At 73.4% G+C, this 110863-nt stretch carries 112 protein-coding genes, 3 tRNA genes and 3 pseudogenes (1 of these 118 cut by a window edge); 44 read left to right on the forward strand and 74 right to left on the reverse strand.

Annotated elements, in window-relative coordinates:
• Positions 1-257: 257 nt before the first annotated feature.
• Positions 258-803 carry a GNAT family N-acetyltransferase gene (locus AC5RWQ_RS20445; RefSeq protein WP_494284313.1) on the reverse strand — a complete coding sequence of 182 codons (546 nt, stop codon included), beginning with the start codon at positions 801-803 and terminating at the stop codon, positions 258-260.
• Positions 804-854: 51 nt separating this feature from the next.
• Here AC5RWQ_RS20445 and AC5RWQ_RS20450 point away from each other — a divergent pair, with 51 nt between their 5' ends.
• Complete coding sequence (locus tag AC5RWQ_RS20450) at positions 855-1694, forward strand: YhjD/YihY/BrkB family envelope integrity protein (protein WP_494284314.1); 840 nt, start codon at positions 855-857, stop codon at positions 1692-1694.
• Positions 1695-1736: 42 nt separating this feature from the next.
• Positions 1737-3341: a phytoene desaturase family protein gene (locus AC5RWQ_RS20455; RefSeq protein WP_494284315.1), complete on the forward strand. Its 1605-nt coding sequence runs from the start codon at positions 1737-1739 to the stop codon at positions 3339-3341.
• On the opposite strand, the gene AC5RWQ_RS20460 is transcribed toward AC5RWQ_RS20455, so the two are convergent.
• Positions 3322-3969, reverse strand: a complete 648-nt coding sequence (locus AC5RWQ_RS20460; RefSeq protein ID WP_494284433.1) for a TMEM175 family protein — start codon at positions 3967-3969, stop codon at positions 3322-3324. The two genes, AC5RWQ_RS20455 and AC5RWQ_RS20460, sit on opposite strands and share 20 nt — an antisense overlap.
• Before the next feature lie 110 nt (positions 3970-4079).
• Complete coding sequence (locus AC5RWQ_RS20465; RefSeq protein ID WP_494284316.1) at positions 4080-5660, reverse strand: Rieske 2Fe-2S domain-containing protein; 1581 nt, start codon at positions 5658-5660, stop codon at positions 4080-4082.
• Between the two features lie 418 nt (positions 5661-6078).
• Here AC5RWQ_RS20465 and AC5RWQ_RS20470 point away from each other — a divergent pair, with 418 nt between their 5' ends.
• A complete protein-coding gene (locus AC5RWQ_RS20470; protein WP_334482744.1) occupies positions 6079-6303 on the forward strand; it encodes a DUF2631 domain-containing protein in 225 nt (74 codons plus the stop codon).
• A 75-nt stretch (positions 6304-6378) separates the two neighbouring features.
• Here the strand turns inward: AC5RWQ_RS20470 and AC5RWQ_RS20475 are convergent, their stop codons facing one another.
• The 8 genes from AC5RWQ_RS20475 to AC5RWQ_RS20510 all read right to left on the reverse strand — a co-directional run bounded on the left by AC5RWQ_RS20475 (position 6379) and on the right by AC5RWQ_RS20510 (position 15153).
• Positions 6379-7461, reverse strand: coding sequence for a DivIVA domain-containing protein (locus tag AC5RWQ_RS20475; RefSeq protein ID WP_494284317.1), 1083 nt, complete (start codon positions 7459-7461; stop codon positions 6379-6381).
• A 21-nt stretch (positions 7462-7482) separates the two neighbouring features.
• Positions 7483-8634, reverse strand: a complete 1152-nt coding sequence (gene rlmN, locus AC5RWQ_RS20480) for a dual-specificity RNA methyltransferase RlmN (protein WP_494284318.1) — start codon at positions 8632-8634, stop codon at positions 7483-7485.
• Between the two features lie 104 nt (positions 8635-8738).
• Complete coding sequence (locus AC5RWQ_RS20485) at positions 8739-10130, reverse strand: phosphatidate cytidylyltransferase (protein WP_494284434.1); 1392 nt, start codon at positions 10128-10130, stop codon at positions 8739-8741.
• Positions 10131-10426: 296 nt separating this feature from the next.
• Positions 10427-10984, reverse strand: a complete 558-nt coding sequence (frr, locus tag AC5RWQ_RS20490) for a ribosome recycling factor (protein ID WP_334482752.1) — start codon at positions 10982-10984, stop codon at positions 10427-10429.
• A gap of 80 nt (positions 10985-11064) precedes the next feature.
• A complete protein-coding gene (pyrH, locus tag AC5RWQ_RS20495) occupies positions 11065-11832 on the reverse strand; it encodes a UMP kinase (RefSeq protein WP_334482755.1) in 768 nt (255 codons plus the stop codon).
• A gap of 162 nt (positions 11833-11994) precedes the next feature.
• Positions 11995-12822 (reverse strand): translation elongation factor Ts, encoded by an 828-nt coding sequence (gene tsf / locus AC5RWQ_RS20500; protein WP_494284319.1) that lies wholly within the window; start codon positions 12820-12822, stop codon positions 11995-11997.
• Between the two features lie 134 nt (positions 12823-12956).
• Positions 12957-13886: a 30S ribosomal protein S2 gene (gene rpsB / locus AC5RWQ_RS20505; RefSeq protein ID WP_494284320.1), complete on the reverse strand. Its 930-nt coding sequence runs from the start codon at positions 13884-13886 to the stop codon at positions 12957-12959.
• 325 nt (positions 13887-14211) lie between these two features.
• On the reverse strand, positions 14212-15153 hold the full coding sequence (locus AC5RWQ_RS20510; protein WP_494284321.1) for a hypothetical protein: 942 nt from the start codon (positions 15151-15153) through the stop codon (positions 14212-14214).
• Between the two features lie 259 nt (positions 15154-15412).
• Between AC5RWQ_RS20510 and AC5RWQ_RS20515 the strand changes: the two genes are divergently transcribed.
• The 8 genes and pseudogenes from AC5RWQ_RS20515 to AC5RWQ_RS20550 all read left to right on the forward strand — a co-directional run bounded on the left by AC5RWQ_RS20515 (position 15413) and on the right by AC5RWQ_RS20550 (position 22709).
• On the forward strand, positions 15413-15772 hold the full coding sequence (locus AC5RWQ_RS20515; protein WP_334482765.1) for a YraN family protein: 360 nt from the start codon (positions 15413-15415) through the stop codon (positions 15770-15772).
• Positions 15773-15800: 28 nt separating this feature from the next.
• Positions 15801-17321, forward strand: a complete 1521-nt coding sequence (locus AC5RWQ_RS20520; protein WP_494284322.1) for a YifB family Mg chelatase-like AAA ATPase — start codon at positions 15801-15803, stop codon at positions 17319-17321.
• Positions 17318-17773 (forward strand): annotated as a pseudogene (locus tag AC5RWQ_RS20525) (DNA processing protein DprA); the annotation flags it as partial. The gene AC5RWQ_RS20520 and the pseudogene AC5RWQ_RS20525, both read left to right, overlap by 4 nt.
• 34 nt (positions 17774-17807) lie before the next feature.
• Positions 17808-19229: a recombinase family protein gene (locus tag AC5RWQ_RS20530; protein WP_494284323.1), complete on the forward strand. Its 1422-nt coding sequence runs from the start codon at positions 17808-17810 to the stop codon at positions 19227-19229.
• A 452-nt stretch (positions 19230-19681) separates the two neighbouring features.
• The gene (locus tag AC5RWQ_RS20535; RefSeq protein WP_494284324.1) at positions 19682-19861 is read left to right on the forward strand and encodes a hypothetical protein; all 180 of its coding nucleotides are present in this window, start codon (positions 19682-19684) and stop codon (positions 19859-19861) included.
• Entirely contained in the window at positions 19861-21978 is a 2118-nt protein-coding gene (locus AC5RWQ_RS20540) for an AAA family ATPase (protein WP_494284325.1), read from the forward strand. The genes AC5RWQ_RS20535 and AC5RWQ_RS20540 overlap by 1 nt, the downstream gene beginning before the upstream one ends.
• A gap of 210 nt (positions 21979-22188) precedes the next feature.
• Complete coding sequence (locus AC5RWQ_RS20545; protein ID WP_494284326.1) at positions 22189-22476, forward strand: hypothetical protein; 288 nt, start codon at positions 22189-22191, stop codon at positions 22474-22476.
• A 44-nt stretch (positions 22477-22520) separates the two neighbouring features.
• Positions 22521-22709, forward strand: a complete 189-nt coding sequence (locus tag AC5RWQ_RS20550) for a hypothetical protein (protein WP_494284327.1) — start codon at positions 22521-22523, stop codon at positions 22707-22709.
• Positions 22710-23151: 442 nt separating this feature from the next.
• On the opposite strand, the gene AC5RWQ_RS20555 is transcribed toward AC5RWQ_RS20550, so the two are convergent.
• Positions 23152-23337, reverse strand: a complete 186-nt coding sequence (locus AC5RWQ_RS20555) for a hypothetical protein (protein WP_494284328.1) — start codon at positions 23335-23337, stop codon at positions 23152-23154.
• 816 nt (positions 23338-24153) lie between these two features.
• On the opposite strand from AC5RWQ_RS20555, the gene AC5RWQ_RS20560 reads away from it, so the two are divergent.
• From AC5RWQ_RS20560 to AC5RWQ_RS20570, 3 genes are read left to right on the forward strand one after another with little or no spacing between them, the layout of a single operon-like run.
• Positions 24154-24525, forward strand: coding sequence for a hypothetical protein (locus AC5RWQ_RS20560; RefSeq protein ID WP_494284329.1), 372 nt, complete (start codon positions 24154-24156; stop codon positions 24523-24525).
• Entirely contained in the window at positions 24522-24782 is a 261-nt protein-coding gene (locus tag AC5RWQ_RS20565; protein ID WP_494284330.1) for a hypothetical protein, read from the forward strand. The genes AC5RWQ_RS20560 and AC5RWQ_RS20565 overlap by 4 nt, the downstream gene beginning before the upstream one ends.
• Positions 24779-25852 carry a hypothetical protein gene (locus tag AC5RWQ_RS20570; RefSeq protein WP_494284331.1) on the forward strand — a complete coding sequence of 358 codons (1074 nt, stop codon included), beginning with the start codon at positions 24779-24781 and terminating at the stop codon, positions 25850-25852. The genes AC5RWQ_RS20565 and AC5RWQ_RS20570 overlap by 4 nt, the downstream gene beginning before the upstream one ends.
• 67 nt (positions 25853-25919) lie before the next feature.
• On the opposite strand, the gene AC5RWQ_RS20575 is transcribed toward AC5RWQ_RS20570, so the two are convergent.
• Positions 25920-26102: a hypothetical protein gene (locus AC5RWQ_RS20575; RefSeq protein ID WP_494284332.1), complete on the reverse strand. Its 183-nt coding sequence runs from the start codon at positions 26100-26102 to the stop codon at positions 25920-25922.
• A 173-nt stretch (positions 26103-26275) separates the two neighbouring features.
• Here AC5RWQ_RS20575 and AC5RWQ_RS20580 point away from each other — a divergent pair, with 173 nt between their 5' ends.
• Complete coding sequence (locus tag AC5RWQ_RS20580; RefSeq protein ID WP_494284333.1) at positions 26276-26476, forward strand: hypothetical protein; 201 nt, start codon at positions 26276-26278, stop codon at positions 26474-26476.
• 29 nt (positions 26477-26505) lie between these two features.
• Positions 26506-27321, forward strand: a pseudogene (locus AC5RWQ_RS20585) (DNA-processing protein DprA); the annotation flags it as partial.
• 11 nt (positions 27322-27332) lie between these two features.
• On the opposite strand, the gene AC5RWQ_RS20590 reads toward AC5RWQ_RS20585, so the two are convergent.
• Positions 27333-27671 carry a hypothetical protein gene (locus tag AC5RWQ_RS20590; RefSeq protein WP_494284334.1) on the reverse strand — a complete coding sequence of 113 codons (339 nt, stop codon included), beginning with the start codon at positions 27669-27671 and terminating at the stop codon, positions 27333-27335.
• A 247-nt stretch (positions 27672-27918) separates the two neighbouring features.
• On the opposite strand from AC5RWQ_RS20590, the gene AC5RWQ_RS20595 reads away from it, so the two are divergent.
• A complete protein-coding gene (locus AC5RWQ_RS20595) occupies positions 27919-28989 on the forward strand; it encodes a tyrosine recombinase XerC (RefSeq protein WP_494284435.1) in 1071 nt (356 codons plus the stop codon).
• A 98-nt stretch (positions 28990-29087) separates the two neighbouring features.
• On the forward strand, positions 29088-30269 hold the full coding sequence (locus AC5RWQ_RS20600) for an aminotransferase class V-fold PLP-dependent enzyme (RefSeq protein WP_494284335.1): 1182 nt from the start codon (positions 29088-29090) through the stop codon (positions 30267-30269).
• Between the two features lie 141 nt (positions 30270-30410).
• Here AC5RWQ_RS20600 and AC5RWQ_RS20605 read toward each other — a convergent pair.
• Positions 30411-30848: pseudogene (locus AC5RWQ_RS20605) on the reverse strand (murein hydrolase activator EnvC family protein); the annotation flags it as partial.
• Between the two features lie 407 nt (positions 30849-31255).
• Here AC5RWQ_RS20605 and AC5RWQ_RS20610 point away from each other — a divergent pair.
• Entirely contained in the window at positions 31256-32362 is a 1107-nt protein-coding gene (locus AC5RWQ_RS20610) for a sulfite oxidase (protein ID WP_494284336.1), read from the forward strand.
• 103 nt (positions 32363-32465) lie between these two features.
• Here AC5RWQ_RS20610 and AC5RWQ_RS20615 read toward each other — a convergent pair whose 3' ends face one another.
• The 12 genes from AC5RWQ_RS20615 to proS form a co-directional block, all read right to left on the reverse strand.
• Entirely contained in the window at positions 32466-32789 is a 324-nt protein-coding gene (locus AC5RWQ_RS20615) for a DUF2469 domain-containing protein (RefSeq protein WP_007075222.1), read from the reverse strand.
• On the reverse strand, positions 32786-33598 hold the full coding sequence (locus tag AC5RWQ_RS20620) for a ribonuclease HII (protein WP_494284337.1): 813 nt from the start codon (positions 33596-33598) through the stop codon (positions 32786-32788). The genes AC5RWQ_RS20615 and AC5RWQ_RS20620 overlap by 4 nt, the downstream gene beginning before the upstream one ends.
• A complete protein-coding gene (locus AC5RWQ_RS20625; RefSeq protein WP_494284338.1) occupies positions 33592-34089 on the reverse strand; it encodes an NUDIX hydrolase in 498 nt (165 codons plus the stop codon). The genes AC5RWQ_RS20620 and AC5RWQ_RS20625 overlap by 7 nt, the downstream gene beginning before the upstream one ends.
• 62 nt (positions 34090-34151) lie before the next feature.
• On the reverse strand, positions 34152-34787 hold the full coding sequence (gene lepB, locus AC5RWQ_RS20630; protein ID WP_334482783.1) for a signal peptidase I: 636 nt from the start codon (positions 34785-34787) through the stop codon (positions 34152-34154).
• Complete coding sequence (gene lepB / locus AC5RWQ_RS20635; RefSeq protein WP_494284339.1) at positions 34784-35659, reverse strand: signal peptidase I; 876 nt, start codon at positions 35657-35659, stop codon at positions 34784-34786. Before lepB (AC5RWQ_RS20635) ends, lepB (AC5RWQ_RS20630) begins: the two co-directional genes overlap by 4 nt.
• A 184-nt stretch (positions 35660-35843) precedes the next feature.
• Positions 35844-36200, reverse strand: coding sequence for a 50S ribosomal protein L19 (gene rplS, locus AC5RWQ_RS20640; RefSeq protein ID WP_184182400.1), 357 nt, complete (start codon positions 36198-36200; stop codon positions 35844-35846).
• 143 nt (positions 36201-36343) lie between these two features.
• Positions 36344-37132 carry a tRNA (guanosine(37)-N1)-methyltransferase TrmD gene (trmD, locus tag AC5RWQ_RS20645; protein WP_494284340.1) on the reverse strand — a complete coding sequence of 263 codons (789 nt, stop codon included), beginning with the start codon at positions 37130-37132 and terminating at the stop codon, positions 36344-36346.
• Positions 37133-37148: 16 nt separating this feature from the next.
• Positions 37149-37649 carry a ribosome maturation factor RimM gene (rimM, locus tag AC5RWQ_RS20650; protein WP_494284436.1) on the reverse strand — a complete coding sequence of 167 codons (501 nt, stop codon included), beginning with the start codon at positions 37647-37649 and terminating at the stop codon, positions 37149-37151.
• 2 nt (positions 37650-37651) lie between these two features.
• Positions 37652-37912, reverse strand: coding sequence for an RNA-binding protein (locus AC5RWQ_RS20655; protein ID WP_334483172.1), 261 nt, complete (start codon positions 37910-37912; stop codon positions 37652-37654).
• A complete protein-coding gene (gene rpsP, locus AC5RWQ_RS20660; RefSeq protein WP_494284341.1) occupies positions 37887-38396 on the reverse strand; it encodes a 30S ribosomal protein S16 in 510 nt (169 codons plus the stop codon). Before rpsP ends, AC5RWQ_RS20655 begins: the two co-directional genes overlap by 26 nt.
• Before the next feature lie 242 nt (positions 38397-38638).
• Complete coding sequence (locus AC5RWQ_RS20665; protein WP_494284342.1) at positions 38639-39286, reverse strand: ribonuclease FAU-1 family protein; 648 nt, start codon at positions 39284-39286, stop codon at positions 38639-38641.
• 140 nt (positions 39287-39426) lie between these two features.
• Positions 39427-40833, reverse strand: a complete 1407-nt coding sequence (gene proS, locus AC5RWQ_RS20670) for a proline--tRNA ligase (RefSeq protein WP_494284343.1) — start codon at positions 40831-40833, stop codon at positions 39427-39429.
• Positions 40834-40955: 122 nt separating this feature from the next.
• On the opposite strand from proS, the gene AC5RWQ_RS20675 reads away from it, so the two are divergent.
• A complete protein-coding gene (locus tag AC5RWQ_RS20675; protein ID WP_494284344.1) occupies positions 40956-41552 on the forward strand; it encodes a TetR/AcrR family transcriptional regulator in 597 nt (198 codons plus the stop codon).
• Positions 41553-41590: 38 nt separating this feature from the next.
• Here the strand turns inward: AC5RWQ_RS20675 and AC5RWQ_RS20680 are convergent, their stop codons facing one another.
• Complete coding sequence (locus AC5RWQ_RS20680) at positions 41591-42670, reverse strand: amidohydrolase family protein (protein ID WP_494284345.1); 1080 nt, start codon at positions 42668-42670, stop codon at positions 41591-41593.
• A gap of 152 nt (positions 42671-42822) precedes the next feature.
• Between AC5RWQ_RS20680 and rpsD the strand changes: the two genes are divergently transcribed.
• Positions 42823-43434: a 30S ribosomal protein S4 gene (gene rpsD, locus AC5RWQ_RS20685; protein WP_494284346.1), complete on the forward strand. Its 612-nt coding sequence runs from the start codon at positions 42823-42825 to the stop codon at positions 43432-43434.
• On the forward strand, positions 43431-43592 hold the full coding sequence (locus AC5RWQ_RS20690; protein ID WP_494284347.1) for a hypothetical protein: 162 nt from the start codon (positions 43431-43433) through the stop codon (positions 43590-43592). The genes rpsD and AC5RWQ_RS20690 overlap by 4 nt, the downstream gene beginning before the upstream one ends.
• 98 nt (positions 43593-43690) lie before the next feature.
• On the opposite strand, the gene ffh is transcribed toward AC5RWQ_RS20690, so the two are convergent.
• From ffh to ftsY, 8 genes are all read right to left on the reverse strand, one after another.
• Positions 43691-45244: a signal recognition particle protein gene (gene ffh / locus AC5RWQ_RS20695; RefSeq protein WP_494284348.1), complete on the reverse strand. Its 1554-nt coding sequence runs from the start codon at positions 45242-45244 to the stop codon at positions 43691-43693.
• Positions 45245-45442: 198 nt separating this feature from the next.
• On the reverse strand, positions 45443-46099 hold the full coding sequence (locus AC5RWQ_RS20700) for a response regulator transcription factor (protein ID WP_334482812.1): 657 nt from the start codon (positions 46097-46099) through the stop codon (positions 45443-45445).
• A complete protein-coding gene (locus AC5RWQ_RS20705) occupies positions 46096-47241 on the reverse strand; it encodes a sensor histidine kinase (protein WP_494284349.1) in 1146 nt (381 codons plus the stop codon). Before AC5RWQ_RS20705 ends, AC5RWQ_RS20700 begins: the two co-directional genes overlap by 4 nt.
• 81 nt (positions 47242-47322) lie before the next feature.
• The gene (locus AC5RWQ_RS20710) at positions 47323-49599 is read right to left on the reverse strand and encodes a [protein-PII] uridylyltransferase (protein ID WP_494284350.1); all 2277 of its coding nucleotides are present in this window, start codon (positions 49597-49599) and stop codon (positions 47323-47325) included.
• Positions 49600-49612: 13 nt separating this feature from the next.
• The gene (locus AC5RWQ_RS20715; RefSeq protein WP_170285500.1) at positions 49613-49951 is read right to left on the reverse strand and encodes a P-II family nitrogen regulator; all 339 of its coding nucleotides are present in this window, start codon (positions 49949-49951) and stop codon (positions 49613-49615) included.
• A gap of 25 nt (positions 49952-49976) precedes the next feature.
• Positions 49977-51374 carry an ammonium transporter gene (locus AC5RWQ_RS20720; RefSeq protein ID WP_494284351.1) on the reverse strand — a complete coding sequence of 466 codons (1398 nt, stop codon included), beginning with the start codon at positions 51372-51374 and terminating at the stop codon, positions 49977-49979.
• Between the two features lie 232 nt (positions 51375-51606).
• Positions 51607-52470 (reverse strand): aminoglycoside phosphotransferase family protein, encoded by an 864-nt coding sequence (locus AC5RWQ_RS20725; RefSeq protein WP_494284352.1) that lies wholly within the window; start codon positions 52468-52470, stop codon positions 51607-51609.
• A 7-nt stretch (positions 52471-52477) separates the two neighbouring features.
• The gene (gene ftsY / locus AC5RWQ_RS20730) at positions 52478-53659 is read right to left on the reverse strand and encodes a signal recognition particle-docking protein FtsY (protein ID WP_494284353.1); all 1182 of its coding nucleotides are present in this window, start codon (positions 53657-53659) and stop codon (positions 52478-52480) included.
• Positions 53660-53808: 149 nt separating this feature from the next.
• Here ftsY and AC5RWQ_RS20735 point away from each other — a divergent pair, with 149 nt between their 5' ends.
• The 5 genes from AC5RWQ_RS20735 to AC5RWQ_RS20755 all read left to right on the forward strand — a co-directional run bounded on the left by AC5RWQ_RS20735 (position 53809) and on the right by AC5RWQ_RS20755 (position 58785).
• The gene (locus AC5RWQ_RS20735; RefSeq protein ID WP_494284354.1) at positions 53809-55521 is read left to right on the forward strand and encodes an alkaline phosphatase D family protein; all 1713 of its coding nucleotides are present in this window, start codon (positions 53809-53811) and stop codon (positions 55519-55521) included.
• A gap of 23 nt (positions 55522-55544) precedes the next feature.
• A complete protein-coding gene (locus AC5RWQ_RS20740; RefSeq protein WP_334482830.1) occupies positions 55545-55988 on the forward strand; it encodes a MarR family winged helix-turn-helix transcriptional regulator in 444 nt (147 codons plus the stop codon).
• Between the two features lie 112 nt (positions 55989-56100).
• Complete coding sequence (locus tag AC5RWQ_RS20745; RefSeq protein ID WP_494284355.1) at positions 56101-57720, forward strand: MDR family MFS transporter; 1620 nt, start codon at positions 56101-56103, stop codon at positions 57718-57720.
• 4 nt (positions 57721-57724) lie between these two features.
• Complete coding sequence (locus AC5RWQ_RS20750; protein WP_494284356.1) at positions 57725-58219, forward strand: universal stress protein; 495 nt, start codon at positions 57725-57727, stop codon at positions 58217-58219.
• Between the two features lie 44 nt (positions 58220-58263).
• A complete protein-coding gene (locus tag AC5RWQ_RS20755) occupies positions 58264-58785 on the forward strand; it encodes a DinB family protein (RefSeq protein WP_494284357.1) in 522 nt (173 codons plus the stop codon).
• Positions 58786-59046: 261 nt separating this feature from the next.
• Here the strand turns inward: AC5RWQ_RS20755 and AC5RWQ_RS20760 are convergent, their stop codons facing one another.
• From AC5RWQ_RS20760 to AC5RWQ_RS20770, 3 genes are all read right to left on the reverse strand, one after another.
• The gene (locus AC5RWQ_RS20760) at positions 59047-59676 is read right to left on the reverse strand and encodes an HAD family hydrolase (RefSeq protein WP_494284358.1); all 630 of its coding nucleotides are present in this window, start codon (positions 59674-59676) and stop codon (positions 59047-59049) included.
• Positions 59676-63287: a chromosome segregation protein SMC gene (gene smc / locus AC5RWQ_RS20765; protein WP_494284359.1), complete on the reverse strand. Its 3612-nt coding sequence runs from the start codon at positions 63285-63287 to the stop codon at positions 59676-59678. The genes AC5RWQ_RS20760 and smc overlap by 1 nt, the downstream gene beginning before the upstream one ends.
• 299 nt (positions 63288-63586) lie before the next feature.
• Entirely contained in the window at positions 63587-63781 is a 195-nt protein-coding gene (locus AC5RWQ_RS20770; RefSeq protein ID WP_030487463.1) for a hypothetical protein, read from the reverse strand.
• A gap of 371 nt (positions 63782-64152) precedes the next feature.
• Here AC5RWQ_RS20770 and AC5RWQ_RS20775 point away from each other — a divergent pair, with 371 nt between their 5' ends.
• Both AC5RWQ_RS20775 and AC5RWQ_RS20780 read left to right on the forward strand, forming a co-directional pair.
• Complete coding sequence (locus tag AC5RWQ_RS20775) at positions 64153-65274, forward strand: CAP domain-containing protein (protein ID WP_494284360.1); 1122 nt, start codon at positions 64153-64155, stop codon at positions 65272-65274.
• A 114-nt stretch (positions 65275-65388) separates the two neighbouring features.
• A complete protein-coding gene (locus AC5RWQ_RS20780) occupies positions 65389-66282 on the forward strand; it encodes an endo alpha-1,4 polygalactosaminidase (protein WP_494284361.1) in 894 nt (297 codons plus the stop codon).
• A gap of 58 nt (positions 66283-66340) precedes the next feature.
• Here AC5RWQ_RS20780 and AC5RWQ_RS20785 read toward each other — a convergent pair whose 3' ends face one another.
• The 10 genes from AC5RWQ_RS20785 to rsmD form a co-directional block, all read right to left on the reverse strand.
• Positions 66341-67849, reverse strand: a complete 1509-nt coding sequence (locus tag AC5RWQ_RS20785) for an MFS transporter (protein ID WP_494284362.1) — start codon at positions 67847-67849, stop codon at positions 66341-66343.
• 230 nt (positions 67850-68079) lie between these two features.
• On the reverse strand, positions 68080-70281 hold the full coding sequence (locus AC5RWQ_RS20790; RefSeq protein ID WP_494284363.1) for an MMPL family transporter: 2202 nt from the start codon (positions 70279-70281) through the stop codon (positions 68080-68082).
• 249 nt (positions 70282-70530) lie between these two features.
• A complete protein-coding gene (mutM, locus tag AC5RWQ_RS20795; protein WP_494284364.1) occupies positions 70531-71388 on the reverse strand; it encodes a bifunctional DNA-formamidopyrimidine glycosylase/DNA-(apurinic or apyrimidinic site) lyase in 858 nt (285 codons plus the stop codon).
• A complete protein-coding gene (rnc, locus tag AC5RWQ_RS20800; protein ID WP_494284365.1) occupies positions 71381-72172 on the reverse strand; it encodes a ribonuclease III in 792 nt (263 codons plus the stop codon). Before rnc ends, mutM begins: the two co-directional genes overlap by 8 nt.
• 52 nt (positions 72173-72224) lie before the next feature.
• Positions 72225-73202 carry a phosphate acyltransferase PlsX gene (locus AC5RWQ_RS20805; protein WP_494284366.1) on the reverse strand — a complete coding sequence of 326 codons (978 nt, stop codon included), beginning with the start codon at positions 73200-73202 and terminating at the stop codon, positions 72225-72227.
• A gap of 114 nt (positions 73203-73316) precedes the next feature.
• Entirely contained in the window at positions 73317-73490 is a 174-nt protein-coding gene (rpmF, locus tag AC5RWQ_RS20810) for a 50S ribosomal protein L32 (protein ID WP_088646032.1), read from the reverse strand.
• 5 nt (positions 73491-73495) lie between these two features.
• A complete protein-coding gene (locus tag AC5RWQ_RS20815) occupies positions 73496-74059 on the reverse strand; it encodes a YceD family protein (RefSeq protein ID WP_334482872.1) in 564 nt (187 codons plus the stop codon).
• 110 nt (positions 74060-74169) lie between these two features.
• Entirely contained in the window at positions 74170-74667 is a 498-nt protein-coding gene (locus AC5RWQ_RS20820) for a hypothetical protein (RefSeq protein ID WP_334482875.1), read from the reverse strand.
• A 163-nt stretch (positions 74668-74830) separates the two neighbouring features.
• Positions 74831-75319 (reverse strand): pantetheine-phosphate adenylyltransferase, encoded by a 489-nt coding sequence (gene coaD, locus AC5RWQ_RS20825; protein WP_494284367.1) that lies wholly within the window; start codon positions 75317-75319, stop codon positions 74831-74833.
• Positions 75316-75879, reverse strand: a complete 564-nt coding sequence (gene rsmD, locus AC5RWQ_RS20830) for a 16S rRNA (guanine(966)-N(2))-methyltransferase RsmD (RefSeq protein ID WP_494284368.1) — start codon at positions 75877-75879, stop codon at positions 75316-75318. The genes coaD and rsmD overlap by 4 nt, the downstream gene beginning before the upstream one ends.
• Before the next feature lie 313 nt (positions 75880-76192).
• Here rsmD and AC5RWQ_RS20835 point away from each other — a divergent pair, with 313 nt between their 5' ends.
• Positions 76193-77446 carry a cell wall anchor protein gene (locus AC5RWQ_RS20835; protein WP_494284369.1) on the forward strand — a complete coding sequence of 418 codons (1254 nt, stop codon included), beginning with the start codon at positions 76193-76195 and terminating at the stop codon, positions 77444-77446.
• A gap of 296 nt (positions 77447-77742) precedes the next feature.
• The gene (locus AC5RWQ_RS20840) at positions 77743-78705 is read left to right on the forward strand and encodes a cell wall anchor protein (RefSeq protein WP_494284370.1); all 963 of its coding nucleotides are present in this window, start codon (positions 77743-77745) and stop codon (positions 78703-78705) included.
• An 81-nt stretch (positions 78706-78786) separates the two neighbouring features.
• Here the strand turns inward: AC5RWQ_RS20840 and recG are convergent, their stop codons facing one another.
• The 3 genes from recG to AC5RWQ_RS20855 all read right to left on the reverse strand — a co-directional run bounded on the left by recG (position 78787) and on the right by AC5RWQ_RS20855 (position 83620).
• Positions 78787-80988 carry an ATP-dependent DNA helicase RecG gene (gene recG, locus AC5RWQ_RS20845; protein WP_494284371.1) on the reverse strand — a complete coding sequence of 734 codons (2202 nt, stop codon included), beginning with the start codon at positions 80986-80988 and terminating at the stop codon, positions 78787-78789.
• Positions 80985-82610 (reverse strand): DAK2 domain-containing protein, encoded by a 1626-nt coding sequence (locus tag AC5RWQ_RS20850; RefSeq protein ID WP_494284372.1) that lies wholly within the window; start codon positions 82608-82610, stop codon positions 80985-80987. The genes recG and AC5RWQ_RS20850 overlap by 4 nt, the downstream gene beginning before the upstream one ends.
• Before the next feature lie 77 nt (positions 82611-82687).
• The gene (locus AC5RWQ_RS20855) at positions 82688-83620 is read right to left on the reverse strand and encodes an NAD-dependent epimerase/dehydratase family protein (protein ID WP_494284373.1); all 933 of its coding nucleotides are present in this window, start codon (positions 83618-83620) and stop codon (positions 82688-82690) included.
• Positions 83621-83812: 192 nt separating this feature from the next.
• Here AC5RWQ_RS20855 and rpmB point away from each other — a divergent pair, with 192 nt between their 5' ends.
• On the forward strand, positions 83813-84004 hold the full coding sequence (gene rpmB, locus AC5RWQ_RS20860; protein WP_007456456.1) for a 50S ribosomal protein L28: 192 nt from the start codon (positions 83813-83815) through the stop codon (positions 84002-84004).
• Positions 84005-84124: 120 nt separating this feature from the next.
• On the opposite strand, the gene AC5RWQ_RS20865 is transcribed toward rpmB, so the two are convergent.
• Together AC5RWQ_RS20865 and AC5RWQ_RS20870 are read right to left on the reverse strand one after the other, a co-directional pair.
• A complete protein-coding gene (locus AC5RWQ_RS20865; protein ID WP_494284374.1) occupies positions 84125-84586 on the reverse strand; it encodes a GNAT family N-acetyltransferase in 462 nt (153 codons plus the stop codon).
• Positions 84587-84705: 119 nt separating this feature from the next.
• Positions 84706-84891 (reverse strand): transposase, encoded by a 186-nt coding sequence (locus AC5RWQ_RS20870; protein ID WP_494284437.1) that lies wholly within the window; start codon positions 84889-84891, stop codon positions 84706-84708.
• A gap of 44 nt (positions 84892-84935) precedes the next feature.
• Here AC5RWQ_RS20870 and AC5RWQ_RS20875 point away from each other — a divergent pair, with 44 nt between their 5' ends.
• Entirely contained in the window at positions 84936-86111 is a 1176-nt protein-coding gene (locus AC5RWQ_RS20875; protein ID WP_494284375.1) for an RNA-guided endonuclease InsQ/TnpB family protein, read from the forward strand.
• Positions 86112-86128: 17 nt separating this feature from the next.
• Here AC5RWQ_RS20875 and AC5RWQ_RS20880 read toward each other — a convergent pair whose 3' ends face one another.
• Complete coding sequence (locus tag AC5RWQ_RS20880; protein ID WP_494284376.1) at positions 86129-87082, reverse strand: thiamine-phosphate kinase; 954 nt, start codon at positions 87080-87082, stop codon at positions 86129-86131.
• Between the two features lie 122 nt (positions 87083-87204).
• On the opposite strand from AC5RWQ_RS20880, the gene AC5RWQ_RS20885 reads away from it, so the two are divergent.
• Together AC5RWQ_RS20885 and AC5RWQ_RS20890 are read left to right on the forward strand one after the other, a co-directional pair.
• Positions 87205-87438: an Lrp/AsnC ligand binding domain-containing protein gene (locus AC5RWQ_RS20885; RefSeq protein ID WP_089001579.1), complete on the forward strand. Its 234-nt coding sequence runs from the start codon at positions 87205-87207 to the stop codon at positions 87436-87438.
• Entirely contained in the window at positions 87439-88077 is a 639-nt protein-coding gene (locus AC5RWQ_RS20890) for a DUF3515 family protein (protein ID WP_494284377.1), read from the forward strand.
• Positions 88078-88184: 107 nt separating this feature from the next.
• Here the strand turns inward: AC5RWQ_RS20890 and AC5RWQ_RS20895 are convergent, their stop codons facing one another.
• Both AC5RWQ_RS20895 and AC5RWQ_RS20900 read right to left on the reverse strand, forming a co-directional pair.
• Entirely contained in the window at positions 88185-89270 is a 1086-nt protein-coding gene (locus AC5RWQ_RS20895) for a D-alanine--D-alanine ligase family protein (RefSeq protein ID WP_494284378.1), read from the reverse strand.
• A gap of 147 nt (positions 89271-89417) precedes the next feature.
• Positions 89418-89651, reverse strand: coding sequence for a hypothetical protein (locus AC5RWQ_RS20900; RefSeq protein ID WP_494284438.1), 234 nt, complete (start codon positions 89649-89651; stop codon positions 89418-89420).
• 262 nt (positions 89652-89913) lie between these two features.
• Between AC5RWQ_RS20900 and AC5RWQ_RS20905 the strand changes: the two genes are divergently transcribed.
• Entirely contained in the window at positions 89914-90759 is an 846-nt protein-coding gene (locus AC5RWQ_RS20905) for a helix-turn-helix domain-containing protein (RefSeq protein WP_494284379.1), read from the forward strand.
• 4 nt (positions 90760-90763) lie between these two features.
• Positions 90764-90964 carry a DUF397 domain-containing protein gene (locus tag AC5RWQ_RS20910; protein WP_494284380.1) on the forward strand — a complete coding sequence of 67 codons (201 nt, stop codon included), beginning with the start codon at positions 90764-90766 and terminating at the stop codon, positions 90962-90964.
• Between the two features lie 20 nt (positions 90965-90984).
• Here AC5RWQ_RS20910 and AC5RWQ_RS20915 read toward each other — a convergent pair whose 3' ends face one another.
• The 5 genes from AC5RWQ_RS20915 to AC5RWQ_RS20935 all read right to left on the reverse strand — a co-directional run bounded on the left by AC5RWQ_RS20915 (position 90985) and on the right by AC5RWQ_RS20935 (position 95977).
• A complete protein-coding gene (locus tag AC5RWQ_RS20915; protein ID WP_494284381.1) occupies positions 90985-92037 on the reverse strand; it encodes an ROK family protein in 1053 nt (350 codons plus the stop codon).
• 152 nt (positions 92038-92189) lie between these two features.
• A complete protein-coding gene (locus AC5RWQ_RS20920) occupies positions 92190-92981 on the reverse strand; it encodes a putative protein N(5)-glutamine methyltransferase (protein ID WP_494284382.1) in 792 nt (263 codons plus the stop codon).
• Positions 92982-93117: 136 nt separating this feature from the next.
• Positions 93118-94254: a cystathionine gamma-lyase gene (locus AC5RWQ_RS20925; RefSeq protein WP_494284383.1), complete on the reverse strand. Its 1137-nt coding sequence runs from the start codon at positions 94252-94254 to the stop codon at positions 93118-93120.
• Complete coding sequence (locus AC5RWQ_RS20930; RefSeq protein WP_494284384.1) at positions 94251-95255, reverse strand: NAD(P)H-dependent glycerol-3-phosphate dehydrogenase; 1005 nt, start codon at positions 95253-95255, stop codon at positions 94251-94253. Before AC5RWQ_RS20930 ends, AC5RWQ_RS20925 begins: the two co-directional genes overlap by 4 nt.
• Entirely contained in the window at positions 95252-95977 is a 726-nt protein-coding gene (locus AC5RWQ_RS20935) for a lysophospholipid acyltransferase family protein (protein ID WP_494284385.1), read from the reverse strand. The genes AC5RWQ_RS20930 and AC5RWQ_RS20935 overlap by 4 nt, the downstream gene beginning before the upstream one ends.
• A 127-nt stretch (positions 95978-96104) precedes the next feature.
• On the opposite strand from AC5RWQ_RS20935, the gene cofC reads away from it, so the two are divergent.
• From cofC to AC5RWQ_RS20955, 4 genes are all read left to right on the forward strand, one after another.
• Positions 96105-96761, forward strand: coding sequence for a 2-phospho-L-lactate guanylyltransferase (cofC, locus tag AC5RWQ_RS20940; protein ID WP_494284386.1), 657 nt, complete (start codon positions 96105-96107; stop codon positions 96759-96761).
• A gap of 22 nt (positions 96762-96783) precedes the next feature.
• Positions 96784-96981: a cold-shock protein gene (locus AC5RWQ_RS20945; RefSeq protein ID WP_334482942.1), complete on the forward strand. Its 198-nt coding sequence runs from the start codon at positions 96784-96786 to the stop codon at positions 96979-96981.
• Between the two features lie 54 nt (positions 96982-97035).
• Positions 97036-99351, forward strand: a complete 2316-nt coding sequence (locus AC5RWQ_RS20950; RefSeq protein WP_494284387.1) for an RNA degradosome polyphosphate kinase — start codon at positions 97036-97038, stop codon at positions 99349-99351.
• A 105-nt stretch (positions 99352-99456) separates the two neighbouring features.
• Entirely contained in the window at positions 99457-100335 is an 879-nt protein-coding gene (locus AC5RWQ_RS20955; RefSeq protein WP_494284388.1) for an NUDIX hydrolase, read from the forward strand.
• Between the two features lie 64 nt (positions 100336-100399).
• Here AC5RWQ_RS20955 and AC5RWQ_RS20960 read toward each other — a convergent pair whose 3' ends face one another.
• The 3 genes from AC5RWQ_RS20960 to leuC all read right to left on the reverse strand — a co-directional run bounded on the left by AC5RWQ_RS20960 (position 100400) and on the right by leuC (position 103264).
• Entirely contained in the window at positions 100400-101047 is a 648-nt protein-coding gene (locus AC5RWQ_RS20960; RefSeq protein WP_494284389.1) for an HU family DNA-binding protein, read from the reverse strand.
• A 172-nt stretch (positions 101048-101219) separates the two neighbouring features.
• Positions 101220-101807 carry a 3-isopropylmalate dehydratase small subunit gene (gene leuD / locus AC5RWQ_RS20965; RefSeq protein ID WP_334482949.1) on the reverse strand — a complete coding sequence of 196 codons (588 nt, stop codon included), beginning with the start codon at positions 101805-101807 and terminating at the stop codon, positions 101220-101222.
• 11 nt (positions 101808-101818) lie between these two features.
• Positions 101819-103264, reverse strand: coding sequence for a 3-isopropylmalate dehydratase large subunit (gene leuC / locus AC5RWQ_RS20970; RefSeq protein ID WP_494284390.1), 1446 nt, complete (start codon positions 103262-103264; stop codon positions 101819-101821).
• 49 nt (positions 103265-103313) lie between these two features.
• On the opposite strand from leuC, the gene AC5RWQ_RS20975 reads away from it, so the two are divergent.
• Complete coding sequence (locus tag AC5RWQ_RS20975) at positions 103314-104000, forward strand: IclR family transcriptional regulator (RefSeq protein WP_088646078.1); 687 nt, start codon at positions 103314-103316, stop codon at positions 103998-104000.
• Positions 104001-104207: 207 nt separating this feature from the next.
• Here AC5RWQ_RS20975 and AC5RWQ_RS20980 read toward each other — a convergent pair.
• From AC5RWQ_RS20980 to AC5RWQ_RS20995, 4 genes are all read right to left on the reverse strand, one after another.
• A tRNA-Glu gene (locus AC5RWQ_RS20980) sits at positions 104208-104280 on the reverse strand.
• A 231-nt stretch (positions 104281-104511) separates the two neighbouring features.
• Positions 104512-104584, reverse strand: a tRNA-Glu gene (locus tag AC5RWQ_RS20985).
• A 137-nt stretch (positions 104585-104721) separates the two neighbouring features.
• Positions 104722-104793: transfer RNA gene (locus AC5RWQ_RS20990), tRNA-Gln, on the reverse strand.
• 105 nt (positions 104794-104898) lie between these two features.
• A complete protein-coding gene (locus AC5RWQ_RS20995; RefSeq protein WP_334482958.1) occupies positions 104899-105702 on the reverse strand; it encodes a fumarylacetoacetate hydrolase family protein in 804 nt (267 codons plus the stop codon).
• Between the two features lie 166 nt (positions 105703-105868).
• On the opposite strand from AC5RWQ_RS20995, the gene AC5RWQ_RS21000 reads away from it, so the two are divergent.
• Together AC5RWQ_RS21000 and AC5RWQ_RS21005 are read left to right on the forward strand one after the other, a co-directional pair.
• Positions 105869-107377: a hypothetical protein gene (locus tag AC5RWQ_RS21000; RefSeq protein WP_494284391.1), complete on the forward strand. Its 1509-nt coding sequence runs from the start codon at positions 105869-105871 to the stop codon at positions 107375-107377.
• A 34-nt stretch (positions 107378-107411) separates the two neighbouring features.
• Positions 107412-108293 carry a 3-methyladenine DNA glycosylase gene (locus tag AC5RWQ_RS21005; RefSeq protein ID WP_494284392.1) on the forward strand — a complete coding sequence of 294 codons (882 nt, stop codon included), beginning with the start codon at positions 107412-107414 and terminating at the stop codon, positions 108291-108293.
• A gap of 9 nt (positions 108294-108302) precedes the next feature.
• Here AC5RWQ_RS21005 and AC5RWQ_RS21010 read toward each other — a convergent pair whose 3' ends face one another.
• The 5 genes from AC5RWQ_RS21010 to AC5RWQ_RS21030 form a co-directional block, all read right to left on the reverse strand.
• The gene (locus AC5RWQ_RS21010; RefSeq protein ID WP_494284393.1) at positions 108303-108896 is read right to left on the reverse strand and encodes a GNAT family N-acetyltransferase; all 594 of its coding nucleotides are present in this window, start codon (positions 108894-108896) and stop codon (positions 108303-108305) included.
• Positions 108897-108937: 41 nt separating this feature from the next.
• Complete coding sequence (locus tag AC5RWQ_RS21015) at positions 108938-109318, reverse strand: DUF4180 domain-containing protein (protein WP_494284394.1); 381 nt, start codon at positions 109316-109318, stop codon at positions 108938-108940.
• A 50-nt stretch (positions 109319-109368) separates the two neighbouring features.
• Entirely contained in the window at positions 109369-109794 is a 426-nt protein-coding gene (gene arfB / locus AC5RWQ_RS21020; RefSeq protein ID WP_494284395.1) for an alternative ribosome rescue aminoacyl-tRNA hydrolase ArfB, read from the reverse strand.
• 9 nt (positions 109795-109803) lie between these two features.
• On the reverse strand, positions 109804-110112 hold the full coding sequence (locus AC5RWQ_RS21025) for a hypothetical protein (protein ID WP_494284396.1): 309 nt from the start codon (positions 110110-110112) through the stop codon (positions 109804-109806).
• A gap of 106 nt (positions 110113-110218) precedes the next feature.
• Positions 110219-110863, reverse strand: partial view of a S1C family serine protease gene (locus tag AC5RWQ_RS21030; RefSeq protein ID WP_494284397.1) — the 3' portion only. Its footprint extends 216 nt past the window's final position; the window shows 645 of its 861 coding nt (coding positions 217-861); its start codon lies off the right edge, out of view; it ends in the stop codon at positions 110219-110221.

The following is a 110863-nucleotide window of genomic DNA, read 5'->3' on the forward strand; positions in this document are numbered from 1 at the left end:
CATGGCCTACGGATTCCACTCACCCCACGCCCTCATCGCCCTGGCCATGCTCAGCCTCGGCGGCCACCGACCCCAACTACCCAACAGATGACCACCACCGACCCACAAACCCAGCAGAAGACCCATAAATATGACTCTCAGGCATATCGCTCCCCGGCATTTCCGGGGGGTGGGCACTACCCTGCGTGACCATCCGGCGGAGGCGCTGGCCCGGACCCGCGCCCGCAGGATCAGTGGGCACAGCAGTGCGGCGGGCGTCAGGCGTCGGCCCGGCGGACGAAGGTCTCCAGCACCTCGCCGCCGTACCACTCGGTGCGCCGGCCGAGGTGGGTCATGCCGAGCCGCCGGGCCACCGCCATCGACGGTTCGTTGCCGGGCGAGACGACCGCGTACACCTGCGGGGTGCCGGCGGCGAACTCGCGCTCCAGCACCGCCCGGGCCGCCTCGGTGGCGTACCCGTGGCCCCAGGAGTCCGGGTGCAGGTGCCACCCCACCTCGATGTCGGCGGTCTCGGTCACCCCGTCCGCGCCGGGCAGCGGCTTGAGGATCAGGGTTCCGGCGACCCGGCCGGTCTCCCGGACCTCCATCGCCCAGGTGCCGTACCGGCCGCCCTGCCCGGCGTGCCGTTTCCGCCAGATTGCCAGCCGGTCCAGGGCCTGGGCCGGGTCGGTCAGCGGCAGGCCGGACGCGGCCAGCCAGCGGGTGATCTCGGTACGGGAGTAGATGTCGAAGATCCGGCCCAGGTCCTCGGGCGAGTCGGTCCAGTCCCGCAGCCGCAGCCGCTCGGTGGTGAGCACGGTCATGTCGCGGGATCGTAATGCGTGCCCCGGGCCGGGAGGGGGAAGGAGACCGCGATGGGCGACGCATGGCAGCGCACGAAGCGGATCACCAGCGCCGCGCTCCGGCCGGTACGTGGCCGGGACCTCTCGCTGCACGCCGCCGCGATCACCTTCTACGGGGCGATCGCCGTGGTGCCCGTCGCGCTGCTGGCGATCTGGCTGACCTCGCTGCTGGCCGGCGGCGAGCGGGTCCGCCGGCTCACCTCGTACGCCGTCGACACGCTGCCGAGCGCGATCGGCGCCCCCCGCGCGGTGGACGCGCTGGTCGCCGCCGGGGTGCAGTTGACCCCGCTGCTGGCGCTGGCCTCGCTGCTGCCCGCGTCGCTCTACGGCGAAGGGCTGCGTCGCGCGTTCGTCTCCGTCGCCACCCCGCCCAACCCGGACGAGTCGATGATCGGCTGGCGGGGCCGGTTGCTGCTGCTGCCGATCCTCGCCCCGGCCCCCGCGCTGCTGCTGTCGATCCTGATCGCGCTGCCCACCACCACCCGGCTGGTCCGCCAGGGAGGCTGGATCGGCGCGCTCGGCGTGGTCCTGTCGTTCCTGGGGGTGTGGCTGGTGCTCACCCCGGTGCTGATGTGGGTGTTCCGGGTGGTCGGGCCCGCCTCGCCGGACTGGCTGTCGACGCTGGCGGTGGGGTCGTTCACCGCGGCGAACCTCTCCGGCTTCCTGCACGGGTTCGTGCTGTTCTGCTCGCTGCCGCTGGACCTCGGCGCCCCGTTCGGCGGGTTCGACCCGATCGGCGGCGGCGTGGCGGTGCTGCTCTGGCTCTACCTGTTCCACGTGATCGTGCTCGCCGGCTATTCCGCCACCCTCGCCCTGTCCCGTTGGCGGGGCATCCGGGCGGCCGGTGCCTGACTCCCTCCCGCCGGCCGCTTCGCGGCACTAGGCTGCCCGGGCATGAGCGAAGCGAGTGAGCTGCCGTCCCGCGCCGACGTGGTAATCGTCGGGTCCGGGCACAACGGGCTGGTGTCCGCGATCCTGCTGGCCCGGGCCGGGCTGGACGTGCTGGTGCTGGAGGCCGCCGAGGTGATCGGCGGCGCGACCCGCACCGAGAACCCCTTCCCGAAGGTGCCCGAGCTGCGCCACTCCACCGGGTCGTACCTGCTCGGGCTGATGCCGCCGGAGCTGCTCGCCGCACTCGACGTGCGCATCCCGGTGCTGCGCCGCGACCCGCACTACTTCCTGCCCACCCCGGGCGGCCTCGGTTCGCCGTACCTCCTCTTCGGTAGCGACACCGCGGCCACCCGGCGGCAGCTCGCGGAGTTCTTCTCCCCCGCCGACGCGGCCGCCGACGACGCGCTCCAGGCCGAGCTGGCGCAGGTCCGCGCGGACCTGGCGCCGGCCTGGCTGGCCGAGCCGCTGCCGGTGGACCAGACCGCCGAGCGCTACGTCCGCCCGGAGCTGCGGCAGGCCTTCGTCGACCTGGTTCGCGGTTCGGTCGCCGACTACCTGGCCCGATTCGAGTTCCGCTCCGAGCTGCTGGTCAGCATGTACGCGGTCACCGACGGACTCTCCGGACTGAACGCCGGCCCGGACGACCCCGGCACCGGGCACAACTTCCTGGTGCACAACATGTGCCGGCTGCCGGGCGCGGACGGCACCTGGATGATCGCCGAGGGCGGCATGGGCACCGTCTCGCGGACCTTCGCCGACGCCGCCCGGTCCGCCGGGGCGAAGATCCTCACGGGTACGCCGGTCAGCGCGATCACCCTGGACGGCGGTGCGGCGAGCGGCGTGGTGCTGGCGGACGGGCGAGAGGTGGCCGCCCGGGTGGTGCTGGGCGCCTGCGACCCGTACCGGCTGATGGACCTGCTGCCCGACGGCGCGCTGCCGGCGCCGCTCGGCGAGCGGATGGCGGCGGTCCGCCGCCCCGGCACGACGCTCAAGCTCAACCTGGCGCTGACCGGGCTGCCCCGCTTCTCCTGCCTGCCCGAGGGGGCGCCGAGCCCGTTCGGCTCCACCATCCACCTGCTCCCCGGCTCGGCCTCGCTGGTCGGGGCGGGCGGCGGCGAGTCGCCGATGGCCGCGCTGCGGGCCATGTGGGCGGACGTGCAGGCCGGGCGGCTGCCCGAGGAGCCGACCATCGAGTGGTACCTGCACACCACCGTCGACCCGTCGCTCTCCGACCCGGCCGGGCACCACTCGTCGGCGCTCTTCGTCCAGTCCGTCCCGTACGAGCTGGCGGGCACCACCTGGGACGAGGCGCTCCCGGGCTACGTCTCACGCCTGATCGAGATCTGCGAGCGGTACGCCCCGGGCACCGGTGACCTGATCGCCGACGCGGTGCCGCTGCCGCCGCCCGGCATCGAGGCGCACTTCGGCATCAGCGGCGGGCACATCCACCACGTCGACAACACGGTCTCGTTCACCGACCGGATGCCGTACGCCACCGGCATCGACGGCGTCTACGCGGGCAGCGCCGGCTGCCACCCCGCCGGCAGCGTCATCGGCGCCGCCGGCCACAACGCCGCCCGGCGCATCCTCACCGACCTCGGTCGCTGACCTCGCCGCCGGCCCCGGCGGGGGGCAGGTCGCCGGGGCGGCGGACGAGGGAGAGGCCGACGAGCAGCAGGTAGAGGAGCAGGCTGAGGATCGGGTCGACGAAGACGAAGGCGAAGGCGATCAGGTAGAGCAGCGGGCGCACCAGCAGTCGCCGCGAGACCGCCCGGGCCAGCTGGGGATCCAGGTCGGGGTGGAGCAGACGCCGCTGCCGGGCCCACCACCAGCTCAGGTTGAAGAAGAGCGACTCACCGAGCACGGTGCCGAGGTAGAGGGCGGCGGTCAGCCGCTGCTCGGTCGCGCTACCGCGCAGGTTGTCCGAGAGCAGGTCGGCGGTGAACGGGATCGCGGCCACGAAGAGCAGCACGAGCAGGTTGAACACCAACAGCACCTGATCCACCCGGACCACGTACCGCCACATGTTGTGGTGGCCGAGCCAGATCTGGCCGGCGATCCCGAAGGTGATCACGTACGCCAGGTAGGTCGGCCAGGCGTGGGCGAGGGCGTCGGGGAGCTCCCTCCCGCTCTCCCGGGCCGGGCCGTTCTGGAGCAGCTCGACGGCCATCACCGTCAGCACGACCGCGAAGACCCCGTCGCTGAACGTCTCCACCCGGGAGGCGTCCCGGGTCATCTCCCGGTCCCGCCCGTAGCGGTACTGCTTCTCCCCCGTGCCCGCCCCCGTCACGCCGCCCCCCTTCCGACCTCATGGTCACCCGGCGGGGACGGCGTGCGTGAGGAAACTCAGCTGAGCGCCTCCCCGGCGGGGGCCGGGGTGTCCGCGTCCACCCGGTGGGCGCGGACCTTGTGGCCCACGCTGGTCAGGCAGCGGCCGCTGGGCAGGTCGAACTTCCAGCCGTGCAGCTGGCAGGTGAGCTGGTCGCCGTCGACGATGCCGAACCGGGTCAGGTCCGCCTTCAGGTGCGGGCAGCGGCGCTGCACCACCCAGTCGCCCAGGGTGATGTCCTCGGCGTCGCTGCTCCGCTCGTGCTCGTCGTACCAGCCCTCGGCGTACTGGAGACGCTCCTCGGACAGGCACTTGAAGAAGGCGTAGACGAACTCGTTGTACTGGCCGATCCGGGCCGCCGAGAAGCGGCAGGACAGGAAGAGCGAGTTGACCCAGTCCACCTCGCCGATGTGCAGCAGGTGCTCGATCAGCGCCCGCTCGGTCCGGAACCGGTAGCGGACCTTCTCGTCCGCGTACGGCCGGACCTCCTTGCCCGGGAAGTCCACCACGATCGACTCGACGCTCTCACCGTCGTAGCCGACCAGGTCGAAGCGGACCGGGCCGCCGACGCCCTTGGCCAGGTAGATGGACTCGTCGAGCAGCGGCTCGATCCGGCGCTTCATCTCGCCGAGGACGTCCACCTCGGGGTGCCGCCAGGACACCTTCTCCGCCTCGATGATCGGGCGCTTGCGCTCCCGCATCTCCTCCAGGTGCGCGACCTTGTTCGCGAAGAACTCCTGCACCGGCACCGGGTGGGTGGTGGTCGCGCCCTCCGTGGTCACCTCGGCGATGCTGCCCGGCAGCAGCACGATGCCGTTGGTGCCGCCGACCTTGGCGTACTCGGCGAGGAAGACCGACTGGTCGGGGAAGATGTTCCCCTCGTCGCCGTGGATGTCGTTGAACTGCCACAGGTCGTCGTCGAGGAAGCAGGGCGGGCCGGCGATCGGGAAGACGTGGTCGGCCTTCAGGTCGTCGATGTAGCGCCAGGTGCGGTCGAACTGCCGTTCCCGCTTCTGCTTGCCGAACGCGGTCTTCGCCGACTGCGGCAGCTCGTAGACCATCGGGTACCAGATCGCGCCGGAGAACTGGAGCAGGTGCGCGTGCACGTGGCCCAGCTCGGCGAAGACGCCCAGGTCGGTCGGGCGGGCGTCGTTCTGGTTGAGCAGCCGGACCCCGTCGTACTCCACCCAGAGCGAGGAGTCGCCGATCGGGCCGTCGGTCGGGCTGGTCAGCGCCTGAATCATGATCTTCAGGCCGCCGGGCAGCTCCACGACCTGCTCGTTCGGCGCCCTGAGGAACTTCGTGAAGCCCAGCTCCCGCAGCTCGTCCTCCATCTCCGAGGTGGGGAACTCGGGGAGCAGGACAGTGGCGTCCTTGGAGACGAACTCGCGCAGCTGCTTCGCGTCGAAGTGGTCCCGGTGCAGGTGCGACACGTACAGGTAGTCGACCTGGCCCAGCGCCTCCCAGTCGAGCAGGGAGTTGTCGGGAAACGGGAACCAGGAGGCGAAGTAGGCCGGATTGACCCACGGGTCGCACAGGATGCTGCCCGCGGCCGTGTCGATCCGCATGCTGGCATGTCCCGTACCGGTCACTCGCACCGCAGTCCCCCTCAAAACGACAATCAAGGTGTACGTCAGAACGCTACCGGAGGCAGTCTGACCACCGCCCCGCGACGCCGGTAGAGCGTTCCGGCCACCCGAAGACAGGTCCAACGGCCCGGGCGCTCAGGCCCGGCTGAGCTCCGACCAGCTCCGCCGCTGGGGCGCGCACGTCGCCGCGATGCCCAGGTTCCAGAACGCCGGACGGCGGCAGGTCCGGGTGCCGGCGCACCAGCCGTTCCAGCAGCTAGGCAGCGACCGGCCAGTCTTCCGCCTCCCACGCCTCGTACGCCGTCTTGAGCAGCTCACGGTCGTCGGCGCGGCTCATCCGCTCCCCCATCCGGTCGGACCCTGCGCCGGGCCCGGCACGGGGCGTGCCAGACTAACCGGAGATCCGATCGCGAGGGAAGGACCGACAGTGGCAGGAAGCGAGCCGGTAACCGCGCCAGATCAGCACAAGCCCGGGCACCGCAAGTCGGGGCGCATCGGCGCGGTGCTGTCGGCGGTGGTGTTGGTGGTCATGGCGCTCTGCGGCAACCACGAGGGCAGGGTCGAGGACATCTGGCTGATCGGGTTCGCCGTGGTGCTGCTGACCATCGTCGGGGCCGACGCGGTGCTGCGCCGCAACGGCCTGCGCTCCTGATCCGACCGGCGCACCGCGCGGGACATGCACGAGGGCCCGCCCCCGATCAGGGGGCGGGCCCTCGTGCGTACGGGATCAGCGACCGAAGAGGATGTCCTGCACGTCCTTGAGCGCGGCGTCGACCTCGGCCTCGAAGTAACCGCCGGGCACCAGGCCGAAGCGCAGGGTGTCCAGGTCCTTCGGGTTCACCGGCATCGGGTTGCGCCCCTGCATGCCGCCGAGCAGGGTCTCGAAGAACCGGTCGACCTGGTCCGGGTCGTACCCGCTGCCGAAGCGGCGCACCTGGAAGCTGCGGCGGATCTGGTCGACCCGGTAGAGCTCGCTGCCGGGCGGACCGGCCATCGGGGGGCCGACCATCGGCGGACCACCGACCGGCGGGCCGGCCATCGGCGGCGGACCACCCATCGGCGGGCCGCCCAGCGCCTGCGGCGGACCGGCCGGGCCACGGCCACGCATGTCGCGCTCCCGCTCCGGCATCCGGATCTCGGCGGTCATGTCGGTCCGACCGTGCCGGCCGGCCTCGAAGCCGTCGAACCGCGGCTCCTCCTGGCCGTAGCCGCCCTGCTCCTGGCCGTAGCCGCCGGGCTCCTGCCCGTAGCCGCCCGGACCGGCGGGCAGGCCGCGCTGCGGCCCACCGTGGCCCATCCCGCCCGGACCCATCGGCCCCGGCCCGCCGGGCCCGGCCGGGCCGCGCGGCGCGTCGTAGCCACCCCGGGGGGCGTCGTATCCGCCGGCGAACGCGCCGGTGGGCTCGTCGTAGCGGTTGCCGTAGCGGTCCGGCGGGCCGGCCTGGGCCGGCATCGCGCGCGGCGGCAGCGGCTGCGGTACGGGAGACAGCCCCCGGTGATCGTCGCGCATCGGCGGGCCGAGCCGGTCGGCGCTGCGCGGGTCGCCCCCGCGGCCACCGAGGCCACCGCGCTCCTCCAGCTCGGCGAGCTGCCGCTCGACCCGGTCCAGGTGCAGGTCGACCTGCCACTCGTCGTAACCGTTGAAGCGAACCCGGAAGACGACGTCGTGGACCTCCTGGGAGGCCACGGGCGCGCCGACCGGCTGGCCGGCGAGTGTCGCCTCGACCCGGTCCAGGAAGGCGTCCACCTCGTCGACCTTGTATCCCCGGCGGAGCGCCTTACGCCGGAAACGCTGACCCTGACTCGCCACTATGTCTCCTGGTCTCGTTCGCTACGCCCGGTCACGCCCGCGCGGCGCGTCGGTGTCCCTGTCCGTGGCGGCGGCCAACTGCCCGCACGCACCATCGATCTCACGCCCGCGGGTGTCACGCACCGTGGTGGACACCCCGGCCTCGCGCAGCCGCCGGACGAACTCCCGCTCGACCGGCTTGGCGCTCGCGTCCCAGCGGCTGCCGGGTGTCGGGTTGAGCGGGATGAGGTTCACGTGGGCCAACCTCCCGGCCAGCAGCCGCCCGAGCAGGTCGGCTCGCCACGGCTGGTCGTTCACGTCCTTGATCATCGCGTACTCGATCGACACGCGGCGCCCCGTCCGGGCTGCGTAGTCCCACGCTGCGTCCAGCACCTCGGCTACCTTCCAGCGCTGGTTGACCGGCACGAGTTCGTCGCGCAGATCATCATCGGGCGCGTGCAGCGACAGCGCAAGGGTCACTGAGAGGTCTTCGCTGGCCAGTCGGCGGATGGCCGGAACCAGGCCGACCGTGGAAACGGTGATGTGCCGCTGCGAAAGGCCGAGCCCCTCGGGGGCCGGCGTGACCAGCCGACGGATCGCCGCGACGACCCGCGCGTAGTTCGCCAGCGGCTCGCCCATGCCCATGAAGACCACGTGCGACAACCGCGGCGGGGAACCGGCCACCGCTCCGGAGGCGGCGACGCCGGCGAGGTAGACCGCCTGGTCGACGATCTCGGCGGTGGACAGGTTGCGGGTCAGCCCGGCCTGGCCGGTGGCACAGAACGGGCAGGCCATGCCGCAGCCAGCCTGGCTGGAGATGCAGACGGTGACCCGATCCGGGTAGCCCATCAGCACGCTCTCCACCAGCGCGCCGTCGTGCAGCCGCCAGAGCGCCTTGCGGGTGGCGCCGTCGTCGCAGGCCAGCTCGCGTACCGGGTTGAGCAGGGTGGGCAGCAGCGCCCCGGCGAGCCGCTCGCGGGTGGCCGCGGGCAGGTCCGTCATCTGCTCCGGATCCCGCACCAGGCGCCCGAAGTAGTGGTTGGAGACCTGCTTCGCGCGGAAGGCGGGCTCGCCCAGCTCGGTCACGAGCGCCTGCCGGCCCGTCAGGTCCAGGTCGGCGAGGTGGCGCGGCGGCATCGCGGGCCGACGCCCCGGGGCGTCAGGGTCTACGGGGATCACAGGCAGGCTCGTCATGGCGGGTCCAGTCTGTCACGCCGAATGGCGGACGCCGCTGTCCGGAGGTGCCGAATCGGCCGCCACCGGGCGGACCGGGCGGGTGACCGGCGGTGATTCATGCCTCATCCCACCACCGGCACGAAGACCGCCAGCAGCAGGTAGGCGGTCGGGACGGCGAAGAGGATCGAGTCCAGCCGGTCCATCAGGCCGCCGTGCCCGGGAAGCAGGTTGCTCATGTCCTTCACGCCGAGATCGCGCTTGATCATCGACTCGGCGAGGTCGCCGAGGACCGCCGCGACCGAGACCGCCAGGCCGAACAGCGCGCCCCACCACGGCGCCACGTCGAAGAGCAGCCAGATCAGCACGGCGCTGCCGACGGCCGCCGCGGTGACCGAGCCGGCGAAGCCCTCCCAGGACTTCTTCGGGCTGATCGACGGGGCCATCGGGTGCTTGCCGAAGGACACCCCGGCGGCGTACCCGCCGGTGTCCGAGAGCACCACCGCGACCAGGGTGACCAGCAGTCGCAGCCGGCCGTCGCCGGGGGCCGCCGCGAGCAGCGCCGCGAACCCGGCGAGGAACGGCACGTAGACGGCGATCAGGGCGACGGCGGTCATGTCCCGCTGGAACCCGGCGGGCCCGTCACCCAGCCGCCAGATCATCGTGCCGAGCACGGTGACCAGCAGGCCGAGGCTGAGCGCGTCCGGCCCGGCGAACCAGGCCAGACCGACGGTGAGCACCCCACCGGCGATCAGCGGGACCAGCGGCGGGTGGGCGCCGCTGCGGCGGACCGCGCGGGCCATCTCCCAGATGCCCACGGCGACCGCGACGGTCAGCACCGCGAGGAAGCCCGGCAGGTAGAAGAAGAGCGGCACCAGGATCGCGGCGCCGAGGCCGACCCCCACCCCGATCGCGGCGGGCAGGTTGCGGCCGGCCCGGCCGGTGGCGGCCTGCTTCGTGGCGGGCCGGTCGGCGCTGGCCCGGCGTCGCCCGCGCTGCCGGCGGCCGGTCGGCGGCTCCGGCTCCGGCTCGCGTTCCGCGCGGACCGGGGGGAACTGGCTGGTCGGCAGGTCGTCGTCGCGGGCCGCGGCGAACTGCGAGGTGGCTACCTCGTCGTCACGCAAGGGGCGCGCGGGAGCGCGGTCGTACCGGTCGTCGTCGCGGGCCCGGGCCCGGTCGTACCGGTCGTCCGGTCCCGAAGGGCCGTCGTACCGCGGGCCGTCGTACCGCGGGCCGTCGTACCGCGGGCCGTCGTACCGCGGGCCGTCGTACCGCGGGCCGTCGTACCGCGGGCCGTCGTACCGCGGGCCGTCGTACGGGTCGACGTCGGGCCGGTCGGGGCGGTGCGCGTGCGGGCGGGGGCGAGCCTGCGGGCCGGCGTAGAGGTCCGGGCCGGACTGCCGGGTCCACGGCTCGACGTCATGCTCCGGCCAGGGCAGCGCCGACGGCCGGTCCGGACGGTCCGGCCGGTCCCAGCCGCGAGGCTCGGTGCCGCCGTAGGGGTCAAGGTGGGACATCACGCACCGAACGGCAGCGGTACGAGTTCGACCACATGACGCAAGACCAAGACCATCCCCTACAGGCGTGACTGTTCCGTCCGGTTGACCGGCCCGTCGGCCGACCGATCCCCGCCGTTCACCGCACGGTGGCCGGGAATCGTGCCGAGCCTACTGCACCCGCCGTCCCGGCAGGGCGGACGAGGGCGCACCGGCGCCCGGTGCCGGCCAGATCGGTGGTCCCGACGACGCGAGGCCCGCTCCCCGGTCCGGGGGCGGGCCTCGTGACGTCCCGACGGAGCGCTCCGTCCGGGTGACTACACCTCGAGCAGCTCGGCTTCCTTGTGCTTGACCAGCTCGTCGACGGTGGCGACGTAGCGCTGGGTCACGTCGTCCAGTTCCTTCTCCGCGCGGCGGCCGTCGTCCTCGCCGACCTCCCCGTCCTTGACGAGGCGGTCCAGCTCTTCCTTGCCCTTGCGCCGGATGTTGCGGACGGCGACCTTGGCTTCCTCGCCCTTGTGCCGGGCCACCTTGATCATCTCGCGGCGCCGCTCCTCCGTCATCTGCGGGAGCAGGATGCGCAGCTGGTTGCCCTCGTTGTTCGGGTTCACCCCGAGGTCCGAGTCGCGGATCGCCTTTTCCATGGCGTTGATCTGCGAGTTGTCGTACGGCTTGATGATCACCATGCGAGGCTCGGGTACGCCGATGGACGCCATCTGGGGCAGCGGGGTGGGGGTGCCGTAGTAGTCGATGATGACCTTGGAGAACATGGCGGCGTTGGCGCGACCGGTGCGGATGGCGCCGAACTCTTCCTTGGCGTGCTCGATGGCACGCTCCATCTTCTCCTCGGCCTCGAGGAGGGTGTCGTCGATCACCGGTCTCCTCGCCTCCTTCTGTGCTCGTCGTGGGCTCTGCTGGTGTCGTCGGAGGACCGCTGCGGCGGTCGGCGGGGCGGTCAGGCGGTGATCAGGGTGCCGATCTTTTCGCCGCCGACAGCCCGGATGATCGTGTCGTCGCCCTGGGCGCCGAAGACCAGCATCGGCAGGCCGTTCTCCATGCAGAGGCTGAACGCCGCGGCGTCGGCCACCCGCAGGTTGCGGCGCAGCACCTCGGAGAAGGTGATCGAGTCGAACTTGCTCGCCGTCGGGTCGATCCGCGGGTCGGCGCTGTAGACGCCGTCCACGCCGTTCTTGCTCATCAGCACCACGTCGGCGCGGATCTCCAGCGCCCGCTGGGCGGCCACGGTGTCGGTGGAGAAGTACGGCATCCCGGCGCCCGCGCCGAAGATCACCACGCGGCCCTTCTCCAGGTGCCGGATCGCCCGCAGCGGGATGTACGGCTCGGCGACCTGGGCCATCGTGATCGCGCTCTGCACGCGGGTCTCGATGCCCTCCTTTTCCAGGAAGTCCTGGAGCGCCAGGCAGTTCATCACCGTGCCGAGCATGCCCATGTAGTCGGCCCGGGCCCGGTCCATGCCGCGTTTCTGCAGCTCGGCGCCCCGGAAGAAGTTGCCGCCGCCGACCACCACGGATACCTGCACGCCGCGGCGGACCACGGTGGCGATCTGCCGGGCGATGGCCTGCACGACGTCCGGGTCGACGCCGATCGCGCCGCCGCCGAAGACCTCACCGGAAAGCTTCAGCACCACCCGGCGGGCCCGCCCGGGGGGCGGCGCCGTCGGGTCGTCCGATTCCAGGCTCCGGTCACTCACAACCTGCGTCATCCGCCCCGCCCTCTCCGCGCACGTCCAGCGTGCCGCGTACCGCATACCTGCCGCTGCCGACCCTATGTGACGAGGAGGCCGCGGTGCCTGTCACGTACACCAGCGACCTCCTCGTCCTCCGTTGCGTGCCCAGCGGGCGCCTCAGGCGCCCGGCCCGGCGGCTCAGGCCTGGCCGACCTCGAACCGCAGGAAGCGGGTCACCTCGATACCGGCCTCGGCCAGCATCTGCTTCACGGTCTTCTTGTTGTCGGCCACCGACGACTGCTCGAGCAGGACGTAGTCCTTGAAGAAGGCGTTGACCCGGCCCTCGACGATCTTCGGCAGCGCCGCCTCGGGCTTGTTCTCCTCGCGGGCGGTCTGCTCGGCGATGCGCCGCTCGGACTCGACGACCTCGCCCGGCACCTCGTCGCGGGTGAGGTACTTCGGGCGCATGGCGGCGATCTGCATGGCGGCGGCGCGAGCGTCGGCGTCACCGGCCTCGTCGGTCTTGCCGGCGTACTCCACCAGCACGCCGACGGCCGGCGGCAGGTCCTGGCTCTTGCGGTGCAGGTAGACCGCGACGTTGCCGTCGAGCTTGGCGAAGCGGTTGAGCACCAGCTTCTCGCCGATCTTGGCGGACTGCTCCTGGACCAGGTCGGCGACGGTCTTGCCGTCCAGCTCCGAGGCGAGCAGCTCCTCGGCGTTGGTGACGCCGCTGCGCTCGCCGTGCTCGACCAACTGCTGGGCCAGGGCGACGAACGCCTCGGTCTTGGCGACGAAGTCGGTCTCGCAGTTGAGCTCCAGCAGGGCCTTGCCGGAGTGGGCGACGAGGCCGTTGGCGGCGGTGCGGCCGGCCCGCTTGCCGACGTCCTTGGCGCCCTTGACACGCAGGATCTCGACGGCCTTGTCGAAGTCGCCCTCGGCCTCGGTCAGCGCCTTCTTGCAGTCCATCATGCCGGCGCCGGTGAGGTCGCGGAGCTTCTTGACGTCCGCGGCGGTGAAGTTGGACATGACTCTCTCTTCGATGTCGGAACTGCGGTGGATGGTCTGAGGTGCCGGTTACCCGGAACGCGGCCGAATGTGCCCGGCGTACCCGCCGCTCCCCGCCGCCCGGGTCAGCCGGGCGGCGGGGAGACGGCGTGCGGTCACTCCGCGGCGGCGGCGGCCGGCTGCTCGGTCGCGGCGGGCTGCTCGGTCGCGGCGGGCTGCTCGGTCGCGGCCGGCTGCTCGGTCGCGGCCGGCTGCTCGGCAGCGGCAGCGGCGGGCTTCTGCTCGCCGGCCTTCTTCGCCGGCTCCTCGAGCAGCTCGCGCTCCCACTCGGTCAGCGGCTCGTCGGCGCCGACCTGGCCCGGCTCGGGCTTCTCGTCGCCACCGCGGCGACGGCCGGAGCGGGCGATCAGACCGTCGGCGACGGCGGCGGCCACGACCCTGGTCAGCAACTCGGCCGAGCGGATCGCGTCGTCGTTGCCCGGGATCGGGAAGTCGACCTCGTCCGGGTCGCAGTTGGTGTCGAGCACCGCGATCACCGGGATGCCCAGCTTGCGGGCCTCGTCGACGGCGATGTGCTCCTTCTTGGTGTCGACGATCCAGACCGCGGCCGGGAGCTTCTGCATGTCCCGCAGACCACCGAGGGTCTTGGTGAGCTTGATCTTCTCGCGGGAGAGCTGCAGGGTCTCCTTCTTGGTGTAACCGGCCGCGGTGCCGCTCAGGTCACCCAGGGCCTCCAGCTCCTTCATCCGCTGAAGGCGCTTGTACACCGTCTGGAAGTTGGTCAGCATGCCGCCGAGCCAGCGGTGGTTGACGTACGGCTGGCCCACCCGGGTCGCCTGCTCGGCGATGGCCTCCTGGGCCTGCTTCTTCGTGCCGACGAAGAGGATGCTGCCACCCTCGGCGACGGTGTTCCGCACGTAGTCGTACGCCTTCTCGATGTAGTCGAGGGTCTGGCGCAGGTCGATGATGTAGATGCCGTTGCGCTCCGTCATGATGAAGCGCTTCATCTTCGGGTTCCAGCGCCGGGTCTGGTGCCCGAAGTGGACACCGCTCTCCAGCAGCTGACGCATGGTCACGACGGCCATGGTGGGGTACTCCTCAAGATCCCTGGTTGTCACGCCCGGCCGGTGGCCGCGCGTCCTGGCGCCTGGTCGCCGGCCAGGGTGGGCCCGACCAAGATCGGGACCAGGGAGGCCGTCGCCCCACGAGGAATCGTGGAGAGGGCGCGCGAGGTCGACCGCGCGAGGCGGTCGCCAGTCGCTCAGTGTACGCCCTTGTCCCGCTACCTGGCCCAGGGGTGCGCGGACCCGGCCCGGCGGACCTGGTCACCCCGCCCGCCGGACCGTCCGGCCGCTGTCACACCGCCGCGCCGGCCCGGCAGTCTCCGCCGGGCCGCAGGCGCAGGGGCCGTCAGCCGGCGGCGAGCGCCGCGGCGACGAAAAGGACCAGACCCACGGTCAGGTATGCCGTCGGCGGGCGCAGCCAGCCCCGGCCACCGTCGGCCATCGCCAGCCCACCGGTACGCAGCCCGTACAGCCCGGCCGCGAAGATCGGCAGCCCGGCGACCAGGAAGGTGCCCACCACGACGTGGGAGGTGGAGACCGGGTCGCCGGTGAGCCCGTGCAGCAGCACCCGCAGGGCGGGCAGCTCGAAGACGGCGACCAGCACGCCGAGGATCACCGCGAGCGCCGGCCGCCGGGTCCGGTAGACGCCGTCGGAGGGCGCGCCGGCGGGACGGTACGCCCCGTCCGGGCCGGCCGCGCCGTCCAGGCGGGGCACCACCGGGGGCATCGGGCCGGTCGGCATCTCCAGCGGGTGGGCCGGCTCGGCCGGCCGGCTCGGCTCCACGATCGGGTACCCGCCGAGCGGGGCCGCCCGGGCCGGCTCGGGGCGGTCCGCCGGGCCACCCCCCAGCGGACCGGCGGCGGAGTTCACCAGCGGGTCGACGCCGCCGGCACCCCGCGGGCCGGCGGGGACGGCCGGCGCATCCGCGCCACCCGGCTCGCGGGCCGCGCGGCGGCCACCGCGCTCGCCGGGCAGCTCGCCGGAGACGTCCGGGTCGTCCGTTTCCGACCGGCGGGAACGGGTCCGGCGGTATCCCTCGGCATCGCCCCGGGGCTCAGCCAGCGGGTCGGCGCCACCGAACCGTCCCGGATCGCCGTACCGACCGGTCGACTCGGCGTACCGGCCCTCCTCGGCGACTCGCGGCTCCGGCGCGCGGAACTCGTCGTCGCGCGGGCGGTCACCCGCCCCGCGCCAGTCGGACTCGCCGTAGTCGCGCTCGCGCCCGGCGGGGTACCAGCGCGGCTCCTGATCTTCGGGATAGCTGCGTCGTGCGTCCACCTCCGGCACGGTATGCGACCGGCCCCACCCGCGCCATTCGCCCCAGCCCGCACCGAGGAGGGTCATCACGGACACACGGAGAGTGATCAGCCTCGCGGCTCCCGCCCGGTCCGGCCGCCCGTCGTGGCCCATCCGCGGAAGTCCACGACCGTGGGTCCCGTAGCACACCGGCCCCTTGATCGTCCGGTCGTCCACAGGGCCGCCCGTCGTCCACAGCCGCGCCGGCGGCAGCGGCGGGACGGCCGGCCGGTGCCCCACCGTGACGGCCATGACGAAGCGGAACCAGGCGGTCGGCGCGTACGGCGAGCGGTGCGCCGTCCGGCACCTGATCGGGGCGGGGCTGCGCCCGGTGGCCCGCAACTGGCGCTGCCGGGACGGCGAGATCGACATCATCGCCTGGGACGGCCCGGTGCTCGCCTTCTGCGAGGTGAAGACCCGCCGCAGCGAGGACTACGGCAGCCCGGCCGAGGCGGTCGTACCGGCCAAGGCGCGCCGGCTGCGCGGGCTGGCCGCCCGCTGGCTGGCCGAGACCGGGACGACCGCCGACGAGGTGCGCTTCGACGTGCTGTCGGTCCGGCTGCCGGTGGTCGGCGCGGCCCGGGTCGAGCACCTCAAGGGCGCCTTCTGATGGGCGCGCCGAGCGCTGGGGCGGCGACGTGAGCTACGCCAAGGTGTGCTGCGTCGGGCTGGTCGGGGTGACCGGGCACCTGGTCGAGGTGGAGGCTGACCTGGCAATGGGGCTGCCCGCGGTGGTCATCTCCGGGCTGCCCGACACCGCGCTGCACGAAGCCCGGGACCGGGTGCGCGCCGCCATCGTCAACTCCGGGCAGCGCTGGCCCAACCGACGGATCACCCTCAACCTGCTGCCCGCGACGATGCCCAAGTACGGCTCGGCGTTCGACCTGGCCATCGCGGTGGCGGTGCTGGGCGGCTCCGGTGAGCTGCCGCTGGCGCCGCTGGAGAATGTGGTGGTTCTCGGCGAACTGGGCCTGGACGGCGCGGTCCGCCCGGTGCGCGGGGTGCTCCCGATGGTGGCCGCCGCCGCGCGGGCCGGCCGGGACCGGGTGATCGTGCCGCTCGACAACGCCGCCGAGGCGGCGGTCATCCCGGGGATCCGGGTCCGGGCGGTCGACACCCTGCACCGGCTGGTCTCGTTCGTCCGCGACGGCAGCCCGCTGCTCGAACCGCCCACCGACCCGCCGCCACCGGCCCGGGACGGCCCGGATCTCGCCGACGTGGCCGGGCAGGGGCTCGGCCGCCGGGCACTGGAGGTCTCCGCCGCCGGCGGGCACCACCTCGCCCTGGTCGGGCCGCCCGGCGCGGGCAAGACGATGCTCGCCGAGCGGCTCCCCTCGATCCTGCCGGAGCTGGACGACGACGCGGCGCTGGAGGTCACCGCGCTGCACTCCATCGCCGGGCTGCTCCCGCCCGGCGGGCGCCTGCTGCGCCGGCCGCCCTTCCAGGCGCCGCACCACACCGCGACCGTGCCGTCCCTGGTCGGCGGCGGGTCGGGGCTGGCCCGTCCGGGCGCGGTGTCGCTGGCCCACCGGGGCGTGCTCTTCCTCGACGAGGCGCCCGAGTTCAGCAAGGGCGCGCTGGAGGCGCTGCGGCAACCGCTGGAGAACGGCCAGGTCCAGCTGACCCGCAGCGGCGGCGCCACCGAGTACCCGGCCCGCAGCCAACTGGTGCTGGCCGCCAACCCGTGCCCCTGCGCCAAACCGGCCGGCGACGCGTACTGCGAGTGCAGCCCGCTGGCCCGCCGCCGCTACCTGGGCCGCCTCTCCGGCCCGTTGCTGGACCGGATCGACGTGCAGGTGAAGCTGCTGCCGGTCCGGGCGGCCGAGCTGATGGAGACGACCGTGGTCAGCGAGTCCTCGGCGACCGTGGCGGCCCGGGTGGCGGCGGCCCGGCAGGCGGCGGCCGTTCGCTGGCGCCCGGTCGGGCGCAAGCTCAACGCCGAGATCCCGGGCCCGCACCTGCGCCGGCCGCCGTGGCGGCTGCCCGCGCGGGACACCGCCGAACTACGCGGCCGCCTCGACTCCGGCGCGATCTCCGCCCGGGGCTTCGACCGGATCATCCGACTGGCCTGGACCATCGCCGACCTGGACGGCCGGGACCGGCCGCACCGCGACGACGTCCGCGAAGCCACCCAACTGAGGACGGGGGAAGGGACATGACCACCAGCGAGGAGCGACTGCTGGCCCGGGTGGCGCTGACCTGGCTGGCCGAGCCGGGGACCCGGGCCGTGTACCGGCTGGTCCAGCAGCTCGGCCCGGTCGCGACCCTGGACCTGCTGCTCGACGGCGGGGCGCAGGACTCGCGGCTGCGCGCCGCCGTAACGGCCCGCTCGACCGCCGGGGACGCCCGCGCCGCGGCCGCCGAGGCGCTGGCCCGCACCGAACGGGTGGGTGCCCGGATCCTCACCCCGGAGGACGGGGAGTGGCCGGGCCGCCTCGACGACCTGCGCCGCCTGGTGCTGCCCGGGGCGAGCCGCCGGGTCGACCTGGAGACCGCGCCGCCGCTCTGCTTCTGGGTACGCGGCGGCTGGCCGCTCGGCGAGGCGCTGGATCGTTCGGTCGCCGTGGTCGGGGCGCGGGCGGCCACCCCGTACGGCGTCCACGTCGCCACCGCGACATGCCGTTAGACGGGTTAGCATGACGGGCATGATCGCCGATTTCTACGGACGCAAATCGACCGCCGACCAAGGAAAGAGCGTCGGCCAGCAGGAGACGGACTACCGGGACGACTGCGCGCGGGAAGGGCTGACCCCTGGCCGGGTGTTCGCCGACCCGGACCGCTCCGCCAGCCGGTACGCGCGCAAGAGCCGGCCGGATTACGCGTCCCTCCTGGAGCACATCCGCACGGGTGGCTGTGAGCTGCTGTCCCTCTGGGAAGCGAGCCGGGGCAGCCGGGATCTCGGCGAGTGGGTGTCGCTGCTGGACTTGTGCCGGAAGCGGGGCGTGCGCATCCGGATCATCACCCACCGCCGGACGTACGACATCCGCAACCGCCGGGACTGGCGGACGCTGGCGGATGAAGGTCTGGACTCCGCCGACGAGTCAGAGAAGATCAGCGAGCGGACCGTCCGTGGCAAGCGGTCCGCCGCGCTGGCTGGACTGCCGGCCGGTCCGACCCCGTACGGGTACACCCGTGTGTACGACTCTCACGGCCGGTTCGTGGAGCAGGTGGAGCTACCCGAGCAGGCGGCGATCGTGCGGGAGATCGGTACGGCGGTGGCGAGCGGGGAGCCGAACGCGTCCATCGCGCGCCGGCTCAACGATCGGGCCGTCCCGTCGCCCCGCGGTGGCCGGTGGACCGGTGGGCATATCAAGGTGCTGATCTGCAACCCGCGCTACGCCGGTCGGCGGTTGCACCAGGGAGAGGACTTCGGCCAGGCAGCCTGGCCGGCTCTGCTGGACGCGGAGACGTACCGGCTGTGCGTGGACCGGCTGACCGATCCGGGTCGGCTCACGCAGCGCGGAACCGAGCTGAAATGGCCCCTGGCCGGCGTACCCGTGTGCGGGCTGTGCGAGGGCAGGCTACGGACGTTCCGCTCGGCCAAGGGGCGGACGTACCTCTGCCACGGTTGCGGGAAGATCGCCATCAAGGCGGACGCGCTGGACGACTTCGTGTCCACGATGGTCCTGGAGCGGTTGCGCCGGCCGGACGCGGGGCAGCTCTTCGCGCCGGCCACGGATGACGCCGTGCTGGCCGCCGCTCGGGACGAAGAGCGGGCGCTACGGGCGCGGCTGGCGGAGTTCCACGCGGAGGCGCGTAAGCCGTTCGGACTGTCCGCCGCTGCGGTGGCCGCCGCGGAGCGGGATCTCACGCCGTTGATCGAACAGGCTGCGGCGAAGGTGCGCCGGTTGGCCACGCCTCCGGCTCTGGCCGCTCTGGCACAGGTGAACATCCCGGAGCGGTGGGACAGTCTGACCGTGCGCCAGCGCCGGGACGTGATCTCCGCTCTCGTGGAGCTGCGCGTGGGTCCGGCCGTGCGTGGCCGTGGCTACTTCGACTTCGGGCGGCTCGCGGAGAGTCGGTGGCACGGGGACGCCCGGACGTGGGGCGATCACTGGTCCGAGTAGTTACAAAGAACTGCCTACGAAATTGAGGTACCTACTCGATTTGTAGGCAGTTCTTCGTATGCCTGAGTCCATTCTTAGTTAGTCCCCTATAGGGGCTGAGGTGTACGCCACACGAATGGGAGTCAATAGCGCTTCGCAGTGGACGTAGCACTTCGATAAAGTGGACCTATCGCAAGGGAGCAGGACAGCAACTACCTCGCACGGCGGTATCCGGCATTCGTCGCCGTGCGACCTGTAAACCAGGGACCTAGTCCCACCTTCTGACCGGACAGCGGGAGCATCGGGTAGCCCCGGGCACCGGCCAACCGACTATGGCGCGACAGCCTGACCCCCGGTAAGGGTCGCAAAGGTTGATTCGTTCCGAGGCGCGCACTCGGCGGGGTTAGGAGCCGGTTAGCACCGGCAGAGAACCCACTCACCAATCCCTTTTGTTGAGTGGAGCAATCATGCCCATGACCACGGAGCAGCGCCGCGCCGCCGCTTTCAAGATGACCCCGGAAGCCCGGAAAGAGCGCGCCCGTAAGGCGCACCTGGCCAGCGCCGTCAACGCAGTCGTCAACCGAGCCCCGGACCTGTCCGCCGATCAGGTGGCCCGACTCCGCGCAGTGTTCGCCCCGGTGGTGGCGCGCTGATGAGCGCAGAGAAAAGCCGCCCTGCCGGGGGCGGCTCTCACAACTCCTACGCTGACACCGAGTCTACCGGAACTGAGTCAGTTTTGAGTATGTCGCCGGAGGAGACGGCGCGGGCGCTCGATATCGCGCGGAATCTCGTCAAGGCCGGCATCCCCGTATTCTCCGCCGCGCCGAACAACTCCGAGCCGGGCACGTTCCACCTCCCGAACGGCTGGCAGGGCATCCGGCCGGATGAGTCGTGGATCGACCGGTGGAAGCCGGGTTGGGCGCTGGCGGCGGTCGGTGGCCACCTGGCCGACGTCCTGGACGTGGACCCGCGCGACGGCGGAGACGCCAGCGCGGACGAGGTGCGGGCCGCCGGGCAGTGGCCGCGATCCTTCGGCCGACAGGCCACGCCGAGCGGCGGCACGCACGATCTGATCAGCGCGACCGGTGAACGCAAGATCACCGGATTCATGCCTGGCCTGGACCTCCAGTCGGGCGCGGCGGAGCCGGATCAGCATGGGACGCACGGGCGTGGTTTCGCGTTCATCTCCCCCACCGTGCGCCCGTCCAAGTACGGACCGAGCAAGGGCAAGCCAGTGCCGTACCGGTGGATCGTGGAGCCGGACACGGAGGCGCTGGCCGAGTACCGGGGCGCGGACGACTCCACGGAAGGGATCGTGGCGCGCGTCCACGCCAAGCGGACCCGGAAGGCCACGGCGTCCGCGCCGGCCGGGGCGGTCGCTGACGCGCCGGACGTGCTCCGCCGAGTGACGCAGCTACGGGACGAGCTGGCGGCGGCCGGAGACGGAGCCAACGACCTGGCCGCGCGGCTCGCGTGGAACGTCGGGCAGTACGCGGGAGCCGGGCAGATCGACGCGGGACAGGCCACCGAGATCATGTACTCGGCGCTGGACGACTGGACGTACCGGCACCCGGGCGACCGGGACAAGATGCGGACCACGATCCGCAGCCAGATCGAGAAGGGAGCCGCGTACCCGCGCCCGTGGGAAGCGCCCCGGGTGGCGGTGGACACCACCGGCCAGGCCGCGCCGGAGCCAACCGTGGACGCCGTGGACGCGCTGCTGTCCCGGATGCTCGACCGGGACGCGCTGGACAAGATCCCGGCCCCCACGCCGCTGATCCGGGACGTGCTCGACCTGGACTCGGAATCGTGGGTGATCGGCGCGCCGGGTGGCTTCAAATCCTTTGTGGCGCTCGATTGGGCGTGCCACGTCGCGCTCGGGATGCCGTGGCAGGGCAAGCCGGTCACGCAGGGGCGCGTGGTCTACGTGGCCGCAGAAGGGCAGAAGGGCATCCCGCTCCGGGTCAAGGCATGGGAGGCCATGTACGGGCGGCGCGTGGCGGACGTGCTGTTCCTGCCGGAGCCGGTGCAGGTGAAGGACGGCCAGACGGACCGGACGGGACAGGCGAGCGCGGCGTGGCGCGTGCTGGTGGAGGCGTGCCGCCGGTTGGGTCCGGTGCTGATCGTGCTGGACACGCAGGCCCGGATCACGGTCGGTATCGAGGAGAGCAGCAACACGTCCATGGGCGTGTTCATCGACGCCGTGTCGGCACTCAAGCGGGCTACCGGTGCCTGCGTGCTGGTCGTCCATCACATCGGGCGCAACGGCCAGGACGCACGCGGCGCGTCCGCGCTGGACGGCGCGCAGGACACGGAGATCCGGGTGGAGCGCAAGGGCAAGCGCGAAGAACTCCGGGCCAGGATCAGCACAGACAAGCAGAAGGACGGGGACGAGTCGGTCCGGTTCGACGTGCAGCTACAGGTGATGGACCTCGGGACCGATCCGGAGACGGACCGGCCGCTGTCGTCCCTGGCACTCAGGCCGCTGGACCTGTTCGCGGAGCCGGTGCGGGAAGAGCCGGACTGGGTCGCCAACCTGACGCCCAATCAGGTGGACGTCATGCAGGCCATGCGCGCCGCGTCCGACGAAGTGGGCGCGACGCGGGCTCAGGCCCGTAAGTGGGTCAGGGATCACCGCGCGGTGCAAGGGCGTCCGGACATGCCGGAGACCTCGTACGACTCCGCCGTGCGTGACCTGGTGAAGAAGGAACTGCTCATCCGGCAGGGTGCCCGGATCGTGCTGGCGGAGTGCGCGGAAGCCTCCGCCTGACGGCCAGGACTACTCAACCCCTCCACCCCGATGAGTGGATCTTGATATCCCACTCAACCCAACTCAAGATCCACTCATCGGGACACCCTCTCTGACCTGCATTTCTACTCAACTCAACTCAACCCCTACTCACCTACTCAACTACTCAACTCACACCCCCCTAAGGGGGTGAGTTGGGTGAGTGGGTGTCCTGGCCGGAAGGAATCGACCATGAGCACCACTACCACCGGCTACCTGGCCGTCAACCCCACCACCGGCCGCGTCTCCCTGCTCGTGCCGTGCGAGCCGTGCTCCGCCTTCCACTGGCACGGAGCCGGCACCGTGGAGCAGCCCCTCCACGCGCCCGGAGACGTGACCGACCGGGCGTCGCACTGCCCGAACGGCAACGAGTACGAGCGGATCACCGTACGGCCGGAGCCGTACGACCGGGCATGGGTGACGCCGCAGCGCGGCCGGTTCTCCGCCGCGTACCTGCGCCACCTGGACGCGGCCCGGTGAGCCAGTGGAGGGAGGCTCCGCCCGGCGGCGCGGACGAGTGGCGGATGCCCAACGGTCGCGCGGAGATCGTGGCCGAGCTGGAGCTGTGCGACGTGCCGCTCAACGCGACCCCGACGGAGGCGTGCTGCGCGCTGGAGCTGTCCGGTAGCTGGGTCGCTCGCGGCCCGATGGCTGCCGCACTGCGCGTCCGGCGCGAGCGGGTGTCCGTGCTGTCCGGACACGTGGACAGCTAGGACAGGACAGACAAGGGAGCCCCGGACAAGTTGTCCGGGGCTCCCTGCTGATCGTGTCCGCGAAGTTGTCCGAGCTGGACAACTCATGTCCTAGGACATCCCGAGCCGTTCTCCCTGGTCACGCGCGTTCCACGTCCGGACCTAGGTCACCGGCTGTCCAGCGTTGTCCACGTGTCCGGACAACCCGTGGACATGTCCGTCGCCAAGTTGTCCACTTGTCCGCGGTTGGACACGTGAGGTTGTCCAAGCTGTCCACGGTGTCCGGGCGGGTGTCCTGATCTTGTCCACGTGTCCGGCTGTCCATGTCCGTCCGTGTCCGGACACGGAGGTACCTCACGCGGAGCCAGATCCCGAGGTCACGGGCGTGCGAGGTAGCTACCTGCCTCCCGGCGAGGATGGCGGCGCGGGTGCCGATGAGCACCGGTCCCGCGCCGCCACCGAGCTACCTGCGGCCCCTCGTGGGTCGCCTGCGCAGCACCACCCCGATCGCCCCGATCGCGGCCAGCGCGATCCCACCGATCGTGGTGATCGCCACCGTGGCCACGTTGTCGATCTGGTTGCCGCCGGTCAGCACGATGCACACCAGCGCGGAGATCGACATGGCGGTGACCAGCAGGAGCCCACACATCAGGGCAGTGTCAGGGCTCACGGAACGGTTGGGCTGTTCGGGCCGGTAATCATTCGTTACGTTAGACACGCGGTCTCGTTCCTCCTTGTGTAACGGTCCATGCCTTCGGACAAATGGCGGACGTGACCTCACGGCGGCCCCGGGGGATCTGACCCCCCGGGTGCCCGCCTTGACCTCGCTTCCGAGGTCTCACGCCTGCCTCAAGAACTTTAATGTGCGGACGGGACACAACCGTCACCGTCGTGACGCCGGCCGGTCCTGCACCCCCGTCACGGCCTCGGGCACGGGATTACCGTGCGTAGAGCGACCCGGCGGAGATTTCACCCTATGACGGCCCGGTTGGCCCGGTCAGGTGGGTGGAGAGCGGCAGCGGTCCGGTTGGGACGTAACGCTCCGTGTGCGGCCTCCATCCTGTACGGTCCCCGGGACCCAGGTCCAGAGAGACTCGCCGCGAGTGGGTCAAGTCTCGTTGGTGTTCTTTACCTCGACTACAGGCCGCACTCGACCCATAGCGCTTCGGAGTATCCGCGCTCCGCGGGGGAGCCTGTCCCCACTGATCGAACAGGTGTATCAATCTCGTTACCTTGCGTTACCGCCCAAGCACTCAAGATTGTGTAACAGCAACGTGTGCAGACGGGCCGGCATCGGGTGGCCAGCGCGCCCGCCCGCTCCGCGCTGGCCACCACGATCCGCTCCGGAGCCCGCTCCCTGTCCACTGCGGACGGCTCCGCGCTGGCCGGGCCGCGCGCCCATAACCGGTATTATGGTGCGACTTTGGCCCGCCTCACTTGATACAAACGTTGATACAATGTGACTATGCCCAGAATAACAGCCGGACAGCGCCATGAGCAGGAGATACGGGCTCTGGAGCTGAGCAACGCCGGACAGTCCATCGACACCATCGCGGAGCGTCTGGAGTGCAGTCGTGCGACCGCCGCGCGACGCGTCCGGGCCGCTCTCCAGCGCATCCCGGCGCAGGAGGCGGACACGCTGCGGCGGCAGTCCGAAGCACGGATCAACTCGTACATGCGCCGCTGTCATGGCCTGCTGGACTCCGATCTGTCCACGCAGGACGTCATCCGCACGCTGTCCCTGCTGGCGACGCTGGAGCGGGACCGCGTCCAGCTCTACGGGCTGCGCATGCCGGCCGCGATCGTGGTTCAGCACGAGATGGGCGGCCAGGTATGAGCCCGCTCCAGCTCGGCCGCTCCCCCGGCGCGCTCGGCCGGTGCTCCACCCACCGGCGTCCGTTGCTGGCCGAGCCGCGGGCCGACCTCGCGGAGCAGATCGACACGGAGCGACTGGCGGACGAGTCGCGCGCGCACCTGGACGACGACACCGCTCCGCCCCTGCCGAGCACCCCCCGCCGCCGTGGCACCTGCCCGGATTGCGTGGACGCCCTGGCCGCTGCTGCGGTCGCCTACCTGAACGGAGCCGAGCAGTGACCTACCCGAACGAGCGACGCGTCCGGTACGTGCCGTCCCTGGCCGTGTGGACCGTGGACACGCAGCAGAGCCACGCCGGAGGCTCGGAGCAGTTGCTCGGCGCGATGCTCGCCTACGCCACCGAGTCCGGGGAGCTGCCGGACGGGTGCACGTGCGCGCCGGAGACGTTCCACTACAGCGGCCCGAGCGGCATGCAGACCAGTGCTCCGCGCGTGCACGGTGTGTTCCGGCGGGGTGGGCTGTCGATCTACGGGCACGGCACGCTGCCGGACGGGGATCTCGGCTCGGAGCAGGGCAACGCCGGCCAGTGCCCCCACGCGGACGCGGCCGGAGAGCAGCGGGCGCGCGACATGGCGCAGGCTGGCCACCTGGACGAGCTGTACGCGCTCACGGAGGCTTTCCCCGCCGCCCCGGGCGTGCTCCAGCCTGCGGAGCCTGGCAGCAAGGCTCCGGCGCTCTGGCAGGGTGAGCCGCTGGCGGGTGTCCCGGATCGGCACGTACACCCGGCCACCCGGGCGGACCTGGCCCGGCTCGGCTCGCTCGCGGCGGAGGTGGACCGGCTCCGCGGCGTGGCGCACGAGGCGCAGGCGTTGGCGGATGCGGGACCGGACACCCTGCGGAAGCTCGCTGCGGACGCTGTGATGGCCGGTACCGCGCTGGACGCGGCGGAGGTGGCGCAGACCATCCGGGACCGGCAGGAGGCTGCCGTGGCGGCGCAGGCCGTGGCGGACGGTACGGCGGACGCGGTGGAGCGGGTCCGGCAGGAGGTGGCGGCCGGGATCGCGGAGCGGCGCGACGAGTGGACGACTTACTTGCACGGCCAGGCGGCGCACGGGCTGGCACGCCTGGACGCCGTGATCGCAGAGATGGACGCGACGATCGCGGACCTGATGGAGATCGACCGGGTGCGGCAGACCGTGGAGAGCCCCGGTGCGGGCCGCCTGTTCTCCGGTGGCTCCATGATCGCGGGCAACGCCGTGGACGCGGCCAGGCAGACCCGGGAGCAGGTCGCTACCACCCTGGCCGGGCTGGAGCGGGCTGCGGCGAAGGTGGCCAAGCAGAACGCCTGAGCCACCTGGACGAGCGGCCCGGCTCCCCCGTGTGGGTGCCGGGCCGTTTCCTGTCTCTGCGGCGCGCTCAGTGCGGCTGGTGCGGCCGGTACTCCCTGATCCACGCTTCCACTGCCGCGCGGTCCCACACTCGCACCTTGCCACTGGCCACCGTGTCGATCGGTGCCGGGAAGGTGGCGCGGTTGGTGATCTCCGTAGCCCTGGTGCGCGACACGCCACCGAGCATGTCCGCGATGTCGGAGAGCGCCACGAGTCTCACACCGTGACCGTATGTACGTGACACCTGCACACGTTGCCACTTCCAACCTTGACGGTGTGCACGTTGCAAGGGAGGCTGTTGGGGCGACACACCGGATGCGGTCCGGGCACCTGAACGGGGTTCGGTGCCCGGACCTGCCTGTCTCTGGAGGTGGAACGGTGCCCATGGACGACGGACCGATCACGCCCGCTCTTGTGCTCTGGACGGCAAAGCGGGTGATCACGGCGCACTCCGAGCCGGCCAACCCGCACCGGACCACGGGCCGCTGCGCGCAGTGCCGGGACGACGGGTGCGACATGCTCTCGTGGGCGATCGGAGTGGTCAAGGCGCACCGGATGGCCGGCAACTCCCCTGCCCGGTACTGACCTCAGGCTTCCTCTTACCCGTCTAAGCGCACGTCGCCACCGAACTCGGGTACGGGATGGCCGAGCGGGACTGGACGGTGGTCTCCGGCGGCGCGTTCGGCATCGACGCCGCCGCGCACCGGGGCGCGTTGACCGCCGGTGGGCTGACGGTGGCGGTGCTCGCCTGCGGGGTGGACCGCCCCTACCCGATGGGCAACGCCGCGCTGTTCGACCGGATCGCCGAGACCGGGCTGCTGGTGAGCGAATGGTTGCCCGGCTCCGACCCGGTGCGGCCCCGGTTCCTCATCCGCAACCGGGTGATCGCCGCCGTGACCCGGGGGACGGTGCTGGTGGAGGCCTCGGCCCGCAGCGGGGCGACCCAGACGCTGAACCGGGCGATCGCGATGGGCAAGCGGGCCATGGTGGTGCCGGGCCCGGTCACCTCGGCGATGTCGGTCGGCGCGCACGAGGTGCTGCGGGAGGAGTCGGACGCCCGGCTGGTGACCGGGGTGCCGCACGTCCTGGAGGAGGTGGGGCGGATCGGGGCCGACCTGGCCCCGCCGGCGCGCGGGCCGGACCGTCCGGTCGACCTGCTCGACGACGAGGCGACGCTGGTGCTGGAGTCGCTGCCCCGGCGCGGCGTGGTGGGCCTCGACGCGCTGGCCGCCCGCGCCGGCGTGGACGTGCGTACCGCGATGCGCAAGCTCGCCCTGCTGGAGGAGCTGTCCATGGTGGTCCGCCGCGACGGCGGGTACGCCCTGGGCCGACCGCCCGGACCGGCGCGCCCACCGGCGGTCCCGACGCGGCCGAGCGACCCCGACCCCGACCCCGACTCCGGGACGCCGACGCCGGCCCCGCGGCGGTGACACGCGGCGGTTCAGTCCCCCTCGAAGCGGATCTCGACGTCCCGCTCGCGCACACACCGCTGGACGAGCAGCGCCACCCGGCGCACCTGCGCGGTCTCGGCCGGGGTGCGGGCGGCCTCGGCCAGGCAGCCCAGCTCGGTCAGCAGCCGGGAAGCCGTCTGCGGACCGACCACCAGCTCGCCCAGCGGGTCGATCCGGTCCAGGGTGGGGGTCCGACCACCGCCCCGGACCCGGGCCAGCAGCCCGACGAGCTGGTCGTCGGGGTCGGGCACCACCTGGGAGGCGACAGAGGAGAGCCGATGACCGGGGCCCCCGCGGACCCGCCGGTAGAGGACGACATCCAGGCCCATCAGCGGTCCCCCTCCCATCGGCGACGTCCACCGCGGCGTCAGCGGCGGCGCGCACCTCGTCCCTGATCAGTCTCCCCGTCCACAGGGGTCTGTACCAGCGTCCGGCGGCGTGCCATCGGCCGAATCGCGGCGGTGCCGTGCCCGGCCGGGCCGGTCCGCCTACGCTGGGCACGTGCCAGGCAGGGGTGGTGAGGAGCCGGCGGGGCGCCCGGGGACCCGCGCGGCCCACCAGGCGCTGCCACCCGCGATGCGCGAGGCGGTGGACGACTTCGCCGACCACCTGGCGGCGGTGCGCAACCGCTCCGCGCACACCGTCCGGGCGTACGTGGCCGACCTGGTGTCGCTGCTCGACCACGCCGTACGGATGGGCTGTGGCACCCCAGCGGAGCTGGACCTGACGGTGCTGCGCAGCTGGTTGGCGAAGCAGCGGACCCTGGGCGCGGCGCGGACGTCGCTGGCCCGGCGGGCCGCGACGGCACGGACCTTCAGCGCCTGGGCGCACCGCGCCGGGCTGCTGGCCAGCGACGTGGCCGCACCCCTGGCGAGCCCACGGGCGCACCGCGAACTACCCACCGTGCTCCGCGCCGACCAGGCCGCCGCGCTGGTCGAGGCACCGTCCCGAGCCGGGCCCGCAGCCGCCGGAACGCCGTCCCGAGCTGGGCCCCCAGCCACCGGAACGCCGTCCCGATCCGAGCCAGTAGCCACCGGGACGCCGTCGGAGTCGGGGCCGCGCACCGCAGGGGCGGCGAACCAGGTCCCGCCGAGCCTGCAGCACCACGAGGAAGGCCCGCCCGAGCCGGTCCCGGCCGACGACCCGGTACGGCTGCGGGACCGGGTGCTGCTCGAGCTGCTCTACGGCACCGGCGTGCGGATCAGCGAGGCGTGCGGGATGGACACCGCCGACGTGGATCAGGGCCGCCGGGTGGTCCGGGTCCTCGGCAAGGGTGGCCGGGAACGGTCGGTGCCGTACGGGGTGCCGGCGCAGCGCGCCCTCGACGACTGGCTACGGTCCGGCCGGCCGGCGCTGGCCGGGCCGGGATCGGGGGACGCACTGCTGCTCGGCGCCCGTGGCGGCCGGCTGAACCCGACCACCGCGCGGCGGATCGTCGCCGACTACGCCGAGTCGCTGCACCTGCCCCGGGTGGGGCCGCACGCGCTACGGCACTCGGCGGCGACCCACCTGCTGGAGGGCGGCGCGGACCTGCGGGCGGTGCAGGAGCTGCTCGGCCACTCCTCGCTGGGCAGCACGCAGATCTACACCCACGTCTCGGTCGAGCGGCTGCGCGCCGCCTACCGGCAGGCACATCCGCGCGCCTGAACCCGCCGGTCGGCCACCAGCGAGCGAGCGGCTTCGCGGGCGCCGGTGCTGCGGCGCGAAGCCCGGGCCGGTGCTCCGGCAACCGATACGATCATCCGGTGACCGTCGCCCGGCCGCCCGAGCCGATCCCCGGGGCCCGACTGCTCTTCTCGCTTGACCCGTCGGTCAGCCACCTCAACCACGGGTCGTTCGGCGCGGTGCCGATCGGCGTGCAGCGGGCGCAGCAGCGGCTGCGCGACGAGATGGAGGCCAACCCGCTGCGCTTCTTCACCCAGGGGCTGGTCGACCGGATCACCCACACCCGACGGCACCTGGCCACCTTCCTCGGCGCCGACCCGGAGGGCACCGCCCTGGTCGGCAACACCACCACCGGTGTCGCCGTGGTCCTGCAGTCACTCGGCCTGCGCCCCGGCGACGAGGTGCTCAGCACCGACCACGGGTACGGCGCGGTCAGCCTCGCCATCGCCCGCGAGTGCCGGCGCACCGGGGCGGTCTCCCGGGTCCTGCCGGTGCCGTTGAGGGCCACCGACGAGGAGGTCGTCGAGGCCGTCCGGGTCGGGCTGCGCCCCGGTCGTACCCGGCTGCTCGTGGTCGACCAGCTCACCTCGGCCACCGCACGGCTCTTCCCGGCCGCAGCTATCGTCCAGGTCGCCCGCGAGCAGGGCGTGCCGGTCCTGGTGGACGCCGCCCACGCGCCGGGCATGTTGCCGGACGCCGTGGACACCGTCGGCGCCGACTTCTGGGTGGGCAACCTGCACAAGTGGGGCTACGCCCCGCGGGGGACCGCCGTCCTCGCGGTCGCCCCCGCCTGGCGGGCGCGGATCGAGCCGCTGGTGGTCTCGTGGGAGCAGGAGGCAGGCTTCCCCGGCAACGTGGAATGGCAGGCCACCCTCGACTACACCGGCTGGCTGAGCGCCCCGGCCGGGCTCTACACGCTGCGCAGCCTCGGGGTGGACCGGGTCCGGGCGCACAACGCCGCGCTCGCCGCGTACGGGCAGCGGGTGCTGGGGGACGCGCTCGGGGTGGCGCCGGCCGAGCTGCCAGACCCGGGCGGACCGGCGGTCGCGATGCGGATCGTGCCGCTGCCGCCAGGGGTCGCCACCACCCTCGACGCCGCCCGCGCGCTGCGCACCCGGATCGCCGAACGGCTCGCCGCCGAGGTGGCGGTGATGGCGTGGAACGGGCGCGGCTGGCTGCGGGTCTGCGGCCAGGTCTACAACTCCCCCGAGGAATACGAGCGGCTGGCCGTCCGGTTGCCGCCGCTGCTCGACCGCGGCTGACCGGGGCCATCCGACGAGCTCCCCGGTCGGCTCGTCGATGACGGGCACCGGAGCGCGGCGCCCGCACCGGCAGGCCGGCCCGGAGCGCCGGCCCGACCCGTGGACCGTCGCACCAACCGGCCCGGACGCACCGCCGGCGAACCCGTCGACCGGCAGCAGCCGGACCGGGCCGAGGCCGACCAGCGCCAGCGGGTCCAGGTACTCGGCTTTGCGCCGCAGCCCCCAGTGCAGGCACGCCGGCGCGGGGCAGCCCGGATGACCGGCGAGCAGCTCGCCGAGCGGGGCGCCGGTGGCGACCGGGTCGCCGGGGCGTACCCCGGGAAGGACCGGCTCGTAGGTGGTGCGCAGGCCCGCCGCGTGGCCGACGGTGACTACCGGGCGGCCGGCGACCATGCCGGCGAAGAGCACCGTGCCGCGGCCGGCCGCCCGGACCGTGGCCCCTGCGGGGGCGGCCAGGTCGACGCCCCGGTGGCCGGGCAGCCACGGTCGGGGCGGCGGGTCGAAGCGCCGCACCGGGCGGGGTGGGCCGTCCAGCGGCCACCGGAACGCCGGGGCCGTCGGCGGCCACCGGAACGCCATTGCCGTCGGGTCGGCCCCGGTGGCCGGCGCCGCGCGCCCGGCCGGCGGACCGCCCGCCGGGCCGAGGATGAGGACGACGGCGCACCCGGCCATGAGTCGCCACAACACTGCTCGCATGGCCGGAGCCTGCCGCCGAGAACCGCCCGCGCACCGCCCGGTCCGCCGGCCCTGTGGACAGCCGGGCGGGCTGTGGAAAACGCCCGCCGGACGGGTCGATCTGCTACGCGCGGTCACCCGGGCCGAGCCGGTGACCCGGGAGCGGCGCGACGACCACCGTCCGGGCCCCGGCTGACCCGGGGGCCGGCTGGTCGCAGCACCCCTGGTGGACGCCGTGGCGAGCTCGACGACCGGGGGCACCCGGCCGTCTAGACTTGCCCCGGGCCGGCGTCGGCGAGAGGGAGGCCACCATGACCACTGTGGACGACGCGAGCCGACCGTCCCGGCTCGCCGGGCCGGACGAGGCGATCAGCGCCGAAGAGCTCCAGCTCGCCGCCCGCAACCACGGCATCCCCCTGGAAGCGCTGCGCTACGACGTCACCCCCGCCGGCCTGCACTACCTGCTGATCCACTACGACATTCCGGACACCGACCCGGTGACCCACACGCTGACCCTCGACGGGGCGGTCCGCCTGCCGATGGTGCTGGGGATGGACGAGCTGCGGGGGCGTCCCCGGGTGACCCGGCGGGTGACGCTGGAGTGCGCGGGCAACGGTCGCGCGCTGCTGCACCCCCGGCCGGTGAGCCAGCCGTGGCTGGTCGAGGCGGTGGGCAACGCCGAGTGGACCGGCACGCCGCTGGCGCCGCTGCTGCGCGAGGCGGGGATCGACCCGGAGGCGGTCGACGTCGTCTTCACCGGCGCCGACCACGGGGTGGAGCGCGGGGTCGAGCAGGACTACCAGCGGGCCCTGCCGGCCGCCGATGCGCTCCGCGAGGAGGTCCTGCTGGCATACGAGATGAACGGCGCGCCACTGCTGCCGCAGCACGGCGCCCCACTGCGGCTGATCGTGCCCGGCTGGTACGGCATGGCGCACGTGAAGTGGCTGCGGGGCATCAGCGTGCTGACCGAGGAGTTCGACGGCTACCAGAACGCCGTGGCCTACCGGCTGCGCCGGGACGCCGACGACCCGGGTGTGCCGGTCAGCCGGATCGAGCCACGCGCCCTGGTCCGGCCGCCGGGCTTCCCGGACTTCATGTCACGTACCCGGGTGCTGCGCCCGGGGGCGTGCACGGTGGACGGTCGTGCCTGGTCCGGGCACGCGCCGGTGACCTCGGTGGAGGTGACGACCGACGGCGGGGAGAGCTGGGCTCCGGCCACCCTGGACGAACCGGCCGGCGGCGAGTGGTCCTGGCGGCGTTGGCGCTTCGAGTGGTCACCGGAGCCGGGCCGCCACACGCTCGGCGCCCGGGCGACCGACGCGTCGGGGCGGACCCAGCCGGTGGAGCAGCCGTGGAACCGGGGTGGCTTCGCCAACAACCTGGTCCAGCGGGTCGAGGTCGTGGTGCTCGCCGAGTGACCGGCGGCCCCGGGCGGCAGCATCGGAGGCCGCGACCCAGACAGGACGGGACGGGCCGTCGCCGGCGGGCGGAGGGACGCCGGCGGGGCGGGAACGCGCCGGCTCAGCCGCCGAAGCCGGAGTCGGCGGGCAGGGAGATGTCCGGCTTCTCGAGCTCCTCGACGTTGACGTCCTTGAACGTCATCACCCGGACGTTCTTCACGAAGCGGGCTGGACGGTACATGTCCCACACCCAGGCGTCGTGCATCTCGACCTCGAAGTAGACCTCGCCGTCGGAGTTACGCACGTGCAGGTCGACCTGGTTGGCGAGGTAGAAGCGGCGTTCCGTCTCCACCACGTAGGAGAACTGGCGGACAATGTCGCGGTACTCCCGGTAGAGCTGCAGCTCCATCTCGGTCTCGTACTTTTCGAGATCTTCCGCGCTCATCGCACTCCGCCTTCCATGACCACATCTTCCCCCACCGGCGCCGGGGGCCGAGGCTGCTCGCCCAACGCCACGCCGACGGTACCCCCTGACGCGCCTGAGCGCTCCATCGGCTCGGGCACGGGCCCGACGGCCGGCCGTCGGGACCGGGGCGGAGCGCCCTCCCGGCCGGAGACGGTGGCCACGTTGACGTACGAGAAGCGGTGCTCCACGCACGGCCCACGCTCGCGCAACGCCTCGGTGTGCTCGGCGGTGATGTACCCCTTGTGCTCGGCGAAGCCGTAGCCCGGGTACCGCCCGTCCAGCTCCACCATGATCCGGTCCCGGGTGACCTTGGCCAGCACGCTTGCCGCCGCCACGCAGGCCGCCACCCGGTCCCCCTTCCACACCGCCAGGCCGGGCACGTCCAGGCCGTCCACCCCGAAGCCGTCGGTCAGCACGTACTCCGGCCGGGTGGTCAGCGAGGCGAGCGCCCGGCGCATCGCGGCCACGTTGCACACGTGCAGGCCGCGGGCGTCGACCTCCTCGGCCGGGATGATCACCACCGTGTACGCCAGGGCCCGGGCCACCACCTCGGCGTACACCCGCTCCCGGCTGGCCGGGGTGAGCAGTTTCGAGTCGGCCAGCCCCTCGATCTCGCCGCGTCGGCCCTCGGGCAGCACCGCGGCGGCGGCCACCAGGGGGCCGGCGCAAGCCCCCCGGCCGGCCTCGTCCGCGCCGGCGACGTGCCGGAAGCCCCGCCGCTGCAGGGCCCGCTCCAGCGCGTAGAGCCCACCCTCCCGGCGCACCACGGTGCGCGGCGGCGTCAGCACGACCCACCCCCGCCCCGGGACGGCACCGGGCCGGCGGACGCTGCGAGAACCCGGTCCAGCACGGCGGGCAGGTCCTCCGGGTAGTACCGCTCGCCGGAGCCCGCCAGCTCGCCGACCGGCCACCAGCGGTGCCCGGAGACGCTGGCCCGCTCGATCTCGTCGAAGCCCGCGGTGTCCACCTCCCAGTCGGGCACCCGGAGCAGGAAGAACTCCTGCTCCTGGCGGTACCAGACCCCGTCGAAGGGGAACTCGATCGTCTGCGCGAAGACCGCGTCGCCCAGCTCGGCCGGGTCGAGCCGGAGCCCGGTCTCCTCGGCCAGCTCGCGGGCCGCGCCCTGGGCCGGGGTCTCCCCGGGGTCGAGGCCGCCGCCCGGGGTGAACCAGTAGTGGTGCTCCGGGCGGGCCGGATCGCTGCCCCGGAACAGCAGCACCCGGCCACCCGCGTCGACGAGCAGTACCCGGGCCGCGCGGCGAGGGGTGTAGACGGTCACCGCCCCAGCCTGCCAGACGCGGGTGACGATCGACCACGCCCCGGGGGCGACGGCGGCCGGCCTTACGGGTTGGGGATCCCGTCGAACTGCTTCGGCACGGTCAGCCAGGTGGCCCGGTCGAACGGCCAGAAGACGGTGAACGCCCGCCCCACCACCTCGCCCTCCGGGATGGTGGCGCTGTCGATGTTCCGACCGGACTGCTGCCAGTGCTCCAGCGAGTCGCCGGAGGCGGAGCGGTGGTCGCCCATCACCCAGAGCCGCCCCTGCGGCACGGTGATGTCGAACTCCTGGTCGGCCGGCTTGTCCTGCTGGCCGTTCGCCGAGTAGATGTACGGCTCGTCGAGGGCCCTGCCGTTGATCGTCAGCCGGTCCTGGGCGTCGCAGCAGACCACGTGGTCGCCGCCGACGCCGATCACCCGCTTGATGAAGTCCTCGCCGTCCGGGTTGCCGCTCCACTCCGTCGGCGCCTTGAACACGACCACCTCGCCGCGGTGCGGCGAGCGGAAGTCGTAGACCAACTTGTTGACCAGCACCCGATCATCGATCTTGAGGGTGTTCTCCATCGAGGGGGACGGAATGAAGAAGGTCTGCAGCACGAATGCGCGGACCAGCACCGCCACCAGGATCGCGACACCCAATAGGATGGGCAGCTCTTTCCAGAAGGAGCTGCGGGGCTTTTCGGTCTGCTCGTCAATCACGGGAGGAGCCTACGTTGCCGGGCGCGCGACGATCGTCCGGAACCCGCGACAACGGTAGTCAGGGCCGTGAGCGGGAGGACGAGCACCACTCCGCCCACCGGGGTCGGCGCCACCGGGGCGGGCGGAGCGGCGGCGGCCCCGGCCACCGGGTCGAAGGTCGACGGCACCGGCAGCGACGCCCACCGCGAGGAGGGCCAGACCACGGCGAAGGCCCGCCCGACCACGTTCTCGATCGGCACCGGGCCCTGGCAGCGAGCATCCTGGGAGACCAACCGGTGGTCGCCCATCACGAAGATCTGGCCGGGCGGGACGACCACCTCGTCGAAGCGGCGGGACCGGCACTCGCGCGGGTTCGGCGGGACGTCCAGCGGTGAGTTCCGGATCACGTACGGCTCGTCCAGCGGGATGCCGTTGACCAGCACGCGCCCCTGGTCGTCGCAGCACTTGACCCGGTCGCCAGGCAGGCCGATGACGCGCTTGATGAAGTCTTTCTCGCCGGGGCGGCTCACCCCGACCAGGTCGCCGAAGGTGCGGCCCACCTTGCCGGCGAGGCCCGGCTCCGGTTCCTGGGTCTCCTGGGCCACCCAGCGGTCGGTGCCCCGGAACACCACCACCTCGCCGCGCAGCGGATCGCGGACGTCGTAGACGACCTTGTTGACCAGCACCCGGTCACCGATGAGGAGGGTGTCCTCCATCGAGCCGGAGGGGATGAAGAACGCCTGGAGCAGGAAGGTGCGGATCAGCACCGCGAGGCAGAACGCCACCACCAGGAGCAGTGGCAACTCCTGCCAGAGGGGCATCTGCCGGCGCCCGCGCCGGACCCGTCGGCGCCATGGATCGACTGTGTCGCTCTCGTCCAACACCCGTACCACGTCACTCCCCGGTCCGCAGAAACGACACTACCGCCCGGGGGCCTCGGCGAGGCCCCACGGGCGGTAGTGGACATTCGCTGTGCCGCGACCGTCGTCGCCGCCCTCCTGCGCCCGTATCGACCAGGGTAATGCGCTCTGGTCGATATGACACCCGGGCAGCTCAGCCGGCGTGGCGAGCCGAAGATCAGCTGGGGAGCTTCTCCCGCTTCTCCTTGATCTTGGCCTTCTTGCCGCGCAGCTCCCGCAGGTAGTAGAGCTTCGCGCGCCGGACGTCACCGCGGGTCACGATCTCGATCCGGTCGATGCCCGGGCCGTTGAGCGGGTAGGTCCGCTCGACGCCGACACCGAAGCTGACCTTGCGGACCGAGAAGGTCTCGCGCAGACCGTCACCCTGGCGGCGGATGACGACGCCCTGGAAGATCTGGACACGGGACCGGTTGCCCTCGACGACCCGCGCGTGCACCTTGACGGTGTCACCGGCACGGAAGTCGGGAAGGTCGGTCCGCTTCGACTGGGCGTCAAGGGCGTCCAGGATGTTCATCGCTGCGTCCTCGTAAGGCTCACGGCGCACCGTCACTCGATGCGCGGATGGGTGATTCTGATTCCCGGGTGGTGATCGGCGGGCCGACCCCGGTCGGGGATCCTCGCAGCCGCCCGCGGGCGCGGACGGATGCGGCAACCCCTCTACTTTGCCACATCCCCCGGCGGCGGCTGAAATCCGGCCCGGTCCAGCGCGGCGACGTCCCGTTTGTCCAGGCTCTCCGGGGGCAGCGCGGCGATCATGTCGGGCCGCCGGGCAGCGGTGCGGGTGAGCGCCTCGTCGCGCCGCCAGCGGGCGACCCGGCCGTGGTCGCCGGAGCGGAGCACCTCCGGCACCTCGTGCCCGCGCCAGCTCGCCGGCTTGGTGTACATCGGGGCCTCGAGCAGCCCGTGCGCGTGCGACTCCTCGTCCAGGGAGCCGGCGTTGCCGAGCACCCCGGGCAACAGCCGGGTGACCGCCTCCAGGATCACCAGCACCGCGACCTCGCCGCCGAAGAGCACGTAGTCGCCGAGCGAGACCTCGGTGACCCGCATCCGGGTGGCGGCGTGGTCGAGCACCCGCTGGTCGATGCCCTCGTACCGGCCGCAGGCGAAGAGCAGGTGCGACTCGGCGGCCAGCTCGTGGGCCATCGCCTGGGTGAACGGGACGCCGGCCGGCGAGGGCACCAGCAGCCGGGGCAGGGTGAGGCCGTCCGGGCTGAGCTCGTCGGGGGCCAGGGTGTCGAGGGCGTCGCCCCACGGCTCGGGCCGCATCACCATGCCGGGTCCGCCCCCGTAGGGGGTGTCGTCGACCGTGCGGTGCACGTCATGGGTCCAGCCGCGCAGATCGTGTACGGCCAGCCGGAGCGTGCCGTTCTCCCGGGCCCGGCCGATCAGCGACAGGTCCAGCGGGGCGAAGTACTCCGGAAAGATCGACACGATGTCGACGCGCATGGGGGCGGCTTTCGGTCTAGAGGTCGAGCAGACCGGCCGGCGGGTCGACGACGACGCGACCGCCGGCGAGGTCGACCTCGGGCACGATCGCCTTGACGAACGGGATGAGCGCGGTCCGCCCCTCGGGGCGGCGCAGGACGAGCAGGTCCGAGGCGGGGGCGTGGTCGATCCGGGCCACCTCGCCCAGCCGTTCGCCGGACGGGGTGACCACGGCGAGCCCGACCAGCTGGTGGTCGTGGAACTCCTCCGGGTCCTCCGGCGAGGCGACGTCGGCGCTGTCCACGCCGAGCAGGGTGCCGCGCAGCGCCTCGGCGACCTCGCGGCCTTCGATGCCCTCGAAGGCGACCAGCATCCGACCCTGGTGCCAGCGGGCCGCCTCGATTGTCAACTCCGCCGGGACCCGGAAGAGCACGCCGGCGCCGGGGGCGAATCGCGCTTCGGGCTCGTCGGTCCGCACCTCCACGGTGACCTCACCGCGGATCCCGTGCGGTTTGCCGATCCTGCCGACGATGAGCAGCATCAGTACGAGTCGACGATGTCGACGCGTACGCCGCGTCCACCGATGGAGCCGATCACCTGGCGCAGCGCCTTGGCGGTCCGACCGGACCGCCCGATCACCGTGCCGAGGTCCTCGGGGTGCACGCGGACTTCCAGCCGCTTGCCCCGACGGGAGTCGACCAACCGGACGCGCACGTCGTCCGGGTGGTCCACGATGCCCTTGACCAGGTGCTCCAGCGCGGGACGCAGTGCCACGTCAGGCCTGCTCACCGGCGTCGGCAGCAGCGGCCGGGGCCTCGGCCGGAGCCTCGGTCTTCGGAGCCTCGGTCTTCGGCGCCTCCGCCTCGGCCGGAGCCTCGACCTTGGCCGGAGCCTCAGCCTTGGAGGCCTTCTTGGCCGGCCGGGCCGGGGCCTCCGGGGCCAGCCCGGCGGCGGCCTTCGCCTCGGCCTCGTACGCCGCCTTGCGGTCGGCCCGCTCGGGGGCGACCTTCAGCGGCGGCGGGGCCGGCAGGCCCTTGTACTTCTGCCAGTCACCGGTCAGCTCCAGCAGACGCTGCACGGCCTCGCTCGGCTGCGCGCCGACGGAGAGCCAGTACTGGACCCGGTCCGACTTGACCTCGATCACCGAAGGGTCTTCCTTCGGCTGGTACACGCCGACGAACTCGATCGCGCGACCGTCACGCTTGGTGCGCGAGTCGGCGACGACGATGCGGTACTGCGGGTTGCGGATCTTGCCCATCCGCAGGAGCCGGATCTTTACGGCCACAGTTGTTTCGCTCCTGTTGCGATCTCACCGACCCGGTACGGGCGGTGCACGGGTGAGCGCCACCCGGCACAGTGGGGTTTGGGCCGGAGACTGCTCGGTGGACTGGCGACGCGCCCGGGTTAGAGGGCGCCGAACGCGTGCCGGATACCAGCGCCCCATTCTGCCAGATCCGGCGCCGATCTCTCACACCGGACCCGGAGACCACGCTCAGGACCGCCGCGCGGTGACCGGGATCACGCCGGTCAGCGCACCGGCGGACGGTCCCAGCCCGGTGGGAGCGCGTCCGGGACGGCCCAGTCCACCGGCGGCTCGAAGTCGCACCAGGTCCCGTCGAACGGGAACTCCCCCGCCTCGGCCAGGGCGATCACCCGCTCCCCCTCGGCCCGCACCGCCTTCTCGTCCGCCACCCAGTAGTCGTCGGGGAAGGCGAGCCGCTCGACGAACTCCTCCTCGTCCTTCCACCGCCAGCTGCGGTCGGGGTGGACCACCACGTCCAGGTCCTGGTCCACCACGTCGACCCCGGCGACCGGGCCGTCGTCCCAGCGGACGGCGGGCTCCTCGAGGTTGACGTACCAGTTGGCGAAGCGGCCGGCGGCGTCGCGGAACCACCAGACGGAGTGGGTGGCGCCGCTGGGCAGGAACTTCAGCAGCGGCGGCCCGTTCCACCGGCCGTGCGCCAGCCGGTACGACGAGGAGATCCACTCGACGAACGGCATGGCCCGCATGCCCAGCCCGGCCTCGGTGACCTCGTTGGCGATCGGAGTGTCCCGGGCGATCCAGAGCAGCAGCCCACGCTCGTCGTCGGCCACCACCCGCGCCGGCCGCACCCACCCGATCCGACCCTGCCGCACGTTGCGGTGCATGACCAGCCGCCCCGCCTCGAACCTCATGCCCCGACCCTACCGAGCACTCCGGGCTCCACAGGTCCGGGACAGCTGTCGGCCACGGAGATCGACTCACCGGGGTGCGGGGCGGGGAAAGCACGGAAGCCGGGCCCGCGGGGCGGGACCGGCTTCCGGGGTACGACTGCTCAGTAGGCGCGGGCCAGGATGGCCACCAGGTCGGGCTCGTCCTCGGAGTCGGGCACGGAGCCGTCGGCGCGGAGCAGGCAGCGCACGGTGACGCCCTGGCCGTTCGCCTCGGCCTCGCCCTGCACGCCGACCGCCGACCACGGCACCTTGGCCCAGCCGGTGGCCGCCGCCTCGATCGCCTCCGCGAGGCTCGACACCTCGACGGTGCGGGACTGCCGGTGCGCCAGGGCCTGGTCGTGCAGCGTCTGCTGGTCGGCCTCCAGGGCGTCCAGCACCGCGCCGACCACGTCGGCGACCGGGGTCGGGGACTTCGAGCCGTCCGTACGCCGGACCACGACCGCGTTGCCGGCGGCCAGGTCGCGGGGGCCGACCTCGACACGTACCGGATAGCCGCGCAGCTCGGCGTCGACGGCCCGGCGGCCGAACGCGGTGTCGGTGCGGTCGTCGAGCGCGACCCGGACACCGGCGTCGCGCAGGCCGTCGCGGAGCTTGGCCGCCGCCTCGCCGACGCCCTCGCCGTCCTTGACGATCATCACGTACGCCTGGATCGGCGCCAGCCTCGGCGGCACGCGCAGGCCGTTGTCGTCGCCGTGGGCCATGATCAGGCCACCGAGCATCCGGGTGGAGGTGCCCCAGGAGGTCGTCCAGGCGTGCTCCCGGCCACCCTCGGCCGAGGAGTAGCTGATGTCGAACGCCTTGGCGAAGTTCTGCCCCAGCTCGTGGCTGGTGCCGAGCTGAAGGGCCTTGCCGTCACCCATCATGCCTTCGCAGGTGTAGGTGGCGGTCGCCCCGGCGAAGCGCTCCCGGGCGGTCTTCAGGCCGACCACCACCGGAATGCCCAGCACGTTGACCATCAGGTCCTCGTACGCCTCGTGGAGGATCCGCCGCGCGTAGGCGCGGGCGTCCTCCCGGGTGGCGTGCGCGGTGTGCCCCTCCTGCCAGAGGAACTCGCTGGTGCGCAGGAAGATCCGCGGGCGCAGCTCCCAGCGGACCACGTTGGCCCACTGGTTGAGCAGCAGCGGCAGGTCCCGGTACGAGTCGATCCACTTGGCCATGAACTCGCCGATGACCGTCTCGCTGGTGGGGCGCACCACCACCGGCTCGGCGAGCTGCTTGCCGCCACCGTGGGTGACCACTGCCAGCTCCGGCGAGAAGCCCTCGACGTGCTGGGCCTCGCGCTTGAGGTAGCTCTCCGGGATGAAGAGCGGGAAGTACGCGTTCTCCGCGCCGGCCGCCTTGATCCGGGCGTCCATCTCGGCCTGCATCCGCTCCCAGATGGCGTAGCCGGCGGGGCGGATGACCATGGTGCCGCGGACCGGGCCGTTGTCGGCCAGCTTCGCCTTGGCGATCAGGTCCTGGTACCAGCGGGGGAAGTCCTCCGCACGGGGAGTGAGCACGCGTGCCATGACCGCACATCCTAGGCGGCGTCCGGCTCGCCACTGCGCCCGGGAGGCGTCCGTCGCGTCGCGCCGCGTCCGCTGGCGACGGCGTGGGCGGCCGGACGCGCCGACCGTAGACTTCGACCACGATGGGTGAGCTGAGGGATTCCGCCCGCCAGCGGCTGCGCGACACGATCGTCGACGCCGCCCGCGCGCAGACCGCCGCGTCCGGCTGGGACGGGGTACGGATGGGCGGGGTGGCCGCCGCCGCCGGGGTGAGCCGGCAGACCGTCTACAACGAGTTCGGCAGCAAGGCCGGGCTGGCCGAGGCCCTCGCCCGACGCGAGGTGGACCGGTTCGTCGCCGAGGTACGCGCCGCGCTGCGCGCGCACGGCGCCGACGTGCGGGCCGGCGCGTACGCGGCCATCCGGCACACCCTCGCCGAGGCGGCCGACAACCCGCTGATCAAGGCGATCCTGACCAGCGCCCGGGGCGGCTCCGACGAGCTGCTGCCCTTCCTGACCACCCGGGCCGAGCTGGTGCTGACCGAGGCCTCCGGCGCCCTGCTGGAGTGGGCCGGCGACCACCTGCCCGACGCCGACCCGGCGGCGCTGGCCTTCGCCGCCGACACCATCGTCCGCCTGGTGGTCAGCCACATCGTGCTCCCCCAGGCCCCGGTGGACGACACCGCCGAGGCCCTGGCCGACCTGGCCCTGCACCTCTTCCTGACGGCTGCCACCCCCTGACCACCCGCGCCCCACGCCCTCGCGCCCTACGGCGGGGGTCAGCGGAGCACGCGGCCTCGGAGGATGGCGCGGGACGGGGTGCGGACGACGCGCAGGTCCTTGCGCGGGTCCTCCGGGTAGACGGTCAGGTCGGCCAGGCCGCCCTCGACCAGGCCGGGGAAGCCGAGCCACTCGCGGCCCCGCCAGGAGGCGGCGGCGAGGACGTCCACCGCGGACATGCCGGCCCGCTCGTGCAGCAGCAGCATCTCCTCGGCGGCCAGCCCGTGGTCGATGCCGCCGCCCGCGTCGGTGCCCACGTAGATCGGCACCCCCGCCTCGTACGCGGCGCGGACCACCTCCGGGAAGCGGTCGCGCAGGGCGAGCATGTGGTCGGCGTACCCGGGGAACCTGGCCCGGGCCTGGTCGGCGATGCCGCCGAAGGTCTGGATGTTGATCATCGTGGGGATCAGCGCGGTGCCCTGCCGGGCCATCAGGTCGATCAGGTCGAGGCTCAACCCGGTGCCGTGCTCGACCGAGTCCACCCCGGCCCGCACCATGATCTCCACGGCCGACTCGGAGAAGGTGTGCACCGCGGCGCGTACCCCGGCGGCGTGCGCGGCCTCGACGGCCGCGGTCATGGTGTCGGCGTCCCAGGCCGGCGCCAGGTCGCCGACGCCCCGGTCGATCCAGTCGCCGACCAGCTTGACCCAGCCGTTGCCGGCGGCGGCCTGCGCGGCGACCGTCGCGGCCACCTCCGCCGCGCCGACCTCCACGCCGATGTCGCGCAGGTAGCGCTTCGGCGGGGCGACGTGCCGGCCCGCGCGGGCCAGTCGCGGCAGGTCCGGCTCGTCGTCGAGCTCTGGGTACGGGTACGGCGAGCCGGCGTCCCGGATCGCCAGCACCCCGGCGTCCCGGTCGATACGGGCCAGCTCGCGGGCCTGGTCGAGCGAGGTGATCGGGGTGCCGCCCCGGGCGATGCCGATGTGGCAGTGCGCGTCGATCAGGCCGGGCAGCACGTACCCGCCGTCGACCACGGTCTCCGCGCCGGGCACCGGTTCGAAGGTGACCCGGTCGCCGACCAGCCACAGATCCCGGACCTCGTCGTCCGGCAGGAGCACACCGCGCACATGCAGAGCCATGTGCACAGTCCTACCGGATCATCCCCTGCCGCGCCTCGGCGGGCCGGAACCGCCCGGCGCGGCGGTGGCCGGAAGGCTCACCCGGACCGGGTGGGGCCGCCTCACCCGGTGCCGATGAACGGTGGTCGGACCCGAGAGCTCAGGGAGGAAAGATGGCTGTCCGGACGAAGGTACGTCCCTCGCCCACCGACGAGGTCCCGCTGCACCCGGCGCACGGCTACCGGCTGCGCCGGCAGCGGCACCCGGTCGGCATCCGGGGCGGGCCGCGGCGCGCCCCGCGCGGGTACCAGCTGACCGACGCCGACCAGCAGCACGTCCGGGCGGTGTACGAGCTGCGCGTGCGGCAGCTGGCCCGGGCGGTGGTGACGGCGGCCCGGCAGCCGGGCGACGCGACGGAGAACCTGGTCGGACAGTTGGAACAGCGGATGGACGCGCTGGTGCACCGGGCCGGCTTCGCGCGCTCGGTGGACGAGGCGCGCGACCTCGTCGCCCACAACACCTTCACCGTCGACGGCGGCAAGGTCAACCGGCCCTCGTACCTGGTCCAGCCGGGGCAGACCATCCAGGTGCGCCCGGAGCGCCAGTGGCATATGCCGGTCGCCGTCGCCGTCGCCGAGTACCCCGGCGGCGAGGCGCCGCCGTACCTGGAGGTCAGGCCGGAGCGGTGCACCGCGACCCTGACCCGGGAACCGCGACGGCAGGAGGTGCCCGCATTGCGGGACATCCCCCTCGCCGTCCACGCCGACGAGGAGGTCGCGCGATGAGCATGCCGATTCCGAACGACCGCCGGGTACCCAACTACCTGCGGCAGAGCGGCCGGCCGGACTTGACGCCGCGGCAGCGGCGCCGCGTCGAGCACAAGCAGGCGCGGCTGGAGAGCATGACGGGTCAGCGTCCCCCGAAGAAGGCACCACGACGGTGACCCGCGACCGGATGGCGGTCGCCGCCACCACCCGGCGGAACCGGGGCGAACCGACGCGAACCGACGGCGGTGACGGGCGCCGCCATCCGGCCCCAACGTCAGCGCTTGCCGTCGCCCTTGCCGAGCTTGTTGAAATCGATCTTCGGGAGCTTGAAGCCCGGCGGCAGGCCCTGACCGCCGGCCAGGTCGCCCGGGTCCATGCCCGGCGGGAGCTGCGGCATGCCGCCTGGGAAGCCGCCCGGCATCCCGGCGCCCGCCCCGGTGCGCGGCCGGTTGCCGCCCTTGGTGCCCTTGCGCTTGTTCTTCGGCGACTTGGTCGCCTTGCGCCGGCCACCGCCGGGCAGGCCCATCATGCCGCCCATCTGCTTCATCATCTTCTGCGCGTCGGCGAAGCGGTTGAGCAGCTGGTTGACGTCCATCACGGTGACGCCGGAACCGCTGGCGATCCGGGCCCGCCGGGAACCGTTGATGATCTTCGGGTTGGTCCGCTCGCCCGGGGTCATCGACCGGATGATCGCGGTGACCCGGTCGAAGTGCTTGTCGTCCAGCTCGGAGAGCTGGTCCTTCATCTGCCCCATGCCGGGCATCATGGCCAGCACGTTGGCGATCGGGCCCATCCGGCGGACCGCGATGAGCTGGTCGAGGAAGTCCTCCAGGGTGAACTGCTCGCCGCCCATCAGCTTGGCGGTCATCTTCTCCTTCTGATCGGAGTCGAAGGCCTGCTCGGCCTGCTCGATCAGAGTGAGGACGTCGCCCATGCCGAGGATCCGGCTGGCCATCCGGTCGGGGTGGAAGACGTCGAAGTCCTCCAGCTTCTCGCCGGTGGAGGCGAAGAGGATCGGCTGCCCGGTGACCTCCCGGACCGACAGCGCGGCGCCACCGCGGGCGTCGCCGTCGAGCTTGGAGAGGACCACGCCGGTGATACCGACCCCGTCCCGGAACGCCTCGGCGGTCCGGACCGCGTCCTGACCGACCATCGCGTCGATGACGAAGATGACCTCGTCGGGGTCGACGGCGTCGCGGATGTCGGCGGCCTGCTGCATCATCTCGGCGTCGATGCCGAGGCGGCCGGCGGTGTCGACGATGACGATGTCCCGGGCGGCCCGCTTGGCGTGCTCGATCGAGGCGCGCGCGACCTGCACCGGGTCGCCGGTGCCGTTGCCGGGCTCCGGGGCGTACACCTCGACGCCGGCGCGGCCACCGAGCACCTGGAGCTGCCCGACGGCGTTGGGGCGCTGGAGGTCGGCGGCGACCAGCAGCGGCTGGTGCCCCTGAGCCTTGAGCCAGCGCGCCAGCTTGCCGGCGAGGGTGGTCTTGCCGGAACCCTGGAGGCCGGCCAGCATGATCACGGTCGGCGGCTGCTTGGCGAACTGGAGCCGCCGCCCCTCGCCGCCGAGCACGTTGACCAGCTCGTCGTTGACGATCTTGATGATCTGCTGGGCCGGGTTGAGCGCCTGGGAGACCTCGGCGCTCCGGGCCCGCTCCTTGACGTTCGCGATGAAGCCCTTGACCACCGGCAGGGCGACGTCGGCCTCCAGCAGCGCCATGCGGATCTCGCGCGCGGTGGCGTCGATGTCGGCGTCGGTGAGCCGACCCTTGCCACGGAGCTTGGTGAAGATCCCGGACAGGCGGTCACTCAAGGTGTCAAACACGCGAACATCCCGTTTGTCGTTTTTCCGGCGGGCACAACGCGGCTGGGCAGGAGTCCAGCCACCGCTAGGGTAGCCCGCCGCCCGCACCCGCGCTCCGGCCCGGCCCCGGCACCGCCCGCAGCCGCCGTGCCCGGCGTGATCGAGCTCCGTAGCCTCCGCCGGCCGTCCCGCCGGCCGCTCCGGCCGACCCCCCGACGATCACGAGTCGACCAGCCCCGACTGGTACGCGAAGACCACCAGCTGGGCCCGGTCCCGGGCGCCCAGCTTCACCATCGCCCGGCTGACGTGGGTCCGCGCGGTGGCCGGGCTGACCACCAGCCGGCCGGCGATCTCGGCGTTGCTCAACCCCTCGCCGACCAGCCCGACCACCTCCCGCTCCCGGTCGGTGAGGGCGTCCAGGCGCGGGTGCGGGCGGGGCACCCGGGCCGGCCGGGCAGCGTACTCACGGACCACCCGGCGGGTCACCGAGGGCGACAGCAGCGCCTCCCCCTCGGCCACCACCCGGATGGCCCGCAGCAGCTCCGCCGGCGGGGTGTCCTTGGTGAGGAAGCCGCTCGCCCCGTACCGCAGCGCGTCGAAGACGTACTCGTCGAGCTCGAAGGTGGTCAGCACGACCACCCGGGTACCGGCCAGCGCGGGGTCGGCGACGATCCGCCGGGTCGCCTCGATGCCGTCCACGCCCGGCATCCGGACGTCCATCAGCACCACGTCGGGGCGCTGCGCACGGGCCAGCTCCACGGCGCGCAGCCCGTCGGCGGCCTCGCCGACCACGCTCAGGTCGTCCTCGCTCTCCACCAGGGCCCGCAGCCCGATCCGCACCAGGTCCTGGTCGTCGGCGAGCAACACCGTGATCACTGAGCCTCCTCCACCGGCAGTGCCGCGTACACCCGGAAACCGCCGCCGGAGTGCGGGCCGGCGGCGAACGACCCGCCCAGCGCGGTGACCCGCTCCCGCATCCCGGCCAGCCCGAACCCGCCGCCCGGCCCGACCCCGGTCGGCGCGCCCCGGCCGGTGTCGGTCACCTCCACGGCCACCTCGGCGGGCGCGTACCGGAGTCGGACGGCGGCGGTGGCCGGCCCGGCGTGCCGCAGCACGTTGGTCAACGACTCCTGCACCACCCGGTAGGCGGCCAGGTCCACCGCCACGGGCAGCGGCCGCGGTTCCCCGTCCACCGTCACGGTGACCGGCACCCCGGCCCCGGCCAGCCGGTCCCGCAGCTGCGGCACCTGGTCCAGCCCGGGCGCCGGGGCCCGCTGGGCGTCCGCCTCGTCCCGGCGGACCACGGTCAGCGTCACCCGCAGCTCGTCCAGCGCCTCCTTGCTGGTCCGGCTGATCGCCCGCAGCGCCGTCTCGGCCTGCTCCGGCCGCTTCGCCAGCAGGTGCAGCGCGATCTCCGCCTGCATGTGGATCGCCGCCAGGCCGTGCCCCACCACGTCGTGCACCTCCCGGGCCACCCGCAGCCGCTCCCCGTCGGCCAGCAGCCGGGCCTGCTCGGCGCGGGCCCGGGCGGTCGTCTCGCGGTTGGTCCGCACCGCGACGCCCAGCGCGAACGGCACCACGACCCAGGCCGACCCGGGCAGCGCCGCGGCCGCACCGGGCGCGGCGCCCCGGGACCAGAAGACGTGCACCAGGATCAGCACGAGCCCGCCCGCCGCCGCGACGGCGGCCGCCCGGATCGGCAGCCGCACCGCCACCGTGTAGACGGCCACCATGAAGCTGAGCAGCACCGGGCCGTACGGGTAGCCGAGCACCAGGTAGGCGGAGACCGCGACGCTGACCAGGGCGAGGGTCACCCGGGGTGCGCGGCGCCGCCCGACCAGCGCGAGGGCGGCGCCGCCGGCCAGGACCAGGGCCCCGGCGTCGACGGCGACGGCGCCGGGCTGGTTGCGCCCGGCCGCAGCCGTGGCGAAGACCCCGAGCAGCAGCAGGAACAGGGCCAGCGCGAGGTCGCCCGCCGACTCCTGGCGACGCCCGTCCGGATCCTCGACCGCTGGCACGTCGGTCATTCTGCCCGTCGGCCGGCCCCTCGACGTGCCCCCACGGGCGGCTCCGCGGCTACGTCGCCGGACGTACCGCGCTCAGACGGCGGCCAGCACCGCGGCCTCCAGCCGGGCCCGCTCGGCGTCGTCCGGCCAGCCGCCGACCAGATAGAAGGCGTCCACCACGTCGGCGCCGAGGGTGGAGATCCGGGCGGCCCGGACCTGCGCCCCGGCCTCGTCGAGGGCGCAGGTGACCCGGTAGAGCAGCCCGGCCGCGTCGGCGGCGCGCAGCTCCAGCAGCACCGCGTCGGTGGCGGCCTCCCGGTGCCAGACCACCCGGGGCGCGGCACCCTCCCCGCGAGCGGCCAGGGCCCGGCCGCGCAGCCGCTGGGTGACCGAGACGTCGCCGTTGACCGCCCGGCGCAGGTCCGCGCTGAGCGCGATCGGGTCGGGGGTGAGGCCGTAGCGCGGCTGGACGCGGCACTGCACCAGGGCGCGGCCGTCGACCGTGGCGGCGTCCGCGGAGAGCACCTCCAGCCGGTGCAGGGCCAGACAGCCGGCGACCGTCGCGAGCAGCCCCCGCCGGTCCGCCGCGGCCACCGCCACTCGGTCCTCCGTCAGGTGTACGACCGGCAGCGGCCCGGCCACCAGCGCCGGGTCCGGGGCGGGCGGGGCGGGCAGCACCCCGGTGTCCAGCGCGGTGCGCACCCGGCCGACCAGCTCGCCGACCAGCCGCCCCTTCCAGTCCGACCAGGCGGCCGGGCCGGTGGCCGCCGCGTCGGCGCGGACCAGGCCGTGCAGCAGGTCGAGGGTGGTGGTGTCGCCGACCCGCTCGGCCACCCCGGCGATGGTGACCGGGTCGGACAGGTCACGGCGGGTGGCCACGTCGGGCAGGAGCAGGTGCAGCCGGACCAGCGTGCCGATCAGCGCCACCTCCGGCTCGGGCAGGCCGATCCGGGTGGCCACCGCCTCGGCCAGCGGGGCCCCGACGGTGCTGTGGTCGCCGGGCAGCCCCTTGCCGATGTCGTGCAGGAACGCGCCGAGCAGCAGCAGGTCGGGCCGGTCCACCTCGCGGGTGTGCCGACTCGCCTCGTACGCGGTCTGCACCAGGTGCCGGTCGAGGGTGTACCGGTGCACGGGGTTGTGCTGGGGCAGGCTGCGCAGCCGGGTCCACTCGGGCAGCCAGCCGTCGATCAGCCCGTACCGGTCGCAGGTCTCCCAGGCGGGCACCAGGCCGGGTCCGGCGCCGAGCAGGGTGGTCAGCGCGGCCCGGGCGGCCGGCGGCCACGGCGCGGGCAGCGGCGGGCAGTACGCGGCCAGCCACTCGCAGGTGGCCCGGGCGATCGGCAGCCGGGTGGTGGCCGCCGCGGCGGCGATCCGCAGCGACAGGCTCGGGTCGGGGCGGGCGCCGATGGCGGTGCGGGCCAGCACCAGCTCGCCGTCGTGCTCGACCACGTCCCGGGCCACCGGACGGCGCAGCGGACGCCCGTCGGCGCCCCGGCGGCGGCCGGAGCGGAGCCGGTCGGCGGCCCGCCAGGCGTCGTCGAGGGCGTGGCTGATGGTGCGGGCGTCCCCGGCGACCCGGCGCAGCAGCGCGTCGCCGTCCTCCATCCCGAGCAGGGCGGCGACCCCGTCGCGTTCCTGGGCGACCAGCCGGTCGACCCGGCGGCCGACCTGCTCGTGCAGGGCGTCGCGGGTGTCCAGCAGGCGCAGGTGGGCGGCGCGGACGGCGGGGCGCAGCGCGTCGGTGACGCCGGCGGTGGCGATGCCCCGCAGGATGCCCACGTCGCGCAGGCCGCCGGCGGCCTCCTTGAGGTCGCCCTCCAGCAGGAAGGCCAGTTCCCCGTGGGTACGCCAGCGGGCGGCGGTGATCTCGCGCAGCCCGGGCAGCTGGCGGACGGCGGTACGCCGCCAGTGGTCGGTGGCGGTCCGGTGCAGGGTGTCGGCGAGCGCCCGGTCCCCGGCGACGAAGCGGGCGTCGAGCAGGGCGAGGGCGACCTTGACGTCGTCCTGGGCCACGGAGAGCGCCTCGGCGAGGGTGCGCACCGAGTGGTCCAGCCGCACGCCGGCGTCCCAGATCGGGTACCACAGCGACGCGGCCAGCTGGTCCACGCCGGGCACCCCGGCGTGCAGCAGGACCAGGTCCAGGTCACCCTGCGGGGCGCACTGCCGCCGCCCGAGGCCACCGACCGCGATCAGGGCGATGCCGGGCCGGGGCGGCAGCAGCGCGGCGAGCCAGTCGTCGAACGCCGCGGCCCGCTCCCGGCGGGCCGCCGCGCCGATCCCGGCCGGTACGCGGACGACCCCGTCGACCAGGAGGCCGGCGCCGGCGGAAATGGGGGTCTCCGGCGCGTCGTTCCTGGTCGACGGGGTCATCTGGTGGCGCCTCCTACAGGGCGTCGAGGCCGCGTTCGCCGGTCCGGACCCGGACGACCTCCTCGACGCCGGTCACCCAGACCTTCCCGTCGCCGATCTTGCCGGTCCGGGCCGCCGCCACGATCGCGTCCACGATCTTGTCGACATCCATCTCGTCGGTGAGCACCTCGACCCGGATCTTGGGCAGGAACTCGACCGTGTACTCGGCACCCCGGTAGACCTCGGTGTGCCCCTTCTGCCGCCCGTACCCCTGAACCTCGCTGACGGTCAGGCCGGCCACGCCGAGGGCGTGCAGGGCCTCCTTCACCGCGTCCAGCTGGTACGGCTTGATGACCGCGGTCACCAGCTTCATGTCCAAGCCCTCCATTCCAGGAACGTTAACCGGCGACCTTCTCGTCCACCGGCGCGGTGGCCGGCGCGGTGGCCTCCTCCGAGGCCGGCTTCGCGGCGCCCGGGCTGAGCCCGGCCATCGCGAAGGCCCCACCGGCGGAGCTGCCGGTGGTCGGCGACAGGTCGTACGCGCTCTCCGCGTGCTCGGCCACGTCGATGCCGGCGACCTCGTCGTCGGGGTCGGACCGGAGGCCGATCAGGGCCTTGACGGCGAGGGCGATCAGCACGGCCACCCCGAAGGAGTAGACCGAGACGATGCCGCTGGCCAGGGCCTGCCGGCCGAGCTGGGTCAGGCCGCCGCCGTAGAACAGGCCCTCGCTGGCGCCGAGGCCCTCGATGGCGGAGTTGACCTGGAGGGTGGCGAAGAAGCCGATGAACAGCGAGCCGATCCAGCCGGCGACGAAGTGCACGCCGACCACGTCGAGCGAGTCGTCGAAGCCGAGCTTGTACTTCAGGCTGACCGCCACCGCGCAGACCGCGCCGGCGATCAGGCCGAGCAGCACCGACGGCAGCGGGGCGATGAAGCCACAGGCCGGGGTGATGGCGACCAGACCGGCGATGGCGCCGGAGGAGGCGCCCACCAGGGTGGGCTTCCTGCTGCGTACCCACTCGACGACGACCCAGCCGAGCACACCGGCGGCCGTGGCCACCTGGGTGTTGACGAAGGCCACCGCGGTGGTGCCGTCGACGGTCAGCTCGGAGCCGGCGTTGAAGCCGAACCAGCCGAACCAGAGCAGACCGGCGCCGAGCGCCACGAACGGGATGTTGTGCGGCTTGAAGCTCTCCCGGGGCCAGCCGACCCGCTTGCCGAGGACGAGCACCAGGCCGAGCGCGGCGGCGCCGGCGTTGATGTGGACCGCGGTGCCACCGGCGAAGTCCAGCGCCTTGATCTTGGAGCCGATGAAGCCACCGCCCCAGACCCAGTGCGCGACCGGGACGTAGACCAGGGTGAACCAGGCGAAGGCGAAGAGCAGCCAGCCGGAGAACTTGAGCCGGTCGGAGACCGCGCCGGAGATCAGGGCCACCGTGATGATCGCGAACATCATCTGGAAGACCATGAAGACGTACGTGGGGATTCCGGTCCCCGCCCCGAGGAAGAGCCACTCCTCGCCGATGAAGCTCGTCTCGGTGCCGAAGTACTGGGTGAAGCTGCCGATCACGTTGTTGACGCCCGCGCTGCCGTTGGTGCCGAACGCGAGGGTGAAGCCGTAGATGACCCAGAGTACGGAGATGAGCCCGATCGCTGAGAAGCTCATCATCATCATGTTCAGTACGCCCTTGGACCGGTTCAGTCCCCCGTAGAACAGGGCCAGACCCGGCGTCATGAGCAGCACGAGCGCAGACGACAGGAGCAACCAGGCGGTGTTGCCGGTGTTGATCTCCACGCTGCCTCCTCTCGGTGTGGAAGTCCTCCTCATCCGACTGGAACTGGCACCATCGCCCGTCAGCCGGTTGGCGGGAACTCTGGCCGCCCGCTGTTTCCTTCACCGACACCGCTCGATTTCCGACGCGTGACGGGTTGTTTCCGGCATGTGAAGAACCGCGATCATGGACCGGGGAAACGGAAAGAGTGGCCGTCCGGTGTCGGAACGACCACTCTTTCCCGGTGCGGGCGCCTCAGCGCAGGGCGTACTCCAGGTGGTGCCGCTCGTAGTCGAGCAGCCGCAGGTCGCGCATCGGGCGGCGCAGGTGGCCCTTGTGCACGATCCGGACGAAGGCCGGCTCGCCGGCCGCGGCCATCCGGCGGATGCCCTCGACGTGGTCGACGATCCGCTTGCGGATGGTCCGGATCAGCCGGTGCCGGTCCCGCGGGATCAGCCCGTACGCGTCGGCGAAGAGGCGCAGCCGGCGCGGCCGGTCGGGGCGCTTCCAACCGAGGGTGATCGAGTCCCGGTCGGAGAAGATCGGCACCCAGGTCCAGGCCGCGTACGCCACGTCGTAGATCCGGGCGCCGGGCGAGGCGAGGTCGAAGTCGATCAGCCCGAGGGTGCCGTCGGGACGCCAGATCACATTGTGCGGGGCGGCGTCGTGGTGGCAGATCACCTCGGTGTCCGGCGGGGGCGGGCCGAACGAGCGCCAGACCGCACCCGGCGGCGGCGCGAAGCCGTACTGGGCGTCGTGGAACATCCGCAGCATGGTCGCCACGGTCACCAGCGCCTCGTCGGTGACCCAGTGCCGGGCCAGCGGGTACTCCCCGCACTCCCCTTCCAGGTACGACAGCACCTCACGGTTGCGCTCGTCCATCCCGAGGGCGCGGGGGGCGCCGGAGAACCCGACGTACTCCAGGTGCCGCAGCAGGGCGTGCACGGACGGCGTCCACGGGCCGGCGTTGCGCCGGACGGTGTCGCCGACCCGTACCACCGTGCTCACGTTCCCGCCGTGCAGCGGGATCTCCTGCGAAGTCACGTACGGCCTCCCGAGGCCCGGCGCCGCGTCGCGAGGGTCCCGCCACCCGGGGTACGCGCGATCGTCAGTCGTCACTGCGAGATTACGCGTCCCGGGCGAGCGGCTCGGTGCCGAGCAGCGCGTCGACGAACTGTGCCGGGTCGAACGGGGCCAGGTCGTCGGCGCCCTCGCCGAGGCCGACCAGCTTGACCGGGATGCCGAGCTTGCGCTGCACGGCGATCACGATGCCGCCCTTGGCGGTGCCGTCGAGCTTGCTCAGCACCACGCCGGTCACGTTGACCACCTCGGTGAAGACCCGGGCCTGCTCCAGGCCGTTCTGGCCGGTGGTGGCGTCGAGGATCAGCAGGGTCTCGTCGATCGGGCCGTGCTTCTCCACCACCCGCTTGACCTTGCCCAGCTCGTCCATCAGGCCGATCTTGTTCTGCAGCCGGCCGGCGGTGTCGATGAGGACGGTGTCGGTGCCGGCCTGGATGCCCTCGCGGACGGCGTCGAAGGCGACACTCGCCGGGTCGGCGCCCTCCGGGCCGCGGACGGTGATCGCACCCACCCGGCTGCCCCAGGTCTCCAGCTGGTCGGCGGCGGCGGCGCGGAACGTGTCGGCGGCGCCGAGGGTGACCGTGCGGCCGTCGGCGATCAGCACCCGGGCGATCTTGCCGCAGGTGGTGGTCTTGCCGGCGCCGTTCACGCCGACCACCAGCAGGACGGCGGGCCGGCCGTCCTTGGGCTCGGTCCTCAGGGACCGGTCCAGGCTCGGGTCGAGGGCGTTGACCAGCTCGGCGGCGAGCAGGGCGCGCAGCTCGCCGGCGGAGCGGGTGCCGAGCACCCGGGTCCGCTCGCGGAGCCGGTCGACGATGTCGCGGGTGGCGTCGATGCCGACGTCGGCGGTGATCAGGGCGTCCTCGATCTCCTCCCAGGCGTCCTCGTCGAGGTGGTCGCGGCTGAGCAGGCCGAGCAGGCTCTGGCCGAAGACGTTCTGCGAGCGGGACAGCCGGGAGCGCAGGCGGACGAGCCGGCCGGCGGTGGGCTCCGGGACCTCCAGCGGTGGCGCCTCGATCACCGGCGGTTCGACCAGGACGCCGGTGGACAGATCGGACTCGGGGGCCTCCACGGGTGGACCGGCCAGGTCCTCCTCGGCCCGGGTGTCGACCTCTGTCTCCGGCAGCGGCGGCTCGGGGCGCCGGCGCAACCGGGGCACCACCAGGCTGAGGCCGCCGAGGATCAGCACACCGAGCAGGGCGAGTGCGACGAGGAGGTATTCCTTCATGCCGAAATCCTGTCAGATGCCCGCGACGGCGTCTTCACCACGTGACCCCGGGGCGCTCAGCATCCGGCGGTACCCTCGGTCACAGCCAGCAGTGGTGCGACCGCCGGCCGGGTAGTAGACATGAAGATCGCTCAACTCGGAGGTCCACCATGCCCGCGGCACGCCTGCTCATCGGTCCCCTGCTGCGACGGGTGGCCGGCACCCGGGCCACCGTCTGGGTGGAGACCAGCGCGCCCGCGGTGGTCACCGTCCGCACGACCGACGGCGCCACGGGCACCGCACCGACCTTCTCCGCGTACGACCACCACTACGCCCTCGTGGTGGTGGAAGGGCTCACCCCGGACAGCGCGGCGAGCTACGAGGTGCTGGTCGACGACGAGGTGGCCTGGCCGGTGCCGGAGAGCGGCTTCCCGCCCAGCGTGATCCGGACCCGGGCCGTCGACGACCGCGATCAGCCGGTGCGGCTGGTCTTCGGCTCCTGCCGGGAGACCACGCAGCACGCCACCACCCGGCGGCTGCCCCCGGACGCGCTCGACGCGTACGCCCGGCGGCTGATCGCCGCCCCGGACCCGGCGGCCCTGCCCGACCTGCTGGTGCTCCTCGGCGACCAGGTCTACGCCGACGTCACCTCGCCGACGGTGAAGCGGCTGCTCAAGCGGCGCCGGCGCCGGCCGAAGGACGCCCCGGCCGACCAGGTGGTCAGCTTCGACGAGTACACGAAGCTCTACCTGGAGTCGTGGCGGGACCCGGAGATCCGCTGGCTGCTCTCCACCGTGCCGAGCGCGATGATCTTCGACGACCACGAGGTGATCGACGACTGGAACACCTCGGCCTCCTGGCGGGCCGACATGCGCGGCCAGGCGTGGTGGGCCGAGCGGATCCGCAGTGGGCTCGCCTCCTACTGGGTCTACCAGCACCTGGGCAACCTCTCCCCGGACGAGATCGCCGACGACCCGCTCTACGCCAAGGTGGTCACCGCCGGGGACGCCACCGAGGTGCTGCGCGAGTTCGGCGAGCGGGTGGACCGGGAGGCCGACGAGGCGCACGACACCGAGCGCTGGCGGGCCGTGCAGTACCAGTGGAGCTACTCGCTCGACCTGGGCCGGACCCGCCTCGTCATGCTCGACAACCGGTGCAGCCGGGTGCTCGACCCGGGCGCCCGGGCGATGCTGCCGCCGGGCGAGTGGTCCTGGTTCCTGGACCGGGCGCACGGCGTCTACGACCACCTGGTGGTGGGCACCTCGCTGCCCTGGCTGCTCCCGCCGGGCATCCACCACGTCGAGTCGTGGAACGAGAAGCTGGCCGACTCGCCCCGGGCCTGGGTGGCCCGCCTCGCCGAGCGGATGCGCCGGGCCTGGGACCTGGAGCACTGGGCCGCGTTCCGGCGCTCCTTCGACGCCCTCGGCGCGCTCTTCGCCCGGCTGGGCAGCGGCCAGCCGGGCGGCACGGGCGACCGGGTGGGCGCCGGGCCCGCGTACGCGCCGCCGGCCTCGATCAGCGTGCTCTCCGGGGACGTGCACCACTCGTACGTGGCCCGGGCCCGGTTCGACGACCCGGGGGTGCGCACCCCGGTGCACCAGCTGACCTGCTCGCCGATCCACAACCAGGTGCCGGCCGCGATGCGCCCGCTGATGAAGCTGGGCTGGAATCCGGGGCCGGCCTCGACCACCCGGGCGCTGGCCCGCTCCGCCGGGGTACGCCGACCGACGGTGCGGTGGAAGAAGCTGGCCGGGCCGTACTTCGGCAACGCGGTGGCCACACTGGAGCACCGCGGCCGGGGCGCCGAGGTGGTGATCGAGGGCACCACCAGCGACGGTCACCTGCGCGAGGTGGCCCGGCAGCGACTCGCCTCGGTGGACTGATCCCCGCGCCGTACGCTCTTCGCGTGGACACCGACGAGCACCTGCCGGAGACGCTGCGCGCGGTCGAGGACGAGCTGGCGGCGCTGCTGCGTCGGGGGCGGGCGCTGTCCTGGGAGATCGCCCGGGAGGTGCACCCCAACCTGGAGCCGAACGCGTACGGGCTGCTGCTCTGGCTGCGCCGGTCCGGGTCGATCCGGCTGACCGACCTGGCCACCCGGCTGGGCATCGGCAAGGGCACGCTCAGTCGGCAGATCCACGGCCTGGAGGGGCTCGGTCTGGTCCGGCGGGATCCGGACCCGGACGACCGGCGGGCGTCCCAGCTGCGGCTCACCGAGGAGGGCACCCGGCGGTTCGACGCCGCCCGGGCCGCCCGGCTCGGGCAGATCCGGCGGACGATGGAGAGCTGGCCGAAACGGGACGTCGCGGACTTCGCCCGGCTGCTGCACCGGTTCAACGACACGTTCTGACCCGTCCGGGGCGGAATAGAGCCGCGTCACGTCCGGTTGTTGCTTCAGGCAACCAACCCTTACGGTTGCCTTAGGCAACACTTTCAACGACAGGCACCGGAGGCACTCCACGATGACCCAGGCGACAGCGCCCACCCGGGCGACCGCCGTCGACATGACCCACCGGCAGATCCTGGAGGCCCTCTCCGGCCTGCTGCTGGGCATGTTCGTCGCGATCCTCTCCTCCACGGTCGTCTCCAACGCGCTGCCGCGGATCATCACCGAACTGCACGGCGGCCAGTCCGCGTACACCTGGGTGGTCACCTCGACGCTGCTGGCGACCACCGCGACCACCCCGATCTGGGGCAAGCTCTCCGACCTGGCCAGCAAGAAGCTCCTGGTCCAGCTGGCCCTGACGATCTTCGTGCTGGGCTCCGTGCTGGCCGGCCTCTCCCAGTCCACCGGCCAACTGATCGCCTGCCGGGTGCTCCAGGGCGTCGGCGCGGGCGGCCTCACCGCGCTCGCCCAGGTGATCATGGCGACGATGATCGCGCCGCGCGAACGCGGCCGCTACAGCGGCTACCTCGGCGCGGTGATGGCGGTCGGCACCATCGGCGGCCCGCTGATCGGCGGCGTGATCGTCGACACCGACCAGCTCGGCTGGCGCTGGTGCTTCTACGTCGGCGTGCCGTTCGCCATCGCGGCGCTGATCGTGCTCCAGAAGACCCTGCACCTGCCCGTGGTCAAGCGCGCGGTCAAGATCGACTGGTGGGGCGCCACCCTGATCACCGCGGCCGTCTCGCTGCTGCTGATCTGGGTCACCCTGGCCGGCGACAAGTACGACTGGATCTCCTGGCAGAGCGGCGTCATGGTGGTCGGCGCGCTGCTGCTCGGCGCCCTCGCCATCCGGGTGGAGAACCGGGCCAGCGAGCCGATGATCCCGCCGCGGCTGTTCCGCAACCGCACCATCACCCTCGCCGTGATCGCCAGCATCGCGGTCGGCGTCGGCATGTTCGGCGCCTCGGTCTTCCTCGGCCAGTACTTCCAGATCAGCCGCGGCGAGAGCCCGACCATGTCCGGCCTGATGACGCTGCCGATGATCGGCGGCCTGCTGGTCGCCTCCACGGTCGTCGGCCGGATCATCACCAACACCGGCCGCTGGAAGCGTTACCTGGTCGCCGGCTCGGCCCTGCTCACCGTCGGCTTCGCGCTGATGGGCACGCTGCGCGCGGACACCCCGTACTGGCAGATGAGCATCTACATGGCGCTGATCGGCATCGGGCTGGGCATGACCATGCAGAACCTCGTCCTCGCCGTGCAGAACACCGTCGGCCCGCACGAGCTCGGCGCGGCCAGCTCGGTGGTCGCCTTCTTCCGCAGCCTCGGCGGCGCGATCGGCGTCTCCGCGCTCGGCGCGATCCTCTCGCACAAGGTGAAGGGCTACATCGCCGACGGGCTGACCGCCCTCGGCGTCCCGACTGCCGGCTCGGGCAGTGGCGGCACCCTGCCGAACGTGCACACCCTCCCCGCGCCGATCCGCGCGGTCGTGGAGAGCGCGTACGGCCACGGCGCCGGTGACATCTTCCTGGCGGCCGCGCCGTTCGGGCTGGTCGCCCTGATCGCGGTCTGCTTCATCAAGGAGATCCCGCTGCGCCTGCACAACAACGACCCGATCGCCACCGAGGTGGAGCGCGAGTCGACCGTCGCGGCCGGTGGCGGGTCGGCCGTGGTCCGGACCGGCAGCCGGGACTGAGGCGATGAGCACGCCGGTGGACGACCGTGAGGAGTACGGCCCGCAGGCCCGCCCGGTCGGCTTCGAGCGGGGCACCGACGGGCCGCGGGTCGTGCTGGTCGGCGTCGACGGCACCCGCACCTCGCTGCGCGCCGCCGCGTACGCCGCCGGCCTGGCCCGGCGGCAGGGCGCCGGGCTGGTGGTGGTCTTCGTCAGCTCCCCCGCCGCCTACACCGGAGTGATCTCCGGGGTGGTCGCGGGGGCGGTGCAGCAGACCCACGACGAGCTCGCCGCCGAGTTGCGGGAGCAGTTCCGGCGCGGGGCCGACGAGCTGGGCCTGCCGGTCACCTTTCTCTGCCGGCGCGGGGACGCGTACGCCGAACTCCGCAAGGCGGCCGACGAGTACTGCGCGGACCTGGTCGTGGTCGGGTCGTCCGAGCAGGCCGGGCACCGCCTGGTCGGCTCGGTCGCCACCCGGCTGGTCCGCGCCGGCCGCTGGCCCGTCGTCGTGGTGCCCTGATAACCCGTCGCGGATTGTCGGGGCCGCCGGGCAGGATGCCCGGCATGACCTGGAGAGCACCGGAGATCCCCCGGACCCCCGAGCCCACCGTCGGCGACGAGCGCACCATGCTGGACGGCTGGCTCGACTACCACCGGCAGACCCTGCTGCTCAAGTGCGCCGGGCTGACCGCCGAGCAGCTGCGTACTCCGAGCGTCGAACCGTCCGGGCTGACCCTGCTCGGCCTGGTCCGGCACCTGGCCGAGGTGGAGGCCTGGTGGTTCCGGGAGAACTTCGCCGGGGAGAAGGTCGACTACCCGTACTTCACCCCTCAGAACCCCGACGCGGATCACGACGTCAGCACCGCCGACGCCGAGGCCGACTTCGCCACCTTCCACCGGGAGGTCGAGCTGGCCCGGGCCGCCGCGGCCGGGCACTCCCTGGACGAGACGTTCACCGAGGTCGGGCCGAAGAAGCGGACCTTCAACCTGCGCTGGGTCCACGTCCACATGATCGAGGAGTACGCACGGCACAACGGCCACGCCGACCTGATCCGCGAACGCATCGACGGCGTGACCGGGGAGTGAGACCGAGGTCCGTCGGTGTCGCGGGTGCGGGTGGGTCGGGGTGCCTCGCCCACCGGCCGGCGCGGGGTGCCGGGTCCCTTCCTGCCACGCTACGAACTTGATGTCGTCAACGAATCGGTCCCCACCGGGCCGGGCGATGCATCCACGTCATCAAGTTCGTAGCGTGCCGAGCAGACCCCCGGTTGCGGGGTGAGGCCTCGACCCCCGGTCACCGGCTCGAGGTCGTTGGCGACGGCGCACCGGTACGAAAAGTCGTACCGACTAGACCGGACTCGTCCGCAGCGCCGCCCGGAGGTAGCGCAGGTCGCCCGGGCCGTCCCAGCGGTGCGCCGACAACCCGGCAACCCGGGCGCCGGCGACGGCCCGGGCCTCGTCGTCCACGAAGAGCACCCGCGACGGCGGGGTCTCCAGCGCCTCGCAGGCCGCCTCGAAATACTCCTTGGCCGGCTTGTGCACGCCGATCACCGAGGAGTTGACGATCACGTCCAACTCGTCCACCAGCCCCAGCGCGGCGATGTCCGCGTCGAGCACATCGGTGGCGTTGGTGCCCAGCCCGACCCGTACGCCAGCCGCCCGGGCCTCCCGGACGAAGTCCAGCACGTCCCTGTCGATCTCGCCCCGGTAGCGTTGCCACTCCTCCACGGCGGCGCGGGCCCGCTCGGGGCTGCCCAGCGACGGGGCCAAGGCGTCGGCCACGCTGGCCATCCACTCGGCGTGGCTGACCTTGCCGGTGAGCACCGGCCGGAGCAGCCCCCACGACATGGCGATCTCACCGAGGATCCCCTCGGAGAGCCCGTACTCCCGCTCCACGCCGGCGGCCACCGCCGGGTCCCAGCGGCGCAGCACGCCGTCGAAGTCCAGCAGGAGTGCCGTCGGCCGTTCCCGTGCCACTACTGATTCTCCTCGCCGCGGCCAGGCCGCTCGTCGTCCGCGGCCCGGTTGAGCCGCTGGCTGATCACCTGGGTGACCCCGCTGCGCATGGTCACCCCGTAGAGGGCGTCGGCGATCTCCATCGTCCGCTTCTGGTGCGTGATGACGATCAGCTGGCTCTTCTCCCGCAACTGCGCCAGGAGCGTGATCAGGCGCCCCAGGTTCACGTCGTCGAGGGCCGCCTCCACCTCGTCCATGATGTAGAACGGGCTGGGCCGGGCGCGGAAGATCGCCACCAGCATCGCCACCGCGGTCAGCGACCGCTCGCCGCCGGAGAGCAGCGACAACCGCTTGATCTTCTTGCCCGGCGGCCGGGCCTCCACCTCGACGCCGGTGGTCAGCAGGTCCTCCGGGTCGGTGAGGATCAGCCGTCCCTCGCCGCCGGGGAAGAGCACCGTGAAGACCTGCTCGAACTCCCGGGCGGTGTCGGCGAACGCGCTGGCGAAGACCTCCAGGATCCGCTCGTCGACGTCCTTGACCACGGTGAGCAGGTCCCGGCGGGTCGCCTTCAGGTCCTCCAGCTGCTCGGAGAGGAACTTGAAGCGCTCCTCCAGCGCGGCGAACTCCTCCAGCGCCAGCGGGTTGACCTTGCCGAGCAGGGCCAGTTCCCGCTCCGCCTTGGCCGCCCGCTTCTCCTGCACCGGCCGCTCGTACCGGACCGGCTCGGGCACCGGCAGCCCGTCGCGTTCGGCCGTCGCCACGTCCACCTGGGTGGGCGGCACGGGCTGCGCCGGGCCGTACTCGGCGACCAGGGTCTCGACGTCCAGGCCGAAGTCCTCGGCCGCCTTCGCCTCCAGCTGCTCGATGCGCAGCCGCTGCTCGGCCCGGGCCACCTCGTCCCGGTGCACCTGGCCGGTCAGCCGTTCCAGCTCCGCGCCGAGCCGCTTGGCCGCGCCGCGTACCTCCTGGAGCTCGGCCTCCCGGGCGGCGCGTTCGCGCGCCACGGCGTCGCGGTGCTCCTCGGCCGCGGCGATCGACCCGGTGAGCCGGGTGAGCGCCTCGCGGGCGCCGCCGACCACGGCGCGGGCGATCGCCGCGCCCCGGGTCCGCGCCGCCCGGCGGGCCGCGGCCCGTTCCCGCGCCGACCGCTCCGCGGCCGCCTGCCGGGCGAGCGAGTCGGCCCGACCGGCGATCGAGGAGACCCGCTCCTCGGCGGTACGCACCGCGAGCCGGACCTCCATCTCGTTCTGCCGGGCCCGGGGCACCATCGCGGCGAGCTGGTCGCGTTCCTCGGTGGAGGGTTCCGCGTCGATCGGGGTGGCCTCGGCCAGCCGGAGCCGCTCCTCCAGCTCGGCCAGGGCGGTCAGGTCGCGTTCCCGGGCCGCCTCGGCGCGGGACCGGGACTCGCCGAGCCGGTCGGTCTCCGCCTTCGCCGAGCGGGCCGCCGCGCCCAGCTCGGCCAGCCGCCGCGCGGCCGCGTTGCGGTGACTTTCCGCCTCCCGCTTGGCGGCGGCGGCGTGCTGCACGGCCTCCTTGGCGGTGGCCACCTCGGCGCGCGCGTCGACCAGCTGTTCGCGCAGCTCGGCGCCCGTCCGCTCGGCGGTCAGCCGGTTGGCGCGGGCCTCCTCCACGGCCGCCTGGACCTCGATGAAGCTGGGCGCCTTGGCCGATCCACCGGCCGCCGCGTACGCCCCGACCACGTCCCCGTCCGGGGTGACCGCGCGCAGCTCCGGGCTGTCGGCGACCAGCTCGGCCGCGGCGGCGAGGTCGTCAACGAGCACCACGTCGCGCAGTGCCCGGTGCACGGCCGGGCGGATCTCGGCCGCGCACTCGACCAGGTCGGGCGCCCAGCGCGCGCCCTCGGGCAGCTGGGGGCGCAGCGCGTGGGCCGGCCCGGTCATCCCCGGCCCGGCGGGGCTGCCGACGAGCAGGCCGGCCCGGCCGGCGTCGGAGATCTTCAGCAGCCGCATCGCCTCGACGGCCTCGTCCACCCCGCTGACCGCGACCGCGTCGGCGAGCCCGCCGAGCGCGGCGGCCAACGCCGCCTCGTGGCCGGGGGCCACGGTGAGCAGGCCGGCCAGGCTGCCCAGCAGCCCGGGCACCTCGCCGGCGCGGGCGAGCAGCGCGCCGGCGCCGTCCTTGCGGCGCAGGCCGATGGCGAGCGCCTCCTCGCGGGCCTTCCAGGTCGCCGCGTCCTTCTCGGCGGTTCGCTCGGCGTCGGCCAGCGAGCGGACGGCAGCCTGCGCCTTCTCCTGCACGGCGACCGCCTCGGCGTGCCGCTCGTCGAGGTCGGCGTTGTCCCGGTCGGCCTCGGTGGACTGTTCGGCCACCGCGTCCACCTCGGCCTGGGCCTGCTCGGCCCGGGCCAGCGCGTCGGCGTGCGCGGCGGCGAGCCGGTCGATCTCCTCGCCGGCGCTGGTGGTGCGGGCGCGGGCAGAGTTCACCTGCCCGGTCAGCCGGGCCAGCCCCTCCCGGCGGTCGGCGATCGCCTTGGCGGCGGCGACCAGCTCCCGCTCGGCGGCGGCGAGCTGCCGTTCCAGCTCCTGCCGGTGCTCCACCGCCTCGGCGAGCCGGATCTGGTCGTCGGTCAGCGCCTCGCGCAGCTCCTCCTCCTGCTCGCGGACCCGCTGCGACTCGGCCTCCAGCTGGTCGGGATCGCGGCCGGGGCGCTCGTCGTCCCCGGCGGCGCTGAGGTGGCGCAGCCGCTCGCGGGCGAGCTGCTCGATGGAGCGGAACCGCTCCTGGAGGGCGGAGAGCTTGTACCAGGTGTCCTGCGCGGCGGCGAGCAGCGGGGCGTCCTCGGCCAGCGCCGCCTCCAGCTCGCCGAGGCGGCCCTGCACCTCGGTGTGCTCGGCGTCGAGCTGCTCGCGTCGCTCCCGCAGCGCCGTCTCGTCGGCGATCTCCCTGTCCAGGGTGGCGCGCAGGGTGGCCAGGTCGTCGGCGAGCAGCCGCAGCCGGGCGTCGCGCAGGTTCGCCTGGATCGCGGCGGCCCGCCGGGCCACCTCCGCCTGCCGGCCCAGCGGCTTGAGCTGGCGGCGCAGCTCGGCGGTGAGGTCGGTGAGCCGGTTGAGATTTACCTGCATCGCGTCGAGCTTGCGCAGCGCCTTTTCCTTGCGCTTGCGGTGCTTGAGGACGCCGGCCGCCTCCTCGATGAACGCGCGCCGGTCCTCCGGCTTGGCGTGCAGCATGCCGTCGAGCCGCCCCTGGCCGACGATGATGTGCATCTCCCGGCCGATGCCGGAGTCCGACAGCAGCTCCTGGATGTCGAGCAGCCGGCAGGTGTCACCGTTGATCTCGTACTCGCTCTCGCCGGAGCGGAACATCCGGCGGGTGATGGAGACCTCGGTGTACTCGATCGGCAGCGCGCCGTCGGTGTTGTCGATGGTGAGGGTGACCTCGGCCCGGCCCAGCGGCGCCCGGCCGGCGGTGCCGGCGAAGATGACGTCCTCCATCTTGCCGCCGCGCAGCGCCTTGGCGCCCTGCTCGCCGAGGACCCAGGCGATGGCGTCGACGACGTTGGACTTGCCGGAGCCGTTCGGGCCCACCACGCAGGTGATCCCGGGCTCCAGCTTCAGCGTCGTCGCGGAGGCGAAGGATTTGAACCCCTTCACCGTCAGGCTCTTGAGATACACCTTCTCGATCCTCGTCCGGTGGCCGCCGTACCGTCGCGGGCTGCGCGGACCTGGTGAACCCGCAGACTAACGCGTTGCCGGGGACCGCAGGGCACGCGACCCGCCCCGGGGCCGCCCCAGCGGGAACGGATCATCGGCGGAATTGGTGACGGGCGGCCGAACGGAGCGGTTCCACGACGACTTCCACAAGATCGCGAAATTGCGGCGCTGAATGGTGCGGAGACAGAGCTGCGCGCCGGCACTAAAGTGTCGGCGCGCGATTTCGTGATGGTGCGATTCAGTTTTCCGACGCTGGAAGATCAGGTCAGCGCGGGCTCGGCCAGCCGCAGGAGGTCGTCCGCCTCCGCCGCCGCCGCCGCGAGCCGATCATTGTCGGCGCGCAAACGCGTGATCTCGAACTCCAGTGCCTGAACCCTGGAACGCAGTCGGGTGACCTCGTCGAGCAGACGCCGGTCGGGCGCTGCACCTACGTGGCCGTACAGGGCCTTAGCCATGCTGACTCCTTGATATGCGCTGCCGGAAGAGCCGGCCAACGCGCGCCCATTCGTGTACGCGGCTGTCTTCCCACCGATATGTGGGCATGACCGGGCGCGACTGGCGACACCTATATATTGAGCCGATACCCCCTCCTTCGTCAAGTTCCCGCAGGCCGTAGATCATCTCCACGTCTGCCCTGTCCACTTGCCGGGGGCCGCAAGGCTCGGACACGCTCTGTCCGGACTCCTCAACTCTACGCCTCGGAATGTGCGTAGGGTCACCTCGTGAGGCGCACTCGCCTTAACTCTTCCTTAGCCACGTTGCCGCAGTTCAGAGTGCAGCCGTAGCGTCAGCGCGGCCCGCAACCGACCCCGTGGAGGCGACAGGCGTGAACGGCTGGACCGACCCAGATGACCCGGACGCCGCCTACCGGCGTGCGCGACCGCCGGCCGACGAGCCCCCGAGCTGGCTCACCGACCGTCCCGAGCCGCGGTCGGCGTACCTCTTCGGCGACGAGCCGGGGCAGCCGGGCGACGACCGGTGGGCCGACGCCCCGACCGGCCGCTTCGGACGCCCGCCCGCCGAGACCGCCCCGTACCGGGACCGCACCCCGGTCACCCCGCCGGTCGACCTGACCGCCCGCCCGGAGACCACCGGCTCGATCCCGGTGGTCGACCTCGCCGCGCGCGCCGGTGCCTGGCGGCCCACCTCCGAGCCGGCGGCCGACGGGCAGGGCCGGCACCGGCAGCAGGGGCGCCTCCCCCGCCCGCTGCTGATCGGCGGCGCCGCCGCGGCGGCCACCCTGGTGGTCAGCCTCGGGGTGGGAGCGCTGGTGCTGCCCGGCGGTGACGAGGACGCCGACCAGGCCTCCTTCGACGACACCGTCGCCGCCGCCCCGGTGGCGCCCGGGCTTGGCGGCGCTCCCGCCGACGCTCTGGCCGCCACCGGGTCGCCGACCACCGCCGCGCCCACCGCGTCGCCGACCACCGCGCGGCCGACCCCGTCGCCGAGCCGGAGCGTCGCGCCGGCACCCGCGCCGAAGCGGACCCAGGCGCCCTCCCGGCAGAGCACCGTGCGGACCACCGCCCCCACCGCCAGCCCAACGAGGAACACGCTGAGCGCCGGGGCGAGCAGCCAGGTGCAGCAGGTCGTCGACCTGGTCAACGCCGAGCGGGCCAAGGCCGGCTGCGGGGCGCTGCAGGTCGACGACAAGCTGATGCTCGCCGCCCAGCGGCACAGCCAGGACCAGGCCGACCACCAGGACATGACGCACACCGGCAGCGACGGCAGTGACGCCGGCGAGCGGCTGGACCGGGTGGGCTACTCCTGGCGCACCTACGGCGAGAACGTGGCCTGGAACCAGCAGACCCCGGCCGCGGTCATGGAGGCCTGGATGAGCAGCTCCGGGCACCGGGCCAACATCCTCAACTGCGCCTTCACCGAGATCGGCGTGGGCGTGGCGACCAGCAACGGGCCCTACTGGACCCAGGACTTCGCCGCCCCGCGCTGAGCGGAACGGACCCGCCGCCCCCCGGCGCCGACGTGACCGCGTCGTCGCCGGGGGGCGCTCGTTTGACCGGGTGAGGCCGGCGGCGGGGCGCCGGCCGGGACCCGGGAGCTGCCGATGCGGATCCGGCTGCCAGCGTCCGCGCGACGGGGCGGGCCGCGGCGGGCCGCGGCGCGCGTCCGGCCGACGGGGCGCCGTCGACGCGCGGTCCGTCGGGCGCTGCCGGCGGCCGTCGCGCTCACCCTGCTCAGCCCGGTGTACGGCTGCCACGCCCCGCTGGTCCCACCGGGCGCACCGACCCCGTGGCCGGCCGCGTACGCGCAGCGGTGGCAGTGGCAGTGGCAGCTCAGTGGGCCGATCGACACCACGGTCGACGCCGACGTCTTCCTCCTCGACCCGGTACGGGTGACCGCCGCCGACACCGGCGCGCTGCGTTCCCGGGACCGTCGGCTGGTCTGCCAGGTGCACGTCGGCTCGTACGTCGCCGACGATCCGGACGCCAGCCGCTTCCCGGCGGCGGTCCGTGGCGCCCCGGCCCGGCGACCGCAGAGCCGCTGGCTGGACGTACGCCGCTGGGACGCCCTCGAACCGGTGCTGGCCGACCGGTTTCGGCTCTGCCGGGGCAAGGGGTTCGGCGCGGTGGCCCTGGCCGACGCCGACGGGTACGCCCACCGCTCCGGCTTCCCGCTCGGCTACGACGACCAACTGCTGTTCAACCGGCGGGTGGCCACCCTGGCCCGCTCGCTCGACCTCTCCCCCGGCCTGATGAACGACGTGGGGCAGGTGGCGGCGCTGGCGCCCGACTTCGACTTCGCGGTCAACGAGGAGTGCATCCGGCTGCGGCAGTGCGCCAAGCTGCTGCCCTTCGCCGACGCCGACAAGCCGGTCTTCCACGTCGAGTACGCGGGTGCGACCACGCGCTTCTGCGTGACCACCCTCGGGTACGGCTTCTCCTCCATCCGCAAGACCCGCGACCTGTCCGCCTGGCGGGAGACCTGCCGCCTGACGTGAGCCCCCGGCGGACTCGACGCCGCCCCCACCGGGCGCGGTGGGGGCGGCGTCGGGAGGTTCAGCCGGCGGTGGCCCCGGTGGCCGGGGCCGGCGTGTCGGTCCCGCCGCGCTGCTTAGGGATGTCGCCGTGCTCCGCGCTCAGCGGCGTCGCCAGGTCCTCCAGCGACTTCCCCTCGGCCTTGACGCCGAGGACCAGCTCGACGATCCCGCCGATGATCATGACGGTGGCGCCGAGCACGAAGGCCAGCACGGTGTCGCCGACCTGGCCGGTGCCGACCAGCTTCGAGAAGAGCAGCGGGCCGGTGATGCCACCGGCGGCGGTGCCGATCGCGTAGAAGAACGCGATGGCCATCGCCCGGGTCTCCATCGGGAAGATCTCGCTGACCGTCAGGTACGCCGCGCTCGCCCCGGCGGAGGCGAAGAAGAGCACCACGCACCAGCACGCGGTCATCGTGGTCGCGCTGAGCACGCCGCTGTGGAACAGCCAGGCCGTCCCCAGCAGCAGCACCCCGGAGACGATGTACGAACCGGCGATCATCGGCACCCGGCCGACCGAGTCGAAGAGCCGGCCCAGCAGCAGCGGGCCCAGCAGGTTGCCGACCGCGATCACCGCGAAGTAGTAGCCGCTGTTGCCCGGCGGCACGTCGAAGAAGGTCTGCAGGATCTGCGCGAAGCCGAAGGTGATCGCGTTGTAGAGGAACGCCTGCCCGATGAAGAGCGAGAAGCCCAGGACGGCGCGCTTCGGGTACCGGGCGAACAGCGTCTTCGCGATCTCCAGGAAGTTCGTGCTCTTCCGCTGCCGGATCTGGATGTAGCTGTCGGCCTCGGCCAGCTGCTTGCCGGTCTCCCGCTCGACCTCGGCCTCGACGGAGTCGACCAGGTGGTTCGCCTCGTCCGCCCGGCCGTGGATGAACAGCCACCGGGGGCTCTCCGGCACGTGCCGGCGGACCAGCAGGATCACCACGCCCAGCACCGCGCCGAGCCCGAACGCGACCCGCCAGCCGATGTTGGTGGGCAGGCCGTTGAGCAGCGGCACGGTCAGCAGCGCGCCCAGCGCGGCGCCGAGCCAGAAGGTGCCGTTGATGATGATGTCGATCCGGCCGCGGTGCCGGGCCGGGATCAGCTCGTCGATCGCCGAGTTGATCGCCGCGTACTCGCCACCGATGCCCATGCCGGTCAGGAACCGGAACAGGAAGAACCACCAGGTGTCGAAGGAGAGCGCGGTCATCGCGGTCGCGACCAGGTAGAGACCGAGCGTCAGGAGGAACAGCTTCTTGCGGCCGAACCGGTCGGTCAGCCAGCCGAAGAAGAGCGCGCCGACGCAGGCGCCGGCCACGTAGAGCGCGGCGGCCAGACCGGTCACCTGGCTCTGGGTGATGCTCAGGCCGCTGCCCGGCTCGGCGAGCTTGCCGGAGAGGTTGCCGACGATGGTCACCTCGAGGCCGTCGAGGATCCACACGGTGCCCAGCCCGATGACGATCATCCAGTGCCAGCGGGACCAGGGCAGCCGGTCCAGCCGGGCCGGCACGTTGGTGCGTACGGTGCCGGTCTGCACGTCGGCGCTCATGACGCCCTCCGGCGGGGTGCGGGTGCGGCCGGGGCGCAGCGGCGGGCCACCGGCGTCAGCTGTTCGTCCATGGCGGGCCAGATGCCCCGCCGAGCGACCCGTTAATCCTGCCGAAACAGTGAGTCGTGACGTGGATCGCGGGGCAAGGAGGACAACCGGGTCGCATCGACGCGGTGCGATGCACGGAGGCCCGGACCGGTCACGGCCCGGGCCCCTCGCCGTGCGTGCGGTCAGCGGGCGCCGACCAACTCCGGAGCCGGCGCCGGCGGGTCGGCCGGGTCGGCGGCCCGGGCCCGCAGGAAGCGCGGCGCCCACCAGTTGGCATCGCCGAGCAGCGTCATCAACGACGGCAGCACCACCGCCCGGATGATCGTGGCGTCCAGCAGGATCGCCGCGGCCAGGCCGACGCCGAGCTGCTTCATGTCGATCGTGCTCAGCGAGGCGAAGATCCCGAACACCCCGACCATCACGATCGCCGCGCTGGTCACCACACCGGCCGAGGAGGTGATGCCGTACGCCACCGCGTCCCGGTTCGACATGCCGTTGCGGATGCCCTCGCGGATCCGGCTGACCACGAAGACGTGGTAGTCCATGGAGAGCCCGAAGAGCACCACGAAGAGGAAGAGCGGCAGCCAGGAGACGATCGCCCCCATCGAGGTGAAGCCGAGCAGCCCCTCCGCCCAGCCGTTCTGGAAGACCAGCACCAGCAGCCCGTACGCGGCGCCGGCGGAGAGCAGGTTGAGCAGGATCGAGGTGAGCGCGACCACCACCGACCGGAACGTCCAGGTCATCACCAGGAAGGTCAGCGCCAGCACGAACGCCATCACGACCGGCAGCTTCTCCTCGACGTGCTGCGCGTAGTCCTCGCTGGCGGCCACCCCGCCGCCGACCGCGTACTCGACGCCGGGGATGCCGCGCAGCGCCGCCGGCAGCAGGTCGTCGCGAAGCTCGTCCAGCGAGCGCACCGCCCGGTCGTCCCGGCTGGCGTACGGGGTGGCGACCTCCAGCACCGACACCCGGCGGTCCGCCGACACCTCGATCTTCGGGCCGTCGGCCTCGACGGGGGCGAAGAGCGGGTCGGCACCGGCCCGGCCGGCCAGCCCGGTCAGCGCCCCGCGCACCCGGTCGGCCTGCTCGGCCGGCGCCCGGACGGCCACCGTGTGGCTGGTGCCGGTGCTCGGGAAGGCGGCGGTGAGCCGGTCGTACGCCTGCATCGCCGCCGTGGTGCGCGGCAGGTCCTCCATGCCGGGGAACTTCAGCTTCATGCCGAGCGCCGGGGCGGCCAGGGCGAGCAGCAGCCCGACCGAGACGACCAGGGTGGCCAGCGGCGCCTTCAGGGCGGGCCGCAGCACCACCGGCCAGAACCGCGGCTTCGCCGGCTCGCCGTGCCGTCCGGTACGCGCCGCGGTCAGCCGCCAGAGCAGCGGCACCCGGGGCCGGTCGACCCAGCGGCCCAGCTTGGCCAGCAGCGCCGGCAGCACGGTCAGCGAGCCGGTCACCGCGACCGCGACCACCAGGATCGAGCCGACGGCGAGCGAGGAGAAGACCGCGTCGTTGGCGAGCAGCAGACCGGCCATCGAGATGATCACCGCGAAGCCGGAGACCACCACGGCGTGTCCGGAGGTCTCCGCCGCGATCTCCACGGCGTCCAGCCCGGCCCGGCCCTTCGCCCGTTCCTCCCGTTCCCGGCGCACGTAGAACAGCGAGTAGTCCACCCCGACCGCCATGCCGATCAGCAGGATCACGCTGGCGGTGGTGTCGGTGGCCGGCACCAGGTGCGAGGCCAGGGTGGACAGGCCCATCGCGGCGGCCACCGAGGAGAGCGCCAGCAGCACCGGCACGCCCGCGGCGATCAGCGCGCCGAACGCGACGATCAGGATGGCCAGGGTGACCGGCAGGCTGAGCAGCTCGGCCCGCTTGAAGTCCTTGCCCAGGGTGTCGTCGAGCGCCTTGTTGATCGACGGCCCGCCGACCTCCTCGACCCGCAGCCCCGGGTGGGCCCGCTGCACCTCGGCGGTGGCGTCGCGCAGCGGCTGCACCCGCTCCGACGCGGTCTTCGCGTCACCCGACATGGTGACCGGCAGCAGCAGCGCCCCGCCGTCGCGCGACGGCACCGGCGTCCCCACCGAGGCCACCCCGGTCACCTGCCGGAGCCGGTCGGCCGCGTCCGTCGCGGCGGCCCGCGCCGCCGCCTGGTCCAGCGTCCCGCCCCGCGGCGTGATCAGCACGTTCTCCACCGCCGGATCGGCGAAGGCGCCCTCGGTGACGATGATGTCGGCCCGCCCGGACTCCCCGATCGCCATGTCGGCGTCGGTGGCCTCCTTCAACCCGGCGGCGTTGCCACCGACGAAGCACACCGCCACGAACACCACCCAGAGCGCGATCGCCCGCCACGGGTGCTCGGCGCTCCACCGCGCCAGCCGCACCGTCACCGGTCTCCTGCCCATCTCCTCGGCCCCCTCCGTACGCCGGCTCCCTGCCGACGACCTGACGCTAGGGAGGACGGCGGGCGGAGACATCGGGGAACGGCCCCGGCTCGTCCCGGACGTGGCGGATCCCGTCCGGGCGGGCCGACCCGGGTGGGCCAACCGGACAATCAGCGGAATATCAGGCGCGTGTCCGGGGCCTGCCCAGCGCGGCGCGGGGTCGGCACACCGGCGCAACCCCGAGCCCGCTCGGGGTCAACCCCTCAGGGCACCCCGGGGGCGCGGCTGACAGCGCGGGCAACTGTACGACGACCGGTTCATGAACGCCTCCCGCCGGATCGGCGCACCGCACCGCCGGCACGGCTCGCCCTTTCGGCCGTACACGTTCAGCGACCGGTCGAAGTAGCCGCTCTCGCCGTTGACGTTGACGTAGAGGTCGTCGAAGCTGGTGCCGCCCTGCTTGATCGCCTCGCCGAGCACGTCCCGGACGTGGCCGAGCAGCCGGGCCGCGGCCGGCGCCGTCAGCGCGTCGGTGGGCCGGGCGCCGTGCAGCTTCGCCCGCCAGAGCGCCTCGTCGGCGTAGATGTTGCCCACCCCGGAGATCAGGGTCTGGTCGAGCAGCGCGCGCTTCACCTCGGTACGCCGCCGGCGCAGCGCGGCGACGAAGCCGGCGTCGGAGAACTCCGGGTCCATCGGGTCCCGGGCGATGTGCGCGATCTCGGCCGGCAGTTCCGCGCCGCCCTCGCTCACCGAGAGGCCGCCGAACGTGCGCTGGTCGACGAAGCGCAGTTGCGGACCGTCGTCGGCGAACCGGAACCGGACCCGCAGGTGCAGCTCGTCGGCGGCCTCGGCGGGCTGGAGCAGCAGCTGGCCGGACATGCCCAGGTGGCCGATCAGGGCGTCGCCACTGTCCAGCGGCAGCCAGAGGTACTTGCCGCGGCGGCGGACGTCGGTCACCGTCCGGTCGGCCAACACGTCGGCGAAGTGCTCCGGGCCGGGGACGTGCCGGCGGACGGCGCGCGGGTGGCGCACCTCCACCGAGGAGATCCGGCGGCCGGTGACCCACTGGGCCAGCCCCTGCCGGACCGTCTCCACCTCGGGCAGCTCAGGCACGACCCAGGCCCGCCTCGGCGGCCGTGTCCTCCGGGGCGACGGCCACGTCCGGCTCGGTCTGCGCGTCCCGCTCGGCCTGCGCGGTGAGCTCCCGCCAGGCCGACTCGGCGGCCCGCTGCTCGGCCTCCTTCTTGCTGCGCCCCTCGGCCCCGCCGTAGCGGTTGCCGGCCACCACCACCCAGGCGGTGAAGGTCTTCAGGTGGTCCGGGCCGGTGCCCTCGATCCGGTACTCCGGGACGCCCAGCCCCAGCGCGGCGGTGAGCTCCTGGAGGCTGGTCTTCCAGTCCAGGGCGGCGCCCCGGCCCGCCGACTCGGCCATCAACGGGTCGAAGAGCCGGTGGATGACCAGCGCGGCGGTGTCCAGGCCGTACTGGAGGTAGATCGCGCCGAGCAGCGCCTCCAGGGTGTCGGCGAGGATGCTCGCCTTGTCCCGGCCACCGGTGCTCTCCTCGCCCTTGCCGAGCAGCAGGTAGGCGCCGAGGCCGTCCGGCCCGAGACCGCGGGCCACGTCGGCGAGCGCGCGCATGTTGACCACGCTGGCCCGCAGCTTGGCCAGCTGCCCCTCGGGCAGGTCCGGGTGGTTGCGGAAGAGCGCGGTGGTGATCACCACGCCCAGCACCGAGTCGCCGAGGAACTCCAGCCGCTCGTTGGTGGGCAGGCCGCCGTTCTCGTACGCGAACGAGCGGTGGGTGAGGGCGCGCTCCAGCAGCTCCGGATCGAGCGTCACGCCGAACGCCGCCTCCAGGTGACCGAGGTGGGCCCGCCGCCGTCTGTCGTTCGTCATGCTGTTACCTCTTCGTTCGCGACCTCAGGGCGGGCAAGCTCACTCCTCGGGCTCACTTGCACACCTCGGTGTCGGGGCTGTCACTGTTCAGGAGTTGGTCGGCAGTGCCGTCGAGCAGCGCGCGGACCCGGTCGGCGGCGTCCCGGCGCCACAGGTGGGCGGCGAGCGCGATTCCGGAGGCGACGTCCTCGGCCGACGCCGCGCCGTGGCACACCACCACGGTGCCGGCCACGCCGAGCAGGGCGGCCGCGCGGGGGGCGCCGCCGCGGTCGGGCGGTCCGCCGGCCATCGCGTACGCGCCCTCGATCGCCTTGAGCAGCACGTTACCGGTGAACCCGTCGGTGACCACCACGTCGGCGCGCGCGCCGAGGGCGACGTCGTACCCCTCGACCAGGCCGACGTAGCGGGCCGCGCAGGGCAGGTCGAGGGCGGCCAGCAGCGGATCGGCGGCCCGCCGGCAGCGGTCCCCCTTGCCCGCCTCGGTGCCGACGGAGAGCAGGCCGACCCGGGGCGCGGCGACGGCGTGCGCGACCGCGGCGTAGGCCGCGCCGAGCAGGGCGTGCCGGGCCAGGGTGGCCGGTCGGGGTTCCAGGGAGCCGCCGACGTCGAGCAGCACCACCGGGCCGGCGACGGCCGGCAGGGTGGCCACCAGGGCGGGGCGGCGGACTTCGGTCCACCGGCCGAAGCCGAGCGCGGCGGCGGAGACGGTGGCGCCGGTGGAACCGGCGGAGACGAGGGCGTCGGCGGCGCCGTCGCGGATGGCCGCGACGGCCGCACGGACGGTGCTGTCGGCGCGGGGCGCGTGGTGGGTCGCGCCGGCGGCGGCCCGCACCGGGCGGACCGTGATCCGGGCGCGCTGCACCGGCGTCAGGGCGTCGGTCACCAAGGCCGCGACCTCGGTCGGGCCGACGAGCAGCAGATGCAGGTCGGGGTCGGCACGCACCGCACGCAGAGCGCCGTCAACCACGACGGCGGGAGCATCGTCCCCGCCGAGGAGGTCAACGGCGATCCGCGCGGTGCCCGGCTCCATCGGAACGCCGGCCGGAACAGGCCGGCCGGCGTCGGAGGGAGCCGGGGCACCGGGCGATCGCCTGGGTGCGCGCGCCGCCCGACCCGTGGTCGGGGGCGTCACTCGGCGTCCAGGTCAGACCTCGAGAACCTGGCGGCCGTTGTACGTGCCGCAGACGGAGCACGCCGCGTGCGGCAGCTTGGGGGACTTGCACTGCGGGCAGGCCACGGTCGCGACCACGGCCGCCTTCCAGTTCGCCCGGCGGGACCGGGTGTTGCTGCGCGACATCTTGCGCTTCGGGACGGCCACGGTTCCTACTCCTCTGTACGGTTCAGTTGCGACAGGCCCGCCCAACGCGGGTCGATCTGCTGGTGGCTGTGGTCGGCCGGCAGATCGTCCCAGTGCACCCCGCATTCGGGGCACAAGCCTGGGCAGTCCTCCCGGCAGAGCGGGTTCGTCGGCAGCGTGAGCACCACCGCGTCCCGCAGCGCCGGTTCCAGGTCGATCAGATCGTCCTGCATCCGGCCCACCTCGTCCTCGTCGGTCGTTTCGTCCGTGGTGCTGTTCTCGTACGCGTACAGCTCCTGGACGTTCACGACCATCGAGTCGTTGATCTCGCGCAGGCAGCGCCCGCACTCGCCCTTGACGGGACCGCTGACGGTCCCGGAGACGAGCACGCCCTCGGACACCGACTCCATCCTCAGGTCGAGGTCGAGGTCCGCGCCCTCCGGCACGCCGATCATCTCCACGCCGAGGTCCGCCGGCGCCGGCACGACCCGCTTGACCGTACGCAACGCACCAGGGCGACGCGGCAGGTCTCTCGTGTCGAGAACCAGCGGCGCCCTGGGGTTGAGTGATGAAGGCGAGTGCTTGGGCATAGTCAGACTCCGGCCGGTGATAGGCCGACAAAAAAGGTTACCTGGACGGCGGCCCGCGAGTCGAACCGGGGGCCACGCACCACCGGGCTGTCGGCTTTCCGGTGTGCCGCTCAGAAGGGTAGCGGGCGTTCCGCCTCGTCCCCAGCGAAGGTGCCGATCTCCCGCAGCGCGTGCATCTTGTCCCGGCCGCGCTCTATCGAGGCCAACGCCCTGGTGAGGAACTGCTCGAAGTTGGCCAGGGCCGTGTCGACGTAGTCGTCCACCTCGTCCCGCAGCCGCTGCGCCTCCGCCCGGGCCTCCGCGATGATCCGGGCGCCCTCGTGCTCCGCGGAGACCGTGATCTCGTTCACCGACACCAGGCGGGCGTGTTCCGCCTCACCCTCGCTGATGATCCGGTCGGCCTCCCGCTTGCCGGCCTCCATGATCTTGTCCCGCTCCTCGAGGAGTGCGGCGGCGCGGCGCAGGTCGGCCGGGAGTTCACCGCGCAGCTCGTCCAGGGCCTCGATCATCTCGCCCCGGTCGACCATGCAGTTGTTGCGCGACATCGGGACGGAGCGGGCCTGCTCCACCATGGCGATCAGTTCGTCGATGCGATCGAGCGGGTCCACCGGTACCTCACTCCCTGTCGTTCGTCGGCCGACCTACATGATGCGGGTTACGGCCGGGTTCCCGCTCCACACATGATGTCGTGCGGGAGCGAGCCTCGCCCCATCCATCCCGGTCCGGCGCGTCGCGGCGCCGCCGGGCGGGGTGGCCGCGGGCGGCGGGGGGTCAGGCCCGGTGCTCCGGGCCCAGCCGGGCCACCAGCTGGTGGCGCACCACGTCCGGGACGTGGGAGGAGATGTCGCCGCCCCACTTCGCCACGTCCTTGACCAGGCTGGAGGAGAGGAAGGAGTAGAGCGGGTTGGTGGGCATGAAGAGCGTCTCGACCCCGGCGAGGCCGATGTTCATCTGCGCCATCTGCAACTCGTAGTCGAAGTCGCTGACCGCCCGCAGTCCCTTGATCAGGACGCTCGCCTCCTGCGCGCGGCAGAAGTCGACCAGCAGGCCGCGGAAGGACTCGACCCGCACGTTGTCGTACGAGGAGGTCACCTCGCGGAGCATTTCGATCCGCTCCTCGACCGTGAACAGGCCGCTCTTCGACTGGTTCACCAGTACACCGACGATCACCTCGTCGAAGAGCCGGCTGGCTCGTCCGATGATGTCGAGGTGTCCGTTGGTGACCGGATCGAACGAGCCGGGACACACCGCACGTCTCATGATCGGCGACCGTACCAAAGGGTTGTCTCGCCGTAACGGCGACTGCGCTCTCCGGTGACGCCCTCCACCCACGGGACCGGACCAGTGCGGCTGGACCGCTCCACCACGACCAGGGCGTCCGGGGCCAGCCAGGCGCCGTCGACCAGCGCGGCCAGCAGCGCGGCGATCTCGGCGTCGGGCACCGCGTAGGGCGGGTCGGCGAAGACCACGTCGTACGGGGCGCCGTCCGGGCCGGCGGCAAGCACGGTGGCCACCTTGCCGGTGACCAGTCGGGCGGCCGGCGCGGCCCGCAGCGCCGCCACGTTCTCCCTGATCACCCGGGCGGCCCGGGGATCGGACTCGACCAGCAGCACGTGCTGGGCGCCCCGGGACAGCGCCTCCAGGCCGACCGCGCCGGAGCCGGCGTACAGGTCGGCGAAGCGGGCGCCGGCCAGGTCCACCTCGGCCTGCACCGCGCTGAACAACGCCTCGCGCACCCGGTCGGAGGTGGGTCGGGTGCCGGCGCCGGGCGGCGCGGCGATCCGCCGGCCGCCGAGCGTGCCGGCGACGATCCGGGTCACGGTTGCCCCCTGTCCATGGCCCTGACGCTACGCGACGCGCGAGCCGGACCGGCGGACACGGTGGGTCCCGGCGGAGCGGCCAGATACTCACTTCTCGTATATCAAAGATCTCAGATGCGTAACATCGTCGTGGGTCGTTTTCGAGCGCTGTGCCGGCGGTGGCCCGCCCGCTAGGGTCTGCCCGGTGCCGGCGGCGCTCTCCGCCGGCCGTGCGGTGCCGGGGAAGGCGCTGTCACGGACGTGCCGCAACGCGACCGGGACGAAAAGCACCCCCCACGCCGCACCCTGACGCATCATCACCCCGGGAGTACGCGTGATTCGCACCCTGCCGCCACGGCGACCGCTCGCCGTGGTCGCCGCCGCGCTGGCCGGCCTCGCCACGGCGCTCGCCTTCACGGCGCCGGCGACGGCGACCGACAGCTCACCGTCACCGACCGCCCCGCCGACCGCGACCAACTCGCCCAGCATCCCGGCCGAGCCGACGCCCACCTGCGTCAAGGCGGCCGACGCCCGCTACACCCACACGTTCGACGGGCCCGCAGGCAAGGCCTCCATCACCCTGACCAACGGACCGCTCTGCGCGGGCGAGGAGCAGGAGCTGGCGCTGGTGTCCTACGTGACGCCGTCGGCGACCTTCGCCGTGCCGCAGTACGTGCTCGACAAGTCGGTCAAGAAGTTCAGCGGCGTCACCGCCGGCGAGCTGGGCGTGGCCACCCTGGACTTCACGGTCGAGGTGCCGAACTGCTACACCCAGGTGGACTTCGTCTTCGGCAGCAGGGCATTCGATCCGCTGACCGACACCAGCGACCGGTACGGCGACCGCAAGGTGGGCAGCTCCGCGGGCCCCGGTGCCCGCTCCACCGGCCCCCGGGCCTGGTACAACGGCGGTTCGGGCACGTGCAGCGCCGCGCCCGAGGTGATCGCCGAGTCCGACTGCGACGGCAACGTCGAGCTGACCCTGGTCAACCGCAGCGGCAACGCCCCGGCGACCTTCACCGTCACGGGCAGTGCCGGCTTCACCGAGACCGTCACCGTCCCCATGCGCAAGATCGAGACCCGGAAGCTCAGCTCCGGCGAGGCGCAGGAGATCACCGTGGCCGCCGCCGGCATGAAGGACTTCACCGGCGGCTGGGAGAAGCCCGCGGACTGCCAGCAGCCCGAGATCGGCGCGCCCGACGCCGGGTACGAGTCCACCTGTGACGCGCTGACCTTCCGGATCAGCAACCCCGAGAACGGCGCCCGGCTGACCTCCACCTTCACCCCGAGCAAGGGGCAGCCGAAGACGCTGACCGTCGAGCCGGGCCGCACCGGGACGGTCCGCTTCGCCGCCAGCAAGGGCCTGACCGTCACCGTCACCGGCGACCTCGATTCCGGCGGCCCGCTGGCCTGGGAGCAGCCGGAGGACTGCCCGACCGGCGGGACCGGCGGCGGCGACCAGCCCAAGGACGGCCTGCCGGTCACCGGCGTCCCAGCGGGCGGCATCGCCGCGGGCGCGCTCGCCCTGCTGACGGCCGGCGCGGTGCTCTTCGTCGTCGCCCGACGTCGCCGGATCCGCTTCACCGCCTGATCCACCCGACCTGCGAGGGCGCGCCGGCTCCGGTCGGCGCGCTCTCGTCTCCGGATCGTCCGAAGTGGATCCCAGCGACCGTTCGATGACTCACCGTGGATCGATGATCTCGAAACGGCAACAACCCGGGATCGGTTCAGGACGCCCCGCCGCCCCTCGGTACGGTCACCCGGCACGCCCGCGCTCCACGCGGACGCGCCTGCCTGCCGAGGAGGCCGTGCTGAGCCCGCGACCGATCGGTCGCGTCGGCTCCCACCTCCCGGCCGGATACCCCGCATCCCTCGTCAGGAGTACACGTGAACCGCCTGAAGTTCCGGCGCGTCGCGGCGGTCACCGCCGGCGCGCTGATCGGCCTCGCCGGCGTCGCGACCGTCGCCGCCCCCGCCCTGGCCCACCACCCCGAGCCCTCGGGCACCTACTGTGCCGCCAAGGATGGCAAGGTCACCGTCAACTGGACCGTCGGCAACAGCGAGAGCGACATCACCGGCACCGTCACCAAGCTCGAGTCGACCGTGCCCGGTGACTTCACCGGCACCCTGAAGCTCGGCGGCGAGCTGCCGAAGAAGGGCGACGGCCCGGCCACCGCCACCCAGACGCACACCTTCACCGGTGAGGTGCCGGAGCTGAAGCTGACCGTCGAGGCGAAGTGGACGCGCGACGACCGCATCATCACCGAGGAGCGCACCGTCACCGCCCAGCCGGCCGGCGACTGCGCCCCGGCCGAGTCGCCGTCGCCGACCGCGCCGGCCTCGCCGACCGCGAGCCCGGAGCCGACCAGCTCCCCGGAGCCCACCCCGACCCAGTCGAGCCCGGCCACGCCGACCAGCCCCGCGGCGACCCCGTCCAGCCCGGCGGCCACCACCCCGGCCGAGCCGGAGGAGCCGGTGTTCCGGCTCGAGGAGACCTGCGACGAGATGACCTTCATCGTGGAGAACCCGGCGAAGGGCATCCCCTTCACCGCCACGCTGAAGACCGAGAAGGGCGTCACCAAGAAGCTCGAGTCCACCCCGGGCAAGACCACCTCGGTCAGCTTCGACGCGTACCAGGGCCTGAAGGTCACCGTCTCCTACGACATCGTCGAGGGCTCGGAGACCATCGAGTACACCCAGCCGGAGAAGTGCGACAAGGGTGAGGGCGGTGGCCTCCCGGTCACCGGTGTCGCCACCGGTGGCATCGCCGCCGGCGCCGTCGTGCTGCTCGCCGCGGGCGCGATCCTGTTCGTGGTGGCCCGCCGCCGCCGGGTCCGCTTCACCGCCTGAGCGCCAACCGCCTGACGCCGAAGGGCGCGTCGACCGACCGGTCGACGCGCCCTTCGCGCTGTGCGGGGACCCTCCGGCGGGTCAGCCCTTCTCCAGGTACTCCGCCCGCTCCTCGTCGACCAGCGCCGCGACCGAGGCGGCCAGGGCGGGGTGCCGCGCCAGCTCCGGGTCCTCCTCGACCAGGGTGATCGCCTCGGCCCGGGCGTCCCGGATCAGGTCGGTGTCGCGTCTCAGCGAGAGCAGCCGCAGGTGCGAGCGGCGGCCCGACTGGGTGGCGCCCAGCACGTCGCCCTCCCGGCGCTGTTCCAGATCCAGCTCGGCCAGCTTGAAACCGTCGGTGGTGGAGGCGACCGCGTCGAGCCGCTCCCGGGCCGACGAACCCTCGGCCGCCTCACTCACCAGCAGGCAGAGCCCCGGCGCACTCCCCCGACCCACCCGGCCGCGCAACTGGTGCAGCTGGGAGACGCCGAACCGGTCCGCGTCCAGCACGATCATCACGGTGGCGTTGGGCACGTTCACGCCCACCTCGACGACGGTGGTGGCGACCAGCACGTCCAGCTTCCCGTCGGCGAAGGAGCGCATCACCGCGTCCTTCTCGTCGGCGGGCAGCCGGCCGTGCAGAACGCCGATCCGCAGCCCGTGCAGCGGCCCCTCGGCCAACAGCGGCGCCACCTCCGTCACCGCCACGGGTGGCCGTCGGCCGTTGTCGTCCTCCCGGGGCGCCTCCTCGTCGGAGGCCGGGCCGTCACCGATACGCGGGCAGACCACGTACGCCTGGTGGCCGGCGGTGACCTCCTCGCGCAGCCGGCGCCACGCCCGATCCAGGAAGGCCGGCTTCTCGGCCGCCGGCACCACGTGCGAGGCGATCGGGGAGCGTCCCTGCGGCAGCTGGGACAGGGTGGACGTCTCCAGGTCGCCGTAGACCGTCATCGCCACCGTGCGCGGGATCGGGGTGGCCGTCATCACCAGCACGTGCGGCGGCTGGTCCGCCTTGGACCGCAGCGCGTCGCGCTGCTCCACCCCGAACCGGTGCTGCTCGTCGACGACCACCAGACCCAGATCGGCGAAGTCGACCCCCTCGTAGAGCAGGGCGTGGGTACCCAGCACGATGCCGGCCCGGCCGGCGGCGACCTCGGCCAACGCCCGGCGGCGGGCCGCCGCGCCGAGCGAACCGGTGACCAGCTCGACCCGGGTGGCGTCGTCCGCGGCGTCCAGCTCGCCGGCCCGGGCAAGGGGGCCGAGCAGGTCGAGCATTCCCCGGTGATGCTGGGCGGCGAGCACCTCGGTCGGGGCGAGCAGCGCCGCCTGGCCACCCGCGTCGACCACCTGGAGCATCGCCCGCAGCGCCACGACCGTCTTGCCGGAGCCGACCTCGCCCTGAAGCAGCCGGTGCATCGGGTGCGGGGCGGCCAGGTCGGCGGCGATCTCCACGCCCACGTCCCGCTGGCCGGTCGTCAGCTCGTACGGCAGCCGGGCGTCGAACGCGTCCAGCAGCCCACCGGGCTTCGGCGGACGGGGCCGGGCCGGCCAGGACGCCGCCCGCTGCTTGCGCTGCACCAGGGTGAGCTGCACGGCGAACGCCTCGTCCCACTTCAGCCGGCGGCGGGCCCGGTACAGCTCCTCCTTGCTGGACGGCCGGTGGATCTCGCGGAGCGCTGCGCCGATGCCGATCAGGTTGCGGCCGGCCCGCACGGTGGCCGGCAGCGGATCCTCCGGCGGGGTGAAGGTGTCCAGCACCACCCGTACGCAACGGGCGATCACCCAGGTCGGCACGGCCGCGGCGGCCGGGTAGACCGGGATCAGCGCGCCGGCGAACTCCTCGATCTCCTCGCTGGCCGCCGCCTCGCCGTCGGTCGAATCCCCGAGCAGCTGGTATTCCGGGGCGTTGAGCTGCCGCTTGCCCCGGAACTCGGTGACCTTGCCGGCGAAGAGCCCCCACCGGCCGGGGCGCAGCTCCCGCTCCCGCCACGCCTGGCCGAAGAAGGTGAGGGTGAGCACCCCGCCGGAGCCGTCGCCGACGGTCACCTCCAGCAGGTTGCCCCGGCGCTGGCGCATCGGCCGGACCGCGGTGCGCTGCACCTGGGCCAGCACCGTCACCTGCTCGCCGACGTCGAGCGAGCGGATGTCGGTGTGCTCGCCGCGCTCGTCGTAGCGGCGGGGGAAGTGGTAGACCAGGTCGCCTGCGGTGTGCAGGTCGAGGTGGCTGGCCAGCGCCTTGGCGGTCTTCTCCCCGACCAGCTTCTTGAGCGCAGTGTCCACCGTGGTCGGTTCGGACGTCGTCATTCGACCCCCACCAGGAGCGGATAGTGCGGTTGGCCGCCCGGGTACGCCTGCACCTCCACGAACGGCCAGCGCCGGCCGAGATGGGCGCGGATCGCGTCGGCCAGGCCCGCCGGGGCGTCCGCGCCGGTGAGCAGGGTGACCAGCTCGCCGCCGCCGCCGAGCATCCGGTCGACCACGGCGGCGCAGGTGTCGACGAGGTCGGCGCCGATCAGGTGCACCTCCCCCTCCACCAGCGCGAGCACGTCACCGGGGCGGCACGGGCCGGCGACGGTCAGCGCCTCCCGGCTGGCCCAGCAGACCTCGGCGTACCGGCAGGCGCCGGCGGCCTCGGCCATCGCGATCACGTCGTCCTCGAACCGGCGCCGCGGATCGCGGACGGCGAGCGCGGCCAGCGCCTGCACCGGCGACCGGGTGGGCACCACGCTGACCTTGACCCCGAAGCCGTGCGCCTCGCGGGCCGCGGCGCTCGCCACCGCCTGCGTGTTCGGGTCGTTGGGGAGCACCACCACCCGGGCGGCGGCGGTGGCCCGCACCGCGTCGAGCAGCTCGGCCGTGGACGGGTTGCCCGGCACCACCGTGGCCCCCTCGCCGGCGAAGAGCTCGGCGATGCCGGCGCCGGCGGCGACCACCACGGCCGCCCGGCCGTCCGGCGCGAGGCCGGGCCGCGGGGCCGGCACGTTCTGGTCGGCGAACCGGGTCACCGAGATCCGGTACGGCCGACCGGCGGTCACCCCCGCCTCCACCGCCGCGCCCACGTCGTTCACGTGCACGTGCACGTTCCACGTGGTGGACGCCTCGGGCGAGGCCCCGTCGCCGACCACCACCAGCGAGTCGCCCAGCGCGGCCAGTTCGGCCCGCATCGCGGCCACCGCCTCGTGCCCGGCGTCGAGCAGGAACTGCACCTCGTAGGCGTACTCGGCGGAGCCGCTCTCCCGGACGGCGGTGAGCGGCGCGCGGGCCGCGCGGGTCACCGGCGCCGGCCGGGGCGGGCTCTCCCCGGTGACCACCTCGACCAGCGCGTCCAGCAGCAGGCAGAGCCCCCGCCCACCGGCGTCGACCACGCCGGCCCGGGCCAGCGCGGGGAGTTGCTCGGGGGTGCGGGCCAGGGCCCGGGTGGCCTCGCCGGCCGCGGCCCGGGCCACCGTGCGCAGGTTGTCGCTGTCGGCCTGCTCGGCCGCCGTCGCGGCCGCCGCCACCACGCTGAGCAGGGTGCCCTCCACGGGCCGGGCGACGGCGGCGTACGCGGCGACGGTGGCGTCGCGCAGCCCGGCGGCCAACTCGCGGCCGCGCACCGCGGGCGCGGCGGCGAGCGCGTCGGCCATTCCGCGCAGGATCTGCGACAGGATCACCCCGGAGTTGCCGCGGGCGCCGAGCAGCGCGCCCCGGGCCATCAGCCGCAGGGCGTGCCCGTGCCCGGTGTGCCCGTCCTCCGGGAGGGTGCCCAGATCCATCGCCAGCGCCTGCTGGGCGGAGGTGAGGGTGAGGACCATGTTGGTGCCGGTGTCGCCGTCCGGGACGGGATAGACGTTGAGGTCGTCGATCTCGCCCTGGTGGCGGCGGAGCGCGGTCAGCCCACTCGCGCACCAGCGGCGCACCGCGGCGGCGTCGAGGGTGTCCAGCACGGCCAGAAGCCTACTGGCGCGCACCGACACCCGCCGGGGTCGGCCGCCCTCCCCCGGCGTGTCCGTCGACCCCCCGGTCAGGCCAGCACGCCGGCGAGCTGACGCAGCCCGGCGCGATGGTCGGGGGCGCCGGGCGCCCAGTCCAGTTCGGCGCGGGCCCGCGCGTTCGACACCCGCATCGAGGTGGTCAGGATCCGGTGCACGTACGGCAGCGGGCGCAGCAGCCCGGCCGGCACCCGGGGCGGGCGGGGCGCGCCGACGGTCCGGGCGAACTCGTCGAGCCAGTCACCCCAGCGCACCGGCGCGCCGTCGACCACGTTGTACGCCGCGCCCGCCCGACCCCGCTCCAGCGCCGCCACGGTCGCCGTCGCCGCGTCGTCGATGGTCACCAGGTTCACCAGCCCACCCCCGGTACGCGGGACGGGGAACCACCGCCGGCGCAGCATTCGGGCGATGGACCGGGTACTGGCGTCCTCGCCGTAGAACAGCCCGTACCGCAGCGCCACCCCGGTCAGGTCGGACGCCCCGCAGGCCTGCTCCTCGGCGGCCCGCATCGCCGCGACGTGCGCCCCGGTGGGGCCGGGTTCCGGTCGGCCGAACGGGTCGTCCTCGGTCAGCGGGCGCTCGCCGTGATCCCGGTAGCCGTAGCCGAAGACCATCGACTGCACCACGAACCGGGTGGCGCCCACCTCGCGGGCGAGGGCGAGCAGGTGGGCGGTGCCGGTGGTGCGCAGCAGGTTGGTGGCCGTCATGTCGGCGTGCCGGACCGGCGGCCGGCGCAGCGCGGTCAGCTCGTGCAGCACGGCGTCGGCGGTGACGCCGGCGCAGGCCCGCAGCAGCGCGTCCCGGTCGAGGACGTCGGCGACGACCGGGCGTACGCCGGCCGCGTCGAGCCGGGCCGCGGCGGCCTCGGAACGGGTGAGGCCGACGACCTCGTGGCCGGCGCCGCGCAGGTGGCGGATGAGCGGGCCCCCGATCGCACCGGAGGCCCCGGCGAGAACTACCCTCATGGTCGCGTCCCTTCGTGAAGTTTCGTACCGGGGACGGGCCGGCCGTGGCGATCGTGACGGTGACCGGCCGCACACCGGAGCCGCCCGACCGGGCCGGTTGGTCCGGCGCACGGGTCATCGGGTAACCTGGCCAGGTTGCCCGGGCAGCGCCTGCCGGCGACCTCATGAACGTTTCAATCCCAGGAGTATCCCGTGGCTAGCGTGTGCGACGTCTGTGGCAAGGGGCCGGGCTTCGGCCACAACGTGTCCCACTCGCACCGGCGGACCAACCGCCGCTGGAACCCGAACATCCAGTCGGTGCGTACCCCGGCCGGTGGCGGCAACACCAAGAAGTTGCAGGTCTGCACCTCGTGCATCAAGGCCGGCAAGGTCACCCGCGCCTGACGCGGTAGCGCCTCCAGCTCGAAGATTCGCCAGCACCGGCGGGCCGTCACGGTCCGCCGGTTCTGTCGTGTCCGGGTACGGGCGGCCGGAGCCGCCGTCACCGCTCTGGGCCCGGCGGGATCAGAGGGTACGGCCGAAGGAGAGGCAGCCCGGCTCGTCGGCGTAGAAGCCGAAGTTCGGGATCCGCTCGTAGCCGGCGGAGATGTACATCCCGATCGCCTCGGGCTGCTTGTCGCCGCACTCCAGGATGATCTGCTTGCGCCCGTGCAGCCGGGCCGATTCCTCCACCGCGGCGAGCACCGCGCGGGCGACCCCCCGCCCACGGGCGGCCGGCGCGGTGTACATCCGCTTCAGCTCGGCGGTGTCGTCGCCGTGGCCGCGCCAGCCGCCGCAGCCGACCGGCTCGCCGTCGAGGTGGGCGACGAGGAACGCGCCGTGCGGCGGCACGAACTCGGCCGCGTCCACCGGCGTCTCGTCACCGCTGCCGCCGTAGCGCTCGCCCAGGTCGGCCAGGGCGGCCCGGATCAGCGACTGCGCCACCGGCGAGTCGAACGCCAGCGGCTGGATCTCGATCTCACTCACCGGAGAAGGGTACGACCGGCGCGGCCCGCCCTCCGGGTGCCGGTCACCGGACGTGGCGGACGCCTCTCCCGGACCGCCGGCACGCCACGCCGCCCGGCTGAGGCCGATTCAGCAGTTGCTTAAGGCGGAACCCCGGTCCTTCGGGGCCGGGGGGGAACGCCGTTACGGACCGGGACGTTTCTGGTTTTGATTTCCTTGACCACGGCGAGTGGTGCGTCGCCGCAGGTCCCGGCGAAGTACGACGGGGACCACAGGTGCGCGCCCCAGAGGTACCGGCGCAGGCGCGGTCCGTGTTCGTGGCGCAGCCTGGGTCTATCTGAGTGATGTAGGCCGAAGCTACGGTGGTCATGTGAAGCTGGTCGTGCAGGTGAAGCTGCTGCCGACGCCCGAGCAGGCGTCGGCGTTGGAGGCGACCCTGCGCGCGTGCAACACGGCGGCGTCGGACGTGGCGGCCGTGGCCCGGGAGACCGGGACGTACCGGAACTACGACCTGCGTAAGCACGTCTACGCCGGGATCAAGGCCGACTACGCCCTGGGTGCCCAGGCGGCCCAGCACGTGATCAAGAAGGTCTCCGACGCCTACGCCACGTTGAAGGCGAACCTGCGAGCTGGCAACTACGGCAAGCCCGGCTCGAAGCGGCGCCGCAACGTCGGGACCAACCCGATCGGGTTCCGCTGGAACGCGGCCCAGCCCTATGACGCCCGGATGCTGTCCTGGCAGGCCGATGCCCGGACCGTGTCCATCTGGACCACCCACGGCCGGCTCAAGGGCGTCGCCTATACCGGGTCCGTCGACCAGCTCAAGGCGATCGCCACCAGCAAGACCGGCGAGTCGGACCTGATCTTCCGGGACGGCATGTGGTTCCTGTACGCCACCGTCGAGGTGCCCGAACCTGAACTGATCGACCCGTCCGGCTTCCTCGGCGTGGACATGGGCATCGCCAACATCGCCTACGACTCCGACGGCACTCGCTACGCCGGCGACCGGCTCAACGGCTACCGCCGGCGGCAGCTGCGGCTGCGCAAGCGGTTGCAGGAGAAGGACACCAAGTCGGCCCGGCGGCTGCTGGCCCGGCGTAACAAGAAGGAAGCGCGGCACGCCGCGAACGTCAACCACCGCATCGCCAAGACCATCGTGACCGAGGCTGTACGCACCGGTCGCGGCATCGCCGTCGAGGAACTGACGGGGATCCGCGAACGGGTCCGGCTCCGCAAGCCCCAACGGGTCACACTCCACTCGTGGTCGTTCCACCAACTCGGCAGCTTCCTGGACTACAAGGCCCGCCGAGCAGGTGTACCGCTGGTCCAGGTCGACCCGCGGTACACCTCCCAGACCTGCAACGGCTGCGGGCACCGCGACAAGCGGAACCGGCCGGACCAGGAAACCTTCCACTGTCGGTCGTGCGGGGTCGTTGCCCACGCCGATCACAATGCGGCCCTCAACATCGCCCAGCGCGGCGTCGAGGGCTGGGGCGCAGTCAACCGTCCGCACGCGGCATCACCCTGCATCCAGCAGGGGGACTGACCTGCAAGCCTACCCATTCATGGGCGGGTAGTTGACCGGAAGTGGTCCCAGCCGGCCGGTCCCTGGTAGGGCGCGCCGTCGACCGTGATCCCGGCGCCCTCGACGACCCGGCCGATCGGCCGCCATTCGGCGGGCAGGGCCACCGACCGGGGGAAGGTCGCGGCCAGCGCGTGGTCGTCGCCCCCGCCGAGGATCCAGGTGTACGGGTCGACGCCGAGCGCCTGCGCGGCGTCGCCCATCTGCCGGGGCACCTCGAAGGCGGCCCGGTGCACGTCGAGACCGACCCCGCTGGCCTTCGCCACGTGCCCCAGGTCGGCCAGGAGCCCGTCCGAGACGTCGATCATGGCGGTGGCGCCGAGGCGGGCGGCGTGCGGCCCGGCCGCGTACGGCACCTCCGGCCGCCGGTACGCCTCGACCAGCACCCGGGGGGTGCGGAAGCCGCGGGAGAGCACGGTCAGCCCGGCGGCGGCCCACCCGGTCCGGCCGGCCAGCGCGAGGACGTCCCCGGGCCGGGCGCCCGAGCGGACCACCGGCGGGTGCCCGTCCAGGTCGCCGAGGGCGGTGACCGCGATGGTCAGGGTCGGGCTGGCGGACATGTCCCCGCCGACGACGCTCGCCCCGACCGCGCCGGCCTCCGCGCCCAGCCCGTCGGCCAGCCCCTCGGCCCAGCTCGTCTCCAGCTCCGCCGGCATGCAGAGGGCGACCAGCAGCGCCGTCGGGGTGGCCCCCATCGCGGCGATGTCGGCCAGGTTGGCCGCCGCCGCCCGGTGCCCCACGTCCGTGGCGCTGGACCAGTCCCGCCGGAAGTGCCGCCCCTCGACCAGCACGTCGGTGGAGGCGACCACCCGCCGGTCCGGGGCGGCCACCACGGCCCCGTCGTCGCCTGGGCCGAGCAGGCAGGTCGGGCCGTACGTCAGTCGGGCGGTCACCCGGTCGATCAGACCGAACTCGCCGACACCCGCGACACTCATGTCATCCTCTCGCCACGCTCGCTCACTGCTTCCCCTCGACCACCGATAGGGATCACGCCTGCTCCGTAGGGTAGTTTCACCCTTCGGGCCGCCCCGGGGCGGCGACGGACGGAGGTCGAGTCGTGGTACAGGCGTACATCCTCATCCAGACCGAGGTCGGGCGGGCGCGTGACGTGGCCGGGCTGATCTCGGACCTCGCCGGCGTGGTACGGGTCGACGCCGTCACCGGGCCGTACGACGTGGTGGTCCTCACCGAGGCGAACACCGTCGACGAGCTCGGCAAACTCATCGTCAGCAAGGTGCAGATGGTGCCCGGGATCACCCGCACCCTCACGTGTTCGGTGGTGCGCCTGTAAGTGGACGAGAAGACTTCCACCCCCGCTCCCGACGCCGCGACGGCGTCCGCCCGCCGGCCCGGCAAGGCTTCCGGCTGGGACCGGTCGACCCGTCGGGCCGCCCTGGTGGCCACCCTGGTCGCGGTCCCGGTGACCGTGGCGGTGGCCGCGGTGGCCGTCGCGAAGCTGGCGCCGGACTCCCCGTCCGCGGCGCCGAGCCCCACCGTGACCTCGGCCCGCCCGCAGGCCACCGGGCCGGTCGAGATGGCCGCGCCGGCCCTGGCCGCGCGGCCCGCCACGGTGTGCCGGGCGCTGGTCTCGCAGCTCCCCGACACGATCCGGGACCTGGCCCAGCGGCCGGTCAGCGCGGGGCCCGAGCAGAACGTCGCGTACGGCGACCCGGCGGTGACGGTGTCCTGCGGCGGGGCCTCGCCCACGGTCGGGGCGACCGACGACGTCTGGACGGTCAACAAGGTCTGCTGGTTCGCCAAGGAGGAGACCGACGCCACGGTCCTCACCACGGTGGACCGGGAGACCCCGGTCACCCTGCGGGTGCCGCGCTCGTACGGCCAGGCCCTGCAGTGGGCGCCGCCGATCGCCGACACCATCATCGCCGCCGTTCCCTCCGGCGGCACCCCACCCGCCGGCTGCCGCGCCTGACCCACCCCACCCCCGCCTTCCGGGGTGCACATGCACGGAAAGAGTGGCTTCCCGGGCCCGGGAGTCCACTCTTTCCGTGAATGAGCGTGGTGATGGGGTCGGGGTGGTCAGCGGTGGAGGGCGGTGCGGATGAGGCGGTTGACCAGCTTCGGGTATTCCAGGCCGGCGGCGGCCCACATCCTCGGGAACATCGACGTCGGGGTGAAGCCGGGCATCGTGTTGATCTCGTTGAGGTAGACGTCCAGCTCCGGGGTGACGAAGAAGTCGACCCGGGCCAGGCCGGAGCAGTCCAGCGCGGTGAAGGCGCGGGTGGCGTACTCCTGCACCTGGCGGGTGACGTGGTCGGGCAGCCCGGCGGGAATGTCGTACTCGCAGGCGTCGTCGATGTACTTCGCCTCGAAGTCGTACCAGTCGTGCCCGGAGACGACCCGCACCTCGGCCAGGACGGACGCCTCGGGCACACCGCCGGCCTCGCCCTCCAGCACGCCGCACTCGATCTCCCGGCCGACGATCGCGGCCTCCACCAGCACCTTCGTGTCGATCTCGCGGGCGGTCGCGACGGCGGCGTCGAGCTGCGCCCAGTCGTCGACCTTGGTGATGCCGAACGACGACCCGGCCCGGGACGGCTTGACGAAGACGGGCAGGCCGAGGCGCTCCTTGTCCTGCTCGCTCAGCGTCATGCCGTTGCGCAGCACCGCGTACGGCCCGACCGGGATGCCCTCGACGGCGCAGAGCTTCTTGGTGAACTCCTTGTCCATCGCCGCGGCGGAGGCGAAGACGTTGGCACCGACGTAGGGGATGTCGGCCATCTCCAGCATGCCCTGGATGGTGCCGTCCTCGCCGTACGCGCCGTGCAGCACCGGGAAGACCACGTCCACGTCGGCCAGCGCCCGGGGACCCTCGGTCGGGTCGAGCACCATCAGCCCACCGGCGGTGGGGTCGGCGCGGAGCACCACCTCGGCCCCGGAGCCGGCGGTGATCTCCGGCAGCTTGCGCGCCTGGATCGAGAGCTGCCCCGGGTCACCGCTGGTCAGCACCCACTGCCCCTGGCGGGTGATGCCGACCGGCACCACCTCGAACTCGTCCGGGTCGAGCGCGCCGAGCACGCTGCCGGCGCTGACGCAGGAGATGCCGTGCTCGGGGCTGCGACCGCCGAAGACGATCGCCACGCGGGTCTTGCCTGGGGTGGTCACTGGGTCACCTCTCGGTACGCGACTGCGGAGCCGCCAGCGGCTCACCCGGTTGACCTTACTGTGGGTGGCCGCGACCCGATGGTGATACCCGGGAGGACCCGGGGGTCCCTCGCAACCGGTCGTCCGTACCGATACGGTGCGTGACGGTCAGTCGGTGACCGGAACAGCCGGGCCGGGCCGCCGGCCCACCGCGATGACCTTCACCCGCTGCCGCCCGGCGCGGACCATGCCCAGCGCCATGAACGCGCCGGCGATCCGGTCGGCGGCCTCGCGGCTACTGGTGCCCACCACCTGGCGGCGCCGCTCGGGGCAGCTGCGTTCGTCACGGAACTCGCCCTCGACGGGCCGGACGTCGGTCAGCACCACCAGGAAGCGGGTCATCGCCGCCCATCCCGACATCCGGTCACCCTCATTCCCGAGCCCCTCCGCGACGGTCGGTGGCGGTGGCACGTGGCGATCGGGTACGGGGGAGTAAACCCGATCGCCACGCGCCCCATCCCCTTCGGTCGCTCACCCTCGCCGTCGCCACGACAACCGTTGGTGAGGACGCCATCGCAGGTTGACAGGTGGACAGGCGTGAATGCAACTCTCATCGGCGTTCTCTCATGCACACGTTCCCGCAGACATATGTCACCATCGACGTATGGCTCCGAAGACCGCCCGGGCCCGCCGACTCGGCATCGCCCTGCGGACCCACCGCGAGGCGGCCGGCCTCACCCTGGAGGCCGCCGCCCACGAGATCAACAGCACCCGCAGCACCCTGTCCCGGTACGAGAACGCGCAGACCCTGGTGAACCCGGCCACCGTGCGCGCGCTGCTCAACCTGTACGGGGTGGGGCCGGACGACATCGCCGCCGCGGTGCAGCTGGCCAAGGACACCCGCAAGCCGGGTTGGTGGGTGCCGTACTCGCACCTGCTGGACAAGCGCACCATCGACTTCATCGCCCTGGAGGCGGAGGCGACCGGCATCGCCAACTTCGAGCCCTCGGTGGTGCCGGGCCTGCTCCAGACCGCCGACTACATCCGCGGGGTGATGCGCGGCGGCCCGCACACCCTCGGCGACGACCAGGTCGAGCAGCGGGTCAAGCTCCGGCTGGACCGTCAGCACCGGATCACCGCCGACGACCCGCCCATCTTCGACGCGATCATCGACGAGGGCGCGCTGCTCCGCCCGGTCGGCGACCGGACGGTGATGGACGCCCAGCTGCGACATCTGCTCAAGATGTCCGAGCTGCCGAACGTCACGGTCCAGGTGATCCCGCTGTCGGCCGGCTACCACCGGGGCACCCGCGGCTCGCTGCACATCCTCGAGTTCGCCGACCCGGAGGACCCGCTCATCGCCTCTGTGGAGACCGTCGCCGGGCAGATGGTCCTCGACCGCCCGCATGACCTGCGTACCTGCACCAAGATCATGGAACACCTGCGGACCGTCGCGCTCAGCCCGACGGACAGCCGCGACCAGCTGCTGCAACTGTTGAAGGGACGGTAGGACCATGACACCGACGATCAGCGCGGCACTGGCCGCGGCTGCCTGGCGCAAGAGCAGCCACAGCGGGGACCAGGGTGCCTGCGTCGAGCTGGCCGCCGTACCGGGCCGGGTCGCGGTCCGCGACTCCAAGGACCCGACCGGGCCGGTGCTGCTCTTCCCGCCCGCCGCCTGGACCGCCTTCGCCGCCGCGCCGCCCCGCCGCTGAGCGGGCCGGGGGCGGCTCCGTCAGGCGCCGACCACCGCCCGGGCCGGCGGCTCGGCGCGCAACGCCTCCAGCGCCGCGATCGCCACGCCCCGGGCGCCGGCCATGTCCCGGTCCGGCACCAGGTCGAAGGTGGCGACCGCGGCCTGCTCTTCGCGGAGGACGGTGTGCTCGCGCACGGTCGCCAGGAACCACTCCCGGAACTCCGGCGCCGCCTCCACCACGCCGCCCCCCACGAAGTACGCGTGCGGGTCGGTGAAGTTCGCCGCGATGGTGAAGAGCCGGCCGAGCGCCGCCGCCTGCTGGGCGAAGACCTCACGGGCCAGCATGTCACCGCGCTCGGCGTACCCGCGCAGCAGCTTCGCGGCCCGGTCGGCCGGCTCGGCGGCGAGCGGGTGGTCGGGGTGCCGACCGAGCCAGTACGGCAGCAGGCTGCGCCGGATGCCGGTCAGCGAGGCGACGCTCTCCGCGTCCCCGGCGAAGCCGCAGGCGCAGGTCGGCACCGGCTGTTCGGGGGCGAGCAGCCCGGTCAGCGGGATGTGGACGTGCCCGAACTCGCCGGCCATCCCGGCCGCGCCGGTGACCACCCGGCCGTTCTCCACCACCCCGCCGCCCAGGCCGGTGCCGACGATCGCCGCCACCGACGACCGGCTCATCGCGTCCGCTCCGAAGTGGACGTGGTGCGCGTAGAGCGCGGCGGCGTTTCCGTCGTTGTGGTAGACCACGGGCAGGCCGAGCCGGCGCTCCAGCGCGCCCCGCACGTCGAAGCCGTGCCAGGCAGGCTGGGAGAAGTTGGTCGAGCCCCGGGACGAGATCACCCCCGTCGCGCTCGCCGGCCCCGGCGTGTCCAGCCCGACGGCGCGGACCAGCGCGCGCGGCACCCCGGTGTGGGCCAGCACCCCGTCCAGGGCCCGGGCCAGCGCCTCGATCGCCGCCTCCGGGCCGTCGCCCACCTCGCTCGGGATCTCCAGCAGCCCGTCGACCAGGAACCGTCCGTCCAGGGTCAGCACGGTGGCGTTGTCGCTCGTCCCGCCGTTGTCGAGGCCGACCACCACCGGCACATCCGTGCTGCCCATCCGACGCCTCCCGCCCGAGCCTGATGCGAGGTTAGTTCCCGCCCGACGCCACCGCCACGCCAGCCGGGCGAAGTGCCGGCCGGCAGGGACCCGGTTCAGGAGCCGGCGGCGGACATGACAGTGAGCGGACGGCCTCGGGCCTCAGCCCGACATCAGCCCGGCCGGCGGGCGGCGACGACGGTCGCCTCCCACTCCTCGGCGCGCTGCACCCGCGGGTCCAGGCCGAGCGCCGCCATGGCCGCGCAGAGCGGTTCCGCCTGGCTGTCGCTGATCTCCACCACCAGGTGACCGCCGGGGGCCAGCCAGTCCACCGCGCCGGCCGCCACCCGGCGGAGCACGGCCAGCCCGTCGACCCCGCCGTCCAGCGCCACCGGCGCCTCGTACAGCCGCGCCTCCGGCGGCAGCAGCGCCACGGCCGCCGTCGGGACGTACGGGGCGTTCGCCACCACCAGGTCGAGCTTGCCGCGCCAGCGCGGCGGCAGCGGGTCGTACAGGTCGCCGTGGAGGACCGACACGTCGCGGCCGGCAAGGTTGCGCCGGGCGCAGGCCACCGCCGCGGGGTCGACGTCGACGGCGGCGAGCCAGCGCGGGGCGAGCCGGGCGGCCAGCGCCACCGTGGTGGCTCCGGACCCGCAGCAGAGGTCGACCACCGCGGGCGCCGGCCCGGTGACCGCCACCGCGGCCGCCACCAGCAGGGCGGTACGACCACGGGGTACGAACACACCGGGGTCGACGGCGACCCGCAGCCCGCAGAACTCGGCCCAGCCGAGCACGTGTTCCAGCGGCAGGCCGTCGACCCGGCGCTGCACCAGCGTGGTCAGCGCGTCGGGCGAGTCGGCGGCGGCGATGAGCAGTTGCGCCTCGTCCTCGGCGTAGACGCAGCCGGCGGCGCGCAGCCGCTGGACGAGGGCGGGACGGTCGGGGTGGAACGGGGACGTTGCCATGGCAAACCCTTCGGGAACGCTCGTCGGCGCTCCCGCCGTCGCTACCGTGGCGACGGGGACTCGGAGGGGAGCGCCGGTCCTGGTGTCTGGCGGATCGGACTCACCTCCTCGGGTCGAGGGCCCACGCGGGCCGGGATCACGATAACCGACGACACTGCCCCGCGGTGTCCAGCGCGGCGGTCAGATCGGCCAGCAGGTCGGCGGTGTCCTCCACCCCGCAGGAGAGCCGGACGAAGCCCGGCGCGGTGTCGTCGCCCCACTGCGCCCGCCGGTCGGCCGTGGTGTGCAGGCCACCGAAGGACGTCGCGGCGGCGACCAGCCGGGATGCCTCGATGAAGCGGGCCACCCGGTCGGCATCGCCGAGGTCGAAGGAGAGCACCCCGGGCATCCGGCGCATCTGCGTTGAGGCCACCCGGTACGCCGGGTCCTCCGGCCGGCCGGGCCAGCGCAGCCCGGTCACGTCGGCCCGCCCGGCGAGCAGCTCGGCGACGGCCGCCGCGTTGGCGGTCTGCCGGGCCAGCCGCAGGTCCAGGGTGGCCAGTGACCGGTGCGCCAGCCAGGCGTCGAAGGCGCCGGGGACCGCGCCGGTGGTGGTCCGCCACGCGGTGACCGTCTCCAGCAGCTCGGCGGAGCGGGACGCCACGTAGCCGAGCAGCAGGTCGGAGTGGCCGGTCAGCGCCTTGGTGCCGGAGGCGAGCACGAGGTCCGCACCGAGGTCCAGCGGGCGCTGCCCGAGCGGGGTGGCGGTGGTGTTGTCGACCGCCACCAGCGCCCCGGCGGCGTGCGCCGCCTCGGCGAGGGCGGCCACGTCGGCCACGTCCAGGCCAGGGTTGGCCGGGGTCTCCAGCAGCACCATCCGCACCCCGTCGAACGACGGGTACGGCCCCGCGGTCGGCACGAACCGGACCCGGACCCCGATCCCCTCCAGGGTGGCGGTGGCGAAGGCCCGTACCGGGAAGTACCCGTCGGCGGGGAGGAAGACGGTGTCCCCGGGGCGCAGCACGGCCAGCAGCAGGCCGGTGATGGCCGCCTGCCCGCTGGCGAAGACCCGGCAGTCGCCCCCCTCCAGCTCGCCGATCGCCGCCTCCAGCAGGCGCCGGGTGGGGTTGTCCGGCCGGCCGTAGCCGTTGACCGCGCCGGCCGGCCCCTGCCACGGGTCGAGGTGGTACGGCGCGGCGAAGACCGGCCCGGGCAGGAACGGCGCGCCGGGGGTCGGTTCGGGCAGCCCGGCGTGCACGCACCGGGTGCCGTCGTGCCACTCGCCGGCGCTCACTCGTACGACTCCGGCTTCGCGGTACGGCTCATCAGGGCGTCCACCGCCAGTCGGGGGTCCATCCCCTCGTGGCAGATCCGCTCGATCTGCTCGGTGATCGGCATCTCCACCCCGTGCGCCCGGGCCAGGTCCCGGATGGCCAGGCAGCTCTTCACGCCCTCGGCGGTCTGCCGGGTCGCGGCCTGCGCCTGCTCCAGGGTCTCCCCCCGACCCAGGTGCTCGCCGAAGGTGCGGTTACGGGCCAGCGGCGAGGAGCAGGAGGCGACCAGGTCGCCCATTCCCGCCAGGCCGGCGAAGGTGATCGGGTCGGCGCCGAGCGCCACGCCCAGCCGGGCGGTCTCGGCCAGGCCGCGGGTCATCAGCATCGCCCGGGTGTTGTCGCCGAAGCCCATCGCGGTGGCGATCCCGTACGCCAGGGCGATCACGTTCTTCACCGCCCCGCCCAGCTCGCAGCCGATCACGTCGTCGTTGGTGTACGGCCGGAAGTACGGCGTCCGGATCGACGACTGGACCAGCGCCGCGCGGCGGGAGTCGGTGCCGGCGACCACCGTCGCCGCGGGCTGTTCGGCGGCGATCTCCGGGGCCAGGTTGGGGCCGGAGACCACCACCACCCGGTCCGAGGTGACCCCGGCGGTCTCCACGATGACCTCGCTCATCCGCCGGGTGGTGCCCAGCTCGATGCCCTTCATCAGGGAGACCAGGGTGGCGTCCGGGGCGAGGTGCCCGGCCCACTCGGCGAGGTTGCCGCGCAGCGTCTGCGACGGTACGGAGAGCACCACCAGCTCCGCGCCGGAGATGGCCTTGCCGGCGTCGCCGGTCGCGGTGACCCGCTCCGGCAGCCGCAGGTCGGGCAGGTAGTCGGGGTTGCGCCGGTGGGTCCGGATCGCCTCGGCCACCGACTCGCGCCGGGCCCAGACGGTGACGTCCCGTCCCGCATCGGCGAGGATCTTGGCGAAGGCGGTCCCCCAGGAACCGGCCCCCAGGACCGCGACATGGCTCATTCGGTCACCTCGGGAGTACGCGGACGGGCGGGACGTTCCCAGAGCGGCGGTGGCGTGCCACCCCGGATGCCGGCGAGCAGGTCGCGCAGGGTCAGCATGATCTCGTCGGTCATCTCCTCGAGGACCGCCCGGCTCGGTGTGGCGCCCGCCCACCGGCTCAGGTCGATCGGCGGGCCGGCGACCACCGTCACCGGAGTGCGCGGGCGCAGCCCGAACCGGGTGGTCCGGGGGTCGAACAACTCCTCCGGCCCCCACATCGCCACCGGGATCACCGGCGCGCCGGTGGCCAGCGCCAGCCGGGCCGCCCCGGTCTTGCCCTTCATCGGCCACAGGTCGGGCTCGCGGGTGGTGGTGCCCTCCGGGTAGATCACCACCGCGCCCCCCTCGTCGAGGGCGGCGATCAGCTTGTCGAGCGACTTGACCGCGTCGACCGAGCCCCGTTCCACCGGGATCTGCCGGCAGCGGTGCAGGATCCAGCCGATCACCGGGACCCGGAAGACACTCGCCTTGCCGAGGTACTGCGGCCAGCGGCCCGCGTCGTAGATGAAGTGCGCGGAGACCAGCGGGTCGGCGTGCGACAGGTGGTTCGGCACGATGATGATTCCGCCGTCGCGGCGGAGCTGCTCCGCGCCGTGCCAGGTGCGCCGGGTCCAGAGCAGCATCACCGGCTTGACCAGCGCCACGGCGAACCGTGGCCAGAACCCCAGCCTGCGCCGTGTCACCCTGCCTCCTCGTCGCCCCGCCCCCACGCGCCGCACCCGCCGGTGCGGCCCGCAGCCGAAATCATGCCTGCTCGGTCCGGGTACGGCCAGTGAGGGTACCGCCGGAGACGCTGGCAGGATTGTCGGCGTGCGTCAGCCGACCTGGACCGTGGTGGTGCCGGTGAAGCGCCTCGGCGCGGCGAAGAGCCGGCTGCGGGGCGCGCTGCCGGTCGTACCCCACGAGGAGCTGGCGCTGGCCCTGGTGGCCGACACGGTCCGCGCGGTGCGGGCGTGCGCGGCGGTCGCCGAGGTCCTGGTGGTCACCGACGACCCGGCGGTGGCGGCCACCGCGGCGGCCGCGGGCGCCCGGGTGGTCCCGGACGCGCCGGACGCCGGGCTCAACGCCGCCTTCCGGCACGGCGCCCGGCTCGCCACGGCGGCCGGCGGCGGCGCCGGGATACGGGTGGCGGGACTCACCGCGGACCTGCCGGCGCTGCGCCCGACGGAGCTGGCCGCCGCGCTGCACGCGGCCACCGCCGGCCCGGGGGTACGCCGGTTCGTCGCCGACGCCCCGGGAACCGGCACGGTGCTGCTGGCCGCGCCGCCCGGCGTGCCGCTGGACCCCCGGTTCGGAGTCGGCTCGGCGGCGGCGCACCGGGCCAGCGGCGCGCTGCCGTTGACCGGTGACTGGCCGACCCTGCGCCGGGACGTGGACACCGCCGCCGACCTGGCGGCCGCGGCCCGGCTCGGGCTCGGGCCGCGCACCGCCGCCCTGGCCGGGCAGCCGGCGGGCCGCCCGGGCTGACCTGCCGGTGTACGGTGCTGGCATGCAGGGCACGGTGGCGACCTTCGACGCGGCGACCCGCACCGGCGTGCTGCTCCTGGACGACGGCACCGAACTGGCCTTCCCCGCGCCAGCCTTCGACGCCTCCGGGTTGCGCCTGCTCCGGCTCGGGCAGCGGTTGCGGGTGGAAACCGATCCGGACGGAGCGGTCGTCCGCGTGACGTTGCCGACCATGGCGTGATCAACCTGGCCCGAGTTCATTTTGCGTTCACCGGAATCGGGTGATTATGAGCGGGTGAGCTCCCCTCGCGAACACCCCGCCAGCCCACCCCACGCCGCCGACCCGACCGGTCCCCGCAACGGCAGCCGACGCCGCGGCTCCGACGGCCGTTTCCGCACCCCCCGTACGCCCGACGAGACCGTGGTCACCGCGCCCGGCAGCCCCGAGGCGAGCGCCGCGGGCGCCTCCGCCGGGCTGGACGAGGTGCTCGACCCGGGCGACCGGCCGGCCCCGCCCACCGGCCCGGACGCGCGGCCGGCCGCCCCGCCGCTGCCGGAGGACCGCTTCCTCAACCGGGAGCTCTCCTGGCTCGACTTCAACGCCCGGGTGCTCTCCCTGGCCGAGGACCGGCGCACCCCGCTGCTGGAGCGGGCCAAGTTCCTGGCCATCTTCGCCAGCAACCTCGACGAGTTCTACATGGTCCGGGTGGCCGGGCTGAAGCGCCGCCTCTCCGCCGGCCTGCCGGTCCGGGGCGGCGACCGGCTGCCGCTGCGCACCCAGCTGGAGCTGATCTCCGAGCGGACCGCCGACCTGGTCGGCCGGCACGCCGCCTGCTTCGTCGACGACGTGCTGCCGAAGCTGGCCGAGGAGAACATCCGGATCCTGCGCTGGGCCGAGCTGCACGACCCGGAGCGGGAGCGGCTGCGCACGTACTTCCGGGAGCACATCTTCCCGGTGCTCACCCCGCTCGCCGTCGACCCGGCGCACCCGTTCCCGTACATCTCCGGGCGATCGCTGAACCTGGCCGTGGCGGTCCGCGACCCGGACGGCGGTTCGGAGTTGTTCGCCCGGGTCAAGGTGCCGAACAACGTGCCCCGCTTCGTCCGGGTGGGCCGGGACCAGCCGGGGCTGCGGATGCTGCCGGTCGAGGAGCTCATCTCGGTGCACCTCGGCCAGCTCTTCTCCGGCATGCAGGTGGTGGAGTGCCACCTGTTCCGGGTCACCCGCAACGCCGAGGTGGAGGTCGACGAGGACCGGGACGAGGACCTGCTCCAGGCGCTGGAACGGGAGCTGGCCCGGCGCCGTTTCGGCCCGCCGGTACGCCTGGAGGTCGCCGCCTCCATCTCCGATCACATGCTGGAGCTGCTCGTCCGCGAGCTCGACATGGACGACCAGGACGTGCTGCGGGTACCCGGCCTGCTCGACCTCTCCGCGATGTGGCAGCTCTACGGCGAGGCGGACCGGCCCGACCTGAAGGACCCGCCGTTCGTACCGGCCACCCATCCCCGGCTCGCCGAGGGCGAGGTGCCGCGCAGCGTCTTCGCCACCCTGCGCGACGGCGACGTGCTGGTGCACCACCCGTACCACTCGTTCGCGACCAGCGTGCAGCGCTTCATCGAGCAGGCTGCCGCCGACCCGAACGTGCTCGCCATCAAGCAGACCCTCTACCGCACCTCCGGCGACTCCCCGATCGTCGACGCGCTGGTCGACGCGGCCGCCGCCGGCAAGCAGGTGGTGGTGCTGGTGGAGCTGAAGGCGCGCTTCGACGAGGTGGCCAACATCGGCTGGGCGCGAACCCTGGAACGGGCCGGCTGCCACGTGGTCTACGGGCTGGTGGGGCTCAAGACGCACTGCAAGACCGCCCTGGTGGTACGCCAGGAGGGCAACCAGATCCGGCGGTACTGCCACATCGGCACCGGCAACTACCACCCGAAGACCGCCCGGCTCTACGAGGACTTCGGGGTGCTCACCGCCGACCCGGAGATCGGCGCGGACCTGACCGACCTGTTCAACGTGCTCACCGGGTACAGCCGGCAGACCGCGTTCCGGCGGCTGCTGGTGGCGCCCCAGGGCATCCGCAGCGGCCTGGTCGAGCGGATCGAACGGGAGATCGCCCACGTCCGGCTGGGCATGCCCGGCCTGGTGCAGTTCAAGGTGAACTCGCTGGTCGACGAGGAGGTCACCGATGCGCTGTACCGGGCGTCCCGGGCCGGCGTCCACGTGGACCTGCTGATCCGGGGCATGTGCACGCTGCGACCCGGGGTGCCGGGGCTGTCGGAGAACATCCGGGTCCGGTCGATCCTTGGCCGGTTCCTGGAACACTCGCGGGTCTTCCGGTTCGGCAACAACGGCGACGCCGAGTTCTGGATGGGCTCGGCGGACCTGATGCACCGCAACCTGGACCGCCGGGTGGAGGCGCTGGTCCAGGTGAGCGACCCGGTCGCCCGGGCCGAGCTGGACCACGCGCTGAGCACCGCGTTCGGGCCTGACGTGGACGCGTTCGAGCTGGCCGCCGACGGCAGCTGGACCCGCCGTACGGGCACCCCGGAGGAGCCGCTGGGTCACCTCCAGGAGCTGCTGCTGCGCCGGGTCGGCGGCACCGCCGGCTGACCGGCTGCCCGGCGCGGTCCACCGGACGTGGCGGGCACCGTCGGGCGGTGCGCCGAGGGGGCTGAGCGGCCCGTACGGCGGGTCGCCCGGACGTAGGGTGGCCAGATGGTGGAGGACGGACCGGTCGGCATCCGGGCGGCCGGCGGGGTGGTCTGGCGGCCGGCCGGCGGGGTGCAGGTCTGCCTGGTGCACCGACCCCGCTACGGCGACTGGTCGCTGCCCAAGGGGAAGCTGGAACGCGGGGAGCACCCGCTGCTGGCGGCGGTCCGCGAGGTGGCCGAGGAGACCGACGTGCGGGCGGTGCCGCAGGTCCGGCTCCCCACCGTCGGCTACCGCAGCGAGGGGCTGCCGAAGACGGTCGACTACTGGTCGATGCGGGCGGTCGGCGTGGGCGGCTTCCAGCCGGGCACCGAGGTCGACGACGTGCGCTGGCTCGACGTCGACGAGGCGATCCGGCTGGTCAGCTATCCGCACGACGCGGAGGTGCTGGCCGCGTTCGCCGCGCTGCCGCGGGTGACCGGGACGGTCGCCCTGGTCCGGCACGCGCACGCCGGCAGACGGGCCACCTGGTCCGGCCCGGACATCGGCCGCCCGTTGGACGCCGAAGGGTGGGCGCAGGCCGCTGCGCTGGCCCCGCTGGTGGCGATGGTCCGCCCGACCCGGCTGCTGTCGGCGTCGCCGCGCCGGTGCGTACAGACCCTCGACCCGACGGCCGCCCTGCTGGACCTGCCGATCGAGATCTGCGGGGACCTGGACGAGCCGGCGCCGGGCCAGCAGCCCGACGAGTGCGCGCTGGCCGCCGCGGCCCGGCTGGCGGGCCTGGCCGCCACCGGCGAACCGGTCGGGGTGTGCAGCCAGGGCAAGGTGATCCCGGGGGCCCTGGAGCGGCTGACCGGGCGGGCGGACGACTTCACCACCCCGAAGGGCGGCGGGTGGCTGCTCGCCTTCGCCGCCGACCGGCTGGTCGCCGCCGACCGGCTCTGAACACCGGCACGCGGAAAGGGCGCCCACCGTCGCGGTGGGCGCCCTTTTCGTCGTACGCGGTGGTTCAGCGCTTGGCGGCGGCCTTCTTGGCCGGTGCCTTCTTGGCGGGCGCCTTCTTGGCCGCCACGCTCTTGCTGGCGGTGGTCTTCTTCGCGGCCGTGGTCTTCGTGGCGGCCTTGGTCGCCGCGGCGGTCTTCTTCGCCGGGGCGGCCTTCTTGGTGGTGGCCTTGGCCGTGGTGGCCTTGGCGGCGGTGGTCTTGGTGGCCTTCGCCGCGGCGGTCTTCTTGGCGGCGGCGGCGGTGGTCTTCTTGGCCCCGGCCGCCTTCGCCCCGGCGACCTTCGCGCCGGCGGCCTTCGCGCCGGCCGCCTTCGCGCCGGTGGTCTTGGCGGCGGCCGCGGCGGCCGTCTTCTTCGCCGGGGCGGCGACCTTCGGCACCTTGCCGCTGGCCACCATCTCCTTGAACCCGGCGCCGGGACGGAAGGTCGGGACGGACGTCTTCTTGACCTTCACCGCCTCACCGGTACGCGGATTGCGCGCTGTTCGGGCGGCCCGGGCACGCTTTTCGAACGATCCGAATCCGGTGATCGCCACCTTGTCGCCCTTGGTAACCGCCGACTGGACCTCGGCGAGGACCGCGTCGAGCGCCGCCGTCGCCGCCTTCCGGTCCCCCAGGCGAGCGGCGAGCGCCTCGATGAGCTCGGCCTTGTTCACGACTTCCTCCCGATTGTGCAACTGACTCGACGCGAGCCATTCTGCGCGCACGGTATGCCCTGTGCTGCCGGGACACAAACATTCGATGGAAAAAAGCCCTTGTGTCGTAACGGATTCGCCCCCACCGGGTGGTCCGGTGAGGGCGAAAACCGTGCAACGGTCGGGCGTACGGCTATGCGACGGCGGGCAGGAACGGCGGCCGGGTCGTCTCGTACGCGCCGATCTCGGCGTCGTGCCGGAGGGTTAGTCCAATGTCGTCCAGGCCCTCCATCAGCCGCCAGCGGCTGTGGTCGTCCAGCGGGAACGACCAGGTGGACTCGCCGACCCGGACCTCCCGGGCGGTCAGGTCGACGGTGACCGGGGTGGTCGGCTCGGCCTCGACCCGATCCCAGATCTCCTCCACCGCCTTCAATTCCAGCTCGACCGGAAGGAGCCCTTCCTTCAGCGCGTTGCCGCGGAAGATGTCACCGAACCGGGGGGAGATCACCGCCCGGAACCCCCAGTCGCGCAGCGCCCAGACAGCGTGCTCCCGGGAGGATCCCGTACCGAACTCGGGGCCAGCCACGAGAATCGACGCACCGGAATACGCGGGATCGTTGAGGACGAATGTCGGGTCCTCCCGCCAGGCGTTGAAGAGTCCGTCGGCGAAACCGGTCCGGGTCACCCGCTTGAGGTACACGGCCGGGATGATCTGATCGGTGTCCACGTTGGAACGGCGCAGCGGCACGGCCGCGCCGGTGTGGGTGGTGAACCTGTCCATGGTGCCCTTCTCTACAGGTCGGCGGGGGCGGCCAGCCGGCCGACCACGGCGGTGGCGGCGGCGACCGGCGGGGAGACCAGATGGGTACGCCCGCCCCGGCCCTGCCGGCCCTCGAAGTTGCGGTTGGAGGTCGACGCGGAGCGCTCGCCCGGCCGCAACGTGTCGGGATTCATCCCCAGGCACATCGAGCAGCCGGCGAAGCGCCACTCGGCGCCGGCGTCGGCGAAGACCTTGTCCAGCCCCTCCGCCTCGGCGGCCTCGCGCACGGCGGCCGAGCCGGGGACGACGAGCATCCGCACCCCGTCGGCCACCCTGTGCCCGCGAAGCACGTCCGCGGCGGCCCGCAGGTCCTCCAGCCGGCCGTTGGTGCAGGAGCCGACGAAGACCACGTCGACGGCGAGGTCACGCAGCGGGGTGCCGGGGGTCAGGGCCATGTACTCCAGGGCCCGACGGGCGGCGGCCCGCTCGGAGTCGGTGACGAACTCCTCCGGGTCCGGCACGGCCGCGGCCAGCGGGGCGCCCTGACCGGGGTTGGTGCCCCAGGTGACGAACGGGGTGATCCGGCTGGCGTCGAGGGTCACCTCGGCGTCGAAGGTCGCCCCCTCGTCGGTGGGCAGCGTCTGCCAGTACGCCACCGCGGTGTCCCAGTCGGCGCCCTGCGGCGCGTGCGGCCGCCCCTTGAGGTACGCGAACGTGGTCTCGTCCGGCGCGATCAGGCCGGCCTTGGCGCCCCACTCGATGGACATGTTGGCGACGGTCATCCGCCCCTCCATGGAGAGCGCGCGGATCGGCTCGCCCCGGTACTCCACGATGTGGCCGCGCCCGCCGCCGGTGCCCACCTGGGCGATCAGCGCGAGGACCAGGTCCTTCGCGGTGACGCCGGGGGCGAGCCGCCCGGTGACGTTCACCGCCATCGTCCTCGGGCGGGCCTGCGGCAGCGTCTGGGTGGCCAGGACGTGTTCCACCTCACTGGTGCCGATGCCGAAGGCCAGCGCGCCGAAGGCGCCGTGGGTGGCGGTGTGCGAGTCGCCGCAGACGATCGTCATGCCGGGCTGGGTGACGCCCAACTGCGGGCCGATGACGTGCACGATGCCCTGGTTCTCGTCGCCGAGCGGGTGCAGCCGGACGCCGAACTCGGCGCAGTTGCGGCGCAACGTCTCGATCTGCGTACGGGAGGTCGGGTCCGCGATGGTGAGCAGGTCGCCGCGGCGGGACCGGAACGACGGGTCGTCGTAGCCGGTCGGGGTGTTGTGGTCCTCGGTCGCGAGCGTGAGGTCGGGACGGCGGATCCGGCGGCCGGCCAGCCGCAAACCGTCGAACGCCTGCGGGCTGGTCACCTCGTGCAGCAGGTGCAGGTCGATGTAGAGCAGGTCGGGCTCGCCCTGGGCGGTCCGTACGACGTGCGCGTCCCAGACCTTCTCGGCCAGGGTCCTCGGCTCAGGAGTGACTCCCACCATCTGGACATCCTAAATTCTGGGAGGTAAGTTTCGGCTTGTGGGACACAGTATGAGCGGTGTCGGCGTCCTCGACAAGGCGGTGGTCATCCTGGCCGCCTGTGTCGACGGCGCCAGCCTGGCCGAACTCGTTGAACGCACCAAGCTGCCCCGGGCCACCGCGCACCGGCTGGCGCAGGCGCTGGAGATCCACCGGATGCTGGTCCGGGACACCCAGGGGCGCTGGCGTCCCGGGCCCCGGCTCGGGGAGCTGGCCAACGCCGCACCGGACGTGCTGCTCACGGCCGCGGAGCCGCTGCTGGCCGCGCTACGCGACGCCACCGGGGAGAGCGCCCAGCTCTACCTGCGCCGCGCCGACGAGCGGGTCTGCGTGGCCGCAGCCGAGCGGGCCAGCGGCCTGCGGGACACCGTGCCGGTCGGCTCGGTGCTGCCCATGACGGCTGGATCGGCGGCGCAGATCCTGCTCGCCTGGGAGCCGCCGGAGGCGGTGATGCCGCTGCTGCCGCGCTCCAAGTTCACCGGCCGCACCCTGGCCGAGGTGCGCCGCCGCGGGTGGGCGCAGAGCGTCGCCGAGCGGGAGGCGGGTGTGGCGAGCGTCTCGGCCCCGATCCGCGACCGGACCGGCCGGGTGATCGCCTCGATCAGCATCTCCGGCCCGATCGAGCGCCTCGGTCGCCGTCCCGGCGAACGCCACGCCATGGCCGTCGTCCGCGCCGGCCAACGCCTCTCCGGCCTCTGACCCTCCCCACCCTGCCCCCGCGTCACCCCGCCAAGCCCGAGTTGACCAAGAAGTTTGCGCACGGGCCGGACCCCGATCCGTGCGCAAACTTCTTGATCAACGGGGGGTGGGGGCGTCCAGCAGGCAGGGGGCGGCAGGGCGATCGGGGGGCGGCCCTGGGAAGGCGGACGGCCCGCCTCGCGGGGCGAGACGGGCCGTTCGGATCTGTAGCCCCGACCGGATTCGAACCGGCGCTACCGCCTTGAGAGGGCGGCGTCCTGGGCCGCTAGACGACGGGGCCAGGCACTTTTCCTGCTTCACCGCCCTGACGAGCGGTGCGGGAATAGTCTAGCGGCATCGGCTGCCGGCCCGACGACGGGGGCGGGTGGCGGTACGCCCCGCTGACGGCCGGCACGGAGCGCGGGCGAGACGCCGAGCCCGGCAGCCCAGCGGGCCGGGAGGCAGCGGGAGAACGCCGAACCGGGACACGAAGAAGCCCGCCCCACCGGAGTGGAGCGGGCTGTCAGCGCTGTAGCCCCGACCGGATTCGAACCGGCGCTACCGCCTTGAGAGGGCGGCGTCCTGGGCCGCTAGACGACGGGGCCAGAACTTCATCTGCCTCCCCGACCCTCTCGGGCGGGAAGACTGCACTCTACCAGAGATCCGCTCCGCCCCCTTGACGGGAGCGGAGCGAACTCCGACAAAATCCAGCGACCGGGATTCTCGTGAATCCCCGGCTGCGCTGGGGTACCAGGACTCGAACCTAGACTAACTGAACCAGAATCAGTCGGGCTGCCAATTACCCCATACCCCATTGGCCCCTTGCGGCGCCGGGAATGAACTTTACCCTCCCGGTGCCGCGAGGCCAAATCCAACCCCTCGAGCCGCCCGTGAGCTGCGGAAACAGGGCTCGGACGGATCAGGCGACCGGTACCACCGGGTTGGTGAGTTCACCGATCCCCGCGATCCGGACGGTGACCGTATCCCCCTCGGTGAGCGGGCTAACCCCCGCCGGGGTGCCGGTCAGCACCACGTCGCCGGGGAGCAGCGTCATCACGTGCGAGATGTACGACACCAGGCCCGGCACGTCGAAGACCATGTCGCTGGTCCGGCCGAGCTGGCGCACCTCCATCTCCTCCGGGTTGCGACCCACCTCACAGCGGATCTCCAGGTCGGAGACGTCCAGGCCGGTGGTGATCCACGGCCCGATCGGGCAGAACGAGTCGAAGCCCTTGGCCCGGGTCCACTGCCCGTCCGAGCGCTGCAGGTCCCGCGCGGTGACGTCGTTGGCGCAGGTGTAGCCGAAGATGGCCCGCTCGGCGGCGGCCCGGTCGGCCCGGCGCGCGCCCGGCGCCCCGATCACCACGGCCAGCTCCGCCTCGTGCTCCACCTGCTTGGAGAAGATCGGCAGTCGGATCGCGTCCCGCGGGCCGATCACCGAGGTGGAGGGCTTCAAGAACAGCAGCGGCTCCTTCGGCACCTCGCTGCCGTGCTCGGCGGCGTGCTCGGCGTAGTTGCGGCCGACGCAGACCACCTTGCTGGGCAGGATCGGTGAGAGCAGGCGGACGTCGGAGAGCGCCCACCGGGCGCCGGAGAACGTGACCTGCCCGAACGGGTGGCCCTCGATCTCGGCGATGGTCAGGCCCTGCGGCCCGGCCTCCGGCTCGCCCTCGACGACCCCGAACGACATTCCCTTGGCATGAGCAAAACGAGCGATACGCACGGGGCCAATCTATCCCGCCGCCGGCGCGCCGCTCCCCCGCCGGCGGACACCGGCCGCCCGCGTCGGCGCAGCGTACGCCGTTGGCCGCCGGCCCGGGCCGGGTTCGGCACTTCGTACCCGCGCGGAGGGTGCCCGCCCATAGTTTCAGCTCCGGAGGTTCGTTCGTATGCCTGCATCGAGACGACACCACAGGGCGCTGGCCGTGTTCGTGAACTGCCTGGGCGTCCTCGCCGCCGTACCGGCGCTACCCACGACCGCTCCGCCGACCCGGGCCGCGGCCGCGACGCCGCGAGCGGAGGTCACCGCCACGCCGGGAGCGGAGGCGGCGGCCACCCGGCCGGCGGCGCTTCCCGGACCGGCGGGGCACCTGGCACCGGCGGAGCCCGGCAGACCGGCACCGGCGGAGCCCGGCAGACCCGCGGAGCCCGGCAGACCGGCGGCGCCCGGAGCGGCGGCCACCGGCGCGGTGATCCCGGTGACACCGGCGGTACCCGCCCCGGGGATGGCCACCACGGCCAACCCGGGCGCGCCCCGGCCCGCCCCACCGGTGACCGTGACCGTCACGCCGGCGGGGACGCCGGTGCCCGGCTACCGGATCCAGGTGCGCAACACCGGCGCCACCCCGATCGGCGCGATGGTCCGGCAGGAGCTGCCGCCCGGCGCGTCGACCACGGCGGTCAGCGCCGGCGGACTCACCACCCGCCCCGCCGGCCGGACCGGCACCGGGGAGGTGACCTGGCGGCTGACCCTGCCGGCCCGCAGCACCACCACCCTGGACACGGCGCTCGCCGCCACCGCCCCGGGTCAGGCGCTCACCGCACCGGCCTGCGCCTTCACCAGCGACGGCAGCCGTCCGTACGACTGCGCGACGGCGACCTGGCAGGCCGCCCCGGCGTCGCCGGCGGCCCAGGTGACCCCGACGCCGACCTGGCGCCGGACGCCGGTCCTGGCGGCCGCGCTGGCCGCGCTCCTGGTGCTCGCCGCCGGCGGGATCTGGTGGTGGCAGCGGGCCCGCCGGCGGCGGGGCGGGGTGGAACCGACCGGTACCGCGCCGACGGCAGCCGGCCAGCCGGCGTACGCCGGAGGGCCCGAGGCGCCCGGTGGGGGCCTGGTCCACCCGCGCCCGGCGACGCCCGGCGTCACGGCACGGCGCCGCACCCCACCGGTCTGGCTGACCGTCGGCGTCGCCGCGGCCGTGCTGGCCGGGGTGGTCTTCGCCGCGGTCTGGACGGGCACCCAGCGGGTCGCCGCGATCGACACCACCAAGCAGCCCACCAGCGGCGCCTGGACGGGGAAGACCGCCAGCGGGCCGCTCGGGACGCCGCTGCGGGAGAAGTCCTTCGAGTTCACCGTCTACCGGATCACCTGCGCCACGGCGAAGGTGGCCAGCCAGCAGTGCCAGGCCACCGTGGGGGTGCGCAACGTCACGCCCGAACAGCAGACCTGGCACGGCCAGCTCCAGCGGGCCTACCTGCCGGGCGGAAACTGGGTGAGCGCCGACGAGGACGCCACCCGGCTGGCGAACCTGGGGCGGGACGTCTTCGCCCAGCCGGTGGCGGCGGGCAACCGGGTGGTGCTGCCACTGGTCTTCACCGTCCACGGCATGCAGAAGCCGAAGCAGCTGGAGCTGCGCAGCGGGGTCTTCTCCGCCGGGGTGCGGGTGGACGTGCCCTGAGGCGGGGACGGGCGGCGGTCGTACCCTGGGGTCCGTGACCGCCGCCCTCGCTCCCGCCGCCGCCCTGGACGCGGCCGACTGGCAGGCCCGGCGGGCCGCGCACGAGGCCCGGGTGGACGCCTGGCTGGCGCCGCACCTGGCCCGCCGCAAGGTCGGCGGAAAGCACCCGGTGGAGGACTTCCTCTTCACCTACTACTCGCACCGGCCGGCCCAGCTGCGCCGCTGGCACCCCGGCGCCGGGGTGCTGCTGCGCGGGGCGGACCCGGTCGACTTCGGCCGGGACTACCGCGCCGACGCCGCCGGGGTCACCCTCGACACCGCGGGGGTACGCGCCCGCCACGCCGAGTCGATCGCCTGGATCCGCGGGCTGCTCACCGCCACCGCCGGCCGGCCGGCGCACTTCGGCTGCTTCGGCATGCACGAGTGGGCGATGGTCTACCGGCAGACCCAGGAGGAGGTCCGCCACAACGCCTGGCCGCTGCGGCTGACCCCCGAGCGGACCGCCACGGTGGTCGAGGAGCGCGGCGTACGGTGCAGCCACTTCGACGCGTACCGGTTCTTCACCGCGCCGGCCCGGCAGCTGAACGTGCTCGCCCCGACCAGGGAGAGCCAGCACGCGTTGGAGCAGCCGGGTTGTCTGCACGCCAACATGGACCTCTACAAGTGCGCGTACAAGCTCTCCCCGCTGGTCGTGTCGGAGCTGGTCGCGGACTGTTTCGCGCTGGCCCGGGAGATCCGCACCCTGGACATGCGAGCCAGCCCGTACGACCTGGCCTCCCTCGGGTACCCGCCGGTGATGGTGGAGACCCCGGAGGGCCGGGCCGAGTACGCCGCCGCCCAGCGCGGCTTCGCCGAACGCGCGGCGACGCTGCGGGCCCGGCTGGTGGCGGCGCTGGACGCCGCCCTGGCCGCCTGACCGGCCCGGTCAGCCCCGGGACGCCCCGGGCGGGAGGTCTTGGTGGCCGCGGTGCGCCGCCCACTCCGGCGCGAGGATCGACATGACCGTGGCGTCGACCCACCCGTCACCGTCGCGCAGCACCTGCCGCAGCACTCCCTCGGCGACGAAGCCCACCTTCTCGTAGGCCCGGCGGGCGCGCGGGTTGAAGGCGAACACCTCCAGCGAGATCCGGTGCAGGCCGAGCGCCTCGAAGCCGTGACCGACGATGAGGCGTACCGCCTCGGTGCCGAGACCGCGGTCCCGGCCGGCGGCGGCGAGCAGGATCCGGAAGTTGCAGTTGTCGTGGTGCCGGTCCCAGTCGTTCAGCACCACCTCGCCGACACACGCGCCGGTGTCGTTGTCCACCACGGCCAGGTCGAGCCGGTCGGTCTGCGCGTTGCGGCTGCCGTACCAGGAGCGCAGCCGCTCCTCGTCGATCTCGTCGGGCGGGCTGCCGGTCAGCCGCGCCGCCTCCGGGTCGGCCAGGATGTCGCGGAACACGGCGAGGTCGGCGTCGACGAAGGGGCGCAGCGTCACCAGGTCGCCGGTGAGCGTGGGCTTGGTGGCGAAGTCGGGGCTCATCCGGGCGATTCTGGGCACCGCCCGGGCCGCCCTCAACCCGTTTACGCGGTGGCCCGCTGGCGCAGCCGCTCCTCCAGCTCGGCCATCGTGTCGACGAACCAGAGCTGGCGACCGCGGTTGGCCTCGGCGACGAAGTCGCGCAGGGCGTTGCTCCGGGTGACGTGCGCGGAGATGTCGCCAACCACGGCCAGTTGCAACCGGTGGTTGACGAACTTCTGCACCACTTCCCCGGCCACCCCGGTACGCAGGATGAAGAACTCGGGGGCGAGCCGGCCCACCGGCAGCACCACCAGGTCGACCCCGTGGCCCAGCGCGTCGCCGATCACGTCGGTGGCGTCGGCGGCCGAGCAGAGCGTCGGACCGTCGACGGCGCAGGCGAGCAGGGTACGGCCGTGCAGGGTGGCCAGGGTGTCGGCGGACATGCTGGCAGCCTAGACAGCCGAACCGGTGCCGGGCACCGGAATTGCGGCGGTCAGTCGCCGTCCACCCGGCGGTCCCGCTTGCGCTGCGACTGGCGCTTCTTGTCGGCGAGCCGGCGCTCCTTGGCCCCCCGGGACGGGCGGGTCGGCCGGCGGGGCGGGGGCGGCGGGGCGACGGCCTCGCGCAGCAGCCCGACGAGCCGCTCCCGGGCGGCCTCCCGGTTGGCCAGTTGGGCCCGGTGCTCGCTGGCGGCGATGGTGAGCACCCCGTCGACCAGCCGGCCGGCCAACCGGTCCAACGCCCGGGCCCGCAGCGCCGGCGGGAGGCTGGTCGTACCGGCGAGGTCGAAGCTCAACTCCACCCGCGAGTCGGCCGTGTTGACGCCCTGCCCACCCGGGCCGGACGACCGGGAGAAACGCTCCCTCAGCTCGGCGGCGGGCACCACCCACCGGTCGGTCACCCGCAGCCCGTCGTCCACACCCTGAGGCTAGCGTGGCCGGTTGCCGCCGTGCGGGGCGGTGGCGCTCGGCGTCGGGCTGGGCGCCGGCTCGGCCCGGTCGTGGTCGGACCCGACGGCGGCGTACGCGACCGCGCCGATCAGCAGCAGCGCGATCACGCCGACCTTGGTGGTGACCGCCCGGACCAGCAGCCAGGCGGTCTTCCGGGCCCCCGGGACGGCCTTCTGGGCGGCCTTGTAGTCGGTCCAGCCGCGCTTGGCCCGGGCGTACTGCGCGCCCACGCCCCATCCGATGAAGAGTCCCACCGCGAGCAGGACCGCTATGAGAGGAAGCTCCACCCACGCCAGTATCCATACTCAGCGTGATATTTCTATGGCCCGATGGTATCGGGCCCGGTATCCGACAGTTTTACCGCTACGACCGTCGGGTCCCGGCGAGTCCGACTCACCCGCCTTTGCCGATGATGGTGTCGGCGGTCTGCTGCACCTGGTCGATCGGGATGGCGAAGCCGATGCCGATCGAGCCGTTGCCGTCGATGGTGGCGATCGCCGTGTTCACCCCGACCACCTCGCCGCGGGCGTTCACCAGCGGGCCGCCGGAGTTGCCCGGGTTGATGGAGGCGTCGGTCTGCACCGCGCTGCGCCGGTTGGTGCCCAACCGGACCTGGCGGTCCAGCGCGCTGACGATACCGGCGGTCACCGTGCCGGCCAGGCCGAGCGGCGAGCCGACCGCCAGCACCGGCTCGCCGACCCGGGTCGAACGGGGCTTGGCCAGGGGCAGCGGGGACAGGCCGGCTGCCGCCGGCACCTTGAGCACCGCCAGGTCGCTGCCCGGTTCCCGGCCGATCACCTCGGCGGCGTACCGCCGGCCGTCGGGCAGCTCCACGGTCACCGCGCCGCCGCCCCCCTTGGCCAGGATGTGGTCGTTGGTGATGATGTGCTGCTGGTCGTCGATGGCGAAGCCGGAGCCGGTGGCGCCCTGCCCGGGACCGCCGCCGACCAGCACGGACACCACCCCGGGCACGGTCTTCTGGGCGGCGGTCACCAGCTCCGCCGGGACCGGGGCGGCCGACGCGGCCGACGGTCCGCC

It is taken from the genome of Micromonospora sp. BS32 (genome assembly GCF_059089345.1).

What these genes read in the sequence shown, in the direction of transcription:
- AC5RWQ_RS20445 (WP_494284313.1), bottom strand. Translation starts at nt 803, where the DNA reads ATGACCGTGCTCACCACCGAGCGGCTGCGGCTGCGGGACTGGACCGAC.
- AC5RWQ_RS20450 (WP_494284314.1), top strand. Translation starts at nt 855, where the DNA reads ATGGGCGACGCATGGCAGCGCACGAAGCGGATCACCAGCGCCGCGCTC.
- AC5RWQ_RS20455 (WP_494284315.1), top strand. Translation starts at nt 1,737, where the DNA reads ATGAGCGAAGCGAGTGAGCTGCCGTCCCGCGCCGACGTGGTAATCGTC.
- AC5RWQ_RS20460 (WP_494284433.1), bottom strand. Translation starts at nt 3,969, where the DNA reads ATGACCCGGGACGCCTCCCGGGTGGAGACGTTCAGCGACGGGGTCTTC.
- rlmN (WP_494284318.1), bottom strand. Translation starts at nt 8,634, where the DNA reads ATGACGAGCCTGCCTGTGATCCCCGTAGACCCTGACGCCCCGGGGCGT.
- AC5RWQ_RS20485 (WP_494284434.1), bottom strand. Translation starts at nt 10,130, where the DNA reads ATGTCCCACCTTGACCCCTACGGCGGCACCGAGCCTCGCGGCTGGGAC.
- pyrH (WP_334482755.1), bottom strand. Translation starts at nt 11,832, where the DNA reads ATGACGCAGGTTGTGAGTGACCGGAGCCTGGAATCGGACGACCCGACG.
- tsf (WP_494284319.1), bottom strand. Translation starts at nt 12,822, where the DNA reads ATGTCCAACTTCACCGCCGCGGACGTCAAGAAGCTCCGCGACCTCACC.
- rpsB (WP_494284320.1), bottom strand. Translation starts at nt 13,886, where the DNA reads ATGGCCGTCGTGACCATGCGTCAGCTGCTGGAGAGCGGTGTCCACTTC.
- AC5RWQ_RS20515 (WP_334482765.1), top strand. Translation starts at nt 15,413, where the DNA reads ATGACGAAGCGGAACCAGGCGGTCGGCGCGTACGGCGAGCGGTGCGCC.
- AC5RWQ_RS20530 (WP_494284323.1), top strand. Translation starts at nt 17,808, where the DNA reads ATGATCGCCGATTTCTACGGACGCAAATCGACCGCCGACCAAGGAAAG.
- AC5RWQ_RS20535 (WP_494284324.1), top strand. Translation starts at nt 19,682, where the DNA reads ATGACCACGGAGCAGCGCCGCGCCGCCGCTTTCAAGATGACCCCGGAA.
- AC5RWQ_RS20540 (WP_494284325.1), top strand. Translation starts at nt 19,861, where the DNA reads ATGAGCGCAGAGAAAAGCCGCCCTGCCGGGGGCGGCTCTCACAACTCC.
- AC5RWQ_RS20545 (WP_494284326.1), top strand. Translation starts at nt 22,189, where the DNA reads ATGAGCACCACTACCACCGGCTACCTGGCCGTCAACCCCACCACCGGC.
- AC5RWQ_RS20550 (WP_494284327.1), top strand. Translation starts at nt 22,521, where the DNA reads ATGCCCAACGGTCGCGCGGAGATCGTGGCCGAGCTGGAGCTGTGCGAC.
- AC5RWQ_RS20555 (WP_494284328.1), bottom strand. Translation starts at nt 23,337, where the DNA reads ATGTGTGGGCTCCTGCTGGTCACCGCCATGTCGATCTCCGCGCTGGTG.
- AC5RWQ_RS20560 (WP_494284329.1), top strand. Translation starts at nt 24,154, where the DNA reads ATGCCCAGAATAACAGCCGGACAGCGCCATGAGCAGGAGATACGGGCT.
- AC5RWQ_RS20565 (WP_494284330.1), top strand. Translation starts at nt 24,522, where the DNA reads ATGAGCCCGCTCCAGCTCGGCCGCTCCCCCGGCGCGCTCGGCCGGTGC.
- AC5RWQ_RS20580 (WP_494284333.1), top strand. Translation starts at nt 26,276, where the DNA reads ATGGACGACGGACCGATCACGCCCGCTCTTGTGCTCTGGACGGCAAAG.
- AC5RWQ_RS20590 (WP_494284334.1), bottom strand. Translation starts at nt 27,671, where the DNA reads ATGGGCCTGGATGTCGTCCTCTACCGGCGGGTCCGCGGGGGCCCCGGT.
- AC5RWQ_RS20595 (WP_494284435.1), top strand. Translation starts at nt 27,919, where the DNA reads ATGCGCGAGGCGGTGGACGACTTCGCCGACCACCTGGCGGCGGTGCGC.
- AC5RWQ_RS20610 (WP_494284336.1), top strand. Translation starts at nt 31,256, where the DNA reads ATGACCACTGTGGACGACGCGAGCCGACCGTCCCGGCTCGCCGGGCCG.
- AC5RWQ_RS20615 (WP_007075222.1), bottom strand. Translation starts at nt 32,789, where the DNA reads ATGAGCGCGGAAGATCTCGAAAAGTACGAGACCGAGATGGAGCTGCAG.
- rplS (WP_184182400.1), bottom strand. Translation starts at nt 36,200, where the DNA reads ATGAACATCCTGGACGCCCTTGACGCCCAGTCGAAGCGGACCGACCTT.
- trmD (WP_494284340.1), bottom strand. Translation starts at nt 37,132, where the DNA reads ATGCGCGTCGACATCGTGTCGATCTTTCCGGAGTACTTCGCCCCGCTG.
- AC5RWQ_RS20665 (WP_494284342.1), bottom strand. Translation starts at nt 39,286, where the DNA reads ATGAGGTTCGAGGCGGGGCGGCTGGTCATGCACCGCAACGTGCGGCAG.
- proS (WP_494284343.1), bottom strand. Translation starts at nt 40,833, where the DNA reads ATGGCACGCGTGCTCACTCCCCGTGCGGAGGACTTCCCCCGCTGGTAC.
- AC5RWQ_RS20675 (WP_494284344.1), top strand. Translation starts at nt 40,956, where the DNA reads ATGGGTGAGCTGAGGGATTCCGCCCGCCAGCGGCTGCGCGACACGATC.
- AC5RWQ_RS20680 (WP_494284345.1), bottom strand. Translation starts at nt 42,670, where the DNA reads ATGGCTCTGCATGTGCGCGGTGTGCTCCTGCCGGACGACGAGGTCCGG.
- rpsD (WP_494284346.1), top strand. Translation starts at nt 42,823, where the DNA reads ATGGCTGTCCGGACGAAGGTACGTCCCTCGCCCACCGACGAGGTCCCG.
- AC5RWQ_RS20690 (WP_494284347.1), top strand. Translation starts at nt 43,431, where the DNA reads ATGAGCATGCCGATTCCGAACGACCGCCGGGTACCCAACTACCTGCGG.
- AC5RWQ_RS20710 (WP_494284350.1), bottom strand. Translation starts at nt 49,599, where the DNA reads ATGACCCCGTCGACCAGGAACGACGCGCCGGAGACCCCCATTTCCGCC.
- AC5RWQ_RS20715 (WP_170285500.1), bottom strand. Translation starts at nt 49,951, where the DNA reads ATGAAGCTGGTGACCGCGGTCATCAAGCCGTACCAGCTGGACGCGGTG.
- ftsY (WP_494284353.1), bottom strand. Translation starts at nt 53,659, where the DNA reads ATGAAGGAATACCTCCTCGTCGCACTCGCCCTGCTCGGTGTGCTGATC.
- AC5RWQ_RS20735 (WP_494284354.1), top strand. Translation starts at nt 53,809, where the DNA reads ATGCCCGCGGCACGCCTGCTCATCGGTCCCCTGCTGCGACGGGTGGCC.
- AC5RWQ_RS20745 (WP_494284355.1), top strand. Translation starts at nt 56,101, where the DNA reads ATGACCCAGGCGACAGCGCCCACCCGGGCGACCGCCGTCGACATGACC.
- AC5RWQ_RS20750 (WP_494284356.1), top strand. Translation starts at nt 57,725, where the DNA reads ATGAGCACGCCGGTGGACGACCGTGAGGAGTACGGCCCGCAGGCCCGC.
- AC5RWQ_RS20755 (WP_494284357.1), top strand. Translation starts at nt 58,264, where the DNA reads ATGACCTGGAGAGCACCGGAGATCCCCCGGACCCCCGAGCCCACCGTC.
- AC5RWQ_RS20770 (WP_030487463.1), bottom strand. Translation starts at nt 63,781, where the DNA reads ATGGCTAAGGCCCTGTACGGCCACGTAGGTGCAGCGCCCGACCGGCGT.
- AC5RWQ_RS20780 (WP_494284361.1), top strand. Translation starts at nt 65,389, where the DNA reads ATGCGGATCCGGCTGCCAGCGTCCGCGCGACGGGGCGGGCCGCGGCGG.
- AC5RWQ_RS20785 (WP_494284362.1), bottom strand. Translation starts at nt 67,849, where the DNA reads ATGAGCGCCGACGTGCAGACCGGCACCGTACGCACCAACGTGCCGGCC.
- rnc (WP_494284365.1), bottom strand. Translation starts at nt 72,172, where the DNA reads ATGACGAACGACAGACGGCGGCGGGCCCACCTCGGTCACCTGGAGGCG.
- AC5RWQ_RS20805 (WP_494284366.1), bottom strand. Translation starts at nt 73,202, where the DNA reads ATGGAGCCGGGCACCGCGCGGATCGCCGTTGACCTCCTCGGCGGGGAC.
- AC5RWQ_RS20815 (WP_334482872.1), bottom strand. Translation starts at nt 74,059, where the DNA reads ATGCCCAAGCACTCGCCTTCATCACTCAACCCCAGGGCGCCGCTGGTT.
- coaD (WP_494284367.1), bottom strand. Translation starts at nt 75,319, where the DNA reads ATGAGACGTGCGGTGTGTCCCGGCTCGTTCGATCCGGTCACCAACGGA.
- recG (WP_494284371.1), bottom strand. Translation starts at nt 80,988, where the DNA reads ATGACGACGTCCGAACCGACCACGGTGGACACTGCGCTCAAGAAGCTG.
- AC5RWQ_RS20855 (WP_494284373.1), bottom strand. Translation starts at nt 83,620, where the DNA reads ATGAGGGTAGTTCTCGCCGGGGCCTCCGGTGCGATCGGGGGCCCGCTC.
- AC5RWQ_RS20880 (WP_494284376.1), bottom strand. Translation starts at nt 87,082, where the DNA reads ATGAGTGTCGCGGGTGTCGGCGAGTTCGGTCTGATCGACCGGGTGACC.
- AC5RWQ_RS20900 (WP_494284438.1), bottom strand. Translation starts at nt 89,651, where the DNA reads ATGACCCGCTTCCTGGTGGTGCTGACCGACGTCCGGCCCGTCGAGGGC.
- AC5RWQ_RS20905 (WP_494284379.1), top strand. Translation starts at nt 89,914, where the DNA reads ATGGCTCCGAAGACCGCCCGGGCCCGCCGACTCGGCATCGCCCTGCGG.
- AC5RWQ_RS20910 (WP_494284380.1), top strand. Translation starts at nt 90,764, where the DNA reads ATGACACCGACGATCAGCGCGGCACTGGCCGCGGCTGCCTGGCGCAAG.
- AC5RWQ_RS20915 (WP_494284381.1), bottom strand. Translation starts at nt 92,037, where the DNA reads ATGGGCAGCACGGATGTGCCGGTGGTGGTCGGCCTCGACAACGGCGGG.
- AC5RWQ_RS20920 (WP_494284382.1), bottom strand. Translation starts at nt 92,981, where the DNA reads ATGGCAACGTCCCCGTTCCACCCCGACCGTCCCGCCCTCGTCCAGCGG.
- AC5RWQ_RS20930 (WP_494284384.1), bottom strand. Translation starts at nt 95,255, where the DNA reads ATGAGCCATGTCGCGGTCCTGGGGGCCGGTTCCTGGGGGACCGCCTTC.
- AC5RWQ_RS20945 (WP_334482942.1), top strand. Translation starts at nt 96,784, where the DNA reads ATGCAGGGCACGGTGGCGACCTTCGACGCGGCGACCCGCACCGGCGTG.
- AC5RWQ_RS20955 (WP_494284388.1), top strand. Translation starts at nt 99,457, where the DNA reads ATGGTGGAGGACGGACCGGTCGGCATCCGGGCGGCCGGCGGGGTGGTC.
- leuD (WP_334482949.1), bottom strand. Translation starts at nt 101,807, where the DNA reads ATGGACAGGTTCACCACCCACACCGGCGCGGCCGTGCCGCTGCGCCGT.
- leuC (WP_494284390.1), bottom strand. Translation starts at nt 103,264, where the DNA reads ATGGTGGGAGTCACTCCTGAGCCGAGGACCCTGGCCGAGAAGGTCTGG.
- AC5RWQ_RS20975 (WP_088646078.1), top strand. Translation starts at nt 103,314, where the DNA reads ATGAGCGGTGTCGGCGTCCTCGACAAGGCGGTGGTCATCCTGGCCGCC.
- AC5RWQ_RS21000 (WP_494284391.1), top strand. Translation starts at nt 105,869, where the DNA reads ATGCCTGCATCGAGACGACACCACAGGGCGCTGGCCGTGTTCGTGAAC.
- AC5RWQ_RS21010 (WP_494284393.1), bottom strand. Translation starts at nt 108,896, where the DNA reads ATGAGCCCCGACTTCGCCACCAAGCCCACGCTCACCGGCGACCTGGTG.
- AC5RWQ_RS21015 (WP_494284394.1), bottom strand. Translation starts at nt 109,318, where the DNA reads ATGTCCGCCGACACCCTGGCCACCCTGCACGGCCGTACCCTGCTCGCC.